Raw genomic sequence first — 109,279 nt, forward strand, 5'->3', positions numbered from 1 at the left:
GCGATCCTTCGGACGCCGCGTCGCTGGCGTCCTGGCGGGACTATGTCTCGCTGATGAAGCCGCGCGTCATGACCCTGGTGGTGTTCACCGGGCTCGCCGGTTTCGCTGCGGCGCCTGTCGCCGTGAACTTCCTGACCGCCGCCATCGCCATGCTGTGCATCGCCGTGGGCGCTGGCGCGGCCGGCGCGTTCAACATGGCCTATGACGCCGATATCGACGCCATCATGAAGCGCACCCGCCGTCGCCCGGTGCCGACCGGGCGCGTGCCCGCCAATGAAGCCTATGTCTTCTCCGGCGTGATGGCGCTGGCCTCGGTGCTGTTGATGGCGCTCGCCACCAACTATGTCGCCGCCGGCCTTCTGGCCTTCTCCATCTTCTTCTACACGGTGATCTACACCATGTGGCTGAAGCGCTCGACGCCGCAAAATATCGTCATTGGCGGCGCGGCGGGCGCTTTCCCGCCGATGATCGGCTGGGCCGCCGCCACCGGCGATATCAGCCTGAATTCGGTGTTGCTGTTCGCGATCATCTTCCTGTGGACGCCGCCCCATTCCTGGGCGCTGGCGCTCTACAAGTCGGGCGATTATTCCGCCGCCGGGGTGCCGATGATGCCGGTCGCCAAGGGCGCGAAATCGACCCGCTTCCAGATTCTCATCTATACCGCGCTCTATCTGGCCGCGACCGCGGGGCCGATCATGACCGGCCTGGGCGGTTGGGTGTATGCGGGCGCCGTGGTGCTGGGCGGCGCGTTGTTCGCGCTCCTGGCCGTGCGGGTCTTCGCCTCGCGCGCCGGGGACGCCAACGCCGCCGAGGACGAGCTTTACGCCGTGCGCGCCGGCGACAAGGCGGCGCGAGACCTGTTCGCCTATTCCATCGCCCATCTGACCTTGCTGTTCGCAGCCCTGCTCGTCGAGCATGGCGCGGGCGCCTACACACCGGTCATGGCCTTTCTAGGAGGCGGCGCATGAGTGAGGATCTCAACCGGCCCGAAAACCCGGACGCTGCGCCCGAGGGCGAAGCCGAGTTCGTGGTTCTGACCGAAGAGCAGAAGGCCGCGCGCAAGCGTCGCAACCGCGCCATCGCGCTGGGCCTGTTCGTGTTCGTGGGACTGATCTTCGTGACCACGATGGTCCGTCTCGCCAGCAATTATAACGCAGGAGCCTGATCGATCATGTTCTCCCGTCTCGACAAGAATACCCGGATCTTTGCGATTTGCGGCGTCGTGATCGTGGGGATGATCGGCATGGCGTACGCCTCGGTGCCGCTCTACAACCTGTTCTGCAAGGTGACGGGCTATGGCGGCACGACGCAGCTCGTGCAGTACGATCCGGGCCAGGTGCTTGATCGCGAAGTGACGGTGCGTTTCGACGCCTCGCGCTCGCGCGGCTTCCCCTGGGAGTTCGAGCCGCTGCAGACCGAAATGCAGGTGCGTGTGGGCGAGACGGCGCTGGCCTTCTACCGCGCGACCAACACCTCTGACCGCCCCGTGACGGGCATCGCCAGCTATAATGTGACCCCGTTCAAGATGGGGCCGTATTTCTCCAAGCTGGAATGCTTCTGCTTTACCGAGCAGACCCTCGATCCGGGGCAATCCATGGACATGCCGGTGATCTTCTTCGTAGATCCCCTTATGGACGAAGACGACCGGCTGGACGATATCCGCACCGTCACCCTTTCCTACACCTTCTGGGAAAGCGGTGATGAGCGGGTCTATGAAACTGCGGAGGCATCCGGATCGGATGCTGACGCCCAGTAGCGCTAACGCGCGTGATTAATTGAATACCGGGACGGGCGAAGTTATAGAGTCGCTCGTTATTTGACCGGGAATACTGGCGGGAGAGCATCATGGCCGGCGCAGCCGTTAAACACGACTATCACCTCGTCGACCCCAGCCCGTGGCCGTTCGTCGCCTCGCTCGGCGCGTTCGTGCTGACGTTTGGCGCGGTCGTCTTCATGAAGGGCCTGTCGACCAACGAAGAGTCCATCTTCTACTTCTTCCTGCAGCAAGGATCTCCGATCCTGCTGCTGCTCGGCTTCGCCATCATCATCTATGTGATGTTCGGCTGGTGGGGCGATGTCATCAAGGAAGGCCAGAAGGGCGACCACACCCCGGTCGTGGATCTGGGTCTGCGCTATGGCATGCTGCTGTTCATCGTCTCCGAGGTGATGTTCTTCGCCGCCTGGTTCTGGATGTTCTTCGACATGGCGCTGTTCCATGGCGATCGTGCGGGCGCGGGCTGGACCGGCGACGTTCTGGGCATCGACTATTCGGGCTGGGCGAACGGCGTTCCGGGCATCCAGACCTTTGACCCCTTCCACCTGCCGCTGATCAACACCCTGATCCTGCTGCTGTCGGGCACGACCGTGACCTGGGCGCACCACGCGCTGCAACACGGCGACCGCAAGGGCGCGAAACTGGGCACGCTCCTGACCGTGCTGCTGGGCGTGAGCTTCACCGCGCTGCAGGCCTATGAGTACTCCCACGCCGCCTTCGGCATTTCGGGCAGCCTCTACGGCGCGACCTTCTACATGGCCACCGGCTTCCACGGCGCCCATGTCATCATCGGCACCATCTTCCTGGCGGTCTGCCTGATCCGTCTGATGATGGGTCACTGGACCAAGGAAAAGCATTTCGGCTTCGAGGCCGCCGCCTGGTACTGGCACTTCGTGGACGTGGTCTGGCTGTTCCTGTTCGCCTTTGTCTATGTGGCCTTTGCGGGTCTGGGCACTGCGCACGGGGTCGGCCACTAATGACTGAAACGAGCCCTTTTCTCGCCGGCCTTCTCGGGCGGTGCCCGCGCTGCGGAAAAGGCGCTCTGTTTCGCAAGTATCTCAAGGTCGCGGACGCCTGCGGCGTCTGCGGCCTTGATTTCTCCAGCGAGGATTCCGGCGACGGCCCCGCCGTCTTCGTGATGTCCATTGTGGGTTTCATCGTGGTGCCCGCAGCGCTGGCGCTGGAACTGGCGGTTTCCCCGCCGGTCTGGCTGCACATGCTGCTCTGGCTGCCGCTGTCGACTGTGCTGACCCTGCTGATCCTACCGCCTTTCAAGGCGACCCTCTTCGCCCTGCAGTGGAAGCACAACGCCCATGAGGCGCAGCTCGACCTCGCTCCGGAAGGCGGCGAGCAGGATGACCGCCCCGGCGCGGCTTCTTCAAGCGATACTGACGCGGCCTGATCTGATGGCGAGTTTTCGCCCGCTTCCTGTTCTGACGATTGTGATGCTGCCCGCACTGGCGCTGCTCATCTGGCTGGGCAGCTGGCAGCTGGACCGCCGCGCCTGGAAGATCGAGCTTCTGGCCGATTATGCGGCCACGGCCGAGGCAGAGCCGATCTCTCTGGACCAGGGCCTGTGTGCGGGCCGCGCGGAAATCGGACGCCGGGTCGTGCCGCCAGCGGCGGACCCTGAAGCGGATACGGTGCGGGTGTCCGGGCGGAACGCCCAGGGCGTGCCGGGCTGGCGGTTGTTCAGGCCGGTCCGGGCGTGCGACGGCGCGCAACTGGTGCTGATGGAAACCGGGTTTGAGGGGCTTGAGACGGCGACGCGGGCCGATGACGGCGCCCTGACCGAGACTGATGCCTTCACGCAATTGCGGTTTGAAACGCCTCTGGGGCAGGGGCCGTTCACGCCGCCCGCCAATGCGGACGCCAACGAGTTTTACGCATTTGACGCCCAAGCCTTCGCTGAGGTTCTGAACGTTGAGGCGGCTCGTCTGAACGACCAGTACTGGCTGGCGTTGAGCGATGGCGCCCCGCCCGCCTATCTCACCCAGACGCCGCCGGAGCGCCATCTGGCCTACGCCATCACCTGGTTTGCGATGATGCTGGCTTTGCTGGCTGTTTACTTCGCGTATCATATACAGGCCGGCCGCCTGACATGGCGTGGCTAGGCAAGCGACGGCGAAGGACGACCCCATGGCGCTCTGGCGCGAAGATATGCAGGAGACGGTGCTGTGGTCCGAAGGGCTGCGTCTGCGCCATCCCCAGCTTGATGATTACGAAGCCTGGGCCAAGCTGCGCTCGGCCAGCCGTGCGCATACCGAGCCGTTCGAGCCGAGCTGGGCCGAGGACGAGCTGACTAAATCCGCCTACAAGCGTCGCATGCGCCGGTATCAGAGCGATGTGGAGAACGGGACGGGCTATCCCTTCTTCATCTTCCGCGCCTCCGATGACGTGCTGCTGGGCGCCTGCAATCTCAACAATGTGCGCCGCGGCGTGCTGCAGGCCGCTGATATCGGCTACTGGATCGGCTCGCCCTATCTGCGCAAGGGCTATGCGCGCGCCGCCGTGCGCCGCGTGCTGGGGCATGCCTTCAGCAGTCTGCGCCTGCACCGGATCGAGGCCGCCACGCGGCTTGATAATGACGCCTCGCGCAGGCTGTTGCTGTCTGTGGGCTTCACACCGGAAGGCGTCGCGCGGTCCTATCTCAAGATTCATGGCGAGTGGCGGGATCACCTCAAATTCGCCATCCTGAAGAACGATCCGATCCGATGACCGATCCCACCGCCTTGCGACCCTACAGGGACGCCGTATCGGCGGCGGGGGCGCTGGCGGTGGAGATCAATTTCCTCGATCATGATCTGACCCTGGGGGGCGAGGTGACCGCCCTTGGTCTGGGCGCGCTCGGCGCTGCAGGCGATGTCAGACATCTGCGTGAACGCCTGGCGCCGGCGGATCAGCCCCGACTGGACCTGCTGCAGCGCGCCGGCCCTTGTGACGTGCGTCTGCGGCTCCTGGGCGATGATCATGAAGTGCGCTATGTGCGGCTCATCGGTCAGGGCGATGGCCTGCACTGGCGCGGGCTGATGCTGCCGGCGGGCGGCTCGGCGGGCGGCCGCGCGGACATGGATCTTGAAACCGCGCTCGCGGACTCGCTGAAATCGGGCGATGTGTGCGCCTATTATCAGCCGGTCGTCGATCTGAAGACGAAGAGGCTCGCCGGATTTGAAGCCCTGGCCCGCTGGGATCGTCCGGGCGTGGGCGTACTGGGCGCGGATGAATTCATGCCTCTTGCCCAGGCTCATGGCTATGTCGAGGCGGTGGGGGAGAGCGTGCGGTCCATGGCGGTTCAGGATCTTTCCGCCTGGCTGGCGGCGCGGAACGGGCCTCTGGACTTGTTCGTGACCGCCAACGCCACAGCGACCGAGGTCAGCGCTCCGGATTTCGCCGACCGGCTCCTGCAGGCGGTGCAGGCCAGCGGTCTGCCGCGCGGCGCGTTCAAGCTGGAAGTCAACGAAACCGACGTGATGGTTGACCCGGAGGCCGCCGAGCGCACCCTGAACGCCGTCCGCGATCAGGGCGTGCCCATCGTGCTGGATGATTTCGGGACGGGCTATTCCTCGCTGGCCCGGCTTGACCGGTTCGCCTTCGATGTCGTCAAGCTCGACCAGTATTTCATCCGCGCCGCGCTCACCGACGGCTCAGCCCGGTCCATCATCTCTTCGGTTGTCAGGATCGCCGAAAGTTACGGCATGAGCGTGGTGGCCGAGGGCGTGGAGAGCGAGGCCGCACAAACCCTGTGTCTCGAATTGGGGTGCGATTACGGGCAGGGGTATCACTTTGCGCCTGCACTCTCCCCCCAGGACGCCGCGCGCGCCGTCACGCAAGGCATGGCGACCCGGTTCGGGGCGGCGCAGATGCAAGAGCGTGGATAGGGGCGGCGAGTCCGCCTAGAAATACCACAGGGCCCAGACCGAGCCCGAGGTCAGCGCCAGCGGAAACAGGATCACGGCCAGTCCCAGCACCCCAAGGACGAACGCCTTGGCCGAGCAATCACGGATGCGAACCAGCCACGCTTGTGACTTGCGTTTTGATCGGACAGCCATGGTATTTCCGGCAATGCGCTTGAAGGACTTTTCCCCATTCAAGCGAGTTCCCGGTGCAAGTCAATTGTGAATATGGCTCATGCACCAATTTTTCAGGCATTGCCGCTGGCCGCGGTCAGGAATTCCGGCGTTACGCCCAGCTTGTTGAGCGCCCGGGCCCATTTCTCTTCGGGCTGGTCGTCAAAGATCAGGTCATGGTCCGCATCCGCGACCAGCCAGGCGTTGAGACTGATCTCGTCCTCGAGTTGTCCCGCACCCCAGCCGGCATATCCCAACGCCATCAGGGCGCGGGACGGCGCGTCCTCGGACGCCAGCGCCATCAGGATCTCCTGGGTGGCGGTCAGGCCCAGATCATGGCCGACATGTTCGGTCGCAGGGCCGCAATCCACATCGAGCGTGTGAAGGACGAACCCACGGTCCCGGTCCACCGGGCCGCCTTCCAGAACGGGCGCATCCTGCGCCTGCGCGCCGCCGCTGACATCCAGCTGTTCGAGAAGATCGGGCAGGCGCAAACCGGTCAGCGGGCGGTTCAGGATGATCCCCATGGCGGTCTCCGCGTCATGCGCGCACATATATATGACGGTGCGGTCAAAGTGGGTGTCGCCGATCAGCGGACTGGCGATCAGCAGCTTGCCGCCCAGATAGCCGGTCTGGGTATGGGGGAGTGCGGACGTCATGGGAACAGCTTTTCCCCCAGCGTTCAGATTGTCCAGTCCTTCGCGGCTCTCTGGCGTCTTGTCGCGGGGCAGGGCGCGTCTTAAGTCAGTGCCATCCTTTTCAGTCCGTTTCAGGAGCCCCTCATGACCATCAAAGCCGGCGATACGCTGCCCGACGTCACCTTCATGACCATGACCGCCGACGGCCCGCAGCCGATGAGCACGGATGACGTGTTCGGCGGCAAGCGCGTGGCCCTGTTCGCCGTGCCGGGCGCCTACACCCCGACCTGTTCGGCCAAGCACCTGCCGGGCTTCATCGAGAAGGCCGCCGAGCTGCAGGCCAAGGGCGTGGACCGGATCGCCTGCACCTCGGTCAATGACGTGTTCGTCATGGGCGCCTGGGGCAAGGATCAGGGCGCGGGCGATGACGTGCTGATGCTGGCGGACGGCAATGGTGACTTTGCATCCGCCCTCGGCCTTGAGATGGACGGCTCCGCCTTCGGCATGGGCAAGCGCTCCCAGCGCTATGCGCTGGTGGTCAACGACAAAAAGGTCGAGCACGTCTTCGTCGACGAGCCGGGCAATTTCGAAGTGTCCTCCGCCGAGCACATGCTCAAGGCGCTGTAGGCTTTTACTGTTAGAGGCCCCGGTGCGGCGTCAGGCCGAGCCGGGGTTTCAGCCTTTTGAGAGCGTGGCGATGGCGTCGCGGGCCAGCTGGTCGGCGCGTTCGTTCTCGGGATGGCCGGCATGGCCCTTCACCCATTCCCAGGTCACGTCATGCTTTGACGCGATGGCGTCGAGTCGCTTCCACAGATCGTCATTCTTGACCGGCTTTTTCGCGGCCGTCTTCCAGCCATTGCGCTTCCAGCCATGGATCCATTTGGTCACGCCGTCGCGCACATAGGTGCTGTCGGTGACCAGACGGACAGTGGAGCGGCGCTTGAGCGCCTCGAGCGCGGCGATGGCCGCCATCAGCTCCATGCGGTTATTGGTGGTCTCGGCCTCGGCGCCCGAGAGCTCCTTCTCATGACCCTTCCAGTGCAGGATCGCGCCCCAGCCGCCAGGGCCGGGATTGCCTGAACAGGCGCCGTCGGTGTGGATCACAATGGTGTTCTCGGCCAAAACGCACTCTCTGAAGTCTAGCTGGGGCGGACCGGCCATTTGCGGCCCAGATCGTCAAGCCCGGCTTGGATGAGTTCGGCCAGAACGTCCAGATCGACCTCTGACAGCCGGGTCACGTAAAGACAGCTCTTGCCCGTCTTGTGCTTGCCCAATCGCTCAAGGATCGGGCCGTAATCGGCATAGCCGGGCATGATGTAGATCGACAGGCTGGTCTTGCGGGGCGCAAATCCAGTGGCGAGGAAATCGCCCTCGCGACCGCTCTCATAGCGATAGTGATATGCGCCATAGCCGATCATGCTCGGCCCCCACATCACGGGCGACCAGCCGGTTATGCGACGGAACAGGGCGTCCAGCGCCAGAGCGTCCTCGCGGCGGGCGGCAGGCTCGACTGTCTGAAGATAGTCCGTGACGGCTTCGGGCGTGGGCCGGGTCTTGTTCTGGGTCATCAGCGTCTCCCTGGGGAGAGCTTAAGCGACTTCCCGGGGAAGTTTGAACACCACGTTTTCCTCGGCCACCCGAATTTCCCGGATATGAAGGGTGTAGCGGCGGGCGAGGGCGGAGAGGAGGCCCTCCACCAGTTCCTCGGGCGCGCTGGCGCCCGCAGAGATGCCGATGCGCTTCACGCCCTCAAGCCAGCTCCAGTCGATCTCCTCGGCCTTCTGCACCAGGCGCGCGGTCTTGGCGCCGGCGCGCTCGGCCACTTCCACCAGCCGAACCGAATTGGAGGAGTTGGGCGCGCCCACCACGAGGACCAGATCCGCGCCTTCGCCAATGGCCTTCACCGCCGCCTGGCGGTTGGTGGTGGCGTAGCAGATGTCTTCCTTGTGCGGGGCGGCAATGCCCGGGAAGCGCTTTTGCAGGGCCGCGACAATGTCCGCGGTGTCATCCACCGACAGGGTTGTCTGGGTGACAAAGGCGACATTGGACGGATCCTTGGGCACGAAGGTCTCGGCGTCCTCCACCGTCTCGATGAGATGCATCACCCCGTCCGGCAGCTGGCCCATGGTCCCGATCACTTCAGGATGGCCGGCATGGCCGATCAGGAGGATTTCCTGGCCCGCCTTGTGGTGACGCTGGGCTTCCACATGCACCTTGCTCACAAGCGGGCAGGTGGCGTCCACATAGAGCATGTTGCGACGCGCGGCCTCGGCCGGCACGCGCTGGGGCACGCCATGGGCGGAAAACACCACCGGGCGGTCGTCCGGACACTCGTCGAGCTCCTTGACGAACACCGCGCCCATGGCCTCGAGCCGGTTCACGACATGCTTGTTGTGGACGATCTCGTGACGCACATAGACCGGCGCGCCATACCGTTCGAGCGCCTTTTCCACGATCTGGATCGCACGGTCCACGCCAGCGCAGAAACCGCGGGGAGAGGCCAGCTGAACGGTCAGAACGGGTTTGTCGGTCATAGATTTCCTCTGCCGGGAAAGGCGGCGGGGCGTTGCCCTGTCCGCGCGCGCGTCGTACAGACTGCTCTAGCAGACCCCGTGCGCCCCGCGAAGGGGGGCATGCCGTCCTCCGCGATGGTTCGCCATCCGAATGCCTTGAGGTTTTTCATGCGCCTGTCCGTACTGAGCTTGTTCGCCGCCGCACTGGTCCTGTCTGGCTGTTCCAGCGTGCGGAACACGCTCGGGGACGCCAATCCGAATCCGGGACCGTGTCCGAACGCCCTGGTGCTCTATGACGCGCACCGTCTTGTGGAGATCAGCGGCGACAACGCGGTCTACGAGAATGTGGGGTTCACCGGCGAAATTCTCAATGTCGCGAGCACCTGCCGCTATTCGGGCCGGAATGCGGACCCGATCCACATGGAAATGGCGGTGCGCCTGGCCTTTGGCCGCGGGCCGGCCGCGCAGAGCGATACAAAAACCTATGACATGTTCGTGGCTGTGACCCGGACCGACCGTGCGGTGGTTGACCGCCAGGTCTTTCCAATCACCGTCACCTTCGAGCCGGGTGAGGACCGCGTGGAAGTGATCGAGGAGTTCAACTCCATCTCGCTGCCGCGCGTGTCGCCGACCACGTCCGGCGCGAACTATGAAATCATTGTCGGGTTCGAGCTGACCGATGAGCAGCTTGAATTCAATCGCAGCGGTCTGCGCTTCCGCGTCCGGGCCGGGCAAGACGATTAGAACGCCGAGACAAGATGACTTCGATTGTTGAACAGCTCAGCAGCGCCGTTGGCGCTGCCTTCGAGGCCGTGGGCCTGTCCGCGGATCTCGGCACGGTCTTTGAATCCGACCGTCCGGATCTCGCCCCCTATCAGTGCAATGGCGCCATGGCGGCGGCCAAGCAGGCCAAGAAGGCTCCGCGCGCGGTCGCCGAGGACGTGAAGGCCAGGCTTGCCGAACTGCACCCCCATCTTGAGGTGGAGATCGCCGGGCCGGGATTCCTGAACATCACCCCGGCAGGCAATGTCTATGCGATCCGCGCCAACGGCCTGTCTGAAGACGACCGCGTTGGCGGTCGCGAGAGCACCGCTCCCAAGCGCCTGATCATCGATTTCGGCGGGCCGAATGTCGCCAAGCCCATGCATGTGGGCCATTTGCGCTCATCCGTGATCGGCGACAGCCTGCAGCGCCTGATGCGCTTCCGTGGCCATGACGTCACCTCCGACATCCACCTCGGGGATTGGGGCCTTCAGATGGGCCATCTCGTCACCGAGCTGGAAGATGAAAAGCCCGACCTCGTCTATTATGACGCCGACTTCACCGGCCCGTATCCCGATGAGCCGCCGGTTACGATCGAGGATCTGGCGCGGCTCTACCCGCAAGCGTCCGCCAAGGCGAAGGAAGACCCCGAGCGCAATGCCCGCTCGCGCAAGGCGACGGCGGAGCTGCAGGCCGGGCGCCCGGGCTATCGGGCGCTGCTGCGCCATTTCATCAATGTCTCGATCGCGGCGCTGAAAGAGGATTTCGGCGCGCTGGGCGTGCATTTTGACCTGTGGAAGGGCGAGAGCGACGTCAATGACCTGATCCCCGAACTGGTCCGGGACTTCAAGGATCGCGGCGTCGCAGAGGAAAGCGACGGCGCCTGGATCGTTCGCGTCGCCCGTGAGGACGACAAGAAGGAGCTGGCGCCGCTGATCCTGGTCTCGAGCCAGGGCTCGGCGCTGTACGCCACCACCGACCTTGCGACCATTCTCGACCGCAAGCGCGAGCAAGATCCCGAGCTGACCCTTTATGTGGTGGATCTCGGGCAGTCCGATCACTTCGAGCAGGTTTTCCGGGCCGCCTACAAGGCGGGCCTCGCTGAGGAAGGCGCGCTGGAGCATGTGAAGTTCGGCACCGTGAACGGGACTGACGGCAAGCGTCTGCGCACTCGGGCGGGCGGCACCTTCCGTCTGGCGGATCTCATCAATGAGGCGCGGGACCGGGCGCGGGCGCGTCTGAACGAGGCCGGCCTGGGCGCTGAGCTGACGTCGGACGAGTTCGAGACCGTGGCGCGCGCCGTGGCGAACGCCGCGATCAAGTTCTCCGACCTGCAGAATGTGCGGACCACCAACTATATCTTTGATCTTGATCGCTTTGTCAGCTTCGAGGGCAAGACCGGTCCGTATCTGCAATACCAGGCCGTGCGCATCAAATCGCTGCTGAAGAAAGCGGGCGATCAGGGCATCGCGCCAGGCGCCGTGACGATTTCGGACAAGGCCGAAGAAGCGCTGATCCGCCGTCTCGACGCCTTTGAGGGCGCGCTGAGCCGGGCCGAACGCGATCGCGCGCCGAATGTGCTGTGCGAGCATGCCTATGGTCTGGCGCAGGCCTTTTCCGGCTTTTACGCCGCGTGCCCGATTCTGCCGGAAAAGGACGAGGCCATCCGCGCCTCCCGCCTGCGTCTGGCGCAGACCACGCTCACCCAGCTTGAAATCGTGCTGGGCCTGATCGGGATCGACGTGCCGGAACGGATGTAAGCCCGGGTTTGGTCTTCGCCCCCCTGTTCAGGGGAGGGCGGGGACGGGCGTCTGGTCTACAGTGTCTCCATGACGGGGAGACGCCTATGTTTATGACCATGGTTCTGGCTCTGGCGCTGGTTGATGACCGGCCTTTTGAAGCGGACGAACAGCAATACTCAGCCTGGCTGCAACAGGGCTGTCGCCTGCAGCAGGCGGATCGCCGCGACGGCCATGAACCGGCGGAATTCGAGGCGTTTTGCGCCTGTGTCGCCGACAGACTCAATGAAACCTCATCCGATGAGGCGTTTCGCGTCATGGCGCTGAGCCTGCAGGGTCATGCTCAGGACCGGGCGGACATCTCTGACTGGGAAGCGGCGCGTGATACCGCCTATGCGGAATATTCGGCCTTGTCCCAGCAGGAGCAGAGTGAAATTCCCGGACGGCTTCAATCCAGCCTGCAGCAATGCGTGACGCTGGGGCCTGCAACCCATAACTGAGGGAGGCGGGCATGCTGATCGCATTGGCGCTGGGGTTGGCGCTGTCTGGTGATCGACCATACGAAGCCGATGAGCGCCAGTATGGCGTCTGGCTGCAACAGGCTTGTCGCATCCAGCAAACGGATCGCAATCCGTCGCAAACCCCGGCTGACTTTGAAAGCTTCTGCCAGTGTTTTTCCGATGATCTGCGCGAAACGGTCAGCGCGGATGGCTTTCGACTGATGGCGCTGGGCTCGCAAGCCAGCATCGAGGGACGCGGTGAGATCCAGGACTGGGAAGCCGTGCGTGATATGGTCATGACGGAATTCGAGGCCCTGCCTGAGGACGAGCAGCTGGCCATTCCCCAGTCCCTTCAGACCGCCTTGCAAGCCTGCATCCAGCTGACTCCGCCCGTGACGCAATAGGGATGCAGAGGGCCGCCGGACCAACGGGTCTGACGGGCGGGATCAGGGGCTGTCACGCCTATGCTGCAGCGCCCAATCGCGATTGACTCATACCGCGCAAACGCTAGGTTTGCGCGTCGCTGCTGACCCGCCGTGAGGCGCGCTGCAGCGGGCCTAGATACAGGTCACTTGCGGGAGAGACCGGCCGAAGACGCCGGCGCCGAAGGCGCAACCGCCCCGGAAACGCTCAGGCTAACGGACCGCAAGCCTAAGACCTAACGCTGGAAAGCGGGCGCTGAACACTCAGCGCCCCACCGAAGGAGCAATGCGGGCGCGCCTCTCCCTGGCTGGCGCCGCGCGGGAATCTCTCAGGTCTTCAAGACAGCGGGGGCGAATCGGAGCCGGCATGAGCCGCGCGACGCTCGCAAACCCGCATGCTGAGGCCAGACATGACCGAAACGCTCAACCGCACGCCGCTTTATGATCTCCATGTCGAGCTGGGGGCCAAGATGGTCCCGTTCGCCGGCTATGAAATGCCTGTCCAGTATGACGGCGTCATGGGCGAACATAATCACACCCGCGAGGCGGCGGGCCTGTTCGACGTGTCCCATATGGGGCAGGCGCGTCTGATCGGCGATGAGAGCGCGCTGGAAAAGCTGATCACGGCGGATCTCGCCGCGCTGCAGTCCGGCGAGCAGAAATACACCCTGCTTCTGAATTCCGAAGGCGGGATCAAGGATGACCTGATGGTCTCCCGTCCGGATGATGAGGGCCTGTTCCTGGTGGTGAACGCCGCCTGCAAGCGGTCCGACTTTGATTACATCATCGAAGCGACCAAGGGCGTCGCCGAACTCGTTGAGCTTGATGGCCGCGCGCTGCTGGCGCTGCAGGGGCCTCAAGCCGGCGCGGTGATGGCGGAACTCTGCCCGGACGCGGCCAAGATGGTCTTCATGCAGGCGGGCTGGTTCGAAGTGGACGGCCTGCGCCTGATGATCTCCCGCTCGGGCTATACCGGCGAGGACGGATTTGAAATCTCGGTCGCCAACGAGCACGCCAGCGATTTCGCCCGCAAGCTTCTCTCTGATGCGCGCGTGAAACCCATCGGTCTGGGCGCGCGGGACTCCCTGCGTCTGGAAGCGGGGCTGTGCCTTTATGGCCATGACATGGACGAGGCGACCAGCCCGATCGAGGCGGCCCTGACCTGGGCGGTGGCCAAATCCCGCCGGGAGCGCGCCGACTTCCCGGGCGCTGCGCGCATCCTCAAGGACATCGCCGACAAGCCCGCCAAGAAGCGCGTCGGCATCGCCCTGAAAGACCGCGCTCCGGCGCGCGAGGGCACGGAAATCGCTGTGAATGGCGAGGTGGTTGGCGTGGTCACTTCGGGCGGCTTTGGCCCGACCGTGGGCGCGCCCATCGCCATGGGCTATGTGCGCACCGATCTGGCGACGCCCGGCACGCAGGTTGACTTGATGGTGCGCGGCAAGGCGCGCCCGGCCGAAGTGGTGAAGACGCCCTTCGCGCCGCATCGTTTTTATCGCGGTTGATCCCGCGCATTACCGCTCTGGAGGAGACGTCTGATGAGCACCCGTTTTACCAAAGACCATGAATGGATCCGCGTTGAGGGCGAAGAGGGCGTCATGGGCATCACCGCCTACGCCGCCGAGCAGCTCGGCGATGTGGTCTTCGTGGAGCTGCCCGAAGTCGGCAAGACGGTCGCCCAGGGCGACGAGCTGGCTGTCGTGGAAAGCGTGAAGGCGGCGTCCGAGGTTTACGCCCCGGTGTCCGGCGAGATCATCGAAGTGAACTCGGCTCTGGAAGATGCGCCGGCGACCGTGAACGAAGCGCCGCAAGGCGAGGGCTGGTTCGTCAAGATCAAGCTGTCGGACAAGGCCCAGCTTGACGCGATGATGGATGACGCGGCCTACGCCGAACACACCAAGTAAGTCTCGACGCCTGACGGCGTCGATCTAGATGCAGCGACAAGACCGGCGGCCCGTGGGGCCGCCCGCCCTGCTTATTGAAGGAAGGTGGATCGCCCATGCGCTATCTCCCGCTGACCGACGCCGACCGGGCCGAGATGCTCGAGATGATCGGCGTGGATTCTGTCGACGCCCTGTTCGAGGATGTGCCGCAGACGGCGCGACTGGACGGGCCGGTGGACCTGCCGCGCCACAAGAGCGAGATGGAGGTCGAGCGCCTTCTCACGCAGATATCGCGCAAGAACATCGCGGCCTCCGAAGCGCCGTTCTTCGTGGGCGCGGGCGCATACAAGCACCACATTCCCTCCAGCGTGGATCATCTGATCCAGCGTTCGGAATACCTGACGAGCTACACGCCCTATCAGCCGGAAATCAGCCAGGGCACGTTGCAGACCCTGTTCGAGTTCCAGACCCAGGTCGCGCTTCTGACCGGCATGGAGGTGGCGAACGCCTCCATGTATGACGGCTCGACCGCTTGCGGCGAAGCCGTGCTGATGGCGTGCCGGATCACCAAGCGCCGGAAGGCGATTCTCAGCGGCAATCTGCATCCGCATTACGCGGCGGCGACGCATACGCTGGCCAAATACATGGATATCGAGATCAAGGACGATGCGGCCAAGCCGGGCGGGCTGGACGATATCGCCGCGGATATCCCCGATGATGTGGCCTGCGTCGTGGTGCAGAATCCGGACGTGTTCGGCCAGGTCCATGATCTGGAACCCATCGCCAAGGCCGCCCATGAGAAGGGCGCTCTGCTGATCGCGGTTTTCACCGAGGCGGTCTCGCTGGGCCTGATGAAGACCCCGGGCGCCATGGGCGCGGACATCGTGGTGGGCGAAGGCCAGTCCATCGGTGTCGGCCTGCAGTTCGGCGGACCCCATGTGGGTCTGTTCGCCTGCCGCAACGACCGCAATTACATCCGCAACCTGCCGGGCCGTCTGGCCGGTGAGACCGTGGACGCGGACGGCCGTCGCGGCTTTGTGCTGACGCTCTCGACCCGTGAGCAACATATCCGCCGCGACAAGGCGACCTCGAACATCTGCACCAACTCTGGCCTGATGACCTTGGCCTGGACGATCCACATGTCGCTTCTGGGCGATACAGGCCTGCGCACCATGGCCCAGCTGAGCCATGAGAAGGCCTGCGAGCTGGCGGACCGCCTGAGCGCGATTTCCGGCGTGGAGCTGGTCACCGACGCCTTCTTCAACGAGTTCACCCTGCGCTTGCCGAAAAACGCGGCGGACGTGGTGGAGGCGCTGGCCGAGAAGGGCGTTCTGGGCGGCGTGCCCGCCAGCCGGCTCTATCCGGGCAAGGGCTATGACGATCTGCTGATCGTTGCGGCCACCGAAACCAACACCGATAGCGATCTCGACGCTTTCGAAGCGGCTCTGAAAGAGGTGCTGTAATCATGGCGATGAATACGCAAGGCCGTCCCTCCGCCCCGCTCCACACCCCGGATCCGGGCGCCTATGACGACACCTTCTCGGGCTCGCGCGGGCTCGACCAGGCCGAGCCGCTGATCTTCGAGCGTCAGACCTATGACAAGACCGGCGTCGATTTCGAAACGCCCAAGGGGACGAAATCCCGTCTGGGCGCGCTCGAGCGCACCGAGGATCTGGGGCTGCCGGGCCTGTCTGAGCCCGAAGCCATGCGCCATTATGTGCGCCTCAGCCGGAAGAACTACGCCATCGATATCGGGCTCTACCCGCTGGGCTCGTGCACGATGAAGCACAATCCGCGTCTCAACGAGAAGATGGCGCGTCTGCCGGGCTTCTCCGACGTGCACCCGCTGCAGCCTCAATCGACCGTGCAGGGCGCGTTCGAACTGATCGGCGAGCTGGCGCACTGGCTGATGACGCTGACCAACATGCCGACCGTGGCGATGAGCCCGAAAGCGGGCGCCCATGGCGAGCTGTGCGGCATGATGGCGATCCGCGCCGCCCTCGATGCGCGAGGTGAAAGCCATCGCCGCCGCGTGCTGGTGCCCGAAAGCGCGCACGGCACCAACCCGGCCACCGCCGTGCAATGCGGCTTCTTCTGCGACGAGATCCCCGCAGGCCCCGATGGTCGTGTCGACATGGAGGCCTTCAAGGCCAAGCTTGGCGATGATGTCGCCGCGATCATGCTGACCAACCCCAATACGTGCGGCCTGTTCGAGCGCGACATTCGCGCGATTGCAGACGCCATCCACGAGGCGGGCGGCTATTTCTATTGCGACGGCGCCAACTTCAACGCCATTTCCGGCCGGGTCCGCCCGGGCGATCTCGGTGTGGACGCCATGCACTTCAACCTGCACAAGACCTATTCCACGCCCCATGGCGGCGGCGGTCCCGGCGCAGGCCCGACGGTGCTGTCCGAAGCGCTGGCGAAGTTCGCCCCGCTGCCTTTCGTCATCAAGGAGGGCGACAGCTGGCGCATGGTCGAGGATGAAGCCGACGCCAGGGCCCAGGGCGCCCAGCCCTTCGGCCGCATGGTCGCCTTCCACGGCCAGATGGGCATGTTCACCCGGGCGATGAGCTACATGCTCAGCCATGGCGCGGACGGCCTGAAGCAGGCCAGCGAGGACGCGGTCCTGAACGCCAACTACATCCTGGCGCGTCTGAAGGACGTCATGACGCCGTCCTTTGACGGTCTGTGCATGCACGAGGCGCTGTTTGACGACCGCTTCCTGAAGGATACCGGCGTCACCACGCTCGACTTTGCGAAAGCCATGATCGATGAGGGCTATCACCCCATGACCATGTACTTCCCGCTGGTCGTGCACGGGGCCATGCTGATCGAGCCGACAGAGTCTGAATCCAAGGCCAGCGTGGATCGCTTCTGTGACACGCTGGAAGCGCTGGCTCACGCCGCGAAGGCGGGCGAGACCGAGCGGTTCACCGCCGCGCCGCGCTTTGCGCCGGCCAAGCGTCTGGATGAGACCCGCGCCGCTCGCCAGCCTGTGCTGCGCTGGACGCCGGCGGCGTCAGAGGCGTAAGAGCGACGCAGTCTCACGCGCCGGTTGAGGTTGCAGTGCAACACTGCGACGAAATCGGTCCGGTCAACTGCAAGATTGCGGGCCTCGTCAGTCGATACGGGTTGTATCGGATGGCGGGGCCCTCAACATAGGCCTATGTAGCAGGCATCAGGGTCTGCATTCGGGTTAGGATGGCGGCGGTGGCGATGAACGACACCCCCAATCGCTGGGCGCGCAACGGAATGAACGGCGTGACCGGCATGGTCATGGTGGTGCTCCGCGCGATTTCGGTCGCCCTGGCGCTGTTCCTGCTCGCCCTGTCCGTGCCGCTCTTCTTCCTGCCCATTCCGCTGGGATTGCCGCTGGCCGTGATCGGCCTGCTGCTGCTGGCGATGACCTCCAAGCGCGCCCATACCTTCATCACCAACTGGCTCAAGCGCCATCCGGGCGTCTGGGACAAGGTCAAGCATATCTTTGACCGCTTCCACCGTGACGACCGCCCCTCCTGACGGCTGGTGCGGATCAATCGGTCAATGGCGTGAATGCGTCGGTGAACGGCGCTTCTGGCGTGGATCAGATCAGATAGGCTTCAGGCTCCTGCCCGATAACGTCTGTGCGCAGACAGGAGCCGTTTATGACCTTTGCCCTTCCCATATTGTTCGCCGTCGCTCTGACGCCTGCTGACGCCCCGCCCGAGCCTGTCGTGGACTGGGTGCAGTCTCATGCCTTCAACGGCGTTGTGCGGCTTGATACAGGCCATGGAGCGCAAAGCTGGTCCTGGGGCGTGGCTGATCCGGACACCGGTCGTCTCCTCAATCCCGACACCCGGTTCCAGACCGGCTCCATCGACAAGTATTTCGCCTCCATCGCCGTCTTCGCCCTGATTGACGAGGGCGTGCTCGACCTTGATGCGCCGATCAGCACTTATCTGCCGGATTACCGCTCCGACACCGGCGTCCGGCTGACGCTGCGCATGATCCTCAGCAACCAGTCCGGTCTTCCCAATGATTTGCGTCACGCCTTTCAACGCATCGCCAATGGCGAGGCGGACGCGGTCGACGCCCAGAGCGTTTCGGAAGCGGTGGCGGACTATGCCAGCGGCGACCTGCAATTTGAGCCTGGCGGGCGCTTTGACTACGCCCTGTCGAACTGGCTGCTGGTCCAGCACCTGCTCGCAGAAGTGACGGGCCTGTCCTATCCGGAAGTTCGCCAGCGCTATGTCTATGACCGGGCCGGGATGGGACAGAGCGGCGGCTATGTGCATGACTTGCGCGAAACCACGCCCCATGTCCCGAATGTCGCCATCGGCTTTGATCCCGAGGATCCTGAAGGACGAGGGGACTATTGGAGCCCGGACTTCTTCAAGGGCAGCTATACGACCGCCGCGGACCTCATCGCGCTGGAACGGGCGCTCGAGGCTGGCGAAGTGCTGTCCGCCGAGTCGCGCGCACAATTGCGCACTATCGAGGTTCCAGAACAGAGCTACGCCTATGGCGGCCGGTTCCGCGATCTGGAGCTCTGCGGAGACTCATATCTCGCCTCGACCCAGTCCGGCTCGAACGGGGCGAGCAATATCACGCTGGTCTATGTGCCCGCCTTTGACGTCGGACTGGCCCTGCTGACCAATGTGGACGAGAGCCAGGGCGAGATGTTCGCGCTGTCCTATCAGCTGCTTGAAGAACAAGTTGTCTGCACGGACTAGCTTTAGCCCCAGACGCAAAAAAGCCCGCGAGGAACTCGCGGGCTTTTTCATGTCGGTCTGTCAGGGCTGACTAGTTCAGCTGGTCCTTCAGGGCGGCCGTATCGGCCTTCAGAAGGGCGTTGCGCTGGGTCTTGGTCAGCTTCTTGGACAGGAGCTGTTCAGCGGCTTCCACGGCAAGGTCGGCGGCCAGGGATTTGACTTCCTTGGCGGCCTGGGCCTCAGCCTGGGCAATGCGCTGCTCGGCCATGGCCGTGCGACGCTCGATGCGCTGGGAGATTTCGGTCTTGGCGTTGTCTCGCAGATAATCGGCTTCCGCCTTGGCCTGCTTGATGATCGCTTCAGCTTCGGCCGCGGCCTCGGTCTGCTTGCGCTCATAGGTGGCCATCAGCTCCTGCGCTTCCTCGCGCAGGCGGCGGGCTTCATCGAGTTCCTTGCGGATCAGGTCGGCGCGATCATCGAGCGCCTTGCCGATCATTTTCGGGGCGCCCACGAAGATGATCACCACGAAGAACAGGATCAGGCCGACAAAGGCCCAGAAGCTGGTGTCGGACAGGAGGTAGTTCATGACTTACTCCTTCGCCGCGTCGACAGCTTTCGCCGCGTCGCTTTCAGACACTTCAAGGCCGGCCAGATGTTCGACGGCGACCACGGCGGCGCCGGCCGCGATGGTGCGCACTTCGCCCAGAGCAGCGTCGCGAGAGGCGCGGATGCGATCCTCGGACTCAGCCATCTGAGCTTCCAGCTCGGCGTCAGCCTTGCGGATGGCGTCGGCGATTTCAGCGTCGGCAGCGGCTTTCGCCTCTGCGGCCACCGAATGCGCCTTGGCGCGGGCGTCAGCCAGGGATTTCTCATAGGCGCGAACGGTCTCGTCAGCCTGCGCCTTCAGTTGCGCGGCGGTGTCGAGATCGTCAGCGATGCGATCGCGGCGTTCTTCAATCGCCCCGCCGATACGCGGCAGGACAAAACGGCTCAGCAACACGTACAGGACGATGAAGCTGATCGCGAGCCAGAACAGCTGCGAAGCAAAATAGGTCGGGTCGAAGGGCGGGAACGCGGCTTCCGCTGCGTGTCCGGCGCCTTCGGCGTATTCGGAATGGGACTCCGGCGCCAGCACGGCGGCCTCCCTTGCGCAAAGGCTAAACTAGCTCGAGCTTACCGTAAGCCCGACACTATAGAACGCCCCAAGCCGGAAAGACGCAACGAGACTTCGTGCGCCTTCCGGCCGGAACGAGGGCTGTTCAGTCGGGGTCTGTTAGACCACGAACAGCAGCAGCAGGGCGATGAGCAGCGAGAAGATGCCCAGCGCTTCGGTCACGGCGAAGCCGAAGATCAGGTTGCCGAACTGGCCTTGCGCGGCGGACGGGTTGCGCAGGGCGCCAGCCAGGAAGCTGGAGAAGATGTTGCCCACGCCCAGAGCGGCGCCCAGCATGCCGAAGGTGGCCAGGCCAGCGCCAATGTATTTCGCGGCTTCCGCTTCCATGTCGATACTCCTCGTAGGTGGTCGGTGCGGATGGATAGGTAGGTCTTGTCGAACGCCCCTAGTGACCAGGGTGCAGTGCGTCCGAAAGGTAGATGCAGGTCAGAACGGCGAACACGTAGGCCTGGAGGAACGCCACCAGGAATTCCAGCGCGGTCAGCGCGACGACCATGATCAGCGGAGCGACGGCGCCCAGAACGCCCAGCGCGCCCACTGACCCTAGCATGATGATGAAGCCGGCGAACACCTTCAGAAGGATGTGGCCAGCCAGCATGTTGGCGAACAGACGAACCCCGAGCGTCACCGGACGCGACAGGAACGAGATGATCTCGATCGGGGTCAGAAGGATGTAGAGCGGCCACGGCACGCCGGACGGGAAGAACAGCGAGAAGAACTTCAGGCCGTGCTTGAACACGCCATAGCCGATCACGATCGCCATCACCACGAGCGCCAGCGCAAAGGTGACGATGATGTGGGAGGTGAAGGTGAAGCCGTGGAAACCCGGAGCCGGGAAGTAGGGGAACATGCCCAGCATGTTGCCCATCAGGATGAAGGCGAACAGCGTGAACACGAAGGGGAAGAATTTCAGGCCGGCGTCGCCCGCGGTGGAGCGAATCATGCCCGCCACGAATTCGTAAAGCAGCTCGGCGACCGATTGGGAGCGGCCCGGCACCAGCGCGCGCTTGGACATGGCCAGCGACAGCAGACCCGCCACGAGCACCACCGAGGTGACCATGAAGAAGCTGGAATTGGTGAAGGACAGATTCCAGCCGCCGATCGAGAAATCAGCGATCGGATGGATCTCGAACTGTTTGATCGGGTTCGTCGCGTCAGCCACACCCGGCCCCTTGTGCTACGGCGCGCACGCCGCGTTTCCTACGTCAAACCTCAGCGCCATCCGCCTCAGGAGGAGGCGTCGTCGCTTTGGTTCATGCTCTGCGCAGCGCGAACTACATTCAAAGTGCCCGCTGCGAAACCCATTAATACACCCACCAGAAGACCCCAAGGGCTCCAGTTGAAGAACTGATCGGTCAAATAGCCCAGACCAGCCCCCACGAGAACCCCTCCGGCGAATTCCGTTCCATAGCGCACGCCCTGTCCCCATCCAGAGGGGTTCGAGGCGGCCTCCTTCGCCCGACGCGCTTCAAGCTTGGCGTTCAAACGCCGCTCGAAGTCGTGGGGATCGGAAGGGTTCTGGTTCGGTTCGTCTCGATGAGCCATGATGACAGGCGACCTCCCGGAGGTAGTCCCGACAGGCGCGCGCACCCTATAAGGGGGCCTATACCCTGTCAAGCAAGGTTGCGGACAAGTTAACTCGTTGAAGTATATGGCTGTTCGCGATTATTCCGCAGCCAGCATCTCTTCAGCCGAGCTCAGATTGACCGAGACGAGCTGCGAGACGCCCCTTTCACCCATGGTCACGCCGAACAGACGGTTCATCCGGCTCATGGTCACCGGGTTATGGGTGATGACGAGGAATCGCGTTTCGGTCATGGCCCGCATCTGCTCGAGCATGGCGCAATAGCGGTCCACATTCGCATCGTCGAGCGGGGCGTCCACCTCGTCGAGCACACAGACCGGGGCGGGGCTGACCAGGAAGACGGCGAAGATCAGCGCGGTGGCGGTCAGCGCCTGCTCGCCGCCGCTCATCAGGCTCATCGTCTCCATCTTCTTGCCTGGCGGACAGGCGAAGATCTCAAGACCGGCTTCCAGCGGATCGTCATTCTCGGTCAGGCGCAATTCCGCCGCGCCGCCGCCGAACAGCGTCTCGAACAGGGTGCGGAAATGCCCGTCCACCACTTCAAAGGCGTCAAGCAAGCGCGCTCGACCTTCCCGTGACAGCGTGTCGACCGCCTTGCGCAGGCGCGCGACGGCTTCCAGAAGGTCATCGCGCTCCCGCGACAGACGCGTACGTTCAGAATCAAGCTCGCGCGCTTCCTCGTCGGCGCGCAGGTTCACCGCGCCCAGCCGTTCGCGGGTCAGACGGGCGTCATCCAGGCGCCGTTCCAGTTCGTCAGAGGTCAGCTCGGCAAACTCGGAGCCCGCGGCGATCCGCTCGAGCGCGCGGGGCTCTTCGCCCGTCGCGTCTTCCAGCCGCTCGGTGGTTTCGGTCAGTCGTTCTTCCGCTGCGGACAGACGCGCCTGCGCGGCGGCGCGGGCTTCGCGGGCATTGGCGCTGATCTTCTCGGCCTCGCGCAGCGCCGCGTCCTTCTCGCGCTGAAGCGATTCGGCGTTGAGAACGGCTTCACGGGCGAGGCTCGCCTTCTTCTCCGCGTCCGTCAGCGCGTCGAGAATGTCATGGCGCTGATCTTCAAGCCTTTCAGGCTGAGTGCGGGCGGTCTCCAGCTCGGTCTCGGTCTGACCGATCTGGGATTTCAGCGCCTCGACCTGATCCTTAGAACGCGCATGACGGCGATCCCAGTCCGCCGCTTCGCGCTCCAGGGAGGCAATGCGGTGACGACGGCCCTGGGCTTCGCGCTTGACCGATTCCAGCGCAGCGCGAGCATCCGCCGCCTTGCCGCGGGCGCGCTCGGCGCGGGCGCGGGCGGCGATCAGCGCATCCTGACCGTCATCCTCGCCGCTGACAGCCTCAAAGGCGTCTTTTGCGGCGTCATGCAGCTTGCGGGCGGTCTCAAGCCGACTCTGGGCGCGGCCCACCGATTCCACGAGGCCCGCCCGGCGGGCTTCTGCACGGGCGGCCTGAGCGCGCGCAGCGGAGAGCGCCTGCTCGGCGTCCCGGCGGCGATTCTCGGCCTGTTTCAGGGCTGATCGCGCGTCATTGAGCTCGGCTTCGGCGCTCAGGCGCGCCTGATGGCTTTCCTCGGCCAGAGTCTGCGACCGTTCGGCGCCGCGACGCGCCGAGTCGAGTTGGGGCGTCAGATCCGCCAACCGGTTGCGCGTTTCCAGACGCACCGCAGCGGCGGAGGGCGCGCCAGCCTCGCTGGCGAAGCCGTCCCAGCGACGCAGGGCGCCGTCTTTCGTCACAATCCGCTGGCCCGGTTTCAGGCTCGCTGCGAGGCGATCCAGATCCGCCGCCTCAACCACGCCAATGGCTTTCAGGCGCGGCCACAGGGCGGCGGGCGCCTCCACATGATCAAACAGGGACTGAACGCCCTCGGGCAAAGCGGGCGGATCAATCTCCGCACCTTGCCAGCGTCGGGCGGACGACGGGCTCAGACCTGCTTCCAGATCATCGCCCAGTGCGGCCGCGAGCGCCTGTTCATAACCTGCGGAGGCGCGGACCTCATCGAGTGCGCGATCACCTTCGTCGGAACTGGCGAGCAGACGTTCAAGCCCCGAGATCTCGCGCTCCAGCGCACGCACATCGGCCTGGGCGAGCTGAACCTCTTCCCGGGCGGTCTGGGCCGCGGAGCGGGCGCTCTCGGCCAACTCATCCAGATCGGCGATCCGGCCCGCCTGGTCCTCAACCGCCGCGTTGGCGTCATCCACACTGGCTTGAAGACTCTCCAGATCGGGGCCGACCACATCATCAAACCGGTCGAGCGTCGCCTGGGCGTTCTCGGCCTCGACCTCCAGCGTGCGCACCTGACGCTCGGCCTGCTCCAGCTCACGCTGGGCGCCATCACGGCGGGCCTTGATCTGGGCGACGGCGTTGGATGCGGCGTCGAGATGCTGCTCCGCCTTGCCGCGGTCCTTGTCGGCGTCGTTGAGCACCGCTTCGGCGCGGGTCTGAGCGTTCGCATCATCGGCCGCCTGATCGCGGGCATGCTTGAGCTGGCCGTGCAGGCGCTCATGCGCGGCCTGGGCTTCTTCAAGCAGCTCGCTTTCGCGCTTGAGCGTGCCTGTGAGTTCCACAAGGCGCGCTTCACCGCGTTCGATGGCGGCGCGGGCGGCTTCGATGTCGCGTTCCAGCTGGTCGCGGGCGCGCTCGGTATGGCGCAGGGCGGCGGCGGCTTCCGCTTCGGCTTCGCGCAAGGGCTGGACGGCGCTCTGGGCCTGTTCCGCCTCGATCATCGCCCCTGCGGAGGCGCGTAGCGCCAGCTCGGCCTCGGCGTCGGTTTCCTTGAGCTTCACCCGTGCGGTTTCGACCGCTTCACCCGCCTCTTTCCAGCGCCGGATCCAGAGCAGGGCTTCAAAATTACGAATGGTCTGGGAGAGATCGCGATAGCGGCCCGCCTGCTTGGCCTGACGCTGCAGGGCCGCGTGGCGACTGTCGAGATCCTCGACAATCTCCAGAATGCGATCAAGATTGGTCTCGGCGGCGGCGAGCTTGAGCTGGGCCTCGCGGCGGCGCGCGCGCAGACCCGCGACGCCGGCCGCTTCTTCCAGCACGCGGCGTCGGTTTTCCGGCTTGGCGTTGATCAGCTCGCTGATCTGGCCCTGACGCACAAGCGCGGGCGAGTTCGCGCCCGTGCCTGCGTCCGCGAACAGCAGCTGGACGTCCTTGGCGCGGACCTCTTCGCCATTGATCTTGTAGTCCGAGCCCTTGCCGCGGGTGATCCGGCGGACGACCTCGAGCATGTCATGATCGTTGAAGCGGGCGGGCGCGCGCTTGTCGGTATTGTCGACAACTAGGGTGACTTCGGCGTGATTGCGGGCCGGGCGGCTGTCGGTGCCGGCGAAGATCACGTCTTCCATGCCGCCGCCGCGCAGGGATTTCGCCGAGGTGGCGCCCATCACCCAGCGCAGGGCTTCAAGCAGGTTGGATTTGCCGCAGCCGTTCGGACCGATAATGCCGGTCAGCCCGGCGTCGATCCGCAGCTCGGTCGGGTCAACAAACGATTTGAAGCCGGCCAGGCGCAGCTGGGTGAACTTCAACCTCAGACCTCCACTGGCGCTGAACGCCGGTTTTCCGGTCTGTCAGTCGCCGCCATCCCTGCCGAAACATCATTCGGCTCAAACCCTTCGCAGGCGATCTGAGGGGAGACCGCCTGCAAAAGGTCTGCACGGGAAGGCTAGCCTTCCGCGCGCGCCTTGAATAGGGCGATGATTCGGTCCCAGGTGTCTCGATCAATCTGAGCGGGGATTTCGCCCTGATCGTCCACGAGGGGCTCGCCGTTGGCCGCATAGACCTGACCGTTTTCGCCAGCCATCTGATCGAGATCCTGACCATTGATGATGAAGTGCGGCGTGCCGCCGACGCCGTCGCGAACGGCCTGCATGTTGGCCTCTTCCACCGCTTCAAGGACCTCCTGATTGGTCATGCAGGCGCGGAATTCCGCGTCCGAGAAACCCGCGGTGCGGGCGATGGATAGAAATTGCGCTTGCGCATTGCCTTGCTGCATGGCGCTGAACAGGGCGCGCTGCTGTTCGAACAGCAGGTCGATGACGTCGAGATACTGATCTTCGGGCGCGCAACGGGCCAGCATGAAGCCGGCGCGCGCGAGATTCGGCTGACCGGTCAGCATTTCCCGGAAGACGAAGCGCACATCGCCCCGCTCCACCGCGTCATCAATCGCGGGTTTGCCCTGATTGTAGAAGGCGCCGCAACCGGGGCAGGACGTGGAGGCGTATTCGATGATGGTGACAGGGGCGTCAATGGGGCCCACGCCGCGATCGCCTTCGCGTTCATAGGCGGAATGACCGTCCGGGGCGCCGCCGCCCGAACAGGCGGTCAGCATCACGGCGCCGGCGAGAGCGGCGGCGAGGGTGAGGGCGCGGCGGGTGAAAGTCGTCACGGGTTGAACTCCAATCAGGGTGTCTGGCCGGCGCAAGACAGCGCGGCGGTCTTGAGTTGTCGGCAGCTTAGCGGTCTCAGCCGCCCTTATACAGAGTGATGATGCGGCGGAAGGTGTCTGCCTCGAGATTTGCGGGAATCACGCCTTCCTCATCCGTCAGCGGAGCGCCGTTCACCGTGTAGACCTGACCTTCGCCGGAGCTGTCGGGCTCGGCGATCAGGCGGTCGCCATTGATGATGAAATACGGGGTGGAGCGCACGCCGTCCTCCAGCGCCGTGCGGTGGGCGTTCTGGACCTGGGTGATCGCGGCCTCATCGCTGAAGCACGCCTGCACATCCTCGGGGGAAAACCCGAACTCGGCGGCGATCGCATTGAAACGCTCTTGCGCCTCACCGGTCTGCAAGGCCTCGAAAATGGATCGCATATTGGTGAAGAGCGAGTCGATGACCTCGAAATACTGGTCGTCCGGCGCGCATTCCGCCAGCGCAAAGCCGGCGATGGCGATATTGGGCTGGCCGGTGATCATTTCGCGGAAGACAAAGCGAACATCGCCGGCTTCGATCGCCGCGTTGACTGCAGTGAAGCCGGCTTCCTGAAAATGCCCGCAATGACCGCAGGCCACCGAGCCATATTCGATAAAGGTCACAGGGGCGTCTGCATCGCCCATGACCTTGTCGTCTGCGCGCACCTGTCCGGCCTGGGCTTCCGTCAGGGAGGTGGCGTTCTGGGCTAGCGCGGCTCCGGAGAGGACCAGGGCGGCGGTGATCGCGGACAGTCCGCGGCGGGTCAGTGACAGCACTTCAGTCTCCAGTCTGCGTCAGTCGCGAGTGGATTTGGGCGGCAGGCTCACGCCTTCACGCCGCTCGATCTCTTTGCGCCAGTTTTCCAGCGTCTCTTCAAGGGTGAGCGCCCGTTCTGACGCAGATGTGACCTTCACGACGCGATTTTTGACAGGCTTGGGTTTTTTCGGCTCGGGGTTGAGGGGGCCCTGCACGATCTTCAGCTTCTTCGGGGTCTTGCCGGAATAGGCGGCGACACGGGCCAGAATCTGCGCCGATTGCGCCTCCACAAGGGTGGCCGCGGGCCCCTGGGCCCGGACAACCAGCGCGCCTGCCTGGAATTTCTCCGGCCGGGTAAGCTTGGCCAGCTGAGGCCCGACGATCTCGGCCCATTGCGCGTCCAGCTCATGCCGGGTCGGACCTGAGAATTTCTTCGCCAGCGGCTTGATCAGGGCGCTCATCGCGCGATCTACATTAGGCGGCGGCTTGATGGCCGCGCGTCCGCGATGCTCGCTGATCCAGCTCGACGCATCCGCCTCGTCACGCGGGGTGCGGGTTCCGCGGGCGATCAGATGCCGGTTGGGCGTTGACGTCAGGGGCGGTCGCTTCATGGTGCGCACCATCGCGCCGTCACGCCGCTCTGGCAAGCATGGGAGGACAACCCTTGCCATCATCCGCACAGCCCGCTCTGCCCGCTCCGGACCTGCAGGCGGCGCTTCTGGACTGGTATGACCGCAAAGGGCGCAGCCTGCCCTGGCGCATCCGGCCTGAAGACCGGGCTATGGGCGCCGTGGCCGATCCCTATGCGATCTGGCTGTCGGAAATCATGTTGCAGCAGACGACTGTGCCGCACGCCACACCCTATTGGGAACGCTTCCTGGAGCGCTGGCCGACGGTGGCGCATCTGGCGGACGCGCCGCGAGAGGATGTGCTCGCGGCCTGGGCGGGGCTCGGTTACTACGCGCGAGCTCGCAATCTGCACGCTTGTGCACAGAAAGTCGCCCATGAGCTGGCGGGGGCGTTTCCGAGCGATCTTGAGGGGCTTCTGGCTCTGCCGGGTGTTGGCGATTACACCGCCAACGCCATCCGCGCCGCTGCGTTTGACCTTCCCGCCAGCGTGGTCGACGGCAATGTGGAGCGGGTGATCACCCGCATGGTGCGGCTTGAGACGCCTCTGCCCAAGGCCAAGCCGCAGATCAAGGCGATCGCAGCGGATCTCGCGTCCACCGAGCGGCCCGGCGATTATGCGCAAGCGATCATGGATCTCGGGGCGACGGTGTGTACGCCCAAGTCGCCTGACTGTGCGGCCTGTCCATGGTCGGACTGGTGCGCGGCGCGCGCCGAAGGCGATCAGACCCGTTATCCGCTGAAAGAAAAGAAGAAGCCCAAGCCCGTCCGTCGCGGCGTATGTTTTCATGTGCTGAGGGATGGCGCGATCTGGCTGCGCCGTCGGCCGGAGACGGGGCTTCTGGGCGCGATGATGGAAGTGCCGGGGACGGATTGGATCGAAGGCGCTTTGCCGGGGAGTGACGTGACGAGCGCAGCGCCCTTTGAGGCGGGCTGGCGAAACGCCGGTCAGGTGCGCCATGTCTTCACCCATTTCGCGCTGGAGCTTGATGTGTTGTGCGCCGTCGCGCCCGACGGCTGGACGCCGGATGAGGGCGGCTGGACGGCATTGGCCAAGCTGAAGGAGGCGGGGCTTCCCACCGTGATGATGAAGGCTGCGAAGCTGGGGTTGGAGCGGCGGTTGTTGTAGCGCCAAAAGAATGGGTCCCCGGGTCAAGCCCGAGGACCGAAATGAGAGGCGTCAACGTGTCGGCCTTCGGACTTGATCCGGAGACCCATGAAGCAGGCCCTAAACCTGCATTTCCGCCCGAATGCGGGCGCGCAGCACGTCGATCGGGGCGAGGGCGCCGCCCTGGCGCACATGCCAGAAGGTCCAGCCATTGCAGGACGGCGCGCCCTGAACATGGGCGCCCATCTGGTGGATCGAGCCGGCTTGGCCGCCCGCGATCACCGTGCCGTCCGCGCGCACTTGCGCGGTGCGACGACCCTGCGCGCAATAGAGCGTATCACCCGGTTTCAGCAGTCCCGCTTCAACGAGCGAACCAAAGGGAATCCGCGGCAGGGCGCGCTTGGACTGGGTGACCTGCAACAGGTCTTCGCTGGTGGGGTTGATGGCGGCGATGCGCTTGCGCGCCACGTCGGCGTAACCGGGATCCGCTTCGATGCCGATATAATGACGGCCCAGCTTCTTGGCGACGGCGCCCGTGGTGCCGGTGCCGAAGAAGGGGTCGAGCACGACGTCGCCGGGGTTGGAGGTCGCCAGGAGCACGCGGTGCAAGAGGCTTTCGGGCTTTTGCGTCGGGTGGGCCTTCTTGCCGTCCTTGTTCTTCAAGCGCTCGCCGCCCGCACAGATCGGCAGGGTCCAGTCCGAACGCATCTGCACGCCGTCATTGAGGGCCTTCATGGCGGCATAGTTGAAGGTGGGCTTGGCGTCCTTGGTCTTGGAGGCCCAGATCAGGGTCTCGTGGGCATTGGTGAAACGCGTGCCCTTGAAGTTCGGCATCGGGTTGGACTTGCGCCAGATCACATCATTGAGGATCCAGAAGCCCATATCCTGCAAGAAGGCGCCAACGCGGAAAATGTTGTGATAGCTGCCGATGGTCCACAGCGCGCCATTGGGTTTCAGGACTCGGCGCGCCTCTTCCAGCCAGGCGCAGGAGAACAGGTCATAGGCGTCAAAGTCGCCGATCTGGTCCCAGTCATTGTCGACCGCGTCCACCTTGGAATTGTCCGGGCGGTGCAGGTCGCCGCCAAGCTGGAGATTGTATGGCGGATCCGCGAAGATCAGATCGACGCTCTCATCGGGAAGCGTCTTCATCACCTCGGCGCAATCGCCCTCCAGGATGACATCGACGGGAATCTTGTTATTCGTTTTCACTGACACCTCAATCGCCCTTCTGTTCGCAACAGCGCTGATTCCCTGAGGGGTGAATCGTTTCGGCTTACCCGATGGTTAAGGCCGATTCATTATGTGGTGCTCCAGAGGCCGCGCGCCTGTCTGGCCTGCTGCACCGGCGCATAGCTTAGCCGATGGATGGGCGCGGCGCCGAGATTTTCGAGCGCGGCCTTGTGACTGGGGCTGGGATAGCCCTTGTGCCCCGCCAAGCCATAGCCGCTAAAGCGGTTTTCCGCCTCGATCATGATCTGGTCGCGCAAGGTCTTGGCGATGATCGAAGCCGCGCCAATGCAGGCCTCGCGGCCATCCCCGCCCACAATCGCCCGCGCCGGAGCGCTCAAACCTGCCGGAACACGATTTCCATCGATCAGGATTTCATCGGGGATAACGCCGAGGCCCTCAACCGCGCGGACCATGGCGGCCATGGTGGCGTGGAGCACGTTCAGCCGGTCGATCTCGACCGGCTCGGCGATGCCCACGCCCACCCGCGCCTCGGCCCGGATGATGGCGGACAGGGCGGCGCGGCGCTTTTCACTGAGCTTCTTGGAATCATCAAGCTGATCCAGCGCAGAGAAGTTCGCCGGCAGGATCACCGCGGCGCACACCACAGGCCCGGCCAGCGGTCCGCGCCCGGCTTCGTCAACACCGGCGATGAGGGGGGTGGGGCGCGTTTCAGGCATGGGAAGGACTCTGTGCGTCGTCAGCAAAACCTCCTCGTGCCGCGTATCGCACCTCCGCACAAGTCTGCAGCCGGGCTCTAGTCCGGCGCTGATTCAAACTCGATGAAGAGCACACGCGGTTCGTCATCAATCATGCGGAAGTTCAGGGTCAGCAGATAGCGTTCGGTCTCGTTGAAGGTCAGCGCCATGACCACGTCATGCTGGATGCCGCTGCCGCCGCCGATGCGCGTATAGGCCGAGGTCTCTGACTGGACGAAACTCTGAGTGTCGGGCGGGGTGTCCGGAAAGGCGGCGAACAGGGGATCAAGGGCCCCGCCGCTGCTGAACTGGATGCGCGCGAGCGTGTGGGCATGCGCCAGAATGGCGTCGCGATCTTCTTCGACCAGATAGGTGACCATGTTTTCCGCGGCGGCGATGACGTCGTCATCCATTGTGCTGCGGATCATGGAATCCACGCTGCCGGAGCCGCACGAGCCCAGTGTCATCACGCCCGCCATGAGCGCGACGCCCAGAATGAGTGTTCTGAAAAGTTGCATGAGTTCCCCCTTTGCCGGGGGAAGTCTGCCGGCGGAGCGCACCGTGTCCATGACCTGAACAGGGGGGATCAGAACAGGCTGAGCTGGTCCTCGGTGTCGAGCGGGCGCTCAAAGAGGTCGCAGCGCAATTTCACACGGTCCTTGTCCAGACCATAGCGGCGCACGCCGGCGCGGAACCGCTTGGAGATCATATCCGCGATGGGGCCCTGGCCGTGCCCGCGCACGTGAAACTCCGAACTGTAATCCATGCCGCCGCGCGTATCGCGCACCATGTTGATCACCTTGTCCGCTGCATCGGGCCTCACCTTGCGCAGCCAGTCATGGAAGAGGTCGCGCACCTCGAGCGGCAGGCGCAGCAGCACATAGCCCGCGCTTTGCGCCCCGGCATTGGCCGACGCCTTCAGGAGGTTTTCGATCTCGTGATCGGTGAGGCCTGGAATGACCGGCGCGGTCATCACCGTCAGCGGCACGCCGGCCTTTGACAGCGCTTCCATCGCTTCGAGGCGGCGTCTGGGGGTTGCGGCCCTGGGCTCCATGGCGCGGGCAAGCTTGCGATCCAGCGTGGTGAGGGAGATCGCAGCCTTGACGAGCCCGAGGGCCGCAAGTTCGGACAGGATGTCGAGATCGCGGGTGATCGCGGCGGATTTGGTGATCAGGCTGACCGGATGCTTGAAGCGCAGGCAGACCTCGAGGATCGAGCGCGTCAAACGCAATTGCCGCTCGATCGGTTGATAGGCGTCGGTGTTCGCGCCGATCACAATCGGTTCAACCTGGTAGTACGGCTTGCGAAATTGCTGCTCTAACAGGCGCGCGGCGCCGGGCTTGAAGAACAGCATGCTTTCAAAGTCGACGCCCGCCGAATAGCCCCAATAGGCGTGGCTGGGCCGCGCATAGCAATAGATGCAGCCATGCTCACACCCCCTGTACGGATTGATCGACCGGTTGAACGAGATGTCCGGGCTGTCATTGGTGGCGATGATGGTGCGGCTATTGTCCTTGATCAGCGTGGTGCGGATCTGTTTGGGGGCGGCGTCGGTTTCGCCCCAGCCATCGTCAAAGGGCTCGCGCGTGTCGCGCTCGAAGCGCCCCGACGCATTGGAGGTGGCGGCGCGGCCGCGCGGTTGCAGCGGCTCGGGAAGGGGGCTCATGCCCCGGGCGGGAACAAAGCGTGCGGTCATGTCCCGACGGTGACTCAGAGCTTGGAACATATCAAGAACATTTTTGCATTGACTCCACAGCGCCGCCGGAGTTTCTCACTCCTATGAGCCAGATCATCACTCTCCTGCCCACGCTGAACGCCAACACCCGCCTGGAGCGCACGCTTCAAAGCCTCGCCGAGGCCGAGCGCGCCGGTCTGTCGGCGGGCTGGGTCGTGGCCGATGGAGGCTCGACCGATGGCACGGCGCAGACCGCACGGCGGCTGGGCTGCCATCTGGTGCAGGGGGCGAAAGGGCGCGGCGCGCAGCTCGCTGCGGGCGCAGCCTATGCCCGCTCCCGGATCAGGGCGGAGGACTGGCTGCTGGTCCTGCACGCCGATACACGGCTGTCGCCGGGCTGGTCGACGGAAGTCGCGGCCTTCATGTCGGCGAACGCCCATCGCGACCGGGCGGGCTATTTCCGGTTCACGCTCGATGACATGTCCCATCGCGCACGCCGGCTGGAGCGCGCCGTGGACTGGCGTTGTCGCACCTTCGGTTTGCCCTATGGCGATCAGGGCCTGCTTATCCGCGCGGATTTCTACGACCGGCTGGGCGGGTTCAAGCCCTGGCCCCTGTTCGAGGATGTCGATCTGGTGCGCCGCATCGGCAAGCACCGGCTCTGGCCCCTGACGGCGCGAGCGGAGACAAGCGCGGAGAAGTTCCTGGCTGACGGCTATCGTCGCCGGTCGATGAAGAATCTGGTTCTGCTGGCGCGCTATTTTCTGGGCGCCCGCCCGTCAGACCTCGCCAGGAGTTATCGCTGATGTCCCGGCCCCGGCTTGTTGTCTTTGTGAAGGCGCCCGTGATCGGCGGCGCCAAGACCCGTCTCGCCAGGGGCATCGGCAAGGTGCAGGCCTGGCGGCGGCATCGGGCCATGACGGCGATATTATTGCGCCGCCTGACTGACCCGCGCTGGGAGACCGTCATCACGCTCAGCCCGGAGCGAGCGCTGCGTCGTCGTTTCCCCGGTGTCTGGCCCGATCATCTGCCGCGCGCCCTGCAGGGCGGCGGTGATCTGGGCGCGCGACAGGCGCGCGTGTTCGCGCATCGCGCACCAGTCTGCGTGATCGGATCGGATGCGCCCCAGATCACCCGCGCCGACATTGCGGCGGCGTTCTCTGGCCTCAAGCGCCATGACGCCGTGATCGGCCCGGCCGAGGATGGTGGCTATTGGCTGCTCGCGCTGAACGGCCCGGCCCCGGAGGGCCTGCTTGACGGCATGCGCTGGTCCCATGAGGAGACGCGCAACGATCTCGAACGCCAGCTGAGCCTGCACGGGATGGAGCGCGTCAGGCTGTTGAGACGCTTGCGCGATGTGGATGAGGCGTCGGATCTAAAGCGCGGCTAGCTTCGCCTTCAGGCTCAACAGATCCTGCCAGCTTTTGGCCTTCTCCTGCGGACGACGCAGCAGGAAGGCGGGGTGGTACATGGGCAGGGCGGGGATCATGGTCCCATCGCTGAGCGTGTAGTCATGCCAGCGCCCGCGCAGCGCCATGATGCCGGCCTTGGAGTGCAGCAGGCTTTGCGCAGAGATGCCGCCCGCAAAGACGATCACCTTGGGGCGGACCAGCTCGATATGGCGTTCGGCGAAGGGCAAGCAGGCCTCGATCTCCGCATCAGTGGGCTTGCGATTGCCCGGCGGGCGCCAGAACACGACATTGGTGATGTAGGCGCTGGTTTCATTGAGCCCGATAGCGGCCAGCATCCGGTCCAGCAACTGGCCGGCCTGTCCGATGAAGGGCGCGCCCTCGCGATCCTCATCCCGGCCAGGCGCCTCGCCAACCACCATGACATCCGCCTGCGGATTGCCGCGCGCGTACACGGTCTGGGTGGCGGTCGCCTTGAGCGGGCAGCCGTCAAAGGCGTCGAGCGCCTGTTTGAGTTCGCCCACGGTCTGGGCGGCCTGAGCCATGGCGCGGCCATTCTGGGTCGGCGCGGCGCCGAATCCCGCCTGACGCGCCTGGGCGCCCGTAGCCCGTGCCTCCATGGAAGGCGGCGGCGCGGGTCGAGCCGATTTGGGCGCGGGCAGGGGCGGAAGCGCCTCGACGCCGGACTGCTCCCACCAGCTGATCAGGCTCTTCAGGGCACGGATGTCTTCAGGGTTCAGCGGGGCGGTCATGACGCGGCGGATATCCGATCTGGTCCGTGTGAGGCTTCACCCTAGCTCATAGCGCAAGGCTGGGTTAATACGAAAGGGAATGCGGCGCCAGCGAAAGAGCGCTGCAGGGGCTGAGACTGTAGGAGACGACATGGCCGACGGGTCTATCGAGCGCGAATCCATGGAATATGATGTGGTCATCGCAGGGGCTGGTCCGGCCGGCCTTGCGGCGGCCATCCGTCTGAAGCAACGCTGCGAGGAAACGGGGCAGGACCTCTCCATCGCCGTTCTTGAAAAGGGCTCCGAAGTCGGCGCGCACATCCTCTCGGGCGTCGTATTCGATCCCAAGGCGCTCGATGAATTGCTGCCGGACTGGCGCAACGATCCCAGCCAGCCCTTCGACACCCAGGTCGAGGAAGACGTCTTCATGGCGCTGGGCGAAGCGGGCTCCGCGACGATCCCCGGCTTCGGCATGCCGCCCTTCATGCACAATCATGGCTGCTATGTCGGCTCGCTGGCCAATCTGTGCCGCTGGCTGGCTGAAAAGGCCGAGGCCATGGGCGTGGAGATCTATCCCGGCTTCCCCGCCGCCGAGTTCATCGAGGAAGACGGCGTCGTCAAGGGCGTCATCACCGGGGATATGGGCGTGGCGCGCGATGGCGGTCACAAGGACATGTACCAGCCCGGCATGGAGCTGCGCGGCAAGTATGTCCTGATCGGCGAAGGCGCGCGCGGCTCGCTGTCCAAGCAGCTGATCGACAAATACGGGCTGAGCGAGGATCGCGATCCGCAGAAATTCGGCATCGGCATGAAGGAGCTCTGGCGCGTGAAGCCGGAGAACTTCAAGAAGGGCCGGGTGCAGCACACCATGGGCTGGCCGCTGGACAATTCCACGGGCGGCGGCTCCTTCCTCTATCATTTCGGCGACAATCTGGTCGCGGTCGGCTTTGTGGTTCACCTTAACTACAAGAACCCGCACCTCTTCCCGTTCGGCGAATTCCAGCGCTTCAAGACGCACCCCGACATCGCGCCGATCTTCGAGGGCGCGGAGCGTCTGTCCTATGGCGCGCGGGCGATCACCGAGGGCGGCTATCAGTCCGTGCCCAAGCTGACCTTCCCGGGCGGCGCGCTGATCGGCTGTTCGGCCGGCTTCGTGAACGTGCCCCGCATCAAGGGCAGCCATAACGCCATGAAGACCGGCATGATGGCCGCCGAAGCCGCGTTCGACGCCATCGCCGAGGGCCGTCAGGGCGACGAGCTGACGGCCTATGCCGACGCCTATGACAAGTCCTGGGTCAAGAAAGAGCTCAAGACCGTTCGCAACGCCAAGCCGCTCTGGACCAGGTTCGGCACGGTGCTGGGCGTCGCGCTGGGCGGTCTCGACATGTGGACCAACTATCTGTTCGGCTTCTCGATCTTCGGCACGATGAGCCATGGCGGCACCGACGCCGAGGCGCTCAAGCCCGCCGACAAGTGCAAGCAGATCGATTATCCCAAGCCTGATGGCGTTCTGACCTTTGACCGTCTGTCCTCGGTGTTCATCTCCAACACCAACCATGAGGAGGATCAGCCGATCCACCTCAAGGTTAAGGATCCGGCGCTGCAGAAATCGTCCGAGTACGATGTCTATGGCGGTCCGTCCGCGCGGTATTGCCCGGCGGCTGTCTATGAATGGGTGACCCCGGATGAAGGCGGCGAGCCCAAGTTCGTGATCAACGCGCAGAACTGCGTGCATTGCAAAACCTGCGACATCAAGGATCCGAACCAGAACATCAACTGGACCACGCCTGAAGGCGGCGGCGGTCCCAATTATCCGAACATGTAAGGGCGGGGCGAGCATGCGCCCCGCACCCGGCATTCGCGCCGCGTTGAGATCGGTCCTGGCTTTCGGGCTGGGGCTGTCTCTGAGCGCGTGCGTCAGTGCGCCCTATCCCATCTTTCGCGATGAGCACGGATCGGCCTATGGCTCTTATCTGGCGGCGCGGTATGCCGGCGCCTCCCGCGAGCTTGATGCGTCCGCCGCGTATTATGCCGACGCGCTCGAGCGAGCGCCGGAATCGGGCCTGATCTCCCAACGCGCATTCTTTGCGGCTCTGATCGCGGGCGATTTCGATCATGCGGATGCGGCGGCGGAAGCCGCGGCGAATGATCCTGAAACCGCCCAGATTGCAGAGCTTTACTGGCGCGTGATCCAGCTGGGTCGCGGACGTGAGGCGGCCCGGATCGGCACGGCGCCCATCGGGCCCTTCTCCACGCTGGTCAGCACTGTGCTGTCTGACTGGGACGGTCTGGCGCGCGGTGACGCACCGGCCTGGACGCAAACCCGCATTCATCTTGAGAGCGAGGACATGATCCCCGCCCAGCAACAGATGCATCGCGCGCTGGTCCTGGACTATCTGGGACAGGATGATGCGGCGGATGCCGCCTACCGGGAAGCGCTGGCGGGCGTGCCGGGCCTGAGAGCGTTCAACACCTTGATGTACGGCGCTTTCCTGGAGCGTCAGGAACGGCGTGATGAAGCGCGCTCCTTGTACGCCAGTGCTCTGGAGGGGCCCGGCGCCGAGCGTTCGGATATTGCAGCGGCGCTGTCGCGGGTCGACCGGGGCGGGCGCGCGCCGCGCATGTACACGCTCCGTCAGGCCGCAGCGCGGGCGCTGTTTCCGCCCGCTTCGCTCATCAGCAACCGGGCGTCCGGGGAATACACCGTGCTGTTCCTGCGCGTGGTTCAGCGTCTGGACCCCGGGTTCGACTACAATACGCTCACTATCGCGCAGCTCCTGGATACGCTCGATCTGCGCGAGGCGGCGGTCGACGAGTATCGCAAGATTGATGACGGGCCGCTTCTGGAGCAGGTTCTGGTCAGTCGCCTCTGGCTGGAATTCCGCATGGATCAGCGCGAGTCGCTGGTGCAGGAAGCGCGGGCGCTGGTCCAAGACACGCCGAGCCAGTCCCGACAGCTTTTGCTGGCCGACATGCTGCGCGTCACCGACCGGTGCGGCGAGGCCATTCCGATCTATGCCCGCGTCTCTGAAGCAGCTGCGGAACGCGGTCAGCCGGACTGGCGCTTTGTCTTCTATCATGCGGCCTGTGTGGAGATCGCAGACGGCTGGGACGCTGCGGCGCCCCTGTTCGAAGAGGCGCTTGATCTGGCTCCGAACGAACCCATGCTGCTCAATCATCTGGGCTATAACCTGATCGTCGAGGGCGAGCAGATGGAGCGCGGCCTTCAAATGGTTGAGAGGGCCGTCTCGCTTGAGCCGTCCAATGGCGCCATCGTGGACTCGCTGGGCTGGGGCCAGTTCAAGCTCGGCCAAGTTGACGAGGCGATCTACTGGCTGGAACGGGCGGTCACGCTCAGCCCTGACAGCGGCACCAATAACTGGCATCTGGGCGACGCCTACGCCGCCGCAGGGCGCACGCTGGAAGCCCGTTTTCAATGGCGCCGGTCGCTGGAGCTGGATCTCGATGAAGACGAGCGCGCGCTGGTCGAACGGCGGCTGGAGCTGGGACTGGACGCCGGGCCGCCCGATCTGCCATGAGCGACGTCATGACGGACGCCGCCACAGAATTCGCCCCCGCCAAGGTCAACCTCACCCTGCGTGTCGGCGGACCGCGCGCCGATGGCTATCATCCGCTTGAGTCCCTTGTGGTGTTCGCGGACTGGAGCGATCAGCTCCGGGCGCTGCCTGCCGAGACGCTGACGCTCAGCCTGACCGGGCCGGGCGCTGAGGGATTGCAGGCCGATCCGCAGAATCTGGTGCTCAAGGCCGCCTATGCGTTGCGCGCCGCCGCCGACAAGCCCGAGCTGGGCGCGACGCTGACCCTCGACAAGCATTTGCCCGTTGCCGCGGGGCTGGGCGGGGGATCGTCAGACGCCGCCGCCGCCCTGCGCCTTCTCAACCGGGTCTGGGATCTGGGTTTCTCGATCAAGCAACTCGCCGAGATCGGCACGGTTGTGGGCGCGGATGTGCCCGCCTGCGTGCATGCGCGGCCTCTGCGGATGGAAGGAATTGGCGAGCGGGTGACCCCGCTGATCGCCTGGCCCGCCCTTCATGGGGTGATCGTGCATCCCGGCGCGCCGGTGCCGACAGGGCCCGTCTTCAAGGCGTATGACGCGACCGAGCCGGGCCGGCTCATGCCAGGCAAGCCGATGATCGCCGGCACGCTGGATGACGCCATCGACCGCCTTCTGCTGGATGGCAATGACCTTCAGGCGCCCGCCATCGCGCAGACGCCGGTGATCCAGACGGCGCTTGATGTGCTGTCCGCTCAACCCGGCGCGCGTCTGGCGCGCATGTCCGGCTCTGGCGCCAGCTGCTTTGCGCTGTTCGAGACTGCAGACGCCGCCCAGGCCGGCGCCGACGTGATTGCGCGCGAACATGCGGACTGGACGGCAAAGGCCGTGGTCTTCGGGGGCGCGGCGTGAGCGGGGCGGTGATCGCCATGGCGGCGAGCGCCGGGCTGGTCAGCCTGATTGTCTCCTTCCTCGTCCTGAAGGGCGGCATTCTCGATTTCCCCAACGCCCGGTCGAGCCATAGCGCGCCCACGCCGCGCGGGGGCGGGCTGGGCGTGCTGGCGGGCATGGGGGCGGGTGCGATCATCGCGAGCCTGTTCCCGCTGGGCGCGGGTGCGCTGGGCGGCGTGCTGGCGGTGACCCTGATGTTCGCGTTTCTTGGCTTTCTTGATGATCTGTTCGTGCTCGATGAGCGCCTGAAGCTCGCCGCCTTCATCATTTTCTGTCTGGCGATGGTGACTGCGGCCGGGCCCGTCACCCGCTTTGGGCTGACCTATGAGCTGGGTTTTGCGCTGCCGCCGCTGGTCGGCTGGATCGGCTCGGCGCTCTTTGTCTTTGTCGTTGTGAACGCTGTGAACTTCATGGATGGCTCGGACGGCATTCTCGCCGCGGTAATGATCCCCGCAGGCATCGCGCTGGCTCTGGCGGGCCTTGCGGCGGGCGTGATGACCAGCGTCATCACAGGGGTGCTGCTGGCCGCGAGCCTTGCGGGCTTCGTGCTGCTGAACTGGCCGCCTGCGAAGCTCTTTGCCGGGGATGTGGGCGCGCTGGGCGCCGGCGCGCTCTATGCCGGCGGAGCGCTGGCGCTCGTCAATCACGGCTTTTCCGGCACGCTCTGGCTCGCCCCGCTCTTGGTGCTGGTGTTTCTGGCCGATGTGCTGCTGACACTCTTGCGCCGGGCGCGGCATGGCCGCTTTTCGCTGTCAGCGCATCGCGAGCATGCCTATCAGCGCCTGATTGATAGCGGATGGAGCCATCAGGCCATTGCGCTTGTCTATGGCGGGCTGACCGCTGTGATCGGGCTCACGGGGCTTCTCGCCGCGCAGATCATGGACGGCGGCGTGCCGCTGGTCTTCGCGGTCTGGGTGGTCGTCCTGACCGGCTTGCACGTCTCGGTCGGGCGCATTGTTGGGCGGTAGCTGGATCAGGAGGCTTCGATGAACAGGTTGATCCTGGCACTGATGCTCTTGGCCATGTTGCTGATTGCTTGTGTCGTTGGGGTGGCTCTGATGATCTACGACCCGATGGATGCTTGCCTTGATGGTGGTGGTCGCTGGGTCGAAGAGGCTCAGGTTTGTGAATGCTCAGACGAACAACGGGGGACTTCAGCCCCAATGAGCCCAGAAGAGTACGAAACTTGCCGCTACGAACCTTCTGAACTCCCTCACTCGTAATACCAATTGTCATCCCGGACGCGCAGCGATCCGGGATCTACCGAAATCACTCTGTTCTGATCACAGAGACGCCTGCAGTAGATCCCGGCTCAGGGCCGGGATGACAAAGTGGTAAGGCATGGTCCGTAGCGGCATAGAACCTACAGCCGATCCAGCATCGCGCGGATGGCGTCGAGCTGGCTGGCGCCGAGCTTCATGGAGCGTTCGGGCGACCAGCCATAGATCGTGTCCGGCATGTCCGCATTGTCCTTGAAGGGCATTTCCAGCGTCATGGCGAGACAGCCGAAATGATGGCGCATCCAGTGGGTGGCGATGGAGAGGTCGGCGCTGTTCGGCGCATCGACCTTATAGCCGAACTGGGTCTGAAAATCGGGGTTGAAGCGTTTCAGCTCCGCCTTGTAGCCATCGAGCTTCTTCTGGTCAGCGTCCGTCCAGCCCGGCACGCCTTCGGCGCCCGCAATGAAGTTGTAGGGCAGGCCCTCATCGCCATGCATGTCGAGGAAGAAGTCGACCCCTGTCTCTTCCATGGCGTCGAGCACGCATTTGACTTCGGGAGAGTTTTCCGCGCTCGCCTTGTCCCATTCGCGGTTGAGGTTCACGCCCTTGGCGTTCGTGCGCAGATGGCCGCGGAAGGACCCGTCCGGGTTCATGTTCGGCACGATGTGGAAGACGGCTTTTGACAGCAGATTGCGCGCGACCGGATCAGTGTCATCAAGCAGGCGTTCCAGAAGGCCCTCGGCCGCCCATTCGGCCATGCTTTCGCCCGGGTGCTGGCGCGCGGTGATCCACAGCGTCTTCTTGCCCTCGCCCGGCTCGCCCACAATCAGGCGGTCCACGTCACGACCGTCCAGGGTTTCCCCGATCACATCGAGCGTCACGCGCGGATCGGCCTGGCACGCCGCGATCAGGGCGTCATGGCGGGCCATGGAGTAGGGGGCAAAATAGGCGACCCACACCGCGTCCGCATCCGGGGTGAGCGTCAGGACCAGCTGACCGTCCGCATAGGAGGTCTCGATCCGCTCCCAGCTTTCGCGGTCTTCGGACGCGACGGCCTGATAGCCGTCCCAGCCATCGAGATAGGCCGCGCCGCCGGCGTTCTCGATCACCATGCGGCAGGTCTGGCCCTTCGCGCCCGACAGGCGGAAATGGAACCATTGATAGAAATCCGAGCCATTGTCCTTTCGGATCTCAAGGCGGATGTCCTTGGGATCGGTGGCGGACTTCACAACGATATTGCCGGAATCAAACTGGCTGGAGATGCGCATGGCGGACCTTTAGCGGTTTGCAGATGTGAAAAGGGCGGCCAAGGCCGCCCGGTGGATCAGTATGCGCGCTCGACAACGAATTCTGGAAGGGCGGCCAGCGCCTCTGTCCATTCGTTCTGTGGTGCGATCTTGAGCGCGTTGACCGCGTTCGCGGCGTGCGTGCGGGCGGCTTCGAGCGTGGCGTCGAGGGCGCCGTGTTTCTTCAGGATGGCGAGGGCCTCGTCGAAATCGGCGTCGGTCTGCTCGCCGTCGCTGATGACGCGTTTCCAGAACGCGCGTTCGCGGGCGCTGGCGTTTTCCATGGCGAGCGCGACGGGCAGGGTGATCTTGCCTTCGCGGAAATCGTCGCCGGTGTTCTTGCCCAGCTCTGCAGCCATGCCGCCATAGTCAAGCGCATCGTCCACAAGCTGGAAGGCGAGACCCAGTTCGCGGCCATAGGTCTCCAGACCGTCTTCGATCGCCTTGTCCGAGCCGTAAAGGATCGGAGCGACCTGGGCGGCGGCGGAGAACAGGGCCGCGGTCTTCGCATCGATGATGCTCATGTATTCATCGCGGCTGATGTCGATATTGCGCACGGCGGCCAGCTGGCGCACCTCGCCCTCGGCGATCACCGAAGCGGCGCGGCTCAAGACATGGAGCGCGTCCATGGAGCCGGCGTCGACCATCATCATGAAGGAGCGCGCAAACAGGAAATCGCCGACCAGAACCGAATGGGCGTTGCCCCAGACAGTGTTGGCGGGCGCCTTGCCCCGGCGCAGCTCGCTTTCATCGACCACATCGTCATGCAGCAGCGTGGCCGAATGGATGTACTCAACGGCCGCCGCGAGGGAGACATGCCCGTCGCCCTCATAGCCCAGCATGCGGGCGGCGGTGACGGTGATCAGGGGGCGGATGCGCTTGCCGCCAGCGGCGACCAGATAGTCTGCAGTCTGGGGTATGGAGCGCGTGGCGCTGGCCATACGTTCCTCGATCACGGCCTCCACGGCGGCCATGTCATCGCTGGCGAGCGTGGCCAGCCGGATCACCGGATTGACCGGTTCTGCCTGAATGTCTGCCTGAGGGAGTCCGTTCACCCCGAGCCCCTTGATGTTCTCGTTCAGCGCGCCGCACAATAGGGAGCGCCCCCTGAAGCGGCAAGCACGCGACGCTGTGCCAACGCATTGGACGGTTCATTATAGGTGAACACGCATATAGGTCGGAGACCGGAATGATCGAAGTGCTTGCGACAAACGATCCCGTGAAACTCAGTTTCGCGCAGGCCGTCCTCAAGGAGGCGGGGATCGAGGCGGTGACGCTGGACGAGCAGACCGCCTCGACCTTTGGCGGGGCCTTGCCCTGGATCAAGCGTCGGATTCTCGTGCGAGAGCAGGACCGGGATCGCGCCAAGGCCCTGCTGGCCGAAGCGCTCAAGGATGATCAGGAAACGTGACGCAGACGCCGGACGCCTTTCTTGGCGGCAAGATCAGCCTGTACCAGCTTGAAGACGGCTATCGGGCCGGAATGGACGCGGCCGTGCTGGTCGCGGCGCTGAATCTCAAAGCGGGTCAGCGCGCCATGGAGTTTGGCTGCGGCGCCGGCGCGGCGCTTCTGGGCGCGGCGGCGCTCTATGAGGATGTGGAGCTCACGGGCGTCGAGCTGGACCCGAGAGCGGCGGCCTTGGCGCAGGACAATGTGGCGCTCAACCGAATGGAAGGCCGGGTCCGGGTTTCGGAAGGGGATGCGCTGGCCTATCGCGACGAGCGCGAGCTGGACGCCGTCTTCTTCAACCCGCCCTATTTTGATGATCCGTCCGCCCTACGTGCGCCCAAGGCGGGAAAGTCGCCCGCCTGGATGTCGGATGCAGGGCTTGCAGCCTGGATCGATACGGGCTTGCGTCGTCTCAGATCGGGCGGCGTCCTCACGGTCATTCAACGGGCGGACCGGCTGGATGACATTCTGGTGGCGCTGAAGGGGCGGGCGGGGGCGGTGAACGTGCTTCCCGTTCAGGCGCACGCGGACGAGCCCGCCAAGCGCGTCCTGGTGCAGGCGACGAAAACCGCCAAAGGGCGACTACAGCTCCGGCCGCCGCTGGTCCTGCATGAAGCGGGCGGGACCGGTTTCACGGCGGACGCGGATGCGATCTTCCGGGGCGAGGCGCGGCTTGAGTTTCGCCGCTGACACCCCACCTCTCTCCTATCTGGTTGGAGACGCAAAACAATGTCAGCAAAAGACACTCTGAAATCGGCCTGGGACAAGACCTGCCAGGCCGTCATCAGCCTTCTGGGCATGGACAAGCCCGTGGTGCCGGTCATCCGGCTGGAAGGAGTGATCATGTCGGGCGGGCGCAACGCCAACGCCCTGAACCTGCAGCGGGTGGAGAAACAGATCGAGAAAGCCTTCTCGATGACGGACGCGTCCGCCGTAGCGCTCCTGATCAACTCACCCGGCGGCAGCCCGGTGCAGTCGCGCCTCATCCATGAGCGCATCCGCGCGCTGGCGAATGAGAAGGACAAGGCCGTGCTCGCCTTCTGTGAGGATGTGGCCGCGTCCGGCGGGTACTTCCTGGCGGTTGCAGCCGATGAGATCTTCGTCGACCCCGCCACCATCATCGGCTCCATCGGCGTCATCAATGCGGGCTTCGGCTTTACCGAGGCGATGGAGAAACTCGGCGTCGAGCGTCGGGTGAAGACGGCGGGCAAGAGCAAGCTGATCGCTGATCCGTTCTCGCCCGAGACCGACGCCCAGAAAGAACGCATGGAGCGTTTGCTCAACACCGTGCACGGCCAGTTTATCGAGCTCGTCAAATCGCGCCGGGGCGAGAAGCTCAATCCGCAAGAGGGCGAGGAGCTGTTTGACGGCTCGGTCTTTACCGGAACCGAAGCCCTCCAGAACGGCATCGCCGACGAAATCGGCGATCTGCGCAGCGTCGTTCGCGCCCGCTTTGGCGAGGATGTGCGCGTGAAAGTGTTCAGCCCCGCCCGCCAAGGCCCGCTCTCGCGTCTGTTCGGCGCGGCGCTCGATGGCGTTGAACTGCGCGCAGTCTGGGCGCGCTTCGGGCTCTAGAATGCTGGAGCTGACGCTTCTGCTGGCGGCGGGCGCGGTGATCGCCTTCATCTTCTTCACCCGTCCCGCCAAAACCCGCCGCGACAAGACCGCGGACGCTGCTGCCGAAGCGGTCCGGCGCAAGCTTGAGCGCGAGGGGCGAGGGTAGGGTTTTCCTTGTCATCCCGGACGCGAAGCGATCCGGGATCTACCGAAAGCTCTCTATTCTGATCACAGAAATGAAACGGGCAGATCCCGGCTCAAGGCCGGGATGACACACATAAATGCTGAAATCCCGGCCAAGCGCAGTGCAGAGCTGGGGCCTTATGCAGGATAGAGCGCTTAAGCGGAGGCATTTTCCGGGCCTCGCGCTGTTCGCTCGGGAATTCAGAAGGGATCACCGCTCTCACCGCCCCTCTTGCTTGATCGGGGGCGCTGGCGGGCCTAGTGTCGCGCGCGCTTTTGCGTCCGCGATTTCCTGTCGGGCGCTTTCCTTGAAAACTGCCGACCGGACGCCCGCCGATGACCGCTTCAAAAGCCCCGAGCTTTCAGGATCTGATCCTCATCCTTCAGCGCTATTGGGCCGATCAGGGCTGCGCCATCCTGCAGCCCTATGACACCGAAGTGGGCGCGGGCACGCTGCACCCGGCGACGACGCTGCGGTCTCTGGGCGCCAAGCCCTGGCGGGCGGCCTATGTGCAGCCCTCGCGTCGTCCCGCCGATGGCCGCTATGGCGAGAACCCCAATCGCCTGCAGCACTATTATCAGTTCCAGGTCCTGCTGAAGCCGAGCCCGGCCAATCTGCAGGAATTGTATCTGGGTTCACTCGACGCCATCGGCATTGATCGCAAGCTGCATGATGTGCGCTTTGTGGAAGACGACTGGGAGAACCCCACCGTGGGCGCCTGGGGGCTGGGCTGGGAAGTCTGGTGCGACGGCATGGAAGTGAGCCAGTTCACGTATTTCCAGCAGGTTGGCGGTCTTGATGTGGAGCTCGTTTCAGGCGAGCTGACCTATGGTCTGGAACGCCTCGCCATGTATGTGCAGGGCGTCGAGAACGTCTACGACCTCGACTTCAACGGCGCCGGGATGAGCTATGGCGACGTGTTCCTCGAGAACGAGCGTCAGCAATCGACCTTCAATTTCGAGCATGCCGATGTGGACATGCTGATCAAATGGTTCGCCGACGCAGAGAAACAGTGTCAGGCGCTTCTCGCGCTGGAGACGCCGCTGCCGCTGCCCGCCTATGACTGGTGCCTGAAGGCGTCGCACCTCTTCAATCTGGTGGATGCGCGCGGGGCGATCTCGGTGGCCGAGCGCGCCAGCTGGATCGCGCGGGTGCGCGAACTGGCCAAGGGCTGCGCCAGCGCTTGGGTGGCGCTTGAAAAACAACGCGAGGAGCAAGCGGCATGACCGTGCATCTGTACTACAACCCGCAATCGCGGGCGGTGATGACGCTGTGGCTGCTGGAAGAGCTCGGCGTGTCCTACGACCTCAAGCCAGTCGACTATGAAGACGGCTCCATGCGGTCGGAAAGCTTTCTGGCGCTGAACCCGATGGGCAAGATCCCGGTGATCGTGGATGGCGACACGGTCGTGACCGAAACGGTCGCCATCGCGCTCTATCTGGCGGACAAGTACAAGGACAACGCCAATCTGGCGCCGGAAATCGATGATCCGCGCCGGGGCGAGTATCTGCGCTGGATCGTCTTCCAGGCCGCCTCCATCGAGCCGGCCATGCTGCAGGCGGGCATGAAGTTCGAGACCAATCAACGCTCGGCCGGCTGGGGCAATGTGCAGCTGGTGGCGCGGGTTCTGGAGAACCGCCTGTCGCTGGCGAGCCCGTATCTGTTCGGTGACTGGTTCACCGCGGCGGACCTGATTGTGGGCGGGGCGGTGAACTGGGCGATGCAGTTCGGCATGTTCCCCAAGACCCCGGCCATGAGCGCCTACGCCCAGCGGATGACCGAACGGCCCGCCTTCCAGCGCGCCTTCGCCACCCAGAATTCCTGACACAGACCTTCCGAGTATCACACCTCCCCATGGCCCAGTTTCTGTTTGAAATCTTCTGCGAGGAAATCCCCGCGCGCATGCAGGCGCGCGCCGAGGAGGACCTTGCCCGTCTGATGTCGGACCGCCTGAAAGAGGCGGGCCTGAAATGGGACAGCCTTGAGGCCTTCTCCGGCCCGCGTCGTCTGGGTGTCGTGATCGAGGGGCTGCCGCTGAAGACCGAGGATGTGCGCGAGGAACGCAAGGGTCCGCGCACCGATGCGCCGGAAAAGGCGCTCGAAGGCTTCATGCGCGGCGCCGGGATCACCAGCCTTGATCAGTGCAAGATCGAAGAGGGCAAGAAGGGCAGCTTCTATATCGCCGTCATCGAGAAGCCGGGGCGGGAGACCGCCGAGGTGATCGCTGAAGCCATCCCCGACATCCTCAAGAGCTTCCCCTGGCCCAAATCCATGAAGTTCGGCAAGGGCGAGACGGCCCAGCGCTGGGTGCGCCCGCTGCGCTCGCTGATCTCTTTGCTCGACGGTCAGGTCATCAAGACCGAGGTCTTTGGCATCAATTCCGGCGATGTCACCGACGGCCACCGCATTCACGGCTCCGGCCCATTCTCGGTCAGGGACTTTGCCGATTACGAAGCCAAGCTGCGCAAAAATGGCGTGATCCTGCGCCGGGACGAGCGCAAACAGCTGGTGCTCGACGGCGCCCGCCGCGTCTGTGAAGAGGCGGGGCTGGAGCTGATCGAGGATCAGGGGCTTCTGGAAGAGGTGACGGGGCTGGTCGAACATCCTGCGCCGATCCTTGGCGATATGGACCCCGACTTCCTCGACCTGCCGCCGGAAGTCATCGCGCTGACCATGAAGACGCACCAGAAATACTTCGCGGTGCGTGATCCGAAATCTCAGCGGCTGACCAGCAAATTCGTGGTTCTGGCCAATCAGGACGCGCCCGATGGCGGCAAGGCGATTGCGGCGGGCAATGCCCGCGTGCTCTCCGCCCGCCTGTCAGACGCGCGGCATTTCTGGGATCTGGATCGCAAGACCGGGCTTGAGGCGATGGCGTCAGAGCTTGGCAAGGTCACCTTCCACGAAAAGCTGGGCAGTGTGGCCGACAAGGTCGAGCGCGTGGCCAAGCTGGCGCGCGAGCTGGCGCCGGTCGTGGGCGCAGATGCGGACATGGCCGAGAAGGCCGCGCGTCTGGCGAAAGCCGATCTCGTCAGCCAGATGGTCTATGAATTTCCCGAGCTTCAGGGCGCGATGGGCCGCTATTACGCGCTCGACGCCGGCCTTGATCCGCAGATCGCCGACGCCATCAAGGATCATTACAAACCCCAAGGCCCGTCCGATGATGTGCCGACCGCGCCGGTCAGCGCCGCCGTCGCGCTGGCGGACAAGCTGGATACGCTGGTCGGCTTCTGGGCGATTGATGAAAAACCGACCGGCTCGAAAGACCCGTTCGCCCTGCGCCGCGCGGCGCTGGGCGTGATCCGGATTTTGCTGGATGGGGATTATCGTCTGGCTCTCAAAAAGCTCTTCTCGCCGACTGTTCTCGACTCCGCTGGTGGTGATGGTGGCGTGCAGGGTGACATGATTGCCAAGCGCGATGACCTCCTCGCCTTCTGTGCCGACCGCCTGAAGGTCCACCTCAAGGATGAAGGCGTGAAGCACGACGTCATCGACGCCGTGTTCGCGCTGGGTGATGACGATCTGGTGCGCGTCACCAAGAAGGCGCGCGCGCTGCAGGCCTTCATGAATTCAGACGATGGTCAGGCGCTGCTGCAGGGCTATCGCCGGGCGGCGAACATTCTGACGGCGGAAGAGAAGAAGGGCTTCGATCTTGCATCGGCCCGCGCCGAAGCTGTTTCCGGCTCGGATAAGGACACGGACGCCGCCCTGATGATCGCCATCGCCAAGACTGCGGACGCCGCTGAAGAGCGCGCGCTGATCGCGGCCATTGAGGGCGCGGACGAGGTGGCGTCGGTTGCTCTGACATCGGAAGACTTTGAAGGCGCCATGTCGGCGCTGTCGCAACTGCGCGAACCGGTCGACGCCTTCTTCGAGGCGGTTGTCGTGAACGCAGAAGATTCTATGGTGCGTCGCAATAGATTGTTGCTGTTGTCGCGGATTCGCGCAGCAGCTGATCAAGTGGCGGATTTCTCACGGTTGGAAGGGTAGGCGCGGGGGCGTCTGCTCTTTTCTCCGTTTTGACGATCAGGAAGGTGAGCCCCATGACGAAGTGGGTCTATGCATTCGGCGGCGGTTCGGCGGACGGCGACCGCGAGGATCGCAATCTTCTGGGCGGCAAGGGCGCGAACCTGGCTGAAATGGCCAAGCTCGGCCTGCCGGTTCCGCCCGGCTTTACGCTCACCACGGCGGTGTGCACCGCTTTCTATGAGAACGACCGCGAGTATCCGTCTGATCTGAATGATCAGGTCGAGGCGGCGCTGGCCGATCTTGAAGCCAAGGTCGGCAAAAAGTTTGGCGATCCGTCCAACCCGCTTCTGGTCTCGGTGCGCTCGGGCGCCCGCGCCTCCATGCCGGGCATGATGGATACGGTGCTGAACCTCGGCCTCAATGACGAGACCACCGAAGGCCTCGCCAAGCTTTCGGGCGACCGCCGCTTCGCGCTCGACAGCTATCGCCGTTTCATCACCATGTATTCGGACGTGGTGCTGGGCGTGCCGCACTCCACGTTCGAGGAGATCCTTGAGACCTTCAAGGAAGAGCGCGACTACAATCTCGACACCGAAATCACCGCTGAAGAGTGGGAAGAGGTGATCGCGCAGTACAAGAAGGCCGTTCAGCGCGCGCTTGATTTCCCGTTCCCCACCGATCCCCGCGACCAGCTCTGGGGCGCGATCGGGGCGGTGTTCGGCTCCTGGATGAATGACCGGGCCATCACCTATCGCCGCATGTACGACATCCCCGCCAGCTGGGGCACGGCGGTGAACGTTCAGGCGATGGTGTTCGGCAATATGGGCGACACCTCGGCCACGGGCGTCGCGTTCACCCGCGACCCGTCCACCGGCGAGAAGGGCTATTACGGCGAGTTCCTGATCAACGCCCAGGGCGAGGACGTGGTGGCGGGCATCCGCACGCCGCAATGCCTGACCGAAGCCATGCGCAAGAAGATGGATGACCATCTGCCGTCCATGGAAACCGCCATGCCGGACGTGTTCGCCCAGCTGTGCGAGGTTTTCGACAATCTCGAGAACCATTATCGCGACATGCAGGACATTGAGTTCACGGTCGAGCAGGGCCGTTTGTGGATGCTGCAGACCCGCAACGGCAAGCGCACCACCAAGGCGGCGCTGAAGATCGCCGTGGAAATGGTGGCCGAGGGCCTGATCAGCGAGGACGAGGCCGTTCTGCGCGTCGATCCGACCCAGCTCGATCAGCTGCTGCACCCCACCATTGATGAAAGCTATACGCGCGATGTGCTGGCCAAGGGCCTGCCCGCGAGCCCCGGCGCGGCATCGGGCGCTGTGGTGTTTGACGCGGACGAGGCCGAGACCCGCGCGTCGCAGGGCGAGAAGGTCATTCTGGTGCGCGTCGAGACCAGCCCGGAAGACATTCACGGCATGCACGCCGCCCAGGCCATCGTCACCGCCCGCGGCGGCATGACCAGCCACGCCGCCGTCGTGGCGCGCGGCATGGGCCGTCCGTGCGTCTCCGGCGCCGGCGAAATCCGCATCGACAATGACGCCCGCAGCTTCACCGCGCGGGGCCGTGTGGTGAAGGATGGCGACATCATCACCGTGGACGGCGCCACTGGCGAAGTGCTGATGGGTGAAGCGCCGATGATCAAGCCGGAAATGACCGGCGATTTCGCGGCGCTTATGACCTGGGCCGACAAGGCGCGCCGCATGAAGGTGCGCGCCAACGCCGAAACCCCCGCCGATGTCCAGACGGCCAAGGAGTTCGGCGCGGAAGGCATCGGCCTGTGCCGCACCGAGCACATGTTCTTTGACGCCGACCGCATTGCGGCCGTGCGTGAGATGATCCTGGCCGAAGACCAGACCGGCCGCATCGCGGCGCTGGCCAAGATCTTGCCCATGCAGCGTGACGATTTCGCGGAAATCTTCCGCATCATGGAAGACCGTCCGTGCACCATCCGCCTCTTGGACCCGCCGCTGCATGAATTCCTGCCGCACACCGAAGAGGATGTGCAGGCGGTGGCCGATGCGACGGGCCTGCCCGCCCAGGGCCTTTGGGAACGCGCCAAGGATCTGTCGGAATCCAACCCCATGCTGGGCCATCGCGGCTGTCGCCTGGGGATCACCTTCCCCGAAATCTACGAGATGCAGGCGCGCGCCATTTTCGAGGCGCAGGCGCTTGTGGAGAAGGAAACCGGCGTCAAACCGGTCGCCGAGGTGATGATCCCGCTCGTGGCCACTGCGAAAGAACTCGAAATCCTGAAGGTCCGCGTCGAGGCTGTTGCTGACGAGGTTGATCGCGAGACCGGCAAGCGTCCGCAATACCTGATCGGCACCATGATCGAACTACCGCGCGCCGCGCTGCGCGCCGGTGACATTGCCGAGCATGGCGAGTTCTTCTCCTTCGGCACCAATGACCTGACCCAGACCACGTTCGGCCTGTCGCGCGATGACGCGGGCAAGTTCCTGAGCGAGTATCTGGAAGCGGGCATTTTCGAGAAGGACCCGTTCGTCTCCCTCGATCAGGACGGCGTCGGGGATCTCGTTAAGATCGCCGCCGAGCGCGGTCGCGCCACCCGTCCCGGTTTGAAACTGGGGATTTGCGGCGAGCATGGCGGGGATCCCGCCTCGATCCGCTTCTGCGAATCGGCCGGGCTCGATTATGTGTCCTGTTCGCCATACCGGGTGCCGATTGCGCGCCTGGCGGCGGCGCAGGCCGTTCTCAAGAGCGGTGATTGAACGGCGCGCTAAGTCATTGTGAGATCAACAAGGAACCGTCTCTGCTCTTGCAGGGGCGGTTTCGCGCCTTATTTCGGGCATAGTCGATCCTTATTGACCCCGGCTTCATCCAAGCCCACCACTTAGACGGTGAGCGCGTTCAGGACACTCATTCATGGTCCTGATCTTGCTGATGGCGCTGCGTCCCTGATTGAGGGCGAGCCCCTTGGAGTTTTGTGAACTTGACGGTTACGACTCTTCTCCTTCGCGCCAAGAGCGCCCTGGCCGGTTTCGGCGTGCTGGCGGCGTTCGCTGTCATCGCGCTGGGCGTGAGCCTGGCGCCGGAACGGGCGCAAGAGCAGGACGAGGCCGGCGATCTTCGCGAACTGGCGCTGGAATTCCTGGAATTCGAACAGAGCCGGACCCCGCAGAGCGCCGACACGCCCTTCACCTTCGCCAGCTTCGAGATCGATTCCGATCCCGTGGAGGGCGCCGTGCTGGTTCAGCGCGCCATCGACAGCGTCGGTGCGCTCAATCTCAATGAGCTCGACGCCGCCCGCAACGCCGCGCGTGAGCGTCGCTGTCTGGCCGAAGCCATCTATTACGAAGCGCGCAGCGAGACGCTGGCGGGCCAGATGGCGGTGGCCGAAGTGGTGATCAACCGCTCGCTGCATCGCGCCTATCCGAACACGATCTGCGGCGTGGTCTATCAGGGCGCCGAGCGCTCGACGGGCTGCCAGTTCACCTTCACCTGCGACGGCTCGATGGCGGTCGCGCCCTATGGTCGGGGCTGGGAGCGGGCGCAAAACGTGGCCGACCATGCCCTGATGGGCTTTGCCCGTCCGGTGACCAACCGCGCGACGCACTACCACACCACGGCGGTCGACCCGCACTGGAATGATACGCTGGTGCGAACCCGGCGCATCGGCTCGCATGTCTTCTACCGCTTCCCCAATCGCTCTGAGCGACGACTGCTCGCCGAGCGTGAAGCCTGACGATGAAAAGGCCGCCCGATGGGCGGCCTTTTTGATTGCGGATCCATGGCCTGATCGCCTGAAGGGCGATAGAGTTCTCCCTATGGGGGAGCGATCATGATCCATGCCGAGGCGCTGGCGCCCATCGAGATGTTCCTGAACCGGATCGGATTGCCCGTGACGCGATCGGCGCTGTCAGAGGACAGCTTCCTGCCCGGCGTGGTGATCAAGAAGGGCGCTCTGGTCGTCGATCCCGAGCGTCTGGGCTCGCCTGGCGACATCCTGCATGAGGCGGGGCATCTGGCTGTCGCTCCGGGGCGTTTGCGCAATCATCTCGACGGTAATATCGACGCCTGCGCCGCCGCCCTGATCGCGGACCCGGAGCTTGGTGTTACTGACGCGGAAGCGGCCCAGATCGCCCGCACCGAACCGCAAGCCATCGCCTGGTCCTATGCCGCGGCGCTGGCGGCGGGCGTGTCGCCCGCGTGCGTGTTCTGGGAGCAAGGCTATGGCGGCCAGCATGGCGGTGCGCCGCAGCTGGTGATGATGCAGGTGGCGCAGGGCTTCTTCCCTGGCGTTCAGGGGCTTGTTCGAGCTGAGCTGTGCTCGGCCCCGCCGCCCTTTGGCGATCCGGCCGATCCGGGCCCGTTTCCGCAGATGAAGCGCTGGCTGGCGGCCTAGCGCTCGTCGAGCCCCAGATCGAAATTGGGCGCGGAATGGGTCAGGGCGCCAACGCTGATCACATCGACGCCGGTTTCCGCGATGGCGCGGACAGTCTCCAGATTGACCCCGCCCGAGGCTTCCAGATTGGCGCGGCCATCGGTCAGAAGCACTGCGGCGCGCAGATCGTCCAGGCTGAAATTATCGAGCAGCACGCTCTCCGCGCCCGCGGAGAGGGCCTCTTCGAGCTGATCGAGCCGATCCACCTCGACCGCGACGCGGGTCATGTGACCGGCGAAGGAGCGGGCGCGTTTCACCGCTTCCCCGACCGAGCCGCACACGGCCACATGGTTATCCTTGATCAGGATGGCGTCATCGAGGCCGTAGCGGTGATAGCTGCCGCCGCCCGCGCGCACCGCCTGCAATTCGACTGCGCGCAGGCCCGGCGTGGTTTTGCGGGTGTGCGCGATGACTGCGCCCGTGTCCGCGATGGCTGTGACATACTGGCGAGTAAGCGTGGCGATGCCGCTCATCCGCCCGAGAAAATTCAGCGCCGGGCGTTCCGCCGTCAGGATGCCAAGGGCTGGCCCTTCGACCAGGGCGACCACATCGCCTTTTTCCAGAATATCACCGTCGCGCTTGCGCCAGGTGACGGCGATATCGCGATCCACCTGATCAAAACAGGCGTCGGCGGCCTGCCGGCCGGCCAGCACGCCATTGGCGCGGCTTGCGATGACAAAGCTCGCATTCCTGTCGGCCGGAATGGTGGCGAGCGAGGTGACATCGCCGCGCCCGCCCAGATCTTCCTCGAGCGCACGGGTGACGAGCGCGTGGATGATGTGGCGCGGCAGGGCAGGGGTCATGTCAGGCGGCTCCGGCTTGGCGCAGCTTGGCCTGCGCCGGGTAGAGGTCAGCAAGTTTCAGGCGGGTATGGCCGCCCCGGGGGGCGGTGTGCGGGAAATCCGTGCGGCTGTGCCCGCCCCGGCTTTCCTCGCGCGCCAGCGCGCCCTGGGTCAGAAAGCGCGCGGCGACCAGGGCCGGCGCAGCGCCGTGCTCGGCTTCCAACGCGTGAATCAGGGTGGAGAGCGCACTCAGCCCCTCCGCATCGCGGATGACGCCGGCGTGCGCGCTGATGTTGGCGCGCAGGGTCTGCAGGGCGCTGTGAGGCAGGGCGGGCGGGGTCTTGGCCTCTCCGGTCTTCACCGTGCGGCTGGGCGCGCGCCTGATGGCGTCCGCGGCGCGATGGCCAAAGACCAGACCTTCCAGCAATGAGTTGGACGCCAGACGGTTCGCGCCATGAACGCCCGTGGAGGCGCATTCACCCACCGCCCACAGGCCCGGCACGCCGGTAAAGCCATCAAGATCGGTTTCCACCCCGCCCATATGATAGTGGGCGGCCGGGGCGACCGGGATCGGATCGGTGCGCGGATCAACGCCGCCGCTCATGCACGCTGCGAAGACCGCCGGGAAATGGTCAGGAAACGCCGCGCCCACCGCCTCGCGGGCATCGAGATAGGCGCCCGCGCCCGACAGGTTCTGCGCATGAACGGCGCGGGCGACCACGTCGCGCGGCGCCAGCTCGGCCAGCTCATGCACGTCCGGCATGAAGCGATGGCCGTTGCGGTCAATCAGTACTGCGCCTTCCCCGCGCAGGGCTTCAGTGGCCAGCGGCGCCGGGTCGCGGCCAATATCAATGGCGGTGGGGTGAAACTGGACAAATTCGGGATCACGGATCACCGCGCCCAGCTGGGCCGCCATCACCATGGCCTGCCCCTGGCTGGTCCAGGGCGTGGTGGTGACCGCATAAAGCCCGCCAATAGAGCCCGTGGCGAGCACGGTATGGCTTGCTTCGATCGGGTGCAGCCTGCCTTCAGGATCCCGCGCCAGAACACCGGCGCAGCCCCTGGCCTGATCGGGCAGCAGGGCTTCGGCGCGCCAGCCGTCCCGGATCTCGATATGGTCGGCCTCGCGCACGGCGGTAATCAGAGCGGCGAGAATGCCCGCTCCTGCCTGATCACCCTTCATCCGGGCGACGCGGGCGACCGAGTGCGCGGCCTCGCGCGACAAGGACCAGCCGCCAGTTTTCTTGCGTTCAAACCCGGCGCCGATGTCATAGAGGGCGCGGACTTCGCTGGCCCCTGCGCTCGCCAGCACCATGGCGGCGGTCTCATCCACCAGCCCGGCGCCCGCCATCACCGTATCGCGGGCATGCAGCGCCGCGCTGTCATCAGGGCCAAGCGCCGCCGCCACCCCGCCCTGCGCCCAGCCGGTCGAGGAGCCATCCCCCAGGGTGGAGCCCGTCAGCAGGACGACGGGATGGGGCGCGGCCTTCAAGGCCGTCCACAACCCGGCGATCCCGGCGCCGACAATGAGGATGGGGTGGGTCAAAGCATCACCACAGAAGAAAACGCCCGCCGGAGCGGGCGCTTGTCAGATTCAGATCGCCACATAAGGCACGTTGGCCAGCGGTTTACCGGTGTCAAAGCTCGGCGGATTGTCAGCCTTGGGCAGGTCCAGCATGGCTTGCAGGCTGGCCTTGGCTTTCTCCGCGATCACCGGATCGACCTCGACCTCGTGTTTCATGTCGCGCAGCGCTTCATAGATATTGGTCAGGCTGATGCGCTTCATGTGCGGGCACAGATTGCAGGGCTTGATGAACTGAACGCCGGGGTTCTCGACAGAGACATTGTCACTCATCGAGCACTCGGTGATCAGGATCGCCTTTTTCGGCGCCTTGTCTTTGACATAGGCGGCCATCGCCCCGGTGGAGCCGGCGAAATCGGCCGCGGCCATCACTTCGGGCGGGCATTCGGGGTGGGTGATGATCACCGCTTCGGGGTGCGCGTCTCGCAGATCCTGAATATCCTGCGGCGTGAACTGCTCGTGCACTTCGCACTCGCCTTGCCAGGTCAGGATCTTGATGCCGGTCTGGGCGGCGACGTTTTTCGCCAGATACTGATCGGGGATCATGATGACCGTATCGGTGTTCCACTGCTTGGCCACAGCCTCGACCACCTGGACGGCGTTCGAGCTGGTGCAGCAGATATCCGAATAGGCCTTCACCTCGGCGGACGTGTTCACATAGGTGACGATGGGATAGTCGGGATAGGCCGCCTTGATCGCCTGCACGTCCGCGCCGGTGATGGAGCTCGCGAGCGAGCAACCCGCTTCGATGTCGGGGATCAGCACGGTCTTGTTCGGCGACAGGATCTTGGCGGTTTCGGCCATGAAATGCACGCCGGCCTGCAGAATGATGTCTTCTTCCGCTTCGGCGGCGACCTGGGCGAGTTTCAGGGAATCCCCGGTAATATCGCCGACGCAGTTGAAGATTTCCGGCGTCATGTAGTTGTGCGCCAGGATGGTCGCGCCACGCAGAGCCTTGAGCTGGTTGATGGCGTCGATCAGCGGCGCGAAGGCCGGCCATTCCATCGGGGTGACCACGTCCTTGACGCGCGCATAGAGATGATCCGTGCGCGCCTTGACGGCGTCGTCATACACAAGCGCGCTCGCCTCGGGCCAGATGCGCTCGGCGGCGTCCTTACCGGTTTCAGTCCAGCTCATGCCGTCCATGGTCGTCCTCCTTCAGCCCTCTTATGTGCAGACTTATGCTCGATATGAGCATTTCAAGGGCCTTAAACGACGGCGATCACTCGAAGGTGTCGCCGACCTTTTGCTCTACATGAGCCTAAGTGGGGGCGAATATACGCCGATGAAAGGGGGTGGCAAGTTGAAACTTTCATGACGGGTCATGATGGCGGAACACGGCCTCGGGAAGGCCCGAACTCAGCCCTCTGCTCATGAATTGCGAAAAGATTACTGAGTGTTAATAAAGGGTGGCCGCTGAAGCGATTGAGACAGCTCCGGACTTCCTTCATAGCTGGTCGCCTAGGGGCTTGATCAGAGCGTCTACACCTCAGGAAGTTGTCGAAGGGCGCAGTCAGTTCTCGGATGTCTACAGCTCAAGCCTTTGAACACGCACGCGCCTTGCATGCAGCGGGACGCCTTCAGGACGCAATCCAAGGCTATTCCGCCTTGCTTGAGCGTCTCTCGGACACGGGTTTCCTGCACTTCTTCAGGGGACAGGCCGCTTATGGGCTTGGACGGCTTGAAGAGGCGGAAGCAGACTTCCGCGCCCAGCTTGCTCTGACGCCCGAGCATCCTCAGACCCTTGAATATCTGGGAGATGCGCAGAGAAATCTGGGGCGAGTGGAAGACGCCTTCGAGACCTATGAGGCGCTGAGCCGTCTGGCGCCCGAGAATGCAGACGCCTTCTTCCGGGCGGCCCTGGCCCGCAAGACCGTGTCCGAAGACGCGTTCTTCAAACGTCTCGAACGCTTTGTGGACGAAACGCCGCTGACAGCCGAGCGGGCGTCAGCCGGCTTCGGTCTGGCCAAGGCGTTGGGCGATCTGGGGCGCGAGGACCAGCAGATGGAGGTGCTCCATCGCGCGAACGCAGCCCTGCGCCAGAGCTATGCCTTTGACTTGCAGCAGGTCGAGCAGCAGTTCGATCTGATCAAGTCCGTATTCTCTGCAGAGGCTCTGGCGAAAGCGGCTCCGATCGAGGTTGAGGCGGCGCCGATCTTCATCGTGGGCATGCCGCGCAGCGGCTCCACCCTGACCGAATCCATTCTGGCCGCCATGCCGGGCGTCACCGCCGGGAGCGAGCTCACCACCCTGTCGGAAACCCTGGGCGCCTATGAACAGGCGGGCGGGCGTGCGGACGCCTTGCCGGGCGCCGTCCCGCAAAACCGTGTCAGCCTTGCGCAGATCTACACGAACGCCGTGCGCCAGCGCTTTCCGGGCGCGGAGCGCTTCACCGACAAGATGCTGGGCAATTTCGCGCTGATCGGCGTGATCCGTCTGATCCTGCCGCGCGCCAGTCTCATCCAGATGCGCCGCAACGGCCTGGACATGGGCTGGTCGATCTACGCCAACCATTTCCTCGGAACCCTGCATCCCTATGCCTATGACCTGGCCGAGCTTGGCGGCTATATCGCGCTTTACGAGGACCTCATGGCGCACTGGCGCGATCTGGCGCCGCAGGCGCTGCATGTCCAGTCCTATGAGGCGCTCGTCGGCGACGCCGAGGGCGAGAGCCGGCGAATGGCCGAGTTTTGCGGCCTGGACTGGTCGCGCGACTGTCTGGATGTGAACAAGCGTCGCGGCGCGCAATGGACCCGGAGTTCCGATCAGGTCCGCAATCCCATTCACATGGCGGGCGTGGGTCGGGGACAGGCGCGCGCCGAGGCGCTGTCCGCATTCACGGACGGATATGAAGCCTGGCGGGAAAGGCTGGCGAAGAAGGCGCGCTAGCCGCTTTCCTTGGCGCGGGGAATGGACAGGCCTAGGGCGGCGCCCGCGGTCAGGTTCTCGCGGGCGAACCGGTAAAGCTCGGCCGGGCGACCGCCGGTCTGGCTTTCCACCCGGCCTGTTCCTGCGACGAAGCCGGCCCGATCCAGCGCGCGGCGGAAATTCTGCTTGTGCAGGGGGAAGCCGGAGACCGATTCCACAACGCGCTGCAGGTCCGACAGAGTGAAGCTGTCGCTCATCAGTTCAAACACAACGGGGCGGTATTTGATCTTGCCGCGCAGACGCGAGAGCGCCGTCGCCAGGATGCGGCGATGGTCCGACGCCATGGCGACGCCCATGCCGTCCGGCGCGGCGTTCGGTTCGCCGCGGTCGCGGGCGGCCTCTGCGACGAGGCCAGCCTCGTACAGCAGCTCATAACGATCAAGCGCGCGCTCTTCATTCCACAGGGCGCCATCCAGACCGAAAGTGGCGCGGACGCGATCAAAGCGCGCGGCGCGACGACCGGGCGCGGCGGCTTCATCACACCAGGAGCGCAAGGCCGGCTCTATGACACGGATCAGGATGGCGGGACGGCCGCAGCGATGATCTTCCCAGGGGAAGAAACGCGTCCAGCTGTCCCAATGCGCTTCAGTATTGTTCAGCGGGCGAGCGTCCGGCGTCAGGCCCAGATACCCCACGGACAGCACCCGCGCATCCTGCGCGCCCGCCAGCGCGGCCAGCGGCGCCTCGCGCCCCCGGTCGCCGAATGTGTAGAGCTGTTCCACATAGCCGAGTTCAAACCCGGTCTGGTCCCGCACCCATTCGCGCAGGCCGATCTCGAAAGTGCGGTGGGCGCTGGGGTCGAAGGGACCGAAGGGCAGGGCCGGCTCGCCGCCTTCAACGCTCTCGGTGACCAGTACTTTCAACTCGCCTTCGGAAGCCGCGAAGATCACGGCGTTGAGTCCGACCACGAGCGGCTGGATGGCGGCGTTGAGATCGGGTTTCATCGACCGAGTTCTCCCTCGGTCAGCGTGTGAAGCTCGGAAAAGCGCTCGAGAAACAGGGCCTGCGCCGCTTTCACGGGCAGCGGGTTGATCTCCACCTTCGCCTCCACGGGCGGCCGACCGAAGAGCTTGCGGCCTTCCTCCACGGTGAAGCCGGCGATCTGCACCGCCTCATGATAGGCGCAGATCCGGTCCGCCCGCTTGATCGTGGTCTTGATCGACTTGGGCAGTTCAGGCGGCAGGCCGTAGCGCATGTGGATCGCCCCCTCCAGCCGGGCTTCGAACGCTTTGTAATCATAGCCCAGAGCGGCCTTGAAGGGCGAGATCATATCGCCGATCACGTACTCGGCTGCGTCATGCAGCAGGGCGGCGAGCCGCCATTTGGCGGGCCAGTCGGGCTCCAGCAGGCCGCACAATTGCTCCACCACAACCGAATGCTCGGCGACCGAAAAGGCATGGTCGCCCATGGTCTGCCCGTTCCAGCGCGCCACCCGCGCCAACCCCTGGGCGATGTCGTCGATCTCCACGTCAAAGGGCGAGGGATCCAGAAGGTCCAGCCGACGTCCCGACAGCATGCGTTGCCAGGCGCGAACCGGTTTCTCGGTCGCTGGTTTGCCGTCTCCACGTGCTGACCGCGCCACTTTGTCCCGCTCCATTCGGCTTTCATTCAATTCCGTCGTATCGTGAAACAGCGTAAGTTCAAGAAGAGCTGCTGAACATTGGCGGCGTCACAACCCCTTGGGAGGATTTGATGAAGCCCGAACGCATACTGGTCGCCCTGCAAGGCTCTGACAGTGATGTCTCGCCCCTCAAAGCGGCCTGCGCGCTGGCGCCGCTGTATGAGGCGGACGTGCGGGGGCTGTTCGTGGAACCCGACCCTGCAGCCTACATGCTGTGGACCGGCCCCGGGGCGGCAGGCGCATCCGTGGTCTCCTCGGCCATAGACACGGTCCGCGAAGAGGCCGCCAAGGCGTGCGAGGACGCCAAGAAGCGTTTCGACGCCACGATCGCCGAGCATGACCTGGGCGATGCCGCAAGCTTCAAGCGCGTCACAGACAGCCCGTCTGAAGCCGCCGAGCAGGCGCGACTGGTGCGCCTTCTTGTGACCTGTCCGCGCGCCGCGGCGGGGCGCGGGCCTCTGGCGGACTTCACCGCCGCCTGCATGGTCGAGGAGGGGTGTCCCATCTACGTGCCGCGCCAGGGCGCCATTCCGCCCAAATCCATTGCCGTGGCCTGGGACGGCTCCAAGGAAGCGTCCCGCGCCGCTTTCGCGGCTGCGCCCCTGTTCCGTCCGGGCGTCGAGGTGACGGTGCTGCACAGCTCGCGCAATCTTGACTATCACGACCGGGCGGCGTCTGCGCCGAACCGCCTGACGCACTGGCTTGCTGCGCGCGGCGTAAAGGCGAAGACGCAGGAAATCGACGGCAAGGGCGGCCTTGGAGACGCGCTTCTGGATGCGGCGGACACGGCCGATCTTCTGGTCGCCGGCGCCTATGGCCATTCGCGCATCGCCCAGTTCATGTTCGGCGGCGTGACGCGACAATTGCTGACCGCCGAGCATGGCCCGTCCCTGCTGATGGCGCATTGAACCCTTACAGAAAAGACGATTTGAGGAGGCTGGAATGGCTTTGACCCGTCTGACCCTGCGGCTGAGCCGCAACCCTGATGCAGGCTTTCCCGGCGGCGATGATTCGCGCGGCTATGTGATCACTGCGCCGCTGGACAAGGACGGCAAGCTCGACGCCGAACTGTGGCGCGCCCACAAGAAGGCCTGCACCGTGCTGCGCTTTTCTCCTGAAGAGGACGAGAAGGCGGACGGCTGGCTGACCCATCGCGGCGCCAACTGGTTCTTCCACTATGATGAGGCGCAGGAGGGCCCGGACGAGCCGGTTTACAAGCTCGGCGAGCACACCCTGCGTCATGGCGATTACGTCACCATCCATGAAGCCGATGGCGATGACCTCGTCTACAAGATCACCGAAGCGACCGAGGTTCACGGCTAGTCCCGTCCTCCACGGCTGAGATGACAAAACCCCGGCGCTGCAGACGCCGGGGTTTTCCTTGGGCGGGCAAGACTGCTCTGCTCGATAATAGTGCAACCACGCTCTAGTTTTTGGCGGCTGCAATCTGCTGCACCGCAAAATCGGTCTCAGACGCTGACATCCCCTTCCGCCAGAGCGCAGGTTTTGTCCGTGCAATCGGGCGAAGAGGAGCGCGAGGATGGATCAGGTTCAGTTTTCAGGCGGCGATGTGGCGTGGATTCTCACGGCCTGCGCGCTGGTCTTGATGATGACCCTGCCGGGGCTTGCGCTGTTCTATGGCGGCATGGTGCGCCGTCAGAACGTGCTGTCCACGCTGATGCAGTCTCTGGGCGCGGCCATGGTGGTGTCGCTGGTCTGGGTGATTGCCGGCTATTCCTTCGCCTTCTCCGGCGACGGCGCGCTGTTCGGAGGCTTTGGCAAGGTCTTCCTGAACGGGCTGTCTCTGGACAGTGAGGCGGCGGGCCTGCCCGAGGCGGTGTTCATTCTCTTCCAGATGACGTTCGCGATCATCACCGTGGCGATCATCGCAGGCGGCGCGGCGGAGCGTCTCAGCTTCAAGGCCTGGATGGTGTTCGCACCCATCTGGCTGCTGGTGGTCTATGCGCCCATCGCGCACTGGGTCTGGGGAGAGGGATTTCTATACGACGCAGGCGTTCTGGATTTCGCGGGAGGGGCCGTGGTCCATATCAACGCCGGTGTAGCGGGTCTGGTGCTGGCGCTTAAGCTGGCGGGGGGGGGGGGGGGGTGGCCCAAAAGGGGCCAGCCGCCCCACAATCTCGTGCTGACCGTGATCGGCGCAGGCCTTCTGTGGGTGGGCTGGTTCGGCTTCAATGGCGGCTCGGCGCTGGGCGCCAATGCGCTGGCGGCCCATGCAGCCCTGGTCACCCAGATCGCGGCGGCGGCCGCGGCCCTGACCTGGGCGGTCCTGGAATGGGTCATGCGCGGCAAGCCGTCCGTGCTGGGCGCGGCGTCCGGCGCCATTGCAGGCCTTGTGGGCATCACGCCCGCGGCCGGCTTTGTCGAGCCCTACGCCGCCTTCCTGATCGGTGTTCTGACGACGCTGGCCGCTTATTGGGGCGTCACGAGCCTGAAGAAGCTCGGCAAGTATGATGACAGCCTCGACGCCTTCGGTCTTCACGGCGTCGGCGGTCTGGCCGGCGCGATCCTGACGGGCGTCTTCGCCAGCTCCGCCATCGGGGGCACGCCCGGCGCCGTGGAAGGCAATGTCATGCTGGTCTTCACCCAGACCTGGGGCGCGCTGGCGGCTGCGGCCTGGTGCGGCATCGCCACCTTCGCCATCCTGTGGCTGATGGAACGCGTGATGAAGTTGCGGGTTGAAGAAGAGGACGAGGTCACCGGCCTTGATGTGGCGCTGCACGGGGAAAGCGCCTGACACAGAGTTTCGCCCGGCGGCGGCGCAAGGCGCGACCGGGCGACACATTTTCCTCCCTGACTGGTCCCGCTTCGGCTTTCGCCAAAGCGGGATCTTTTTTGTCAGATCGCCAGGAGGGTGCGGACAAAGGCGGTCAGCGCCTTCACCGAGGTCGTCTCTTCGTTGGAATGGTAGTTATAGGTCGGCAATTGCAGAGTGGCGCCGGCATACTGGCCCTGACTGTCTGCGGTAATGCGGCCCAGCTCGGTCAGGCCCATGGATTTGAGTGGCAGTTCGCGGCGCGCCCGGGCGTCGTTTTCACGCGCGATGAAGCTGTCCTTGAAGATCATCGGTGCGCCGGCCCGGCTGGCGGCGGTTTCAAGCCGGTTCACCATGGCGTCATGAAAGCTCGACGTGGCGTCGCGGCGTCGCAGGATGACCGCGCCCGCCATGCAGGCGGCGGCGTCATCAAAGGGCGAGGTGTCGCAGACCACGAGCTCATTGGTGGGCTTGAGGCCGCCCGCCTGCGCCCAGCTCAGGAAATGGCCCGCAGAACGGCCGATCTCTTCCTCGGCGGTGACGATGATCGTGCCCTTGAGACCGAACTCCGCGGCGATGCGCAAGGCGGCGAGGGAGACCGGGTTGTCGAGCTGGCCGGAGACATGGCCGGACTTGTTGCGCGTCACATCCCGCGCAAAGGCGACCGGCGTCCCGCCCGGAAGCGGCGGCAGGTCCTCGATCTCGACCACGAGACGGTTCTGATCATCAATCCGCGCGCTAGTGATGTTGCCATAGGCCAGACGGCCGCCCGTCTTGCGGTCATAGGCGAAGACATCCTCGCCTTCATAGCGCTTGGAGACGGTGGCGGCGAAAGCCTCGGTATGGGTCGCGCCATCAGCATACTTGGTGTTCTTGACCGCCTGGGCGGCGTAGACCGCAGCGCCATCCTCGGCGATCACCGCGCCGTGACGGTCGGCGTGCGCGAGATAGACCGGCCCCGGTTCGCTCAGGCGGATGACGCAGAGATTCTGCGGACGCTCGACGCTGCAGCCCAGCGCCGTGAAATCACGTGCGAGATGATCGAGAAACGGGGTCTCGTGCCCGACCACTGAAGGGAAGTCGAGATACTCGTTGGTCTTCGCCAACACGCGGGCGAAAAGCGTGCTATCGGCGGGCTGGTTCACCTCACAGACGCTCCACAAACACGGTGCCGGCGGAATACCCGGCGCCGAACGAACAGATCACGCCTTTCTGGCCCGCGGTGAAATCATCGGAATGCTTGTGGAAGGCGATGATCGAGCCCGCCGAAGAGGTGTTGGCGTATTCATCCAGAATGGTCGGCGCGTCCTCGCCGCCGGCTTCGCGGCCGAACACCTTCTTGGCGATCATCAGGTTCATGTTGATATTCGCCTGGTGCAGCCAGACGCGACGCATGTCGTCGGCCTCGAGGCCCAGCTCGCCCATATGGGTGCGGATCATGTCCGACACCATCGGCACGACTTCCTTGAACACCTTGCGGCCTTCCTGGACGAAGAGCTTGTCATCCTTGGGCGCCAGCAGGTTTTCCTGTCCGGCCTCGCCTGTCGGGCGCTCGGTGCGGTTCAGGAAGCCGAAATTGTTGCGGATATTGTTGGAGAACTTGGTCTTGAGCTTGGTGCCGATGATGCGCCAGCCGCCTTCTCCGAGATCTTCGCGCTCCAGCAGGATCGCCGTGGCCACATCGCCGAAGATGAAATGGCTGTCGCGGTCGCACCAGTTCAGGTGCGCCGAGCAGATTTCCGGGTTCACCACCAGAATGGCGCGGGCATGGCCGGCGGCGATCTGGTCGGCGGCGGTCTGAATTCCAAAGGTGGCGGACGAACAGGCGACATTCATGTCAAAGCCGAACCCGTCCTCGATGCCGAGCGCGTCCTGGATCTCGACCGCGACCGCCGGATAGCCGCGCTGCAGGTTGGAGGCGGCGACGATCACCCCGTCCACATCGGCTGCGGTCTTGCCGGCGCGTTCCAGCGCGTTGTGACAGGCTTTCACGCCGATTTCGGCGAGGATGGAGATGTCGGTATTGTCTCGCGCCGGGATGAAGGGCTTCATGCGCTTGGTGTCGAGCACGCCTTCCTTGTCGATGACAAAGCGCGACTTGATGCCGGAGGCCTTCTCGACGAATTCGGCCGAGGACGGAGACAGAGGGGCAAGCTCGCCCGCCTCGATGGCGGCCGCATGCTCCTGATTGTACTGGGCGACGTAGGCGTTGAAACTTTCCACCAGCTCTTCATTGGAAATGGAGTTGGCTGGCGTCCACAAGCCAGTGGAACGAATAACGGCCGCGGTCATGAAAGGCTCCGACGCAAGATTCTAGCATTTGAAGGAGCGCAACTTAGCCGCACCTGCGCCGCAGCGCCAACCGCTTCCACGCAGCGAAAGGCTATTTTGTAACCTCGGTGTGACGATGACAGCCGACAAGATGGTCATTCACCATGCCCACCGCCTGCATGAAGGCGTAGACAATAACCGGTCCGCAAAACTTAAAGCCCCGTTTCTTAAGGTCTTTGGCGATCTTTTGGCTGAGCTCGGTCTGGGCGGGCACATCGGACATGGCGACAAACCGGTTCACCCTCGGCGCGCCGTCCATATAGCCCCATAGATAGTCCGAGAAGTCCTCGCCCCGCTCGGCCATGTCCAGATAGACCTGCGCATTGCCGATGGCGGCGCTGATCTTGGACCGCGACCGGATAATGCCGGGATTGGCCAGCAGACGCTCCATGTCCGCTTCGTCATAGCGGGCGATGCGTTCCGGATCGAAGCCATGGAAGGCCTCACGCAGCGTATCGCGCTTGCGCAATATGGTGATCCAGGCGAGCCCGGCCTGGAAGCCGTCAAGGATCAGCTTTTCCCACAGAGCCCGGGAGTCCCATTCGGGCACGCCCCATTCGGTGTCGTGATAGGCGACATAGAGCGGGTCATCCCCGCACCAGGGGCAGCGCTCGGTCATGTCGGTCTCCTTTTGTTCCGGTTCTAGCCGCGTGCGGCCCGGACTGGCAAGATCAAAAGGCGAGGGGGTCAAAGCCGGTCGAGATCGTCAAGCAGCGTGACCGGGGCGCCGTTCACTTTCAGGGTGTCGCCGGCCTGCAGCCCGTCCTTCAAACGATCGATCCGCAAGCGGGCGAGGGCATGGTCGCCCGAAACGCTGCTGACGGGGCCAAGCACAGTCTCGCCGACCTTCACTTCATCCTGCGTCTTCAGTCCATCACCCTGAAGCCGCACACTGCGCTTGCGGACCCCGCCCTTGCGATGCATGCGGCTCGCGACTTCCTGGCCGACAAAGCAGCCCTTCTTGTAGTTGATGCCTGACAGAAGGTCGTGGTTCACATCAGTCGAGAAAACCTCTGCAGGACCATAATCGCTGCCCAATTCCGGCGCGCCGGCCTGAATGCGGGCGCGCTCATACAAGTCGCGATCACTGTCGGGACCGCCGGCGGGCGCGACGCCGCGCCAGCCAATCGCGGCGTTGCGCGGATCGGGCGCCGCGCTCAGCGCCACCATGCGCAATTCCTCCGCCGGTTCACCCGCCGCCGCGATCACGCTGAGATCCTCGCGCCGCTCGATCGTCGCGTCCGCGCGCATCCGATAGAGGGTGAAGCGCTTGAGCAGGGCGTCCGCCTCGCTGGCGGGAACGTCAAACAGCAGCCCGCCCTCGCCATCATCAAGGATGAAGAGATCGGCCAGCACCTTGCCCTGCGGCGTCAGCAGCGCGGAGAACATCGCCGCGCCCGGTTTGACGCCTTCAGGTCCCTGGGTCAGGACGCGCTGGAGGAAGCCGCGCGCTTCGGCGCCGGTTATGGCGATGACGGCGCGGTCGGGCAGGGTGGTGAGATAGGGTTCGGTCATGTCCGCTAGATGGGGGTGAAGCGGTCCGGCGATCAAGAGGGCGCGCTTCAGACTGGCGCCCGGCCTCATGTCAGGCTAAGTGCGTCCCCCCATGACATGCATCCTCTTCATCACCGCCACCCGCATCGGCGACGCCATCATGAATATGGGCGTGCTCGATCATCTGATCACCGCCCATCCCGATGCGCGCATCACGGTGGGCTGCGGCCCGCTGGCGGCGCCGCTCTTTCGCGCCATTCCCGAGGTGGAGCGGGTGATCGTGATGAAGAAGCAGAAGGGCGGCGGACACTGGCTCAAGCTCTGGCGTGAAAGCGTGGGTCATCGCTGGGACATGGTCGTGGACCTGCGCGGCTCGCTGACAAGCTGGTTTCTCTGGGCGGGGCAGCGCTTCGTCAAGCGCCCCAATCCCAGGGCCGGCGTCCGCCATCGGGTCGAGGAAGCGGCTGAAGTCTTGCGACTGGGCGCAGCGCCCGGCACGCGATTGTGGATCGATGCCGCTGGCGAAGCCCGCGCCGATGCCGAATTGCCCCAAGGCCAGACTGTGCTCGCCCTGTCGCCCGCCGCCTCCGCCGTCTTCAAGGAATGGGCGCCGGAGCGCTTTTCCGAACTGGCCTTGCGCCTGACCGCCGAGGACGGGCTGCTGCCCGGCGCCGCCATCGCGATCTTCGGCGGTCCCGGCGATGAAGCGCGGGCGCAGGCCGTAAAGGCCGGGCTGGAAGCGCGCACCGTGATCGACCTCACTGGCCAGCTTGATCTGGTCGAGGCGGCCGCCTGTCTCAAACGTGCGGCGCTGTTTGTCGGCAATGACAGCGGCTTGATGCATATGGCGGCGGCGGCCGGAACGCCGACGCTGGGGCTCTTCGGCCCGACCGATGAGCGGCTTTATGCGCCTTGGGGGGAGAAGGCCCGCATCGTGCGCGCGGGCGACAGGTTTGACGAGCGCGAGCGCCGCGCCCTGGCCGACACCTCGCGCGAATCCCTAATGGGCGCCTTGCAGGTGGATGCGGTGGAGCGCGCCGCCGCCGAACTCATGGCGGAGAGCGCGAAGGCCTGACCTTATTGCAGATACGTCCGGCGCAGCTGTTCGCTCAGCGCTTCGCCTTCGATGGCGAGGGTCTGGCGCACCATCTCCTCTTCGGCGCCGCAGCGCGGGGAGCGGCGCTCCTGGATCCGGAAACCTTCATTGAAGCGGTCCACGAGACGCTGGCGATATCCGCCGCGGGTCGGGGCTTCGTGATCGAGCAGTTCAACCATCGCGTCGCGCCAGGCCTGGGACTGCCGACCCTTGCAGGCGAAATCGAGATAATGCATCTCGCCCATGACCCGGGCGAGGGATTCCACCGGGTAGGGGTCTTGATACTCAGGCGGACGAACAAGCTTTTGCGCTTCGCCGAGCGGGGCGAAGGCGAGCATCAGCCCGAAGGCCAGGATCAGGGGTCTCATACGCATGCCCTGTTCCTGTACGTCGAACAGGGCGAATTCAAGGCTTTTGACCTTTAGGCCGCCCTGACGGTGCTCAGGAAGCGTTCGACCTCCAGCCGGAGGTTCTCGGAATTGGACTTCAGCACGCCGGCCGCCGTGTTCACTTCGTCCGATACCGTCGAGGTGGTCTGGACCGACCCCTGAATGCCGGTGATGTCGCTGGTCACCGATCGCGCGCCTTCCGCCGCTTGCTGGGCGTTGGCCGAGATCTCGCCGGTCGCGGCGCTTTGCTCCTCGACAGCCGAGGCCAGGGCCTGGGTCGTGCGGTCGATTTCCTGGACCTGGCCAATGATGTCACGCGTGGCCGAGATGGCGTCATTGGAGGTTGAGCCGATCTCGCTGAGGCGCTCAGCGATCTGTTCGGTCAGTTTCTGGGTCTGTGTGGCGAGCTGCTTGACCTCGCTGGCCACGACCGCAAAGCCCTTGCCGGCCTCGCCGGCGCGCGCGGCCTCGATGGTGGCGTTCAGCGCCAGAAGATTGGTCTGGTCGGCCACCGCATTGATCGCCTGCACGATCTCGTCCACGCCGGCGACCGCGGTGTTAAGCCGGTCGAGTTGCTGGCTGCTGATCTCGGCGCGGGCGTTGGAGGCCTGAACCGCGCTGGCGGAGGTGGCGACCTGGCCTGCAATCTCCCGGATCGAGGCGGTCAGCTCCTCTGCTGCGGATGCGACGGCCTCCACATTCCCCGAAGCCTGTTCGGCGGCGGCGGCCACGGACGCCGCGCGCGCATTGGTGCTGTCCACATTGGTGTTCAGGGTGTGCGAGCGGGACTGCATTTCACTCGCCGCATCAGAGAGGGCGCGGATGACGGATCCGACCTGGGTTTCGAACTGGTCCGCAAGCTCCATCATGGCGGCCTTGCGTTCCTTGGCCGCGCGGGCTTCGGCCTGCGCCTGTTCGGCCTGCAATCGATCAACCTCCAGCGCCTGGTCGCGGAACACCACCAGCGCACGCGCCATGTCGCCGATCTCGTCGCGTCGGTCTGCGCCTGCGACGTCGACGGACTTGTCGCCCCCTGCCAGATCGGTCATCGCCTGGGTGATCTTGCGGATCATGCCGGAAAGGTTGCCGGAGACGAACAGACCCATGGCGATGGATAGCACCAGGATGAGACCGGATGCGATCAGCACCATCATCTCCGTCTGACGGACTTCAGAGGCTGCACGCGGGCCCAGCTCGTTCTGGTGATTGACGCTCTCAAGGCGCGCCTCTTCGGCGACCTCTTCCATGACGGGGCCGATCCGGTCGAGTTCTGAGAGGGAAGCGTTGCGGGCGAAAATGGCGTCAGCAGCAGCGCCAAACGCCGTTTCGAACGCAGTCAGGTCCTCAAGGATGGAGGCGGTCTGCTCCCGGCGGTCCGGGGATTCCAGTTGCTGGAACAGGCCATCCAGTTCGGATCGGGCGATCTCGAACTCGGACACGGCCCGGTCAGAGTCGCTGGCGGCGTTGGTGCGCAGGAAGCGCTCGGCATAATATCGACCCAGCATCAGATGCTCCTGGGCGACGCCGGCCCGGTAGGCCGCTTCCACATCACCCTCCTGATAGGCCGAACGCATGACCTGGCTGAGTTGCATGCGGATCTGGGGGCCTAGCGCCGTCTGGATGGCGTAATGCCCGTCCCGGACCTGTTGATGTCCGAAAGCCTCCTGGAAAGACGCGCGATACGCGTCTGCATATTCGTGCTCTTCCGCCATGCCCTGCAGATCGGCGTCGTGAATGAAAATCTCGATCTGCTCGTCAAAGCGCCGGGCATGCTCGGGGCTCTGGGTGGTGCGCCAGATGAAGGCGGAGCGCCGGGCGGCCTCCAGGCGGAGTTTCATGTCATTGTAGATCAGACTCGCCTGGGCGGTCTGTCGGTAGTCGGTGAAAATCTGACCCAGGGTGCGGGCCCCAAGGGAGCCGAAGGCGCCTACGACAAGAACCAGCACCGCGACGCCAGCAAAGGCCGCCAGCAATTTGTGCTTCAAAGTCAGTTTCATGATCGCCCTCACGGCTCGCGCAGGTATAGGAATATACGCGATACTCGGGGCGTGCGGCTTAACAGACCGTCAAACACCATCGCATTGGATTGTGCCTAAGACCTTTATCCTATGCGTGTTTGAGCGCTTTGTCGGAGCGCGGTCCGGGTGTCGTCCCAGGCGACCAGTCTCAGGGCGTCCTCAAGCGAGAAGAAGGCGGCTTCCAGCGCGTCATCACCGGCTTCCGGCTCGCCGCCGAGCCAGTGCGCCGAGAAATCCGCCATCACGTAATGGCCATGCTCGGTAATGGATTCGAACACATCGATCAGGGTGTCGACCTGTGCGCGGATTCCGGTCTCCTCAAGGACTTCCCGCAGCCCGGCCTGATGCAGGGTTTCACCGAACTCCACCTTGCCGCCGGGAATGGACCAGCAGCCCTGGAAGGGCGGGTTGGCGCGGCGGATCAGGAGAACCTCGTCCTCACGCCAGACGACAAGGCCGACGCTGATGCGGGGCAGATCCTTCATGCTTGACCTCTCACGGTTCCGGGGTGAGGAAACGGGGATGTGCGGTCGTTATGTCATGAGTTTGAGCCTCGTCCAGCTCGAAGCCCTGTTCGGCAAGCTGGATCGTTTGAATTTTCCACCCAGCTGGAACGCTGCGCCCACGCAGGCCCTGCCGATCATCCGTCTGGGACGGCAGCAGGACTTCCGCCTCACCCAGGTGCGCTGGGGGCTCGTGCCGCACTGGTCGAAAACCGGCCCGGACGGCGCCAAACCTCTGATCAACGCCCGGTCGGAAACCGCCGCCGACAAGCCCAGCTTCCGGCAGGCGCTCGAGCGGCGCCGCGCGCTGATCCCGGCGGACGGGTTCTATGAATGGTCCAGGGACGAGTCCGGCGCCAAGCAGCCCTGGTACATCACTCGCACGGACGGACAGCCCATGGTCATGGCCGGGATCTGGGAGCGCTGGGGCGAGGGCGCGGACCGCATCGACAGCTTCGCCATTCTGACGACCGCGGCGAGCAATGACATCGCTCATATCCATCACCGCTGCCCGGTATTCATCCCCGAAGGCCGGTTTGCGGACTGGCTGAACCCCGAAACGGATCCGCGGCCCTTCCTGACGGCGCCGCCGGACGGATCGCTTGGCCTGCGCAAGGCGTCAAGGCGCGTGAATGGCGTGCGTGAGGACGATCCGGGGCTGATCGAGGGGGAAGCGTAGACGTTTCCGGGCGCCGGTCGGAGCCGCGAAACCGGTCTGCAGGATTGCCCGACAGGTTCTAGCGGCGCTGGCTGAGGAACTCGGCGTGCAGATCCACACTCGATTCCTTGCCGACCTTCTCTGAACAGCTGTTCAGCCAGGCCCTGGCGGTCTCTCGTCCCCGATCACGCAGCTCGGTCAGGAAACTCCAGCTCGTCTCATACTTGCTGGAGGCGGGGTATTGCGAGATCGCGTCATCAGCCCGGATCGAGTGCACGCGCATATTGCGCAGCTGGGCCTTGCGCGGATCCTTCAGAAGGTCATCGCGGATCAGGCGCTGGACGAAGGCGACAGCGCGCAATTCGGCCAGCAGGCTGGCGTTGAAGGTGATCTCGTTGACCCGGTTGAGGATGTCCTCAGCGGATTTGGGCGTGCCCGGGCGCTCCATCGGATTGATGTGCACGATCAGAAGGTCGTGCGGCGCATCCGCATAGAAGAGTGGCCAGAGCGCCGGATTGCCGGTGAAGCCGCCATCCCAGAACGGCGAGCCGTCGATCTCCACAGCCTGATGGATGAAGGGCAGGGTGGCCGACGCGCGCACGGCGTCGCGCGTGACCTCGTCGCCGGAGAACACCTTGCTGCGCCCGGTGGTCACGCAGGTGGCGGCGATGAAGAGCTGGATTTCCGCGCAGTCATGGATCGCGTCGAAATCGATCTGCTTGTCGAGGATGTCGAGCAGGGGATCATAGCCGAACGGATTGGTGTCATAGGGGCTGGTCAGCCGGGTCAGGGCGTCAAACCAGGGCGCGAGGCGCGACCATCCCGGCGCGCGCAGGAACCCTCCGCCTGCGCGGGAGACGGCGCGCCAGAACTCATCGAGCGCTTGCCGCGCCCCTTCATCGCCGCCGCGCACGCGCCCCATGACGAGGGCGCAGGCATTCATGGCGCCGGCGCTGGTGGCGCTGATGGCCTTGGGCGCGATGCGACCGTCTTCGAGAAGGGCGTCCAGAACGCCCCAGGTGAAGGCGCCATGGGCGCCGCCGCCCTGAAGGGCGAGAGAGACCGGGCGGGGCGCGTTCGACCGTTTGCGGGTCGACGAGGAGGAAGCCGACCCGGTCATCGCTATTTCGCGGTCCAGCCGCCATCAATGGTGATGGCGTTGCCGTTCACATTCGCGCCGTCATCACTGACGAGATAGAGAAGGGCCCCGGTCAGTTCGTCATAGGTGACGAACTTCTTGGTGGGCTGGGCGGATAGCATCACGTCGCGCACCACCTCTTCCTCGGAAATGCCGCGCGCCTTCGCGGTGTCGGCGATCTGGTTCTCCACGAGCGGCGTCTTCACATAGCCCGGATTGATGCAGTTCACCGTGATGCCGTCTTCGGCGGTTTCCAGCGCGACGGTCTTGGTCAGCCCCATCAGCCCGTGCTTGGCCGAGACATAGGCCGCCTTGAACGGGCTGGCGCGCAGGGCGTGCGCGGAAGCGATGTTGACGATGCGGCCCCGGCCCTGTTTGCGCATGATCGGCACGGCGTGCTTGGTGGTGTGGAAAGCGCTGGTCAAGTTGATGCCGATGATGGCGTCCCATTTCTCGGTCGGGAATTCATCCACGGGCGCCACATGCTGGATGCCGGCGCAATTGACCAGAATGTCGAGACGCCCCAGCTCCTTCGCCGTGAAGGCGATCAGATCCTCGATCTCATCCGGCTTGAGCATGTTGGCGCCGTGATACAGCACCTTCACGCCATAGGAGTCGGCGAGACGCTGGCGCTCTGTCTCGATCGCATCCGCATCGCCCAGACCATTCAGAACGATGTCAGCGCCGTTCGCGGCCAGACCCTCGGCCATATGCAGGCCGATGCCGGATGAAGAGCCGGTAATGACGGCGGCATGGCCGGACAGGTCCACACGGATCGAGCTCATGAACAGGTCTCCAGACAAGGGGATTGCAGAGCTTCAACAGGTGATGAATTTCGCAGCCGCGTCAAGTCCGGAACGCGCCTGACATGCGCTTTGGCAGGGGCTCGGGCTAGCTTTTCTTCGGCGGCTGGGGCCGGGTGAAGAGCAGGGTGTCCGCCGTCGACCCCTCAGGGTCGAAGCGATACCCCTCTTCATTGAACTCCGACAGGCGCTCGGGGTCCTCGATGCGATTCTCGATGATCCAGCGCGCCATCATGCCGCGGGCCTTCTTGGCGAACACCATCAGGGCGCGCAGCTGGCCGTCCTTCTCTTCCTTGAAGTCGACGCTGATCACGGGAACGCCCAGCGATTTGAGCTTCGCCGCCTTGGCATACTCGTTGGACGCCAGATTGACGACGGCCTTGGACGGATGACCTTGGAGATCGGCTTCAAGCTGGCTGGCGATATCCGCGCCCCAGAAATCATAGAGATTGCCGCCCTTGGGCGTTTTCAGCTTCGTGCCCATCTCCAGCCGGTAGGGCTGGATCGTATCGAGCGGCCGCAGCACGCCATAAAGCCCCGACAGGATGCGCAGGCGCTGTTGCGCCCATTGCAGGTCTTCAGAGCTGAGGGTCGGCGCATCGAGGCCGGAATAGACCTCGCCATTGAACGCCATCGCCGCCGGGCGGCCCTCGGTGCTGTCCGGATCAAACGCCTTGAAGCGTTCACGGTTGAGCTCGGCCAGATCATCGCTGAGATGCATCAGGGACTTGATCTTGGAGGCTGAGAGTTTCGCCGTGGTCTTTGACAGCTCCTTGGTCCGCTCGATCAGGGCCGGACGGGTCGCGGTCGGGGCGTGACCGCGTTCTGAAAAGTCGAGCTTCTTGGCGGGCGAAAGCAGAATCAGCATGGGCGTCTCCGTCATCAATGAGGCAGAGATAGGGGCGAGCCCCCTGCGGCGCCAATGAATTTAACCGGTCAGACTCATAGGCTCAGTCTATACCCAGCATCACCCGGGGATTCATGATGGCGTTGGGGTCAAGGGTTTGTTTGATGGCGCGCATGACGGCCACCTCGACGGGCTTGCGCAGGGCCAGCTCTTCACGCTTGAGGACGCCCACGCCGTGTTCGGCGCTGATCGAGCCGCCATGCTTGTCCACAAGGTCATAAATCGCTTCTGTGACCGGGGCGCAGGCGGCGACGAAGTCATCGCCTGATCCGGGCGTCTTGCGCGCGACGTTGAAGTGCACATTGCCGTCGCCCACATGGCCGAAGGCTATGATAAGGGCTTCGGGCATCATGGCTTCGGCCTTGGCGGCGGCTTCCTCCATGAAGGCGGGCATGCGCGAGACCGGAACGGAGACATCGTGCTTGGCGGCCTTGCCATGGGCCTTTTCCGCTTCGGGAATGCCCTCGCGCAGCGCCCAGAATTCCGCCATCTGCGCTTCGGTCTGCGCCAGCGCCGCGTCCGAGACGAGGCCCTTTTCGAACGCGGTTTCGAGCGCGCTTTCCATCAGCGACTGGGCGCGATCGGTTTCCGGGCTCACAAGCTCGATCAGCACGGTCCAAGCGGGGTCCGAGTCCAAAGGATGGCGCGCGCCGGGCAGGTGATGCACGGCGAGATCAAGCCCGATCTTCGGCATCAGCTCGAAGGCCGCGACCGAGCCTGTGGCGTCCTTCATATGCCCTAAAAGCTCCACCGCCTGAGCCGGGCTCTCAACCGCCGCGATGGCGACCGCGGTCGAGGCGGGACGGGCGAAGAGTTTCAGCGTGGCGGCGGTGACCACGCCCAGCGTGCCTTCCGCCCCGATGAAGAGCTGTTTGAGGTCGTAGCCCGTATTGTCCTTGCGCAGCCCCGACAGGTCCGACAGGACGCGGCCATCGGGCAGGACGGCTTCGAGGCCCAGTACGAGCTCGCGCATCATGCCGTAGCGCAGCACATGCACGCCGCCGGCGTTCGTGGAGATCAATCCGCCGATCATCGCGGAGCCCTGGGCGCCCAGCGACAGGGGAAAGAGCTTGCCGCGGGCCTTCGCGGCCTCCTGCACGCTTTCCAGAATGGCGCCCGCCTCGCAGGTAAGGGAGTCATTGGCCGCATCGATGGTGCGGATCTGGTTCATGCGCTTGAGCGACAGCACCACCTCGCCCTGCGGGGTCGATCCGCCCACAAGTCCCGTATTGCCGCTTTGCGGGATCACCTTCACGCCGCCTGCATTGCAGAGCGACAGGATGCGGCTCACTTCCTCGGTGGTCGAGGGTTTGAGAAGGAGCGGCGAGGCGCCCTGATAGCGTCCGCGCCAGTCGCGCGCATGCGGGGCGAGCTCGTCAGGGTCCTCGCTCCACGCTTTGGGATCGAGGACGGACTTGAGGCGGGTGAGGGTGTTCGTGCTCATGGCGGCAGTGTGCAACCGCCGCATCGGGGAGAACAAGACCCGATCCGCGCTGTTTGAGACTAATCCGCGGCTTTTTCCAGCACCGCTTCAAAGCGCATGGACGGCGCGGCGTCGGCGCGGCCCTGGAAGACGTAGGAATCGCCTTCGCGTTTGCCGGTCAGGGTAAGGGCGAACTTGTCGAATTCGCCGAAGACCGACAGTCGGGACGGGTCATGATTGGTCACGACCATCTTCACCTGAAGATCATTATCCGGACCGGACACGGAGCCGACATAGTACATGCCGGAATCTCCACCCATGACCTTCTGGTCCTGGATCATGATCACGCCCTTGGCGTCATCCAGCGGGGTGCGGAAGGAGGCGATGTAGAGACCGTTGTTCATGGCGAGCGTTCTATCATCCAGAATCTGAATGCAACCTTGAGCAGTTGTTCTAACGCTCTGCAGCCGCACGTCTGAGGCGGTCGTTTATCGCTTCGCCCAGTCCGGTTTCCGGAATGGGGGCGACAGCGATGCGGTCACTGGCTGAATCCAGCCAACGTAGAGCAGTAAACAGATTCGTGGCGGCCTCGACTAGGTCACCCTTCGGGGAAAGATTAAAAAATACAATATCGTCGCTTTCAGGTTGCGCGCCAAACCCCAAATAGGACTCGCCCGCTAGCGGGGCGGTTGCGTTCAGGCGCACACTCGCGTTGGGCGCGTAGTGGCTGGTCAGCTGTCCCGGTGCGGTCGGAGCAGCCTGATTCGCCGCTCCGGCCCGGCCCAGTGCGCCACACACCGTTTCGAGCTGTTCACGCGCCACGCCGCCCGGGCGCAGGAGGGTGGGGCGTCCGGGCTCCAGGAGCGAGACGATGGTGCTCTCCACACCGACCGGGCAGGCGCCGCCATCCAGGATCAGATGGATGCGCCCGTTCAGGCTGTCTTTGACATGCTGCGCCGTGGTGGGGCTGATCGTGCCGGATGCATTGGCGCTGGGCGCCGCCAGCGGCGCATCAAGGCGGCTAACCAGCGCGCGCAGCGCCTCTGACCGGGGCAATCGCACCGCCAGGCTGTCGAGGCCCGCCGCCGCCAGATCGCTGACCGGAGAGGGCGCGCGTTTGGAAGCGACAAGCGTCAGCGGACCGGGCCAGAAGGCGTCAGCCAGCTGCTCGCCCGTCTCATCGAGATCTATCAGCGCCCGGGCGCGCTCGACAGTGTCCACATGACAGATCAGCGGATTGAAGCTGGGGCGGCCCTTGGCCTCATACACGCCCGCCACCGCGTCAGCGTTTGTCGCATCACAGGCCAGGCCATAGACCGTCTCGGTGGGAAGCGCGACGCACCCGCCCGCTTTGAGAAGACGCGCGGCCTCCTCAAGCGCGGCGGGATCGGTCGCACTGAGGATCGGCGTATCGGAAGGCGGGATCGGGCGGTTCATCCTGGTTAGGTAGCTGCGGCCCGTCCGGGGCGCAATCTTACTCCTGTGCCGCGTCCGCCTCGATATGAAGTTGCAAGGTCACTTCCTCCCCGGCGCCGTCCCAGTCATTGGCGCCCACGCCGAAGCTGCGACTCATCACGGTCATCTCGCCGTTCGCCACCGCCCGGTCGCCCGTGATCTCGAGGGTGAAGGTGAGAACCGCGGGGTTTTCCTCCCCCTTGATCGTCAGGGCGCCGTCCGCGCGGTAGGTCTCGCCCTCCCGGGTGATGGAAGAGGAGTCAAACACCGCTTCGGGAAAACCCGACACATTCAGGCCCGCTCGGCCGCGCAGGGTCTCGCGGTAATCTGAATTGCCGATGATGGCGGAGCCGGTCTGGACGACGGCGTGGATCCGGGCGGCGTCAAGATTGTCCGGATTCAGGGTGATCTCGGCGCTAAAATCCTCGAACCCGCCCTCAACCGTGCTGCCGAACGCCTGAGTTTCAAAGCGGATCTGGCTGGCGTCCTCATCCAGCACCCAGTCCTGTGCGAGGGCCGGGGCGCCAAGCGCCAGAGCGGCCGCGAGCGGGGCGATCAGGGAAAATCTGCGCATGGGGACCTCCTTTGCGAAGCGGGCTGGATCGCCGCGTTGTCCGCCAGAGAGATACGATGGCGGTGCGGGCAAACAAGCCGCGCTTCGTGAAAGGGGGTGCTTCCGGATCGGAAAGGATCAGTCCGTCGTGTTCTGGGGCGGCACGTTCAGGCCCGGAACCATCCGGTTCAGAACGCCGTCCCGATCCAGGAAATGGTGCTTGAGCGCCGCGCCTGCATGCAGGACCAGCAGGACGATGATCACCCAGGCGCCCGCGCTGTGCGCGCTTTCAAGCGCCTCGTGCAGGAATTCGCTCTCCGGCACCGGCAGGCCCGGCAGGTTGAAACCCTCCACATTGAACAGGCGCGTGGGCAGGGAGCTGTGGGACACCATGGCCCAGCCGATCAGCGGCATGCCGATCATCACGACATAGAAGCCGATATGCGCCGCGCGCGCGCCGAGCGCCTCCCAGGATTTCATGGTCGAGGGCAGGGCCGGTACCGGATGGGTGAAACGCCAGCCCAAGCGCGCCAGCGACAACAGCAGGACCAGAATGCCGATCGTCTTGTGCCAGTTGTAGACGGCGCGAGTGAAATCAAAACTGATCTCGCCGGCGCGGGCGGCCTCGCCCAGATCCTCCATCCACCAGCCCACAGCGATCAGGCTCACCAGAAGGATGGCGATCAGCCAGTGCAGGATGATGGCGACCGTGGTGTAACGTGAGGACTCAGGGGCGGCAGTCATGACTTACTCCTGTCGGGCGCGGAGGAATTCCGCCTCGATGTGTATGCGTACTGTATCGCCTATCAGATTTCCGGGAAGACGTCCGACGCCGAATTGGGTGCGGTCAATTGTCGTCTCCGCGTGAAATCCCAGGGCCTGCCGGCCTTCGAGGGGGTTGAACACGCCGCCATAGAACCGGGTTTCCAGAATGACCGGAGCCGTGACGCCCTTGAGCTGAAGCTGGCCGTGCACCCGGCCGGTGTCCTCGCCGGTCACCTCGATCCGGTCGGAGGTGAAGACGATCTCGGGGTGGGCGTCACAGTCAAACCAGCCGCCGCCGCACAGGGTCTGATCAAAGTCCGGATCGCCCGTGGAAACGGAATCGGCCTGGATGATTGCGGTCAGCTGCGCTGCTTCGGGGTTTGACGGGTCAAAGTCGAGACGAGCGTCAATCTCCTCGAACCGTCCCGTATACCAGGACAGCCCCATATGCCGGACCTGCCAATGCGTGCTGGCATGCGCCGGGTCGAGCGCCCACTGGCCGGAAGGCAGGCGGGCGGGGTCGCGCGTGGGAGCGGAGACGCAGGCGGCGAGACTGAGAGTGATGAGAACGGATGGAAGCAATCGCAGCATCATAGAACGACTCTTTCGGCTTCAGCTTTCACATGGTGTACGTCGCCATGCGACATGCGGTCCTGTCCAAAAGCCTGAAGTCCGACTCCCGCTTTGCAGCAAACGCGCTATGTTCGGACCAAATGTAACGCTGGAAGGGAAACCTCACCATGAGCTACCGCGCCCCGGTTCGCGATATCCGTTTCGCCCTGGAAGAAGTTGCCGCGCTCGACAGCGTCAACGCCACAGGCGCCTTTCCGGAATTCTCCTCGGACCTGACGCCCGCCATTCTGGATGAGGCCGCCAAGCTCGCCAATGACGTTCTGGCCCCGATCAACCGCACCGGCGACCAGCAGGGCTGCACGCTCAAGGACGGTGTCGTGACCACGCCGGACGGCTTCAAGGAAGCCTACGCCCAGTTCGTTGAAGGCGGCTGGCAGGGTCTGCAATTCCCCACCGATATGGGCGGGATGGGCCTGCCCAAGGCGCTGGGCTGCGCGCTGATGGAGATGCTGCAATCGTCCAACATGGCGTTCGGCCTGGGCCCGATGCTGTCCTTTGGCGCGATTGAATCCCTCATCGCCGTCGGCTCTGAGGAACAGCGCGCGCTCTATCTGGGCAAGATCCTCTCGGGCGAATGGTCGGCGACCATGAACCTGACCGAGCCGGGCGCCGGGTCGGATGTGGGTGCGCTGCGCACAAAGGCGGAACCCAATGGCGACGGTTCCTGGGCGATTTCGGGTCAGAAGATCTACATCACCTGGGGCGAGCATGACTGCGCCGAGAACATCATCCATCTGGTGTTGGCGCGCACGCCGGACGGGGCTGCGGGCACCAAGGGCATTTCGCTGTTCATCGTGCCGAAATTCATCCCCGACGCGGACGGAAATCCGGGCGAGCGCAATGCGCTGCAGGCCATCGGGCTGGAACACAAGATGGGCATTCACGGCTCGCCCACCTGCACGATGGAATATGACGGCGCCAAGGGCTGGCTTCTGGGCGACGAGTTCAAGGGCATGGCCGCCATGTTCATCATGATGAACTCCGCGCGCCTGAATGTGGGCGTGCAGGGGGTCGGCATCGCCGAGCGCGCCTATCAGCAGGCGCTGGCCTATGCCAAGGACCGCAAGCAGGGCCGCGCCATCAACATGGACGATCACGGCCCGCACGCCATCATCCACCACCCCGATGTGCGTCGCACCCTGGCGGTGATGAAGGCGAAGATCGAGGCCGGTCGCGCCATCTGCTATCACGCCGCCGTCGAAGCCGATCTGGGTGAGCACCATGACGACGCCGACGAGAAGGCCTGGTCCAAGCGCCGTGAGGATCTGATGATCCCGATCGCCAAGGCCTGGTGCACCGATATGGGCGTGGACGTGGCCTCCATGGGCGTTCAGGTGCATGGCGGCATGGGCTTCATCGAGGAGACCGGCGCCGCCCAGCATCTGCGCGATGCCCGGATCGCTCCGATCTATGAAGGCACCAACGGCATTCAGGCCATCGACCTTGTGGGCCGCAAACTGGCGCGCGATGCCGGGACGGCCGTGGGCGAGCTGATCGAGGATGTGCGTCAGACCATCGAGGACTGCATCACCAGCTCGAACCCCGAGCTTCCGGTGCTGGCCGAGGCGCTGAAACCCGCCTGCGATGCGCTGGAAGAAGCGACGGCCTTCATGCTCAAGGCGTCTGACGCGGACCGGCTTGCCGGCGCCACGGCCTATCTCAAGCTTGCGGGCGATGTGACGGGCGGCTGGCTGCTGTGCGTGGGCGCCGTGGCGGCCCAGCGCAAGATCAAGGAAGCCGATGGCGATGAAAGCTACGCGCAGGCGCGCATCTCCATCGCCAACATCTTCGCCCAGAGCGTGCTCACCGGGGCCCAGGGCCTGCTGGGTGAGATCCAGATCGGTTACGACCCGATCTTCGCGCCGGGCGAAACGGTCTTGGAAAGCGCCTGATCCTGAACTTAGGGGGCGTTGCCGGTCGTCAGCTTGAGGCCGACAATGCCCGTCAGGATCAGCACGACGCTGAGCACGCGCCCGAGCGTCAGGGCGTCGCCAAAGGCGATGACCCCGACAATGAACGCGCCCATGGCTCCGATACCGGTCCAGATGGCGTAGCCCGTGCCCAGCGGAAGGCTGCGCAGGGCCAGGGTCAGAAGCGCAAAACTCGCCAACATGCTCACCAGCATGATCAGGGTCGGAACTGGGCGGCTTAATCCGTCGGACTGCTTCATCATGCTCGCCCAGAGCACTTCAAGTAGTCCGGCTCCCAGTAAATAAATCCAGGCCATGGTCGAAACCTTTCAGGTTTCGGGCCGTCCCGAATGCTGATCCCGAGTGCGGGGAGGTCGTCCTCTCAGGCGGAGATGGCGCTTGATGCGTCCTGCGTCAAGCCGGTCCGGCTAGATCCAGAACCCGGTCGGGTCAGGGTGCGGGCGGCCGTCCACAAGACGGATCAGCCCCACCGCTGACCGGATGGCGAGCCAGATGGTCGCCAGCAGCAGGATCAGCCCGCCGATCAGGAAGATCCAGGTCAGCGCGCCGACCACCACCATCGCCAGCCAGTACCAGAAGGTGCGTATCTGGAACTGAAAATGGTTCTTCACCAGCGGATCGGCGTTGTCCTTGCGCACATAGGCGAGGATGGCCGCAATCAGAACGGTGACGCCATTGCTGATGCCAACCAGCAGCAAGGCATAGTTGATGACGGCCAGGACGCGGTCGCTATTCTGGTCGCGCGCGCTGTCGGGTGCGTCATCGGGGTTCGGGGGAGAGGTGTCTGTAGGGGCCATGCCGGATCTCCGCAATTTGCCGCTGCGCCTTCTGTGACCTTTATAACTCAGCCGTCACGGCTTGGTTGCGTCAAGTGAAGACCCTGTCAGCTGTCATCTTGTCAGGCGCCAATAAGCATTGTGAACTGGGGCTTGCGAGTTAATCTTTAACTTTCTCCGTGTGATTGTGGCGCGATCAATGTGCTGGGTTAACAGGTTTGTTTAAAAGGGCTTTCCATGAGCAACACCCCTGAACATCCCGCGACGCGCGCCCCTGTTCTCGTCACCATGGCCGATGATATTCCCGGTCGTGAGGTCGAGGCTGTCATCGGCATTGCGCGCGGCAGCGTGGTTCGCGCGCGTTTTTTTGGACGTGATTTTGTGGCTGGATTGCGCAATCTGGTCGGGGGCGAAGTCAGCGAGTACACCAAGCTGATGGCCGAGGCGCGGGAACAGGCGCTGGGCCGTCTTGTCAGTCATGCAGAAGCCATGGGCGCAGACGCGGTGGTCACCTTCCGCTTCTCCACCGCGGCGGTCATGGAAGGCACGGCTGAAGTGCTCGCCTATGGAACGGCGGTAAAACTGAAATGAATGAGCAAGTACGCCGTTTCGGCGGCAAGGCGATGTCGGAAGTGGGGGAAACGATCCGCTTCCTGGCCGGGGTGGTGGCGGTCTGGTTCGTGCTGGTCACGTTCGTGTTCGCCGCCTTCCACATCCCTTCAGAAAGCATGCAGCCCGCCATCCAGGTGGGTGATCGCGTTCTGGTGTCGAAATTTGCGTACGGCTATTCACGGCATTCCCTGCCGCTTGGGCTCGGCTACCGCTTGCCTGACAGCTGGTCGGGGCGGCTGTTCGGCTCCACGCCCAAGCGCGGCGATGTGGTCGTGGTGCGTGATCCCGCCCAGGGCATCAACCTGATCAAGCGCGTCATCGGCCTGCCCGGCGACCGCATCGAGATGCGCGAGGGACGGCTCTACATCAATGACGAGCTGGTGCCGCGCGATCCTGAAGGCGTGGTGCGCTATCGCGACCGTGAGGGCGCCCAGGTCGAGGCCGCCGTCTATCTCGAGACCCTGCCGGGCGGGAATGTGCACGAGATCTATGAGCGGTCCGACAATGCGCTTCTGGACAATGTGGGGCCGTTCAACGTGCCCGAGAACCATCTCTTCCTGATGGGCGATAATCGCGACGCCTCGCTCGACAGCCGCGCCTCGCGCGGGATCGGCTATGTCCATCGCGATCTGGTGGTCGGCAAGGCCTGGACCGTCCTGTTCACCTTCGCCTCCTGTCGCCGTGAGGAAGGCATGACCTGTCCGGGCTGGCGCGTCTGGCGGCCGATCTAGTCCTTCAGCCTCGGGGCTGTATTTCCGGATATAACAGTGTTATCCTCTCGCTTCATTCAGGAGCGGGAGGAAAGCATGTCCTTGAAGGGAAAGACTCTTTTCATTACGGGCGCAAGCCGCGGCATTGGTCTGGCCATTGCCGAGCGCTGTGCGCAGGATGGCGCGAATATCGTCATCGCGGCGAAGACCGATCAACCGCACCCCAAGCTCGAAGGCACGATTCATACCGCCGCTGAAGCCATTGAAAAGGCGGGCGGTAAGGCCTTGCCGCTGGTGTGCGACATTCGCGACGAAGCCAGTGTGGACGCCGCCATCGCCAAGACGGTGGAGACCTTTGGCGGAATCGATATCGTCGTGAACAATGCATCGGCGATCTTCCCGATGCCCACCAAGGACACGCCGATCAAGCGCTGGGACCTGATGCATCAGGTGAATGCGCGCGGCACCTTCCTCGTCACCCAGAAAGCGCTGCCCTATCTCGAGAAAGCCGAGAACCCGCACATTCTGGCGCTGTCCCCGCCGCTCGACATGCGCGAGAAATGGTTCGCGCCGCACGTGGCCTACACCTCGGCCAAATACGGCATGAGCCTGTGCATTCTGGGCTGGGCGGGCGAGTTCAAGGGCAAGATCGCCGCGAACGCCATCTGGCCGCGCACCGCCGTCGCCACCGCCGCCATCGCCAATGTGCTGGCGGGTGAGGATGCGTTCAAAAACTGCCGCAAGCCCGACATCCTGGCCGAGACCGCCTATCGCGTGCTCACCAAGCCGGCGGCGGAGTTCACCGGCAATTTCCTGATTGATGACAGCTTCCTGGTGAGCGAGGGCGTCACCGATCTCGATCAGTTCAGCGTCACCCCGGGTGAAGAGCTTCTGCCGGACTTCTTCGTGCCTGAAGAACCGGCGGCGCCCGAGGGCGTCAAGATCATGGATGTTCAGCTGGGCCATTAGATCAAGGATTTGGCCGCGCGTCTCAGGGGCGCGGCCAACAATCCGCTTGCATTTTTCCCCAATGGAGCATCATAGGCGCTGGAGCGTCGCACTCTGCGTCGGTCCTGCCTGTCAGGCCGCGCTGTATCCTTGATCCGCGTCGACGCGCGGAGCCCAGGGCGTTCTGACCCATGTTGCTCATCGACACCTATGTCGGACCGAGTGCGATCGAGGGCGTCGGCGTGTTCGCCGCCGAACCGATCCGCGCCGGCCAGATGATCTATCGTTTCGCGCCGGAGTTTGACCGGCTGATCGCGCTCGCCGAGCTGGACTCCCTGCCCGAGTCCATTCGTCGCTTTGTCGACCGCTACACCTATCCCTATCCGGGCAAACCCGACGTTCTGGTGCTCGATGCGGACAATGGCCGCCATATGAACCACTCGCTGACCCCGAACACGGATTTTCGCGATTCCGTTTATGGCTACGCCATCGCCGACATTGCCCCGGGCGAGGAGATCACCTGCAATTATTCCGAGTTCGAACCCGGCTTTGAAATGATGCCCTCGCTCGTGGCGGCGCATGCCCGGGCGAACGGCAGCGATCCGTCCCATGCCGGTTAGGGTGTCGGGAGCGTCCTGACAGCCCGCGACGAATCGCACGCGCGGATCTCATCGGTCGAAAGCGGCTGCGGCGGAACCTGTGCCTGTCGCAGTCTGGGTTCCGTTATCCTCTCTTCAGGCGGACAAGCCCTCAGGGGCCTCATCGCACACGGCCGCGTCATCCTTGCTTGTGCCGCGCGGGGAGGGCGGGTACCAAGACGTCACGCTTGACTCATGGGGGCCGCGGCTCTCACGACGGGGGGCGTGGGACTGCAGTCGGTCTGTCCGGGCGAGGGGCGGCTGTCAGCACGTGTTCAATGAGATCGCTCAAGACCGTTCATGACCAAAGCCGACAGCCAGACCGGGCCGGGCCCCATCATCATCGCACGCCATGGCGAGCCCGACGCGGATCGGCGCGCGGTCATGGACTGGCGCGGCTATGTGGACTGGTGGGCGGCGTATGATCGGGCCGGGTTGAAACCGGGACAGGTCTCTCCGCCGAGCCTGGTCGAGCAGGCGGAATTCGCGGACACGCTGTTCTCCTCCACGCTGCCGCGCGCCATGGAAACAGCGCGCGCCACCGTGGGCGACCGCCCCATCGAGCATGACAGCCTGTTTGTCGAGGCGCCTTTGCCGCCGCCCTCTCTGCCCTGGAAAATGCAGGCGCGGACCTGGGGCGTGTTCGCACGCTGTTCATGGTGGCTTGGCTTTTCCCGGGATGGCGAGAGCCGCGCCCAGGCCGAGGTGCGCGCAGCGGCCGCGGCGGAAAAGCTGGTGAATGCGGCCCAGACGGGCGGCGTCGCCCTGTTCGCCCATGGCTGGTTCAACCGCATGCTGCGCCCTGAACTCAAGCGTCAGGGCTGGACCTGCGTGCGCGATGGCGGGGACGGATACTGGTCTTGGCGCCGCTATGAGCTGAAGCGCTAGCGCACAGGCGGCTTGATCCTCGGCGATCTTTCGCGATTGTGGGGCTCATGTATTCCTGATCAGAAGGCTGTAGCGATGACTGACGCCCCCTCCGCTGAAATCGCCCAGATGAGCTTTGAGACCGCGCTGAAAGAGCTCGAGACCATTGTCGCTCAGCTTGAGCGCGGCGAGGTGGAGCTCGAAAAGTCCATCGCCATGTATGAGCGCGGCGCGGCCCTGAAGGCCCATTGCGAGGCGCGCCTGCGCGAAGCCCAGCTCAAGGTCGACAAGATTGTCGAGCAGGCTGATGGCGCCCTCAGCGCTGAACCGGCGGACCTGGGCTAGGCGAATGACCTCCGAACCGGTCCAGCCTGACATCGCGCCCGAGGACTTCTTCAAGACCGATATCCGGCTTGGAACCATTGTGCGCGCCGAGCCTTTCCCCGAAGCTCGAAAACCTGCGATCAAGCTGTGGGTCGATTTCGGCCCCGAGATTGGCGAGAAGAAAAGCTCCGCCCAGATCACCGTGCATTATGAGCCGGAGACGCTGATCGGCCGCCGCGTGCTGGCGGTGGTGAACTTCCCGCCGCGTCAGATCGGTCCGGTGCGGTCCGAAGTGCTGGTGCTGGGCGTGACCGATACGGACGGCTCGATCCTCTTGCTCAACGCCGATGGGGATGCGCCGAACGGGGCGCGGGTGTCATGAGCGCGTTCGACACCCATCTCACCGAGACCGCAGACCGGGTCACGGTGGCGCTGGATGCGCTGCTGGCGCGTCCAGATGGTCCGGAAGCGCGGGTCATCTCCGCCATGCGCTACGCCGCGCTCGGTCCGGGCAAGCGTTTGCGGCCCTTCCTGCTCATCGAGGCGGGGTTCCTGGTGGGCGCGGATGAACGCGCCCTGTTGCGCGCCGCCTGCGCGGTGGAGTGCGTGCACGCCTATTCGCTGGTTCATGACGATCTGCCGTGCATGGATGATGATGATCTGCGCCGCGGTCGTCCGACCGTCCACAAGGAATACGACGAGGCGACCGCGGTTCTGGCGGGCGATGCCTTGCAGAGCCAGGCCTTCGAGCTGCTGGCGGATCCTGAAACCCACTCCAATCCCGCGGTTCGCGCCGAGCTGGTGCTGCGTCTCTCGAAAGCGTCCGGACCGCGCGGCATGGTGGGCGGCCAGATGATCGACATGGCCGTCGAGGCGGGCGAGCTGAGCGATATCGGCATCATCACCCGCTGTCAGCGCATGAAGACCGGCGCCCTGATCAGCTTCTGCGCCGAGGCGGGCGGGGTGATCGCCAATGCTGACCGCGCTCAGCGCATTGCGCTGGAAGGTTTCGCACATGACCTTGGTCTGTGTTACCAGATCGTCGATGACCTTCTGGACGCGGAAGGCGATGAAAGCCTGACGGGCAAACGCACCGGCAAGGACGCCGGTCAAGGAAAAGCCAATTTCGTCTCGATACTCGGGGTGAAGGACGCCCGCGACCGGGCCGCAAGGCTGGCCGATCAGGCGAAAGCCCATCTTGACGTGTTCGGCAAGGACGCCGACATGCTGCGTCAACTGATGGATTTTGTTTTGGCCCGGCAGTCCTGACGCCTAGATTAGAACAAGACAACAAGGACACGGCGCATGCCCGATACCCCGCATCTTGATCAGATCAGCTCGCCGCAGGATCTGAAGAACCGCGACCTTTCCTTCCTGAAAGCCGTAGCGGAGGAGTTGCGGGCGGAAACCATCGACGCCGTCTCGGTGACGGGCGGGCATCTGGGCGCGGGCCTGGGCGTGGTCGAGATGACGGTCGCCCTGCACCATGTGTTCGATACGCCCAGCGATATCCTGATCTGGGATGTGGGCCACCAATGCTATCCGCACAAGATCCTGACCGGGCGCCGCGATCGCATCCGCACCCTGCGCCAGGGCGGCGGCCTGTCCGGCTTCACCAAGCGTTCTGAAAGCGACTACGACCCGTTCGGCGCCGCGCACGCCTCGACCTCGATCTCGGCTGGTCTGGGCTTTGCCGTGGGCCGCGACCTCAAGCACGAAGAGGGCCGCAAGGTCGTCGCGGTCATCGGCGACGGCTCCATGTCCGCAGGCATGGCCTATGAGGCCATGAACAATGCCGGGGACATGAAGAAAGATCTCATTGTCATCCTCAATGACAATGACATGTCCATCGCCCCGCCCGTGGGCGCGATGAGCCATTACTTCGCTCGTCAGGTCAGCTCGAAAAGCTATAACTCCATCCGCAAGCTCGGGCGCGGCGTCGCCGAGGCGCTGGGCGTGAAGGAGCACGCGCGCCGGGCCGAGGAATATCTGCGCGGCATGGCCATGGGCGGCACCCTGTTCGAGGAAATGGGCTTCCGCTATGTGGGCCCGATCGACGGCCATGACATGGACCAGCTCGTCGCCGTGCTGCGTAATGTGCGTGATGCCGGCGAGGGGCCGATCCTGATCCACGCCGTGACGCAAAAAGGCAAGGGCTATGCCCCCGCCGAAGCGGCGGACGACAAGTATCACGGCGTCGCCAAGTTCAACGTCGTCACGGGCGAGCAGCAGAAATCCAAACCGGCGGCGCCGAGCTATACCGGCGTCTTCGCCAATGCGCTGATCCAGCTCGCTGAAACCGACGAGAAGATCTGCGCTGTCACCGCCGCCATGCCGGGCGGGACGGGCGTGGACAAATTCGCCGCCGCCTATCCCGACCGCGCCTTTGATGTCGGCATCGCCGAACAGCATGCGGTGACCTTCGCCGCGGGCCTCGCCGCGGAGGGCCTCAAACCCTATGCGGCGATCTATTCCACCTTCCTGCAGCGCGGCTATGACCAGGTGGTCCACGATGTGGCGATCCAGTCCCTGCCGGTGCGCTTCGCCATCGATCGGGCGGGTCTTGTGGGCGCGGATGGCGCCACCCATGCCGGCGCGTTCGATGTGGGCTATATGGGCGCCCTGCCGGGGATGGTGCTGATGGCCGCCGCCGACGAGGCGGAGCTCGCGCGCATGGTCGCCACGGCCAACGAGATCGACGACCGTCCGAGCGCTTTCCGCTATCCGCGCGGCGAGGGGCTGGGCGTTGAAATCCCCAAAGAGCTGATCCCGCTCGAGATCGGCAAGGGCCGCATCGTGCGCGAAGGGTCCGGCGTCGCGATCCTGTCCTTCGGCGCGCGCCTTGGAGAAGTGCTGAAAAGCGCGGACGAGCTGGCGGCCTATGGCCTGAACCCGACCGTGGCGGACGCCCGCTTCGCCAAACCGCTCGATCATGATCTCATCCGCACGCTGGTGCGTGAGCATGAAGTGCTGATCACCATTGAAGAGGGCGCAGTGGGCGGCTTTGGCGCCTTCGTTTTGCACTTCCTGGCCGAAGACGGCGCGCTCGATGCGGGCGTGAAGATCCGCACCATGACCCTGCCGGACATCTTCCAGGATCAGGACAGCCCCTACGGCATGTATGAGACCGCGGGTCTGAACGCCAAGCACATCACCGCCAAGGTGCTGGATGCGCTTGGTCGGCAGGCGGACGCGGCGGCGGCGCTGGCCTAACCCGCCTCGATCATCGCGACGACGCGCTCGATGGCGGCCTTGTGGCCGGCGACGGGTGCGTCCTCGGGATAGATGTCGAAGGCGAGCACGGGCGGGATGCCCCGGCCTTCAAAGACATGGCCCTCGCTGTCTTCAAACACCTCGTTGGACAATTCCAGATACCAGCCATTGGGCAGGGGCTTCGCCAGCGGGGTCGAGAAGGCGCCGCGCGTGGTTCCACCCACCAGAATGACGTTCGGCCGTTGGCGCAGCATCAGGGTGGTGATCTCGCCGCCAGACACCGTCACATCACTGGTCATGACATAGACCGGACCCGTATAGCGCACGCCGTCATAAGGGGTGATGACATAGTCCTGATCCGCCTCGGGCGCGCCCGGCACGCTGACTCGATATCCCAGAAACGTCTCATCGGTGAAGCGCGCCGCGATGGCGCGGGTGACGGCGTCATAACCGCCGCGATTGTTGGACAGGTCCAGAATGATGGCCTGATCATCCGCAAAGCGGGTGAGGGCGTCATCCAGCATGTCGGACAGCGCCGCGAGCTCCGCCTGAGACCACTCGATCGTGCCGGGCGTGTGCTCATGGGTGAAGCCGCCCATGGTGAAGATCTGGATATAGCCGATGGGCGCGCTGTTATCAGGCGTGATCTCGCCCACGATCACCCGGTCCGCCAGCAGCTCTGCGCCGGGGTCGAGCACGTCATTGAACAGCTGATCGACAAGGCCATTGAGCCAGGCGCCTTCGCCCATGCCCTCCCGGATCATCGGCAGGGTGGTCCCCAGCCCGGCCTGGGCCCGGCGGGGTTCGCCGTTCACCAGCCCCACCATCTTGGTGTGGGAATCGCCCAGCGGCTCCAGAAGGCCCGCCAGGACATCCCAGAGCGCGGCCTGGCCCATGCCGTCATGCACTTGCGGACGTGCGCGAGCCACAAGGGCGTCCCAGTTCACCCCGCGGGCCTGAAAGAAGCTGTAATGGGAGGCCATCACGCTGGTGAAAACGTCGAAGACAGCGGTTTCAGAGCTCAGATCTTCGGACCCGCAGGCTTGCGGCAGGGCGTCGAGCCGCTCGAAATGGGCCGAGGCGTCGCCGGGCAGATAGTTCAGGCGGATGGACTGGCCGTTGCGGGACGGCCGGAACAGGCGGTACTCCACCTGACCCATCATCGGCGTGCTCTCATCGGGGGCAGGGCTGGCGTAGCAGCCGGCTTGCGTATCCTGCCATCGGGTGACGCCGCGCTCGTCGATCTCGAGGATCCAGCCCTTTTCCCGGCTGTACCAGACGCCCTGGGCGCGCGGGTCGAGCGCGCCGTTCTCGTCAAAGATGGGATGGGCGGACGTCGCCCCCTGGAAAAGCGCGAACAGGAGCGTGAGGAGAAGCAGCATTGGCGAACCCGAAAAAATGACCGTGGTCACCTTTTGGGTTTGCGCGATGGGAAAGTCAAGCGCTCAGGCGGCGGCGAGGGCCAGGATCGTGAGGATGCGGTCATCCAGCGCCGCCTTCAGGTCAAAACTCTCACCGGTGTTGAGCCATTGGCGGATGACGCCTGTGACCGTGGAAATATAGAGTGCGGCGAGCGCATCCGGCTCGATATCCCGACGGATCTCGCCGCGATCCTGCGCTGTTTTGACCAGCGTAGCGGCCTGGGTCTGGACGCGAAGATCGGTGTCGCGCTCTGTGCGCTGGATATCGTCTGACTGGGGCGCGTAAGCGTGTTTGGCGCGCCAGAGAACAGGTTCGTTGCTGGCGAAGGTCACCGCATTCTGGGCCTGACTAAGGAAGGCGGACTTCAGCGTCTGGTCCGTGTTGGCGCGGGTCATGAAGTCCGCAGCCTGCATCGCAGCATCATACCAGTCCGCCAGAATATGCGCCTTGGTGGGAAAGTGGTTGAAGAAGGTGCCCTTGGCGACGCCTGCCGCCTTGCAGATGTCGGCGATCGAGGTCTGTTCATAGCCGCAGCTGCGAAACTGCTCGAGCGCAGCCTGATAGAGCGCTTCGCGCACCTGGGCTTTCTTGGCGTCACGTAATCCGGTCATCGGATCAGGATGCCAGAAAAGGTGACTGCGGTCACTCAATCGGGGATTTGGTTTTTCAGCCGGGCATGGATAAAAGCAGCCGCCTGAAGGCGAGGACGCGATGCGCGCAGACAAATACCTTGTTGAGCACGGCTATTTTGACACCCGGGCCAGGGCGCAGGCCGCCATTGCGGCGGGCAAGGTGTCCGTGAACGATGTCATCCTCGTGAAACCCTCCCAGACCATCCCGGAAGGCGCGGAGATCCTCGCCGAGGCGGCCCACCCGTATGTCAGTCGGGCGGCCCTGAAACTCGTGAAGGGGCTGGACGCTTTCGGTGTCGATCCGGCGGGCAAGCGGTGTCTGGATATCGGATCGAGCACTGGCGGCTTCACAGAGGTGCTGCTGGAGCGGGGCGCCGCCCGAGTTGTTGCTGTGGATGTGGGACGCGATCAGCTCGCCCCGGCCCTCAGAGCGCATCCGCAGGTGCTGAGCCTTGAAGGGACGGACGCACGCAATCTGACCCGCGAACTGATCGAGGATGCTGCGCCGGGGCTTCTGGTCTGCGACGCCAGCTTCATCAGCCTCGAGAAGGTGCTCGCCCGCCCGCTCGAGCTCCTGGGTGAGGGCGGTGAGATGATCGTGCTCTTCAAGCCCCAGTTCGAGGTCGGCCCGAAATTCGTGGGCAAGGGCGGACTGGTGAAGGATGAAGCGGCGGTGGAGCTGGCCAAGGAAAACGCCCGCGCGTTTTTCGCGCGGGCGTCAGTTCCGGTTCTCGGGGAAACCGGCAGCCCTATTCGCGGGGGGGACGGAAACCGCGAATATCTGTTCTACGGACGCAAGGCGTCAGCGGATCAGTAGGTGTTCGCCGGACGCCACACCCCGTCCGCGCCCTGACACATCCAGGTCACCGCGCCATTGCCCGATTGCATGTTGCGGCAGGCGTTCGCGCGGGGCGCGCTGGCGCTGGCGGTATAGCTGCGGCTCTCATAGCCGGTTTGCGATTGCGGCTGATAGGGCTGGTTCTGATAGGGCTGGGCCGGCTCGTCATAGCCATAGCTCTCGCCGCCCAGAAGCTCGCCGGAGCTCGTGGACGGATAGGAATAGCCCTGCTGGCTGTATCCGTCGTCATAGCCCTGACCGGAATAGCCATAACCCGTGTCATAGCCGCTATTGCCGTAGCCGTTGCTGGAATAGCCATATCCCGAGTTGCGCAGATGCTCGCAGCCATTGGAGCGGCCCGCCACGGCGGCGCCGGCGAGGGCGCCCAGACCTGCGCCGGCCAGAACCGCGCCGTCATTGCCGTCTTCCTCATAACGGCCCCGGCCGCGGCGATCATACCGGTCGCCCCGACGGGACCCGCGTCCGTAATGGTCGCGATGACGGTCGCGGCCCCGGTAATGGCGCTCGCGATCCCGGTCCTGACGGTCGTCATGGATCTCGGCGCCCACCACGGCGCCCAGCACCCCGCCGATGACGGCGCCGGCGACCTGGCGGTTGCGCTGGGCGGCCATGCAGGATTCATAGGTCGGTGCGGACTGGACCTGTGACTGTGCGGAATAGGTGCGATAGCTCTGCGCCTGCGCGCCGGAAGCGGCGAGCGGCAGCAGCGCGGCGCCCGTGAGGGCGGAGATGGCGAAACGTGAGCGGATCATGGTCGGACCCTCCTTGCAGGGCGCGTTCGGGCGCCGGTGTTTCAATCTACGCAAACCCTAGGCCAGCGGCCATGAGCCGGAGATGAACAGTTTGGGGCGATTGCGTGGAGTTTGCCCCGCCCGGACAGAAACGGGCCCGCCACGAAGACATGGCGGGCCCGCTCCTGTCCCCGGCGCCTGTCCCCACAGGCGCCGGAAGGTTCCGGCGCGGATAGAGCGTCCGCCCGGAACAGCGGCTGACGCGAGAGAGAGCGTCAAGCCACGAAAGTTATAGCCAGATTACTGGCGTCGCGCCACTTCCCAGCGGCCATAGGCGTCCTGGCACATGCGCACGCGGTCATAGGTGACCCGGCCATTGGGCAGGAAGATCTCAGCATCCCCCCAGCGGCACTGCCGGGGCCCCCAGCGGTGCCAGTCGCCTGCGCGCACCACGCCGCGCACGCCTGAATAGGGGTTGGCCCAGTAATAGGGTTGGTCGGTGATGAAGGCGGATTGAAGGCCATAGCGATACTGGCCGCGGTCGCAGTCATTGAGCGCGGCGCCCAGGCCTGCGCCCACCAGCCCGCCGGCGAGCCAGGCGCCGCCATCGCCCTCACCGACCGCCCCGCCCAGCAGGGCCCCGATCAGCGCGCCCGCGATCACCGCATCGCCGTCCGAGCGACAGAACTGGTCGGTATAATAGAAGTTGTGGCTGTTATAGCGGCGATAGCTGTCGTGATAGCGCCAGCTGCGGCCATAGGAGGGGCGACGGTCCACATGATAGTGGATCACCCGGCGCGGCGGCGGGGCATAGCGACGATGGCCCCGGCGGTCGTCATGACCCCAGCGACGTTGGTCGCGACGGTCATAATGGTCCCGGCGGTCATTGCGGTTCCAGCCGTGATCACGACGCTGGTCCCTGCGGTCATAATCGCGGCGGTCGTGGTCGCGCCGGTTCTCCCAATGCCGGTCCCGGCGCTGCTCGTGACCGCGCCCGTCCCGACGGCCGTCATGATCGCGGCCGCGATGATCTCCGCGCTGACCGCCTCGATCATGGTCCCGGCGCTGGTCACGAGTGCGGTCGCCTCGATCCTGATCACGACGACGCTCGCGTTGTCGCTCGCCGCGTTCGCCCCGGCGGTCTCCGCGGGCCTCGTCGCGCTGGCCCCGCCGTCCATTCCGGGCGTCCTGCCCGTCTTCGCGGCGGTTCAGACGGTTCTCCCGTCGCGCCTCGCGGCGCGCTTCACGGCGCTCCTGGCGTTCTTGCTGAACGGTTTCGATCACGGCCTCCGCCGCATAGGCGGACGGCGCAAGCACGAGGCCCGGCGTCACGATCGCGGTCGACAGAAGGCATGAGGCGGCGAGGGTTTTCAGGCGCATGGCATGGCCCTTTCCTGTGCTGCGGCGGGGTTCGGCCTTAATGTAAACAAACCCTAAAACCCCGAAGCTGAGCCGGACATGAACACGATTGTCAGAAATGGGGCGAGGACCGGACTTGCTCTGGGCGCTTGACCGCAAAGCTCTCGCCCTGCATCAGCATGCGCATGAACAGACGTCGCAAAGCCGCCCCCAAACCCGTCCATGTGGAAACCCTGATCGCCGACAGCCTCGGCGCACGGGGGGACGCCGTCATGGCAGGTCCCGTCTTCACGCCCGGATTGCTGCCGGGAGAGGGCGCGAAGGTGGAGGTGCAGGGCCAGCGGGGACGTGTGCTCGAACGCGTCAGCACCAGCCCGGACCGGGTCGAGCCGTTCTGCCCGGTGGCGGAGCGCTGCGGCGGCTGCTCGCTGCAGCACTTTGAAGAGAGCGCCTACAGGCTGTGGAAACGCCATCTCGTGGTGGATGCGCTCGAGAAAGCCGGCGTGCACGCCGAGGTGCGCATGCTGGTGGACGCCCATGGCGAGGGCCGGCGCCGCATGACGCTGCACGCCCAACGCTTTGGCGCCAAGCTGGTGGTGGGCTTTGCCGAACGGGCTGGCGACAAGATTGTCGACATCACCGATTGCCCGGTCTCGACGCCCGGCCTGCGCGCCTCCGTGCCGGGCCTGCGCAAGCTGGCTGAAGTCGCGACGCCTAAGAAGGGCCGGATCGACATTCATGTGCTCGATTGCGAGCCGGGCCTCGATGTCTCCATCCAGGGCGTCAAGGAGATCAGCCTGGCCTTGCGCGAAGCCGGAGCCGAGCTCGCGGGCAAGTACAATTGGACCCGCGTCACCATTGGCGGCGATCCGCTGATCGAGTTCGAGGCCCCGGTCGTCAAGTTCGGCGATACGAAAGTCACCCCCGCGCCCGGCGGCTTCCTGCAAGCCACCGCCGAGGGCGAAGCGATCCTCGCCGGTTTCGTGGACGAGGCGGTCAAAAGCCTTGAGGGCAAGGGCCCGTTCAAGGCGGCGGATCTGTTTGCCGGGGCGGGCGCCTTCGCCCTGCGTCTGGCGCGCACCATGCCCGTGCTGGCCGTGGAAGGGGAAAGCGGGCTGCTGCACGCTTTGCAACGCGCCGCCCAACGCACGCCCGGGCTCAAGCCTGTGGATGCACGGGTGCGCGATCTGGCGCTCGAACCCATCACCCCCAAGGAGCTAGAAGGCTATTCGCTGGTGGTCATCGACCCGCCGCGGGCGGGCGCGAAAGCGCAGGCCGAGCGCCTGTCTGACAGCATGGTCCCGGTGATCGTCTCGATCTCCTGCAATCCCGCCACCTTCGCCCGCGACGCCGCGATTCTCATTGAGGGCGGCTACAGGATGGGCCCCGTCACCCCGGTCGATCAGTTCAAATGGACCGGCCATGTGGAGTCGGTTGCGGTGTTTCGGCGGCGGTAGGGCGGCAAGACAGAGCTGAATTCCCGGGCGAGCGCAGCGCAGACCCGGGACCTCTCTCCGCGCAAAGCGTCCGATTCTGCACGAGGCCCCGGCTCTGCGCTGCGCTTGGCCGGGGTTTCATTCATCTTTTCCTGTCATTCGCCGGTTTATCCGGCGAACCCATGCCGTGACCTGTGATAGGGCCGACCGGCATGGATCCCCCGCATGAAGCGGGGGATGACAGGCAATAGAAACTTCCTCTTTCCCGGCGAAGGCCGGGGCCCAGAGCCGGACCCGAAGCGTTTGATGATCTCTGGATCCCGGCCTTCGCCGGGAAAGAGGGGGTATATAGAGGGTGTTGTAAGTCCTACCCGTACGCCGCCGCGCGGAGCTTGTGATCGGCGAGCACGAGGGCGGCCATGGCTTCGGCGACGGGGACGCCGCGTATGCCGACGCAGGGATCGTGGCGGCCCTTGGTGACCACTTCGGTTTCCTGAAGGTCCTTGGTCAGCGTCTGGCGCGGAATGCGGATCGAGGAGGTGGGCTTGATCGCGACGCGGACGACCAGGTCCTGACCGGTCGAAATGCCGCCCAGCACGCCGCCGTTGTTGTTGGACAGGAACTCAGGTTGGCCATCCGGGCCCAGGCGCATCTGGTCGGCGGCGTCTTCGCCGCGCATGGCGGCGGCTTCAAGCCCCGCGCCGATCTCGACGGCCTTGGCGGCGTTGATCGACATCATGGCGCTCGCCAAGTCCGCATCGAGCTTGCCATAGACCGGCGCGCCCCAGCCTGCAGGCACGTTCGAGCACACGACTTCGATGAGGGCGCCGACCGAGCTGCCGTCCTTGCGGATGCGGTCCATATCGGTTTCCCAGAGCTTCGCGGTCTCGGCATCCGGGCAGAAGAAGTCGTTCTCGCGCACCTGATCCCAGTCCCAGCGGGACCGGTCGATCCTGCGTTCGCCAATCTGCACAAGCGCGGCGCGGATCTGGATGTCTTCGCCCAGCACCTTGCGCGCGACCGCGCCCGCGGCGACGCGAGCGGCGGTTTCACGCGCGGAGGAGCGCCCGCCGCCGCGATAATCGCGCACGCCATACTTGGCGTCATAGGTGAAATCGGCGTGGCCGGGCCGCCATTTATCGCGAATGTCGGAATAGTCCTTGGAGCGCTGGTCGGTGTTCTCGATCATCAGCGAGATCGGTGCCCCGGTGGTGACCTGACCCCCCGTCCGCTCATCCTCGAACACGCCGGAGAGGATCTTCACCTCATCGGCCTCCCGGCGCTGGGTGACATGGCGCGACGTGCCCGGCTTTCTGAGATCGAGCCAGGGCTGGATATCGTCTTCGGTCAGCCTGATCCCCGCCGGGCAGCCGTCAATGACGCAGCCGAGCGCGGGGCCGTGGCTTTCGCCCCAGGTCGTGAAGCGGAACAGATGACCGAAGGAATTATGGGACATGATGCAGACGCCAGGCAGACTTCGTTACAGGCGCGGCACTCTAGAGAGGCTTTGCGCAGCCGTCACGCCGCGTTGCTGCCCCCGCGAACCCATTTGGCGAAGCGGGCGGCGGGCGAGGCTTTCACAAAGCGCTCGCAGAAGGCCTTCAAAAGGTTCGTATGCGCGTCCGCGTCTTCCTCGGCTTCGCTGACCTTGGTGTCCTCGAACTTCTTCTTCATCGCCGCCAGACGCTTGAGCTCGGCCTCGCCCTGCTGGTTGAGGTCGGCGTCCACCATGACGTCCTGAACCTTGATATGCACGCGCCAGAGCGGGTCGCCGATGGGCACGACGACCGTGCCGTTCTTCACCGCCACCGGAATGCGGATCATCGCTTCACGGTCATGGATCTTGATGGTGCGGATGCCGCCCTTGCGCGCCTCTTCAGGCGTAATGGTGATGTCATGCCGGCGCGGCGCGAACCGGCGCAGCACTTCATAGGCCTTCAGCATGCGCTGAAGCCTGGCCACAGTCTTGGCGTCGCCATCCTTGGCGGTGTCGGGGTGAACCTCCTTGATCACGTTGCGAAAGCGATCACGGACGACGGAGAAATCCTCGTCGCCCTCAAGGCCGAACACCTTGTACGCTTTGACTATCGCTTCGTGCGGCTCACTCATACTGTACAGAATAAACGGCTTTTATTGTCGAATCGTTGATCTCTATCGAGGCGTGACTAATTCAGGGTCAGCCCGCGATCGGGCCTGAGGAGCGTGCCATGAGCGACAAGTCCGTCATCCCGCCCAGCCCCAGCCAGCATGACTATGAACAGTCCGAGGCGAATCCGCCCGAAGACATCTTCGCGCGAGAGGACCCGTTCGCCCTGTTCGAGCACTGGCTCGAGGATGCGAAGGCGAAAGAGCCCAACGACCCCAATGCGGTCGCGCTGGCCACCGCGGATGAGGCGGGGTGTCCCGATGTGCGCATGGTGCTCCTGAAGGGCTTTGATGCGCGCGGCTTTGTCTTCTACACCAACACCGACAGCGCCAAGGGATTGCAGCTCGAGGCCAATCCCAATGCGGCCATGTGCTTTCACTGGAAGAGCCTGCGCCGCCAGATCCGGATTCGCGGCCCGATCAGCCAGGTCAGCGCGGAAGAGGCGGACGCCTATTTCAAGTCCCGCGCACGCGACAGCCGGATCGGCGCCTGGGCGTCCAAGCAGTCCCATGAACTGGAAAGCCGGTTCGCGCTGGAGAAGCGCGTCGCTCAGTACGCGGCGAAGTTCAATATCGGCGACATTCCCCGCCCGGAGAACTGGACCGGATACCGGCTCGATCCGCAACGGATCGAATTCTGGCGCGATCGCGCCTTCCGCCTGCACGACCGGATGGTGTTCGAACGGACACAATCGCGTGAAACATGGTCGGTAAGCCGGCTCTATCCTTAAAACGGGGCGGGTGTCGGACTAGACTGCCATCACATCCATTCAGTGACGCTCGGGGCTTTGTCATGATTTCGGTTTTTCGCGCCATTCGGCATCTCGTGGTCGGTGTGACCGCGGCGCTCGCCATTTTCACACCGCTCTGGTTTGCGGCTGCAGGGCTGGGCACCCGCTTTGACTTCTGGAGCTATCGCTTCGGTCTGGGCGTGATGACGTTTGAATGGGGACCGCGCTTCCTGTTCGCCGCTCTGGGGGCGGGCGCTCTCAGCCTCGTGCTGCTGATCGTCTTCCGCTTCGTCTTCGGCAAGGCGAATGCGCCGGGCGCAGGCGGCTGGGTCGCGGCGGTGCTGGCCATCGCGGTTGGCGCAGGCGGGCTGGGCTACGCTGCGTCGGTGCGCGAATACGCGTCCACGATTCCGCCCATTCATGACATCACCACCGACACCCAGAACCCGCCGCAATTCTCCGCGGCCCTGATCGACCGGCGGGGCCCGGACGCCAATTCGATCGATTACGCCAGCAAGATCGATCCGCGCTCCGAACGCCCGCTGCCCGAAGTGCAGGCCGAGGCCTATCCGCAGATCCAACCCATGACCTTCGCGGTCGAACCCGAGCTGGTTTACGAGGCGGCGCTGAACACGGCGCGTGATCTGGGATGGAAGATCGGCACGGATTCGCCCGAAGCGGGCCTGTTCGAAGCGACCGACACCACCTTCTGGTTCGGCTTCAAGGATGATGTCGTGGTGCGCGTGACCGCGCTCGAAGACGGCGGCAGCCGGGTCGACGCCCGCTCGGTCAGCCGGGTCGGCGTGTCCGATCTGGGCGCGAACGCCGCGCGTCTGGAACAGTTCGAAACGCGCCTGCGCAGCTCGCTGGGCGAGGGCGCCTAGGCGAACCGATCAGGCGAGGGCGTAGCGGGTGTCCAGCCCCGGCGCGCCCTCGCAGACCGCCTTGCCCTGCTCCACCAGATGGATCATGTGCGCCAGCACCGAATGGGCCGCGGCCGGGTGCAGGCGCTTGTCCACATCGGCGTACATCACCGAGACCATCGCCTTGATGGTGGTCTGGCCGTTCTCGAGCTGTTTGAGCACCTGGGCCTCGCGGTTTTCACGGTGCGCGATATAGGCGTCCAGAAAGGGCTTCGTGTCGGTGATCTGGGGGCCGTGGGTGGGCCAGATCGTGTCGAAATCCATCAGCCGGATGCGCCGCAGCTGAGCCATGTAATCACTCATGGACCCATCGGGCGGGCTGACGACAGACGTGGACCAGCCCATCACATGATCGCCCGAGAACAGGGCGTTCTCCTCTTTCAGCGCATAGCACAGATGATTGGAGGTGTGCCCCGGGGTGTGGAGCGCCGTCAGCGTCCAGTCCGGACCGGTGAAGACGTCGCCATCCTCGATCTGCACATCCGGGCGGAAGCCCAGATCATCGCCCGCCTCCATGCGCACCTCGCCGCCTTCCGGTTCGGTGACCTTCGGCATGCGGCCATGGACCTTGCAGCCATGCTTTTGCGCCAGCGTGTGGGCGAGGGGGGAATGGTCGAGATGATGGTGGGTGACGAAGACATGGCTGACCCGCTCGCCCTTCAGGGCGGCGTCCAGCGCGGCCTCGTGTTCAGGCATGGCCGGACCGGGATCCAGAACGGCGACCTCGCCGGTCCCGATGATGAACACGCCGGTGCCGGTGAAGGTGAAACTGCCCGGATTGGGGGCGATGACCCGGCGGATGCGCGGGCTCATCCGGTTACAGCGCCCGTATTCGAAATCAAAGTCTCGCACGAAGGGGATGGCGCTCATATCAGGTCTCCACAGAGGTCAGGCGGGCGTCCACATGGGCGCGCAAGGCGTGCGCCAGCGTGCGGGTCGCCTTGAGTTTGTCCGCCATCGGCAGGGCGATGGGCGGGCCCATATCGGTCTTGTTCACATCCACGATCCACAGATCAGAGGTCTTGCGGTCGCGCAGGACGTCTATGCCGCCCCAGTCCAGGCGCATCCCGGCGCAGAAGCGGCGGATCAGGTCGCGTTCCTCGGGCGTAAAGACGGCGTCAGGATCCAGCAGGCGCACTTCGCTGTTGTGATTGGCGAAACGGTCTTCCAGGGGACGCCGCTTGAGAAACACGACCGGAACCTCGCCGCCCACCGAGGGGCAACGCAAATCCTCGACGCAGCCGTCTTCCGCGACATTGTCGATCAGGCGTTGATAGGCGAGACCGGGTTCGGGCGCGACCGGCCCGGTCAGCACGCGCCCGTCATGGGCGCCGTTGGTTTCGGACTTCACCGCCATCGGTCCGGCCCAGCGTGCGGGGTCCACGGCCAGGGCGCGTCCGCTGACGGCTTCAAAAACGGCGGCGACCCGGGATTTGGAGGTGTCCAGGCAGTGCGCGTTCAGATGCGGGCGCGCAGAGGGGGCGGCTTCGGGGACACAGGTCACATCCTCGAAGCTGAAGACCAGATCCGCCGCCTCGGGCGAGGCCGCCATCTGCAGGCCGGCCAGCTGCACGACCGGCCAGATCAGATACCAGGGGCGCGGCCGGTCCGGGGTGAACCACACTCGCGGCCCGTCTGACGGCACGGAGCGTCGCGCCAGTTCGATGCGGGCATGATAGCCGAGCCAGGCCACGCATTCAGAAACGATCCCGCCATCTATCGGGATGCGGGCGCCGGTCTTTCTGACCTGCACCACATGTCCGTCCAGATGAAAGTCGCGCCACCAGGCGGTCGTCGTCATAGAGCTGCCCCTCTCGATTCCGGTTACACGATACCGCGCCACCGGAGGGGCGCAATTCACGCCTGATCACACCGGCGCGCTTTTTGCGTCACGCTTTCGTGTCCGCCCTTGAGACGCCGCCGAGGACCGCCGCCATGACACGCCTGAACGCCGCCAGCGTTTTCGTCAGCCGCCGCATGCGCCTTCTGGTGATGGCGGCGGTGGTGATCGGGTGTCTCAAACTGGGACTCGAGCCGCCTGCGACCGGGCCGGTTCAGTCAGGACCGGTTCATGCGGGAGCGGATATCGTGCGTGATTCAAACGCTGAACGCGCTCAAAGTCCGGACAAAAACTGACCCGGCATAGACTATGTGTTCACAGAGAAGTTGTTGAAAAACAATTCTAAATGTTGCTGACTGCGGGTCGTCCTTGATCCGATAGAGTGTAACGCCCACAAAGCGGTCTTCATCCAGATGTCAAAAAGCGCCCCATGATCGGTTACATCGCCCGCCGTATTCTCGTTGCGATCCCCACCCTGCTGGTGATCATCACGCTGGCGTTCTTCATGATGCGCTTTGCGCCCGGCGGGCCGTTCGATCTTGAGCGTCCCATGCCGGAACAGACGCGTCAGAACCTGCTGGCGAGCTATGGAATGGACCAGCCGGTCGCCAAGCAATATCTCGATTATCTGGTCGATCTGGCGCAGTTCGATCTGGGCCCGTCGCTGAAATTCCGCGACAAGACCGTCGCCCAGATCATCTCCGAAGGCTTTCCGGTTTCCGCCACCGTGGGGCTTCTGTCCATGGCGCTGGCGGTGATTGTGGGCACCGCGCTCGGATCCATAGCCGCGCTCAGGCAAAACACGGCTGCAGATTACGGGGTGGTCGGCTTCGCCACAGTGGGCATCGTTATCCCGCCCTTTGTGGTGGGACCCATTCTGGCGCTGGTCATCGGCATCTATCTGGGCTGGCTGCCCTCGGGCGGTCTCGATCCAAGGCATGGCATGACGCTGGAGCGCCTGATCCTGCCGGTGGTGACCCTGGCCCTGCCGCAGATCGCCATCATCTCGCGCCTGATGCGGGCGAGCATGATCGAGGTGATCCGCTCCAACTTCATCCGCACCGCGCGCGCCAAGGGTCTGAGCCCGTTCGCCGTGATCACACGTCACGCCCTGCGCGCCGCGATCCTGCCGCTGGTGAGCTATCTGGGTCCGGCGACCGCTGCGCTGCTGACCGGCTCCATCGTCATCGAACAGGTCTTCTCCCTGCCGGGCGTCGGGCGACAGTTCGTCTTCGCCGCGCTGCAGCGCGACTATACCGTGGTGATGGGGGTCGTGATCCTCTACGCCAGCCTGATCATCCTTCTCAATCTGATTGCGGACCTGCTGTATGCGGTGCTCAATCCCAAAGTGAAGTTCGACTGATGGTTCTGACCTCCACGCCGCAAGAAAAAGCCGAGCTGATGGAACAGAGCGCCGTCAAGGGCCGCTCGCTCTGGGATGACGCGCGCACGCGCCTGCTGCGCAACAAGGCGGCGGTGGCCAGCCTGATCCTGCTGGGCGTTCTCGTCCTTCTGGCGCTGGTCGGCCCGCTGATTTGGGTGCACGACAGCACCTTCATCTATCGCGACAAGGTGCAGATCGCCCCGACCCTGACGGACCTGCACATCTTCGGCACGGACGCCCAGGGGCGCGACCTGTTCGCCCGCGTGCTCGTGGGCTTGCGCATGTCCCTGATGGTGGGCGTGGTGGCGACCTTCGTATCGCTGCTGATCGGGGTGACCTGGGGCGCGATCGCCGGCTTTGTCGGGGGCAAGCTCGACCAGCTGATGATGCGCGTGGTCGACATTCTGTATTCGCTGCCCTTCATCTTCTTCGTCATCATCCTGATGGTGGTGTTCGGGCGGAACATCATCCTCATCTTCGTCGCCATCGGGGCGGTGGAATGGCTGACCATGGCGCGGATCGTGCGCGGTCAGACCATTGCGCTCAAGAGCATGGAATTCGTCGAGGCGGCCCATGCCGCCGGCGTGTCCCAGGGCGCCATCATCCGCCGCCATATCGTGCCCAACGTGCTGGGACCGGTGGTGGTCTATGTGACGCTGACCATTCCGGTGGTGATCCTGGCGGAAAGCTTCCTGAGCTTCCTGGGCCTTGGCGTGCAGGAGCCGCTGACCTCGCTGGGCAATCTGATCTCGAACGGCGCGCGCGATATGGAAATCGCGCCCTGGACGCTGATCTTCCCCGCCCTGACCATGATGCTGACGCTGTTCTGCTTCAACTTCATCGGCGACGGTCTGCGCGACGCCATCGATCCCAAGGATCGATAGACCGCCCGGACAGACCCGGACATGCAAAAGCGGCGCTGGATCAGCGCCGCTTTTTTCTTGCGCCCCGTCCGGCTAGCGGATGCGTTCGGCGCGGAACCGGCGGCGGGTATTGCTGCTCAGGCTCATGAAATGGGCGCCCATCAGCCCGCTTTCGATCTCGGCGGTCAGACCATTGCGCACATCGCGGTCGGAAATCGTCGGCAGGCGGGTGGAATCGGTCTGGGCCCAGACCTGGCCGTTGGCGAGCGTGACGCGCAGCTTGCCGCGCACCCGCTCCACCGTCTCGACCGGCAGGCCGGTCAGGGCTTCCAGAGACCCTTCCGCGTTATAGGTGGCGATGCTGCCATCCTCGAAGGTCTCGCTGTCCGCCGCGGCGACCCGTTCGGCGTCCGACCCGCGCAGGAAAGCGCCCAGGCGCCCCATGCTGGGCAGGTTCAGACCAAAGCCCTCGCGCTCCACCTGCCGCAGCGCCTGGCGCTCGACCACCACCACCCGGCCGGCCTCGGTCGCCTGCGCCAGCGCGTCGAGCTGTTCGTCCTGACAGGCGAGCCGGGCCGCGTCATCGCCGATCGCGCGGCAGGCGAGCAGGCTGTTGAGGGTGTCGGAATCGGTGCGAACATCCTGCGCCAGGGCCGGAAAACCTGCGCCCAGCAGGACAAAAGCGGCGGCCAGCGGTCTCAGATGCATGTCTCGTGTCCGATTTTCACTTGAATTCTCACCCATTTCCCTAGGAAATTAAGAAGGCGTCAACCATAGCGCTTACATCACCCGGTGAATTGACTGGGCAAGGCAGCTAGGTTCAGCATCATCTCGACGCGATGATGCTATGGAACGCGGTCAATTGCACGCAGAAGCGAAAACAGATCTCTGGGGAGCCTGATCATAATGACCATCACTCGTAAGCTGAGCCTACTTCTGGCGGCAGGCGCATCCGCGCTCGCTCTCACCGCATGCGGAGGAGGCGGCGACAATGCTGACAGTGATCTGGTCGTGCTGCACCGGGGCAATGTGGCCGAACCGCTGACGCTCGACCCGCACAAGGCGTCGGGCACCTGGGAAAACAATATCATCGGCGACATGTTCATCGGCCTGTTTACCGAGAACGCCGCCGCCGAGCCGGTTCCGGGCATGGCGACCGACTGGGACGTCACCGAGGACGGGTTGAGCTGGACCTTCACCCTGCGCGACGCGGTGTGGAGCGATGGCGAGCCGGTCACGGCGTCTGACTTCGAATACGCCTTCCGCCGCATTCTCGACCCGGCGACCCTCGCGAACTACGCCTCGCTTCTGTACCCGATCCGCAATGCGCGTCTGGTCAATTCCGGCGAACTGCCGCCTGAAGAGCTGGGCGTCACCGCCATTGACGACCACACCCTGCGCATCGACCTGGAATTTCCGGCGCCCTATCTGCCGGGCCTTCTGACCCACTACACCACCTTCCCCGTGCCCCAGCACGTGGTGGAGCAGTATGGCGACGCCTGGGTCCAGCCGCAGAACATCGTCACCAATGGTCCCTACAAGCTGGTGAACTGGCGCGCGAACGACTTCGTGTATGTCGAGCGCAACCCGCTGTTCTGGGACAACGCCAATGTCTGCGTGGACGAGGTGTTCTACTATCCGACCGTGGACAATCCCGCCGCCGAGCGCCGCGTGCGCAATGGCGAGCTGGACCTGAACACCGAGTTCGCCGGCCAGAATCTCGAATTCCTGCAGCGTGAAATCCCGGACTATGTCCGCGTGCACCCCTATCTCGGCATCGTCTATTTTGCGTTCAACACCACCGAGCCGCCCTTCGACGATCCGCGCGTGCGCAATGCGCTGTCAATGGCGGTCGATCGCGACTTCATCGCCACCGACATCCTGCGCGCCGGCCAGATTCCGGCCTATTCCTTCGTGCCGCCGGGCGTGAACGGCTATCCGGGCGATGCGCGGGTGACCTGGGAGGAGATCCCGGTGGAAGAACGCCGCGAGATGGCGCGCGAGCTGCTGACCGAAGCGGGGTACGGCCCGAACAATCCGCTGCGCTTTGAATATTCCCACCGCACGACGGGCGACAATCCGCGCGTGGCGCCGGTGGTCCAGCAGGACTGGTCGCTGATCGCCGATTGGGTGCAGCCTGAAATCGTCGGCATCGAGACCCAGATCCACTACGCCAATCTGCGAGCCGGGGACTACACCCTGGGCGATGGCGGCTGGATCGGCGATTACAATGACGCCTACAACTTCCTGTTCCTGGGCGAGACGGATTCGGTGCCGATGAACTATGCGCGCTGGTCCAACCCCGAATATGACGCGCTGGTCGAGCAGGCCAACCGGACGCTGGACGCCGAGGAACGCGGCGACCTGCTGTCGGACGCCGAGCAGATCCTGCTCGACGAGAGCCCGTACATGCCGATCGTCTATTACGTGAACAAGGCGCTGGTGAACCCGAATGTCACGGGGTGGGAAGACAATCTGACCCACATTCACCGCACCCGTTATCTGTGCAAGGCTGACGCAGGCTAGACCGCGTCAGGGCTGGGGGGCGTGTGAGCGACAATTTTGACCCTTCGGCGCAAGTCGTCGCCGACCACGCCATCGCCATGGGAGTTGCGGCCGGCCGCGGATCCGCGCGTCGCCGCCCCTCCCGCCCGGCCGTCCTGCGCGCGGACACTCCCGAGGGGGTGTGCGCCAATTGCGAGACCAGGCTGGAAGGCCCGGTCTGCCATATGTGCGGCCAGGTCGACGATGAATACCACCGTCCGGTCCGCGGCCTGTTCTCGGAAATCATCGAAGGGCTCTTCGCTCTGGACGGTCGCGTCGCCCGGACGATCCCGGCCTTGCTGCTGTTTCCGGGTCGCGTGACGCGGTCCTTCCTGAAGGGCCGGCGCATGCGCTACATGCCGCCCTTCCGGGTCTACATCATCGCCTCGCTGATCTTCTTCCTGCTCGTCCCGCTGAATTCGGGCTTCGATCAGGCGGCCAGCGACATGCGCGAAGGCTGGAACAACGCCGAGACCGGGCAGGAAGCGGCCGCCCGTGGCATGAATGAAGCGCGCGCCGCGATCGACGATCAGGTGGCGGCGGGCACAATGTCTGAAGAAGACGCCGAGCGTGCGCTGGCCACCTTCAACACGCTGGGCATGATGGGTGTGCGGCTCGGGGAAGAGGGGGAAGGCGCCGAGATCACCCATCTGACGCCCTATGGCCCCAAAATCCCCGGCGGGGCCGAGCGGCTCGACCCCCTTGAGAAGACGGCTGAAGCCGGATTCGCGCCTCCCGTCCCCGATCCGCTCGCCCTCAGCTTCGAGGACAAGCTCGCCCTGACGGAAAACCCGCCTCCCGAGGCGGGAGACATTGTCGTGACAGGGGCAGAGCCCATGACGGGCGAGGGGGGCGATGAGGGCAGCGGTCCGCTCGACCTGTCAGTGAACGGAGAGCGGATCGAACGCTTCTTCGCGCCGGAGGATTTCGGCGAGCCGGCGCCGCAGACGGTCTGGCCCCTGGAATTGCGCCGGTATCTGGGACAGCGCTTCGCCCATGTGGCCAACGATCCGGGAGACTGGCTGGAATCCGCGGTCGACTGGGTGCCGCGGGTCATGTTCGTGATGGTGCCGGTCTATGCGCTGCTGCTGGGCCTGGTCTATGCTTGGCGGCGCGGCTTCTATCTCTATGATCACATGATCGTATCGCTGCATTTTCATGCCGCGTTGTTCCTGTCCATGGCGATCCTGAGCAAGGCGAGTCTGCTGATCGGCGCGGGTTGGGCCACCTTCGCGATGATCTGCTATTCCAACGCCTATCTCTACAAGCTGCATCGCGTGGTCTATGAGCGCGGCCGCTTCCAGTCCGTCGTGCGCACGATCGTCCTGACCATGATGTACGGCTTCGTGCTCATGCTGGGCCTGTTCGCCGTCTTCCTGCTGGGCGCGATCCTGGGCTAGCGGGGCGCCTCCTGCGGCGCGGTCAGGCTGGCTTCTTCAGCCTCCAGGCGAGACTGGGCGCGCAACAGCGCCTGAGCTTGCGGGCTCCGGATCAGCCGGTTCAGCGCGGCGGCGCTTTCCACCCCCTCGACGCTGACGCCCAGAAGGGCCTGCAGGGCCTCCAGCCCGTCGGGCCGGGCCGGGTATCGCTTCAGGCGCACCGGCTGGTTTGCGCTCAGACCGGCCAGCTCCTGGGCGCTTGCGAGCGCAGCGTCGAACCCGCCAATCTCGTCGACCAGGCCCAGCTCCAGCGCCTGACGACCGGTCCAGACCCGGCCCCGGGCAAGGGTCTGGATGCGCGCCAGCGGCAGGTCCCGCCCTTCAGCCGCCCTGCGGGTGAAGTCCTCATAGACATCCTCGGCCAGCGCGCGATAGCCGGCCTCCTGGGCTTCGCTCCAGGGCTGGGAGACGGACTGGGCGAGGGCGTATTCGCCGCCCACATGCAGCGGCTCGAGATTGAGGCCGACCCGGCCCAGCGCTTCGTCAATCACGAACTTGCCGCCAAACATGCCGATCGACCCGGTCAGGGTGGAGGCGTTGGCGATGATCCGGTCAGCGGGCGCGGCGATGTAATACCCGCCCGACGCCGCCATCGCGCCCATCGAGGCGATCACGGGCGTGCCGGACTGGCGGGCGCGCATGACGGCGTCCCAGATCTGGTCAGAGGCGATGGGTGAGCCGCCGGGCGAATCGATCCGCAGGATGATGGCGGCCACGTCCGGGGCCCGGGCGGCGGCGTCGAGGGCGTCCGCGAGAGTGTCCCCGCCCACGCTGACAGCGCCGAACCCGGCCTCGGACGCGCCGGTGACAATGTCGCCCTGGGCTTCGATGAGGGCGATGACCGGCGCCTGCGGCGCGGCGGGCGGGGTCATCTGGCGGTGATAGACTGCAATCTCGACGAGGGAGGATCCGGACCCGGCCCGGTCGAGCACGCTCTGGCGGGCCTCGGCGGCATGTCCAAGCCGGTCGATCAGACCCAGATCCAGCGCCTCTTCCGCGGAATAGGGGCCCGCCTCGAGGCGGCTGCGCAGGGTTTCAACCTCCAGACCGCGCGCCGGGGCGATGGTTTCAAGCGCGACCTCATAGATCGAGCCCAGCCAGCTCAGCGTGGCTTCGCGATGGGCGTCGGTATACCCGTCCCGGGTCAGCGTATCGGCGGCGTTCTTGTATTCATGCAGCTGGATCATCTGTGGCTCCACGCCGAACTGCTCGAAAAGGCCGCCCAGAAACAGGGTTTCGACCGCCAGGCCGACCGCCGTGAAGCTGGCGGTGTCCTGCATCCAGATCTCGTCGGCCCCGCCCACGGCCAGATAGGGCAGGACAGAGCCGCCCTCGAACCCCTGGGCATGCGCGATCACCGGCTTGCCGGCGTCCGACAGCGCCGCCAGAAGGGCGCTGATCTCCTCCGCCTGGGCGGCGGGCAGGCTCAGCGTGTTGGCGCGCACGAAGACGGCGGACACGCGCGAATCCGTCCGGGCGTGCTCCAGCGCCCGGGACAGCTCCACCATGGAAAGCGGTTCAGCGAAGGCGAAGGGAGATGCGGAGGGCTGGTCGAGCCGCGGCGTCCTGAGATCAATAGTCAGGACCATATTGCGGCCCGGCGAGGTCAGGGCGGCGTCGCCGGCGTCTTCAAGCGCGGCGCCGATCAGTCCGCCGATCAGGAAAATCAGGAAAGTGATGCAGATCAGCGCGCCGGCGATCACGCCGACAATGGACCCGAAGACTGTAAGCCAGAACTGTTTCATGCCCGCCATGCAGGCCTGACCTGCATGCCCCCCCCTTAGAACCTTGCCTGAACCTTAACGAAGCGTGAGTCGCGGGTCGACAGGGGCGGCGCCGGGGCGGGGCGGTTGCCGGGCCAGTGTGGCCCGCAGGCGACTCAGACGGTCAGGACAAACAAAAACGCGCCTTCCGAAGGAGGGCGCGCATGTCCTGTAAACAGGGCGGGAAATAGATGGTCGGAGTAGCAGGATTTGAACCTGCGACCCCTGCCTCCCGAAGACAGTGCTCTACCAGGCTGAGCTATACTCCGAACCGAGGCCGGGCTTATAGACCGAAGCCCCGGAAAAAGGCAATGATATCTTCGCAGCTGGAATGCAGCTGATGAAAGTGCAGCAGAGCCGTTGCATCCTGCCGCGGGCCGGGATAAATACCGCGGCCCGTGACCAAGCGG

116 protein-coding genes, 1 tRNA gene and 1 riboswitch are annotated in these 109,279 nt (G+C 64.6%); of the genes, 62 read left to right on the forward strand and 55 right to left on the reverse strand.

The annotated features are described in order from the left end of the window. The 8 genes from cyoE to OA2633_RS13830 all read left to right on the forward strand — a co-directional run. A partial coding sequence (gene cyoE, locus OA2633_RS13795; protein ID WP_009803190.1) for a heme o synthase occupies positions 1-968 on the forward strand: 968 nt, incomplete at its 5' end. Further along, positions 965-1,165 (forward strand): hypothetical protein, encoded by a 201-nt coding sequence (locus OA2633_RS13800; RefSeq protein WP_009803191.1) that lies wholly within the window; start codon positions 965-967, stop codon positions 1,163-1,165. The genes cyoE and OA2633_RS13800, both read left to right, overlap by 4 nt. A 6-nt stretch (positions 1,166-1,171) precedes the next feature. Next, on the forward strand, positions 1,172-1,756 hold the full coding sequence (locus OA2633_RS13805; protein WP_009803192.1) for a cytochrome c oxidase assembly protein: 585 nt from the start codon (positions 1,172-1,174) through the stop codon (positions 1,754-1,756). Between the two features lie 89 nt (positions 1,757-1,845). Beyond that, positions 1,846-2,751: a cytochrome c oxidase subunit 3 gene (locus OA2633_RS13810; RefSeq protein ID WP_009803193.1), complete on the forward strand. Its 906-nt coding sequence runs from the start codon at positions 1,846-1,848 to the stop codon at positions 2,749-2,751. Then, positions 2,751-3,176 carry a DUF983 domain-containing protein gene (locus OA2633_RS13815; protein WP_009803194.1) on the forward strand — a complete coding sequence of 142 codons (426 nt, stop codon included), beginning with the start codon at positions 2,751-2,753 and terminating at the stop codon, positions 3,174-3,176. Before OA2633_RS13810 ends, OA2633_RS13815 begins: the two co-directional genes overlap by 1 nt. Positions 3,177-3,219: 43 nt before the next feature. Then, positions 3,220-3,888, forward strand: coding sequence for an SURF1 family protein (locus OA2633_RS13820; protein ID WP_162011000.1), 669 nt, complete (start codon positions 3,220-3,222; stop codon positions 3,886-3,888). Between the two features lie 25 nt (positions 3,889-3,913). Continuing rightward, the gene (locus tag OA2633_RS13825; RefSeq protein WP_009803196.1) at positions 3,914-4,492 is read left to right on the forward strand and encodes a GNAT family N-acetyltransferase; all 579 of its coding nucleotides are present in this window, start codon (positions 3,914-3,916) and stop codon (positions 4,490-4,492) included. Then, complete coding sequence (locus OA2633_RS13830; RefSeq protein ID WP_009803197.1) at positions 4,489-5,652, forward strand: EAL domain-containing protein; 1,164 nt, start codon at positions 4,489-4,491, stop codon at positions 5,650-5,652. Before OA2633_RS13825 ends, OA2633_RS13830 begins: the two co-directional genes overlap by 4 nt. Positions 5,653-5,667: 15 nt before the next feature. Here the strand turns inward: OA2633_RS13830 and OA2633_RS16210 are convergent, their stop codons facing one another. After that, the gene (locus OA2633_RS16210; RefSeq protein WP_009803198.1) at positions 5,668-5,823 is read right to left on the reverse strand and encodes a hypothetical protein; all 156 of its coding nucleotides are present in this window, start codon (positions 5,821-5,823) and stop codon (positions 5,668-5,670) included. A 92-nt stretch (positions 5,824-5,915) separates the two neighbouring features. Further along, positions 5,916-6,500, reverse strand: a complete 585-nt coding sequence (locus tag OA2633_RS13835) for a YqgE/AlgH family protein (protein ID WP_009803199.1) — start codon at positions 6,498-6,500, stop codon at positions 5,916-5,918. A gap of 123 nt (positions 6,501-6,623) precedes the next feature. Between OA2633_RS13835 and OA2633_RS13840 the strand changes: the two genes are divergently transcribed. Beyond that, positions 6,624-7,106, forward strand: coding sequence for a peroxiredoxin (locus tag OA2633_RS13840; RefSeq protein ID WP_009803200.1), 483 nt, complete (start codon positions 6,624-6,626; stop codon positions 7,104-7,106). Between the two features lie 48 nt (positions 7,107-7,154). Here OA2633_RS13840 and rnhA read toward each other — a convergent pair whose 3' ends face one another. The 3 genes from rnhA to ispH are packed head-to-tail and all read right to left on the reverse strand — an operon-like array spanning position 7,155 to position 9,013. Next, on the reverse strand, positions 7,155-7,601 hold the full coding sequence (rnhA, locus tag OA2633_RS13845) for a ribonuclease HI (RefSeq protein ID WP_009803201.1): 447 nt from the start codon (positions 7,599-7,601) through the stop codon (positions 7,155-7,157). A gap of 17 nt (positions 7,602-7,618) precedes the next feature. After that, the gene (locus OA2633_RS13850; RefSeq protein WP_009803202.1) at positions 7,619-8,047 is read right to left on the reverse strand and encodes a DUF1801 domain-containing protein; all 429 of its coding nucleotides are present in this window, start codon (positions 8,045-8,047) and stop codon (positions 7,619-7,621) included. 21 nt (positions 8,048-8,068) lie between these two features. Then, positions 8,069-9,013, reverse strand: a complete 945-nt coding sequence (gene ispH / locus OA2633_RS13855) for a 4-hydroxy-3-methylbut-2-enyl diphosphate reductase (RefSeq protein WP_009803203.1) — start codon at positions 9,011-9,013, stop codon at positions 8,069-8,071. A gap of 147 nt (positions 9,014-9,160) precedes the next feature. Here ispH and OA2633_RS13860 point away from each other — a divergent pair, with 147 nt between their 5' ends. The 10 genes from OA2633_RS13860 to OA2633_RS13905 all read left to right on the forward strand — a co-directional run bounded on the left by OA2633_RS13860 (position 9,161) and on the right by OA2633_RS13905 (position 19,013). Further along, positions 9,161-9,736 (forward strand): hypothetical protein, encoded by a 576-nt coding sequence (locus OA2633_RS13860; RefSeq protein ID WP_156776273.1) that lies wholly within the window; start codon positions 9,161-9,163, stop codon positions 9,734-9,736. Positions 9,737-9,750: 14 nt separating this feature from the next. Beyond that, positions 9,751-11,514 carry an arginine--tRNA ligase gene (argS, locus tag OA2633_RS13865; protein ID WP_009803205.1) on the forward strand — a complete coding sequence of 588 codons (1,764 nt, stop codon included), beginning with the start codon at positions 9,751-9,753 and terminating at the stop codon, positions 11,512-11,514. A gap of 86 nt (positions 11,515-11,600) precedes the next feature. After that, positions 11,601-11,993, forward strand: coding sequence for a hypothetical protein (locus OA2633_RS13870; RefSeq protein WP_009803206.1), 393 nt, complete (start codon positions 11,601-11,603; stop codon positions 11,991-11,993). An 11-nt stretch (positions 11,994-12,004) separates the two neighbouring features. Further along, the gene (locus tag OA2633_RS13875; RefSeq protein ID WP_009803207.1) at positions 12,005-12,397 is read left to right on the forward strand and encodes a hypothetical protein; all 393 of its coding nucleotides are present in this window, start codon (positions 12,005-12,007) and stop codon (positions 12,395-12,397) included. A gap of 161 nt (positions 12,398-12,558) precedes the next feature. Continuing rightward, positions 12,559-12,649: riboswitch (glycine riboswitch) on the forward strand. Positions 12,650-12,825: 176 nt separating this feature from the next. Then, positions 12,826-13,920: a glycine cleavage system aminomethyltransferase GcvT gene (gcvT, locus tag OA2633_RS13880; protein WP_009803208.1), complete on the forward strand. Its 1,095-nt coding sequence runs from the start codon at positions 12,826-12,828 to the stop codon at positions 13,918-13,920. A gap of 33 nt (positions 13,921-13,953) precedes the next feature. Next, on the forward strand, positions 13,954-14,319 hold the full coding sequence (gcvH, locus tag OA2633_RS13885) for a glycine cleavage system protein GcvH (protein WP_009803209.1): 366 nt from the start codon (positions 13,954-13,956) through the stop codon (positions 14,317-14,319). Between the two features lie 95 nt (positions 14,320-14,414). Further along, positions 14,415-15,761 (forward strand): aminomethyl-transferring glycine dehydrogenase subunit GcvPA, encoded by a 1,347-nt coding sequence (gene gcvPA, locus OA2633_RS13890; protein ID WP_009803210.1) that lies wholly within the window; start codon positions 14,415-14,417, stop codon positions 15,759-15,761. A gap of 2 nt (positions 15,762-15,763) precedes the next feature. Further along, positions 15,764-17,332: an aminomethyl-transferring glycine dehydrogenase subunit GcvPB gene (gene gcvPB / locus OA2633_RS13895; protein ID WP_009803211.1), complete on the forward strand. Its 1,569-nt coding sequence runs from the start codon at positions 15,764-15,766 to the stop codon at positions 17,330-17,332. A gap of 185 nt (positions 17,333-17,517) precedes the next feature. Beyond that, positions 17,518-17,820: a hypothetical protein gene (locus tag OA2633_RS13900; RefSeq protein ID WP_206740512.1), complete on the forward strand. Its 303-nt coding sequence runs from the start codon at positions 17,518-17,520 to the stop codon at positions 17,818-17,820. Positions 17,821-17,945: 125 nt separating this feature from the next. Beyond that, complete coding sequence (locus OA2633_RS13905; protein WP_009803213.1) at positions 17,946-19,013, forward strand: serine hydrolase; 1,068 nt, start codon at positions 17,946-17,948, stop codon at positions 19,011-19,013. A gap of 70 nt (positions 19,014-19,083) precedes the next feature. Here OA2633_RS13905 and OA2633_RS13910 read toward each other — a convergent pair whose 3' ends face one another. The 9 genes from OA2633_RS13910 to OA2633_RS15610 form a co-directional block, all read right to left on the reverse strand. Then, a complete protein-coding gene (locus OA2633_RS13910; RefSeq protein WP_009803214.1) occupies positions 19,084-19,578 on the reverse strand; it encodes a F0F1 ATP synthase subunit B in 495 nt (164 codons plus the stop codon). A 3-nt stretch (positions 19,579-19,581) separates the two neighbouring features. Beyond that, positions 19,582-20,127, reverse strand: coding sequence for an ATP synthase subunit B (locus OA2633_RS13915; protein WP_009803215.1), 546 nt, complete (start codon positions 20,125-20,127; stop codon positions 19,582-19,584). A gap of 138 nt (positions 20,128-20,265) precedes the next feature. After that, entirely contained in the window at positions 20,266-20,493 is a 228-nt protein-coding gene (locus OA2633_RS13920) for a F0F1 ATP synthase subunit C (RefSeq protein WP_009803216.1), read from the reverse strand. Between the two features lie 58 nt (positions 20,494-20,551). Continuing rightward, positions 20,552-21,328, reverse strand: coding sequence for a F0F1 ATP synthase subunit A (locus OA2633_RS13925; protein WP_009803217.1), 777 nt, complete (start codon positions 21,326-21,328; stop codon positions 20,552-20,554). A 65-nt stretch (positions 21,329-21,393) separates the two neighbouring features. Further along, positions 21,394-21,711, reverse strand: coding sequence for an AtpZ/AtpI family protein (locus OA2633_RS13930; RefSeq protein WP_009803218.1), 318 nt, complete (start codon positions 21,709-21,711; stop codon positions 21,394-21,396). A gap of 120 nt (positions 21,712-21,831) precedes the next feature. Then, a complete protein-coding gene (smc, locus tag OA2633_RS13935; RefSeq protein ID WP_009803219.1) occupies positions 21,832-25,269 on the reverse strand; it encodes a chromosome segregation protein SMC in 3,438 nt (1,145 codons plus the stop codon). 137 nt (positions 25,270-25,406) lie between these two features. Then, positions 25,407-26,129: a thioredoxin domain-containing protein gene (locus OA2633_RS15605; RefSeq protein WP_009803220.1), complete on the reverse strand. Its 723-nt coding sequence runs from the start codon at positions 26,127-26,129 to the stop codon at positions 25,407-25,409. A 76-nt stretch (positions 26,130-26,205) separates the two neighbouring features. Then, positions 26,206-26,928 carry a thioredoxin domain-containing protein gene (locus OA2633_RS13945; protein WP_009803221.1) on the reverse strand — a complete coding sequence of 241 codons (723 nt, stop codon included), beginning with the start codon at positions 26,926-26,928 and terminating at the stop codon, positions 26,206-26,208. A gap of 18 nt (positions 26,929-26,946) precedes the next feature. Beyond that, the gene (locus OA2633_RS15610) at positions 26,947-27,519 is read right to left on the reverse strand and encodes a DUF721 domain-containing protein (RefSeq protein ID WP_162011001.1); all 573 of its coding nucleotides are present in this window, start codon (positions 27,517-27,519) and stop codon (positions 26,947-26,949) included. Between the two features lie 38 nt (positions 27,520-27,557). On the opposite strand from OA2633_RS15610, the gene mutY reads away from it, so the two are divergent. Next, entirely contained in the window at positions 27,558-28,664 is a 1,107-nt protein-coding gene (gene mutY / locus OA2633_RS13955; RefSeq protein WP_050752883.1) for an A/G-specific adenine glycosylase, read from the forward strand. Between the two features lie 99 nt (positions 28,665-28,763). On the opposite strand, the gene OA2633_RS13960 is transcribed toward mutY, so the two are convergent. From OA2633_RS13960 to OA2633_RS13975, 4 genes are all read right to left on the reverse strand, one after another. Beyond that, a complete protein-coding gene (locus OA2633_RS13960) occupies positions 28,764-29,858 on the reverse strand; it encodes a site-specific DNA-methyltransferase (protein ID WP_009803224.1) in 1,095 nt (364 codons plus the stop codon). 83 nt (positions 29,859-29,941) lie between these two features. Next, a complete protein-coding gene (locus OA2633_RS13965; RefSeq protein WP_009803225.1) occupies positions 29,942-30,550 on the reverse strand; it encodes a ribonuclease HII in 609 nt (202 codons plus the stop codon). 77 nt (positions 30,551-30,627) lie between these two features. Beyond that, complete coding sequence (locus OA2633_RS13970; protein ID WP_009803226.1) at positions 30,628-31,086, reverse strand: hypothetical protein; 459 nt, start codon at positions 31,084-31,086, stop codon at positions 30,628-30,630. Positions 31,087-31,154: 68 nt separating this feature from the next. Beyond that, complete coding sequence (locus OA2633_RS13975; RefSeq protein WP_050752916.1) at positions 31,155-32,264, reverse strand: PA0069 family radical SAM protein; 1,110 nt, start codon at positions 32,262-32,264, stop codon at positions 31,155-31,157. A gap of 83 nt (positions 32,265-32,347) precedes the next feature. Between OA2633_RS13975 and OA2633_RS13980 the strand changes: the two genes are divergently transcribed. Further along, positions 32,348-33,049 (forward strand): TIGR04283 family arsenosugar biosynthesis glycosyltransferase, encoded by a 702-nt coding sequence (locus OA2633_RS13980; protein ID WP_009803228.1) that lies wholly within the window; start codon positions 32,348-32,350, stop codon positions 33,047-33,049. Then, entirely contained in the window at positions 33,049-33,633 is a 585-nt protein-coding gene (locus OA2633_RS13985) for a TIGR04282 family arsenosugar biosynthesis glycosyltransferase (protein WP_009803229.1), read from the forward strand. The genes OA2633_RS13980 and OA2633_RS13985 overlap by 1 nt, the downstream gene beginning before the upstream one ends. On the opposite strand, the gene OA2633_RS13990 is transcribed toward OA2633_RS13985, so the two are convergent. Then, a complete protein-coding gene (locus OA2633_RS13990) occupies positions 33,619-34,404 on the reverse strand; it encodes a uracil-DNA glycosylase (RefSeq protein WP_009803230.1) in 786 nt (261 codons plus the stop codon). The genes OA2633_RS13985 and OA2633_RS13990 overlap by 15 nt on opposite strands. 130 nt (positions 34,405-34,534) lie before the next feature. Between OA2633_RS13990 and OA2633_RS13995 the strand changes: the two genes are divergently transcribed. From OA2633_RS13995 to OA2633_RS14015, 5 genes are read left to right on the forward strand one after another with little or no spacing between them, the layout of a single operon-like run. Further along, positions 34,535-36,208 (forward strand): electron transfer flavoprotein-ubiquinone oxidoreductase, encoded by a 1,674-nt coding sequence (locus tag OA2633_RS13995; protein WP_009803232.1) that lies wholly within the window; start codon positions 34,535-34,537, stop codon positions 36,206-36,208. Between the two features lie 13 nt (positions 36,209-36,221). Beyond that, positions 36,222-37,922: a hypothetical protein gene (locus OA2633_RS14000; protein WP_009803233.1), complete on the forward strand. Its 1,701-nt coding sequence runs from the start codon at positions 36,222-36,224 to the stop codon at positions 37,920-37,922. Between the two features lie 8 nt (positions 37,923-37,930). Further along, positions 37,931-38,809 carry a 4-(cytidine 5'-diphospho)-2-C-methyl-D-erythritol kinase gene (locus tag OA2633_RS14005; RefSeq protein WP_040613738.1) on the forward strand — a complete coding sequence of 293 codons (879 nt, stop codon included), beginning with the start codon at positions 37,931-37,933 and terminating at the stop codon, positions 38,807-38,809. After that, positions 38,806-39,816 (forward strand): hypothetical protein, encoded by a 1,011-nt coding sequence (locus OA2633_RS14010; RefSeq protein ID WP_050752884.1) that lies wholly within the window; start codon positions 38,806-38,808, stop codon positions 39,814-39,816. The genes OA2633_RS14005 and OA2633_RS14010 overlap by 4 nt, the downstream gene beginning before the upstream one ends. An 18-nt stretch (positions 39,817-39,834) precedes the next feature. Further along, positions 39,835-40,071 (forward strand): hypothetical protein, encoded by a 237-nt coding sequence (locus OA2633_RS14015; protein WP_009803236.1) that lies wholly within the window; start codon positions 39,835-39,837, stop codon positions 40,069-40,071. A gap of 140 nt (positions 40,072-40,211) precedes the next feature. Here OA2633_RS14015 and OA2633_RS14020 read toward each other — a convergent pair whose 3' ends face one another. Both OA2633_RS14020 and OA2633_RS14025 read right to left on the reverse strand, forming a co-directional pair. Next, positions 40,212-41,336: a M14-type cytosolic carboxypeptidase gene (locus OA2633_RS14020; protein WP_009803237.1), complete on the reverse strand. Its 1,125-nt coding sequence runs from the start codon at positions 41,334-41,336 to the stop codon at positions 40,212-40,214. A gap of 56 nt (positions 41,337-41,392) precedes the next feature. After that, positions 41,393-42,328, reverse strand: coding sequence for a polyprenyl synthetase family protein (locus OA2633_RS14025; RefSeq protein WP_156776446.1), 936 nt, complete (start codon positions 42,326-42,328; stop codon positions 41,393-41,395). A 215-nt stretch (positions 42,329-42,543) separates the two neighbouring features. Between OA2633_RS14025 and OA2633_RS14030 the strand changes: the two genes are divergently transcribed. The 10 genes from OA2633_RS14030 (at position 42,544) to OA2633_RS14070 (ending at position 52,888) form a co-directional block, all read left to right on the forward strand. Next, positions 42,544-42,765, forward strand: a complete 222-nt coding sequence (locus OA2633_RS14030; RefSeq protein ID WP_009803239.1) for a DUF2007 domain-containing protein — start codon at positions 42,544-42,546, stop codon at positions 42,763-42,765. Continuing rightward, positions 42,762-43,493: a tRNA1(Val) (adenine(37)-N6)-methyltransferase gene (locus OA2633_RS14035; RefSeq protein WP_009803240.1), complete on the forward strand. Its 732-nt coding sequence runs from the start codon at positions 42,762-42,764 to the stop codon at positions 43,491-43,493. Before OA2633_RS14030 ends, OA2633_RS14035 begins: the two co-directional genes overlap by 4 nt. A gap of 39 nt (positions 43,494-43,532) precedes the next feature. After that, on the forward strand, positions 43,533-44,378 hold the full coding sequence (locus OA2633_RS14040) for a S49 family peptidase (protein ID WP_009803241.1): 846 nt from the start codon (positions 43,533-43,535) through the stop codon (positions 44,376-44,378). A 1-nt stretch (position 44,379) separates the two neighbouring features. Next, entirely contained in the window at positions 44,380-44,526 is a 147-nt protein-coding gene (locus tag OA2633_RS16215; protein ID WP_009803242.1) for a hypothetical protein, read from the forward strand. 353 nt (positions 44,527-44,879) lie between these two features. After that, a complete protein-coding gene (locus tag OA2633_RS14045) occupies positions 44,880-45,770 on the forward strand; it encodes a glycine--tRNA ligase subunit alpha (RefSeq protein WP_009803243.1) in 891 nt (296 codons plus the stop codon). After that, entirely contained in the window at positions 45,767-46,369 is a 603-nt protein-coding gene (locus tag OA2633_RS14050; protein WP_009803244.1) for a glutathione S-transferase family protein, read from the forward strand. The genes OA2633_RS14045 and OA2633_RS14050 overlap by 4 nt, the downstream gene beginning before the upstream one ends. A gap of 29 nt (positions 46,370-46,398) precedes the next feature. Further along, positions 46,399-48,534: a glycine--tRNA ligase subunit beta gene (glyS, locus tag OA2633_RS14055; RefSeq protein ID WP_009803245.1), complete on the forward strand. Its 2,136-nt coding sequence runs from the start codon at positions 46,399-46,401 to the stop codon at positions 48,532-48,534. 53 nt (positions 48,535-48,587) lie between these two features. Beyond that, positions 48,588-51,254, forward strand: coding sequence for a pyruvate, phosphate dikinase (ppdK, locus tag OA2633_RS14060; protein WP_009803246.1), 2,667 nt, complete (start codon positions 48,588-48,590; stop codon positions 51,252-51,254). 215 nt (positions 51,255-51,469) lie between these two features. Continuing rightward, entirely contained in the window at positions 51,470-52,228 is a 759-nt protein-coding gene (locus OA2633_RS14065; RefSeq protein WP_009803247.1) for a cell wall hydrolase, read from the forward strand. A 96-nt stretch (positions 52,229-52,324) separates the two neighbouring features. Then, positions 52,325-52,888, forward strand: a complete 564-nt coding sequence (locus OA2633_RS14070) for a hypothetical protein (RefSeq protein ID WP_009803248.1) — start codon at positions 52,325-52,327, stop codon at positions 52,886-52,888. On the opposite strand, the gene nadC is transcribed toward OA2633_RS14070, so the two are convergent. The 3 genes from nadC to nadA are packed head-to-tail and all read right to left on the reverse strand — an operon-like array spanning position 52,885 to position 56,437. Beyond that, positions 52,885-53,730: a carboxylating nicotinate-nucleotide diphosphorylase gene (nadC, locus tag OA2633_RS14075; protein ID WP_009803249.1), complete on the reverse strand. Its 846-nt coding sequence runs from the start codon at positions 53,728-53,730 to the stop codon at positions 52,885-52,887. The genes OA2633_RS14070 and nadC overlap by 4 nt on opposite strands. Position 53,731: 1 nt before the next feature. Continuing rightward, positions 53,732-55,255 (reverse strand): L-aspartate oxidase, encoded by a 1,524-nt coding sequence (locus OA2633_RS14080; RefSeq protein ID WP_009803250.1) that lies wholly within the window; start codon positions 55,253-55,255, stop codon positions 53,732-53,734. A 48-nt stretch (positions 55,256-55,303) separates the two neighbouring features. After that, on the reverse strand, positions 55,304-56,437 hold the full coding sequence (gene nadA, locus OA2633_RS14085; RefSeq protein WP_009803251.1) for a quinolinate synthase NadA: 1,134 nt from the start codon (positions 56,435-56,437) through the stop codon (positions 55,304-55,306). Between the two features lie 378 nt (positions 56,438-56,815). Between nadA and OA2633_RS14090 the strand changes: the two genes are divergently transcribed. Continuing rightward, on the forward strand, positions 56,816-58,180 hold the full coding sequence (locus OA2633_RS14090; RefSeq protein WP_083783290.1) for a sulfotransferase: 1,365 nt from the start codon (positions 56,816-56,818) through the stop codon (positions 58,178-58,180). On the opposite strand, the gene OA2633_RS14095 is transcribed toward OA2633_RS14090, so the two are convergent. After that, the gene (locus tag OA2633_RS14095) at positions 58,177-59,163 is read right to left on the reverse strand and encodes an NAD regulator (RefSeq protein ID WP_009803253.1); all 987 of its coding nucleotides are present in this window, start codon (positions 59,161-59,163) and stop codon (positions 58,177-58,179) included. The two genes, OA2633_RS14090 and OA2633_RS14095, sit on opposite strands and share 4 nt — an antisense overlap. Then, positions 59,160-59,816, reverse strand: coding sequence for an HD family hydrolase (locus tag OA2633_RS14100; protein ID WP_009803254.1), 657 nt, complete (start codon positions 59,814-59,816; stop codon positions 59,160-59,162). The genes OA2633_RS14095 and OA2633_RS14100 overlap by 4 nt, the downstream gene beginning before the upstream one ends. Positions 59,817-59,911: 95 nt before the next feature. On the opposite strand from OA2633_RS14100, the gene OA2633_RS14105 reads away from it, so the two are divergent. The 3 genes from OA2633_RS14105 (at position 59,912) to OA2633_RS14115 (ending at position 62,595) form a co-directional block, all read left to right on the forward strand. Further along, entirely contained in the window at positions 59,912-60,748 is an 837-nt protein-coding gene (locus OA2633_RS14105; RefSeq protein ID WP_009803255.1) for a universal stress protein, read from the forward strand. 34 nt (positions 60,749-60,782) lie between these two features. Further along, positions 60,783-61,163 (forward strand): hypothetical protein, encoded by a 381-nt coding sequence (locus tag OA2633_RS14110; RefSeq protein ID WP_009803256.1) that lies wholly within the window; start codon positions 60,783-60,785, stop codon positions 61,161-61,163. Between the two features lie 217 nt (positions 61,164-61,380). Continuing rightward, the gene (locus OA2633_RS14115) at positions 61,381-62,595 is read left to right on the forward strand and encodes an ammonium transporter (RefSeq protein WP_009803257.1); all 1,215 of its coding nucleotides are present in this window, start codon (positions 61,381-61,383) and stop codon (positions 62,593-62,595) included. A gap of 101 nt (positions 62,596-62,696) precedes the next feature. Here OA2633_RS14115 and OA2633_RS14120 read toward each other — a convergent pair whose 3' ends face one another. The 4 genes from OA2633_RS14120 to OA2633_RS14135 form a co-directional block, all read right to left on the reverse strand. Next, positions 62,697-63,758, reverse strand: coding sequence for a hypothetical protein (locus OA2633_RS14120; protein WP_009803258.1), 1,062 nt, complete (start codon positions 63,756-63,758; stop codon positions 62,697-62,699). Position 63,759: 1 nt separating this feature from the next. After that, positions 63,760-64,905, reverse strand: coding sequence for a beta-ketoacyl-ACP synthase III (locus OA2633_RS14125; protein WP_009803259.1), 1,146 nt, complete (start codon positions 64,903-64,905; stop codon positions 63,760-63,762). Between the two features lie 91 nt (positions 64,906-64,996). Next, positions 64,997-65,563, reverse strand: a complete 567-nt coding sequence (locus OA2633_RS14130; RefSeq protein ID WP_009803260.1) for a DNA-3-methyladenine glycosylase I — start codon at positions 65,561-65,563, stop codon at positions 64,997-64,999. Positions 65,564-65,631: 68 nt separating this feature from the next. After that, positions 65,632-66,459, reverse strand: a complete 828-nt coding sequence (locus tag OA2633_RS14135) for a folate-binding protein YgfZ (RefSeq protein ID WP_040613747.1) — start codon at positions 66,457-66,459, stop codon at positions 65,632-65,634. A gap of 91 nt (positions 66,460-66,550) precedes the next feature. Between OA2633_RS14135 and OA2633_RS14140 the strand changes: the two genes are divergently transcribed. Then, positions 66,551-67,513: a glycosyltransferase family 9 protein gene (locus OA2633_RS14140; protein ID WP_009803262.1), complete on the forward strand. Its 963-nt coding sequence runs from the start codon at positions 66,551-66,553 to the stop codon at positions 67,511-67,513. Between the two features lie 2 nt (positions 67,514-67,515). Here the strand turns inward: OA2633_RS14140 and OA2633_RS14145 are convergent, their stop codons facing one another. The 3 genes from OA2633_RS14145 to OA2633_RS14155 form a co-directional block, all read right to left on the reverse strand. Beyond that, a complete protein-coding gene (locus OA2633_RS14145) occupies positions 67,516-67,908 on the reverse strand; it encodes a TIGR02301 family protein (RefSeq protein ID WP_156776279.1) in 393 nt (130 codons plus the stop codon). A gap of 47 nt (positions 67,909-67,955) precedes the next feature. Continuing rightward, positions 67,956-69,920, reverse strand: a complete 1,965-nt coding sequence (locus OA2633_RS15615; protein WP_009803264.1) for a methyl-accepting chemotaxis protein — start codon at positions 69,918-69,920, stop codon at positions 67,956-67,958. Positions 69,921-70,024: 104 nt separating this feature from the next. After that, positions 70,025-70,426, reverse strand: a complete 402-nt coding sequence (locus OA2633_RS14155; protein ID WP_009803265.1) for an NUDIX hydrolase — start codon at positions 70,424-70,426, stop codon at positions 70,025-70,027. Between OA2633_RS14155 and OA2633_RS14160 the strand changes: the two genes are divergently transcribed. Continuing rightward, the gene (locus OA2633_RS14160) at positions 70,425-71,123 is read left to right on the forward strand and encodes an SOS response-associated peptidase (protein ID WP_162011002.1); all 699 of its coding nucleotides are present in this window, start codon (positions 70,425-70,427) and stop codon (positions 71,121-71,123) included. The two genes, OA2633_RS14155 and OA2633_RS14160, sit on opposite strands and share 2 nt — an antisense overlap. A gap of 58 nt (positions 71,124-71,181) precedes the next feature. Here the strand turns inward: OA2633_RS14160 and OA2633_RS14165 are convergent, their stop codons facing one another. From OA2633_RS14165 to OA2633_RS14205, 9 genes are all read right to left on the reverse strand, one after another. Next, on the reverse strand, positions 71,182-72,222 hold the full coding sequence (locus tag OA2633_RS14165) for a patatin-like phospholipase family protein (protein WP_009803267.1): 1,041 nt from the start codon (positions 72,220-72,222) through the stop codon (positions 71,182-71,184). 2 nt (positions 72,223-72,224) lie between these two features. Further along, positions 72,225-73,025 (reverse strand): 3-hydroxybutyrate dehydrogenase, encoded by an 801-nt coding sequence (locus OA2633_RS14170; protein ID WP_009803268.1) that lies wholly within the window; start codon positions 73,023-73,025, stop codon positions 72,225-72,227. A gap of 106 nt (positions 73,026-73,131) precedes the next feature. After that, the gene (yaaA, locus tag OA2633_RS14175) at positions 73,132-73,911 is read right to left on the reverse strand and encodes a peroxide stress protein YaaA (RefSeq protein WP_009803269.1); all 780 of its coding nucleotides are present in this window, start codon (positions 73,909-73,911) and stop codon (positions 73,132-73,134) included. 82 nt (positions 73,912-73,993) lie between these two features. Then, a complete protein-coding gene (locus OA2633_RS14180) occupies positions 73,994-75,394 on the reverse strand; it encodes an FAD-binding oxidoreductase (RefSeq protein WP_009803270.1) in 1,401 nt (466 codons plus the stop codon). 59 nt (positions 75,395-75,453) lie between these two features. Further along, entirely contained in the window at positions 75,454-75,777 is a 324-nt protein-coding gene (locus OA2633_RS14185) for a GrlR family regulatory protein (protein WP_009803271.1), read from the reverse strand. Between the two features lie 49 nt (positions 75,778-75,826). Continuing rightward, complete coding sequence (locus OA2633_RS14190; protein ID WP_009803272.1) at positions 75,827-76,810, reverse strand: L-threonylcarbamoyladenylate synthase; 984 nt, start codon at positions 76,808-76,810, stop codon at positions 75,827-75,829. 37 nt (positions 76,811-76,847) lie between these two features. Then, positions 76,848-77,402 (reverse strand): YceI family protein, encoded by a 555-nt coding sequence (locus tag OA2633_RS14195; protein WP_009803273.1) that lies wholly within the window; start codon positions 77,400-77,402, stop codon positions 76,848-76,850. A 117-nt stretch (positions 77,403-77,519) separates the two neighbouring features. After that, on the reverse strand, positions 77,520-78,125 hold the full coding sequence (locus OA2633_RS14200; protein ID WP_009803274.1) for a cytochrome b: 606 nt from the start codon (positions 78,123-78,125) through the stop codon (positions 77,520-77,522). 3 nt (positions 78,126-78,128) lie between these two features. Next, entirely contained in the window at positions 78,129-78,740 is a 612-nt protein-coding gene (locus tag OA2633_RS14205) for a YceI family protein (protein WP_009803275.1), read from the reverse strand. Between the two features lie 146 nt (positions 78,741-78,886). Here OA2633_RS14205 and OA2633_RS14210 point away from each other — a divergent pair, with 146 nt between their 5' ends. After that, a complete protein-coding gene (locus OA2633_RS14210) occupies positions 78,887-80,671 on the forward strand; it encodes an acyl-CoA dehydrogenase (RefSeq protein ID WP_009803277.1) in 1,785 nt (594 codons plus the stop codon). Between the two features lie 8 nt (positions 80,672-80,679). Here OA2633_RS14210 and OA2633_RS14215 read toward each other — a convergent pair whose 3' ends face one another. Further along, a complete protein-coding gene (locus OA2633_RS14215; protein WP_009803278.1) occupies positions 80,680-81,006 on the reverse strand; it encodes a multidrug efflux SMR transporter in 327 nt (108 codons plus the stop codon). A gap of 111 nt (positions 81,007-81,117) precedes the next feature. Continuing rightward, positions 81,118-81,507 (reverse strand): DUF4870 domain-containing protein, encoded by a 390-nt coding sequence (locus OA2633_RS14220; protein WP_009803279.1) that lies wholly within the window; start codon positions 81,505-81,507, stop codon positions 81,118-81,120. Positions 81,508-81,723: 216 nt separating this feature from the next. On the opposite strand from OA2633_RS14220, the gene OA2633_RS14225 reads away from it, so the two are divergent. From OA2633_RS14225 to dxs, 9 genes are all read left to right on the forward strand, one after another. Further along, positions 81,724-82,077 (forward strand): YbjQ family protein, encoded by a 354-nt coding sequence (locus OA2633_RS14225; protein ID WP_009803280.1) that lies wholly within the window; start codon positions 81,724-81,726, stop codon positions 82,075-82,077. After that, positions 82,074-82,829: a signal peptidase I gene (lepB, locus tag OA2633_RS14230; protein WP_009803281.1), complete on the forward strand. Its 756-nt coding sequence runs from the start codon at positions 82,074-82,076 to the stop codon at positions 82,827-82,829. Before OA2633_RS14225 ends, lepB begins: the two co-directional genes overlap by 4 nt. 75 nt (positions 82,830-82,904) lie before the next feature. After that, the gene (locus OA2633_RS14235; protein ID WP_009803282.1) at positions 82,905-83,777 is read left to right on the forward strand and encodes an NAD(P)-dependent oxidoreductase; all 873 of its coding nucleotides are present in this window, start codon (positions 82,905-82,907) and stop codon (positions 83,775-83,777) included. Between the two features lie 170 nt (positions 83,778-83,947). After that, positions 83,948-84,376, forward strand: coding sequence for an SET domain-containing protein (locus OA2633_RS14240; protein ID WP_009803283.1), 429 nt, complete (start codon positions 83,948-83,950; stop codon positions 84,374-84,376). A 318-nt stretch (positions 84,377-84,694) separates the two neighbouring features. Beyond that, positions 84,695-85,282, forward strand: a complete 588-nt coding sequence (locus OA2633_RS14245; protein ID WP_009803284.1) for a histidine phosphatase family protein — start codon at positions 84,695-84,697, stop codon at positions 85,280-85,282. A 75-nt stretch (positions 85,283-85,357) separates the two neighbouring features. Then, complete coding sequence (locus tag OA2633_RS14250) at positions 85,358-85,606, forward strand: exodeoxyribonuclease VII small subunit (protein ID WP_009803285.1); 249 nt, start codon at positions 85,358-85,360, stop codon at positions 85,604-85,606. 4 nt (positions 85,607-85,610) lie between these two features. Beyond that, positions 85,611-85,967: a tRNA-binding protein gene (locus tag OA2633_RS14255; protein WP_009803286.1), complete on the forward strand. Its 357-nt coding sequence runs from the start codon at positions 85,611-85,613 to the stop codon at positions 85,965-85,967. Further along, a complete protein-coding gene (locus OA2633_RS14260) occupies positions 85,964-86,854 on the forward strand; it encodes a polyprenyl synthetase family protein (protein WP_009803287.1) in 891 nt (296 codons plus the stop codon). Before OA2633_RS14255 ends, OA2633_RS14260 begins: the two co-directional genes overlap by 4 nt. Before the next feature lie 36 nt (positions 86,855-86,890). Then, the gene (gene dxs, locus OA2633_RS14265; RefSeq protein ID WP_009803288.1) at positions 86,891-88,798 is read left to right on the forward strand and encodes a 1-deoxy-D-xylulose-5-phosphate synthase; all 1,908 of its coding nucleotides are present in this window, start codon (positions 86,891-86,893) and stop codon (positions 88,796-88,798) included. On the opposite strand, the gene OA2633_RS14270 is transcribed toward dxs, so the two are convergent. Both OA2633_RS14270 and OA2633_RS15620 read right to left on the reverse strand, forming a co-directional pair. Further along, positions 88,795-90,180, reverse strand: coding sequence for a S41 family peptidase (locus OA2633_RS14270; protein ID WP_009803289.1), 1,386 nt, complete (start codon positions 90,178-90,180; stop codon positions 88,795-88,797). The genes dxs and OA2633_RS14270 overlap by 4 nt on opposite strands. A gap of 63 nt (positions 90,181-90,243) precedes the next feature. Beyond that, on the reverse strand, positions 90,244-90,831 hold the full coding sequence (locus OA2633_RS15620; RefSeq protein WP_009803290.1) for a TetR/AcrR family transcriptional regulator: 588 nt from the start codon (positions 90,829-90,831) through the stop codon (positions 90,244-90,246). Between the two features lie 100 nt (positions 90,832-90,931). Here OA2633_RS15620 and OA2633_RS14280 point away from each other — a divergent pair, with 100 nt between their 5' ends. Continuing rightward, positions 90,932-91,669 carry a TlyA family RNA methyltransferase gene (locus tag OA2633_RS14280; RefSeq protein WP_009803291.1) on the forward strand — a complete coding sequence of 246 codons (738 nt, stop codon included), beginning with the start codon at positions 90,932-90,934 and terminating at the stop codon, positions 91,667-91,669. Here OA2633_RS14280 and OA2633_RS14285 read toward each other — a convergent pair. Together OA2633_RS14285 and OA2633_RS14290 are read right to left on the reverse strand one after the other, a co-directional pair. Then, the gene (locus OA2633_RS14285) at positions 91,663-92,463 is read right to left on the reverse strand and encodes a hypothetical protein (RefSeq protein ID WP_009803292.1); all 801 of its coding nucleotides are present in this window, start codon (positions 92,461-92,463) and stop codon (positions 91,663-91,665) included. The genes OA2633_RS14280 and OA2633_RS14285 overlap by 7 nt on opposite strands. Positions 92,464-92,742: 279 nt before the next feature. Next, positions 92,743-93,822, reverse strand: coding sequence for a hypothetical protein (locus OA2633_RS14290; RefSeq protein WP_040612764.1), 1,080 nt, complete (start codon positions 93,820-93,822; stop codon positions 92,743-92,745). A gap of 164 nt (positions 93,823-93,986) precedes the next feature. On the opposite strand from OA2633_RS14290, the gene OA2633_RS14295 reads away from it, so the two are divergent. Continuing rightward, positions 93,987-95,258, forward strand: a complete 1,272-nt coding sequence (locus OA2633_RS14295; RefSeq protein ID WP_009803293.1) for a class I SAM-dependent RNA methyltransferase — start codon at positions 93,987-93,989, stop codon at positions 95,256-95,258. 346 nt (positions 95,259-95,604) lie between these two features. Here the strand turns inward: OA2633_RS14295 and aroC are convergent, their stop codons facing one another. Both aroC and OA2633_RS14305 read right to left on the reverse strand, forming a co-directional pair. Then, positions 95,605-96,693 (reverse strand): chorismate synthase, encoded by a 1,089-nt coding sequence (aroC, locus tag OA2633_RS14300; RefSeq protein WP_009803294.1) that lies wholly within the window; start codon positions 96,691-96,693, stop codon positions 95,605-95,607. A gap of 62 nt (positions 96,694-96,755) precedes the next feature. Beyond that, complete coding sequence (locus OA2633_RS14305; protein WP_009803295.1) at positions 96,756-97,346, reverse strand: J domain-containing protein; 591 nt, start codon at positions 97,344-97,346, stop codon at positions 96,756-96,758. A 98-nt stretch (positions 97,347-97,444) separates the two neighbouring features. Between OA2633_RS14305 and pdxH the strand changes: the two genes are divergently transcribed. Beyond that, the gene (gene pdxH / locus OA2633_RS14310; protein WP_009803296.1) at positions 97,445-98,113 is read left to right on the forward strand and encodes a pyridoxamine 5'-phosphate oxidase; all 669 of its coding nucleotides are present in this window, start codon (positions 97,445-97,447) and stop codon (positions 98,111-98,113) included. A gap of 62 nt (positions 98,114-98,175) precedes the next feature. Then, positions 98,176-98,997: a DUF1499 domain-containing protein gene (locus OA2633_RS14315; protein ID WP_009803297.1), complete on the forward strand. Its 822-nt coding sequence runs from the start codon at positions 98,176-98,178 to the stop codon at positions 98,995-98,997. 9 nt (positions 98,998-99,006) lie between these two features. On the opposite strand, the gene OA2633_RS14320 is transcribed toward OA2633_RS14315, so the two are convergent. After that, positions 99,007-99,906: an MBL fold metallo-hydrolase gene (locus tag OA2633_RS14320; RefSeq protein ID WP_009803298.1), complete on the reverse strand. Its 900-nt coding sequence runs from the start codon at positions 99,904-99,906 to the stop codon at positions 99,007-99,009. Position 99,907: 1 nt separating this feature from the next. Then, the gene (locus OA2633_RS14325) at positions 99,908-100,837 is read right to left on the reverse strand and encodes a hypothetical protein (RefSeq protein WP_009803299.1); all 930 of its coding nucleotides are present in this window, start codon (positions 100,835-100,837) and stop codon (positions 99,908-99,910) included. 134 nt (positions 100,838-100,971) lie between these two features. Between OA2633_RS14325 and OA2633_RS14330 the strand changes: the two genes are divergently transcribed. The 3 genes from OA2633_RS14330 (at position 100,972) to OA2633_RS14340 (ending at position 103,144) form a co-directional block, all read left to right on the forward strand. Continuing rightward, positions 100,972-101,172 carry a hypothetical protein gene (locus OA2633_RS14330; protein ID WP_009803300.1) on the forward strand — a complete coding sequence of 67 codons (201 nt, stop codon included), beginning with the start codon at positions 100,972-100,974 and terminating at the stop codon, positions 101,170-101,172. A gap of 134 nt (positions 101,173-101,306) precedes the next feature. Further along, the gene (locus OA2633_RS14335; RefSeq protein WP_009803301.1) at positions 101,307-102,239 is read left to right on the forward strand and encodes an ABC transporter permease subunit; all 933 of its coding nucleotides are present in this window, start codon (positions 101,307-101,309) and stop codon (positions 102,237-102,239) included. Then, positions 102,239-103,144, forward strand: coding sequence for an ABC transporter permease subunit (locus tag OA2633_RS14340; RefSeq protein ID WP_009803302.1), 906 nt, complete (start codon positions 102,239-102,241; stop codon positions 103,142-103,144). The genes OA2633_RS14335 and OA2633_RS14340 overlap by 1 nt, the downstream gene beginning before the upstream one ends. A gap of 72 nt (positions 103,145-103,216) precedes the next feature. Here the strand turns inward: OA2633_RS14340 and OA2633_RS15625 are convergent, their stop codons facing one another. After that, a complete protein-coding gene (locus OA2633_RS15625; RefSeq protein WP_009803303.1) occupies positions 103,217-103,831 on the reverse strand; it encodes a hypothetical protein in 615 nt (204 codons plus the stop codon). A gap of 198 nt (positions 103,832-104,029) precedes the next feature. Here OA2633_RS15625 and OA2633_RS14350 point away from each other — a divergent pair, with 198 nt between their 5' ends. Together OA2633_RS14350 and OA2633_RS14355 are read left to right on the forward strand one after the other, a co-directional pair. After that, positions 104,030-105,649, forward strand: coding sequence for a peptide ABC transporter substrate-binding protein (locus tag OA2633_RS14350; protein ID WP_009803304.1), 1,620 nt, complete (start codon positions 104,030-104,032; stop codon positions 105,647-105,649). A gap of 23 nt (positions 105,650-105,672) precedes the next feature. After that, on the forward strand, positions 105,673-107,067 hold the full coding sequence (locus tag OA2633_RS14355) for a DUF3667 domain-containing protein (protein WP_009803305.1): 1,395 nt from the start codon (positions 105,673-105,675) through the stop codon (positions 107,065-107,067). Here OA2633_RS14355 and OA2633_RS14360 read toward each other — a convergent pair. After that, a complete protein-coding gene (locus OA2633_RS14360) occupies positions 107,064-108,851 on the reverse strand; it encodes a S49 family peptidase (RefSeq protein ID WP_040613761.1) in 1,788 nt (595 codons plus the stop codon). The two genes, OA2633_RS14355 and OA2633_RS14360, sit on opposite strands and share 4 nt — an antisense overlap. A gap of 210 nt (positions 108,852-109,061) precedes the next feature. Beyond that, positions 109,062-109,138, reverse strand: a tRNA-Pro gene (locus OA2633_RS14365). Positions 109,139-109,279 lie beyond the last annotated feature (141 nt).

Origin of the sequence: Oceanicaulis sp. HTCC2633 (assembly GCF_000152745.1) — a bacterium.
GTDB lineage: Bacteria > Pseudomonadota > Alphaproteobacteria > Caulobacterales > Maricaulaceae > Oceanicaulis.

Bases quoted from the DNA above. Each gene is read 5' to 3' on its own strand.
- OA2633_RS13840 (WP_009803200.1), top strand. From the start codon at position 6,624: ATGACCATCAAAGCCGGCGATACGCTGCCCGACGTCACCTTCATGACC.
- OA2633_RS14090 (WP_083783290.1), top strand. From the start codon at position 56,816: ATGTCTACAGCTCAAGCCTTTGAACACGCACGCGCCTTGCATGCAGCG.
- OA2633_RS13910 (WP_009803214.1), bottom strand. From the start codon at position 19,578: ATGAACTACCTCCTGTCCGACACCAGCTTCTGGGCCTTTGTCGGCCTG.
- OA2633_RS14220 (WP_009803279.1), bottom strand. From the start codon at position 81,507: ATGGCCCCTACAGACACCTCTCCCCCGAACCCCGATGACGCACCCGAC.
- OA2633_RS14205 (WP_009803275.1), bottom strand. From the start codon at position 78,740: ATGATGCTGCGATTGCTTCCATCCGTTCTCATCACTCTCAGTCTCGCC.
- OA2633_RS13835 (WP_009803199.1), bottom strand. From the start codon at position 6,500: ATGACGTCCGCACTCCCCCATACCCAGACCGGCTATCTGGGCGGCAAG.
- argS (WP_009803205.1), top strand. From the start codon at position 9,751: ATGACTTCGATTGTTGAACAGCTCAGCAGCGCCGTTGGCGCTGCCTTC.
- OA2633_RS14100 (WP_009803254.1), bottom strand. From the start codon at position 59,816: ATGGAGCGGGACAAAGTGGCGCGGTCAGCACGTGGAGACGGCAAACCA.
- OA2633_RS14015 (WP_009803236.1), top strand. From the start codon at position 39,835: ATGAACAGGTTGATCCTGGCACTGATGCTCTTGGCCATGTTGCTGATT.
- OA2633_RS13875 (WP_009803207.1), top strand. From the start codon at position 12,005: ATGCTGATCGCATTGGCGCTGGGGTTGGCGCTGTCTGGTGATCGACCA.
- OA2633_RS14190 (WP_009803272.1), bottom strand. From the start codon at position 76,810: ATGAACCGCCCGATCCCGCCTTCCGATACGCCGATCCTCAGTGCGACC.
- OA2633_RS14155 (WP_009803265.1), bottom strand. From the start codon at position 70,426: ATGAAGGATCTGCCCCGCATCAGCGTCGGCCTTGTCGTCTGGCGTGAG.
- gcvPA (WP_009803210.1), top strand. From the start codon at position 14,415: ATGCGCTATCTCCCGCTGACCGACGCCGACCGGGCCGAGATGCTCGAG.
- OA2633_RS14325 (WP_009803299.1), bottom strand. From the start codon at position 100,837: ATGACGACGACCGCCTGGTGGCGCGACTTTCATCTGGACGGACATGTG.
- OA2633_RS14315 (WP_009803297.1), top strand. From the start codon at position 98,176: ATGATTTCGGTTTTTCGCGCCATTCGGCATCTCGTGGTCGGTGTGACC.
- lepB (WP_009803281.1), top strand. From the start codon at position 82,074: ATGAATGAGCAAGTACGCCGTTTCGGCGGCAAGGCGATGTCGGAAGTG.
- OA2633_RS15615 (WP_009803264.1), bottom strand. From the start codon at position 69,920: ATGAAACTGACTTTGAAGCACAAATTGCTGGCGGCCTTTGCTGGCGTC.
- OA2633_RS14020 (WP_009803237.1), bottom strand. From the start codon at position 41,336: ATGCGCATCTCCAGCCAGTTTGATTCCGGCAATATCGTTGTGAAGTCC.
- OA2633_RS14210 (WP_009803277.1), top strand. From the start codon at position 78,887: ATGAGCTACCGCGCCCCGGTTCGCGATATCCGTTTCGCCCTGGAAGAA.
- glyS (WP_009803245.1), top strand. From the start codon at position 46,399: ATGGCCCAGTTTCTGTTTGAAATCTTCTGCGAGGAAATCCCCGCGCGC.
- OA2633_RS14040 (WP_009803241.1), top strand. From the start codon at position 43,533: ATGTCAGCAAAAGACACTCTGAAATCGGCCTGGGACAAGACCTGCCAG.
- OA2633_RS14045 (WP_009803243.1), top strand. From the start codon at position 44,880: ATGACCGCTTCAAAAGCCCCGAGCTTTCAGGATCTGATCCTCATCCTT.
- OA2633_RS15610 (WP_162011001.1), bottom strand. From the start codon at position 27,519: ATGAAGCGACCGCCCCTGACGTCAACGCCCAACCGGCATCTGATCGCC.
- OA2633_RS14180 (WP_009803270.1), bottom strand. From the start codon at position 75,394: ATGAGCACGAACACCCTCACCCGCCTCAAGTCCGTCCTCGATCCCAAA.
- OA2633_RS13920 (WP_009803216.1), bottom strand. From the start codon at position 20,493: ATGGAAGCGGAAGCCGCGAAATACATTGGCGCTGGCCTGGCCACCTTC.
- OA2633_RS14115 (WP_009803257.1), top strand. From the start codon at position 61,381: ATGGATCAGGTTCAGTTTTCAGGCGGCGATGTGGCGTGGATTCTCACG.
- OA2633_RS15620 (WP_009803290.1), bottom strand. From the start codon at position 90,831: ATGACCGGATTACGTGACGCCAAGAAAGCCCAGGTGCGCGAAGCGCTC.
- OA2633_RS14340 (WP_009803302.1), top strand. From the start codon at position 102,239: ATGGTTCTGACCTCCACGCCGCAAGAAAAAGCCGAGCTGATGGAACAG.
- mutY (WP_050752883.1), top strand. From the start codon at position 27,558: ATGGGAGGACAACCCTTGCCATCATCCGCACAGCCCGCTCTGCCCGCT.
- OA2633_RS14280 (WP_009803291.1), top strand. From the start codon at position 90,932: ATGCGCGCAGACAAATACCTTGTTGAGCACGGCTATTTTGACACCCGG.
- OA2633_RS14170 (WP_009803268.1), bottom strand. From the start codon at position 73,025: ATGAGCTCGATCCGTGTGGACCTGTCCGGCCATGCCGCCGTCATTACC.
- OA2633_RS14215 (WP_009803278.1), bottom strand. From the start codon at position 81,006: ATGGCCTGGATTTATTTACTGGGAGCCGGACTACTTGAAGTGCTCTGG.
- OA2633_RS14070 (WP_009803248.1), top strand. From the start codon at position 52,325: ATGATCCATGCCGAGGCGCTGGCGCCCATCGAGATGTTCCTGAACCGG.
- OA2633_RS13810 (WP_009803193.1), top strand. From the start codon at position 1,846: ATGGCCGGCGCAGCCGTTAAACACGACTATCACCTCGTCGACCCCAGC.
- OA2633_RS14295 (WP_009803293.1), top strand. From the start codon at position 93,987: ATGAACAGACGTCGCAAAGCCGCCCCCAAACCCGTCCATGTGGAAACC.
- OA2633_RS13850 (WP_009803202.1), bottom strand. From the start codon at position 8,047: ATGACCCAGAACAAGACCCGGCCCACGCCCGAAGCCGTCACGGACTAT.
- OA2633_RS14005 (WP_040613738.1), top strand. From the start codon at position 37,931: ATGACGGACGCCGCCACAGAATTCGCCCCCGCCAAGGTCAACCTCACC.
- OA2633_RS13905 (WP_009803213.1), top strand. From the start codon at position 17,946: ATGACCTTTGCCCTTCCCATATTGTTCGCCGTCGCTCTGACGCCTGCT.
- OA2633_RS14330 (WP_009803300.1), top strand. From the start codon at position 100,972: ATGACACGCCTGAACGCCGCCAGCGTTTTCGTCAGCCGCCGCATGCGC.
- OA2633_RS14260 (WP_009803287.1), top strand. From the start codon at position 85,964: ATGAGCGCGTTCGACACCCATCTCACCGAGACCGCAGACCGGGTCACG.
- OA2633_RS13825 (WP_009803196.1), top strand. From the start codon at position 3,914: ATGGCGCTCTGGCGCGAAGATATGCAGGAGACGGTGCTGTGGTCCGAA.
- yaaA (WP_009803269.1), bottom strand. From the start codon at position 73,911: ATGCTGATTCTGCTTTCGCCCGCCAAGAAGCTCGACTTTTCAGAACGC.
- OA2633_RS14030 (WP_009803239.1), top strand. From the start codon at position 42,544: ATGATCGAAGTGCTTGCGACAAACGATCCCGTGAAACTCAGTTTCGCG.
- OA2633_RS13995 (WP_009803232.1), top strand. From the start codon at position 34,535: ATGGCCGACGGGTCTATCGAGCGCGAATCCATGGAATATGATGTGGTC.
- OA2633_RS14025 (WP_156776446.1), bottom strand. From the start codon at position 42,328: ATGGCCGCCGTGGAGGCCGTGATCGAGGAACGTATGGCCAGCGCCACG.
- OA2633_RS13805 (WP_009803192.1), top strand. From the start codon at position 1,172: ATGTTCTCCCGTCTCGACAAGAATACCCGGATCTTTGCGATTTGCGGC.
- OA2633_RS13900 (WP_206740512.1), top strand. From the start codon at position 17,518: ATGAACGACACCCCCAATCGCTGGGCGCGCAACGGAATGAACGGCGTG.
- OA2633_RS14110 (WP_009803256.1), top strand. From the start codon at position 60,783: ATGGCTTTGACCCGTCTGACCCTGCGGCTGAGCCGCAACCCTGATGCA.
- OA2633_RS14160 (WP_162011002.1), top strand. From the start codon at position 70,425: ATGCTTGACCTCTCACGGTTCCGGGGTGAGGAAACGGGGATGTGCGGT.
- OA2633_RS14000 (WP_009803233.1), top strand. From the start codon at position 36,222: ATGCGCCCCGCACCCGGCATTCGCGCCGCGTTGAGATCGGTCCTGGCT.
- gcvT (WP_009803208.1), top strand. From the start codon at position 12,826: ATGACCGAAACGCTCAACCGCACGCCGCTTTATGATCTCCATGTCGAG.
- OA2633_RS14235 (WP_009803282.1), top strand. From the start codon at position 82,905: ATGTCCTTGAAGGGAAAGACTCTTTTCATTACGGGCGCAAGCCGCGGC.
- OA2633_RS15625 (WP_009803303.1), bottom strand. From the start codon at position 103,831: ATGCATCTGAGACCGCTGGCCGCCGCTTTTGTCCTGCTGGGCGCAGGT.
- OA2633_RS13975 (WP_050752916.1), bottom strand. From the start codon at position 32,264: ATGACCGCACGCTTTGTTCCCGCCCGGGGCATGAGCCCCCTTCCCGAG.
- OA2633_RS14125 (WP_009803259.1), bottom strand. From the start codon at position 64,905: ATGACCGCGGCCGTTATTCGTTCCACTGGCTTGTGGACGCCAGCCAAC.
- OA2633_RS14305 (WP_009803295.1), bottom strand. From the start codon at position 97,346: ATGAGTGAGCCGCACGAAGCGATAGTCAAAGCGTACAAGGTGTTCGGC.
- OA2633_RS13985 (WP_009803229.1), top strand. From the start codon at position 33,049: ATGTCCCGGCCCCGGCTTGTTGTCTTTGTGAAGGCGCCCGTGATCGGC.
- OA2633_RS14335 (WP_009803301.1), top strand. From the start codon at position 101,307: ATGATCGGTTACATCGCCCGCCGTATTCTCGTTGCGATCCCCACCCTG.
- OA2633_RS13930 (WP_009803218.1), bottom strand. From the start codon at position 21,711: ATGGCTCATCGAGACGAACCGAACCAGAACCCTTCCGATCCCCACGAC.
- OA2633_RS14145 (WP_156776279.1), bottom strand. From the start codon at position 67,908: ATGCGTATGAGACCCCTGATCCTGGCCTTCGGGCTGATGCTCGCCTTC.
- gcvH (WP_009803209.1), top strand. From the start codon at position 13,954: ATGAGCACCCGTTTTACCAAAGACCATGAATGGATCCGCGTTGAGGGC.
- ispH (WP_009803203.1), bottom strand. From the start codon at position 9,013: ATGACCGACAAACCCGTTCTGACCGTTCAGCTGGCCTCTCCCCGCGGT.
- OA2633_RS14350 (WP_009803304.1), top strand. From the start codon at position 104,030: ATGACCATCACTCGTAAGCTGAGCCTACTTCTGGCGGCAGGCGCATCC.
- OA2633_RS13860 (WP_156776273.1), top strand. From the start codon at position 9,161: ATGCGCCTGTCCGTACTGAGCTTGTTCGCCGCCGCACTGGTCCTGTCT.
- OA2633_RS13870 (WP_009803206.1), top strand. From the start codon at position 11,601: ATGTTTATGACCATGGTTCTGGCTCTGGCGCTGGTTGATGACCGGCCT.
- OA2633_RS16210 (WP_009803198.1), bottom strand. From the start codon at position 5,823: ATGGCTGTCCGATCAAAACGCAAGTCACAAGCGTGGCTGGTTCGCATC.
- OA2633_RS14200 (WP_009803274.1), bottom strand. From the start codon at position 78,125: ATGACTGCCGCCCCTGAGTCCTCACGTTACACCACGGTCGCCATCATC.
- OA2633_RS14250 (WP_009803285.1), top strand. From the start codon at position 85,358: ATGACTGACGCCCCCTCCGCTGAAATCGCCCAGATGAGCTTTGAGACC.
- OA2633_RS14285 (WP_009803292.1), bottom strand. From the start codon at position 92,463: ATGATCCGCTCACGTTTCGCCATCTCCGCCCTCACGGGCGCCGCGCTG.
- OA2633_RS14165 (WP_009803267.1), bottom strand. From the start codon at position 72,222: ATGACCGGGTCGGCTTCCTCCTCGTCGACCCGCAAACGGTCGAACGCG.
- pdxH (WP_009803296.1), top strand. From the start codon at position 97,445: ATGAGCGACAAGTCCGTCATCCCGCCCAGCCCCAGCCAGCATGACTAT.
- OA2633_RS13980 (WP_009803228.1), top strand. From the start codon at position 32,348: ATGAGCCAGATCATCACTCTCCTGCCCACGCTGAACGCCAACACCCGC.
- OA2633_RS13990 (WP_009803230.1), bottom strand. From the start codon at position 34,404: ATGACCGCCCCGCTGAACCCTGAAGACATCCGTGCCCTGAAGAGCCTG.
- OA2633_RS14050 (WP_009803244.1), top strand. From the start codon at position 45,767: ATGACCGTGCATCTGTACTACAACCCGCAATCGCGGGCGGTGATGACG.
- OA2633_RS14240 (WP_009803283.1), top strand. From the start codon at position 83,948: ATGTTGCTCATCGACACCTATGTCGGACCGAGTGCGATCGAGGGCGTC.
- OA2633_RS14140 (WP_009803262.1), top strand. From the start codon at position 66,551: ATGACATGCATCCTCTTCATCACCGCCACCCGCATCGGCGACGCCATC.
- OA2633_RS14105 (WP_009803255.1), top strand. From the start codon at position 59,912: ATGAAGCCCGAACGCATACTGGTCGCCCTGCAAGGCTCTGACAGTGAT.
- dxs (WP_009803288.1), top strand. From the start codon at position 86,891: ATGCCCGATACCCCGCATCTTGATCAGATCAGCTCGCCGCAGGATCTG.
- OA2633_RS14195 (WP_009803273.1), bottom strand. From the start codon at position 77,402: ATGCGCAGATTTTCCCTGATCGCCCCGCTCGCGGCCGCTCTGGCGCTT.
- OA2633_RS14185 (WP_009803271.1), bottom strand. From the start codon at position 75,777: ATGAACAACGGTCTCTACATCGCCTCCTTCCGCACCCCGCTGGATGAC.
- OA2633_RS14270 (WP_009803289.1), bottom strand. From the start codon at position 90,180: ATGCTGCTTCTCCTCACGCTCCTGTTCGCGCTTTTCCAGGGGGCGACG.
- ppdK (WP_009803246.1), top strand. From the start codon at position 48,588: ATGACGAAGTGGGTCTATGCATTCGGCGGCGGTTCGGCGGACGGCGAC.
- OA2633_RS13970 (WP_009803226.1), bottom strand. From the start codon at position 31,086: ATGCAACTTTTCAGAACACTCATTCTGGGCGTCGCGCTCATGGCGGGC.
- OA2633_RS13815 (WP_009803194.1), top strand. From the start codon at position 2,751: ATGACTGAAACGAGCCCTTTTCTCGCCGGCCTTCTCGGGCGGTGCCCG.
- OA2633_RS13965 (WP_009803225.1), bottom strand. From the start codon at position 30,550: ATGCCTGAAACGCGCCCCACCCCCCTCATCGCCGGTGTTGACGAAGCC.
- OA2633_RS16215 (WP_009803242.1), top strand. From the start codon at position 44,380: ATGCTGGAGCTGACGCTTCTGCTGGCGGCGGGCGCGGTGATCGCCTTC.
- OA2633_RS14360 (WP_040613761.1), bottom strand. From the start codon at position 108,851: ATGAAACAGTTCTGGCTTACAGTCTTCGGGTCCATTGTCGGCGTGATC.
- OA2633_RS14290 (WP_040612764.1), bottom strand. From the start codon at position 93,822: ATGCGCCTGAAAACCCTCGCCGCCTCATGCCTTCTGTCGACCGCGATC.
- nadC (WP_009803249.1), bottom strand. From the start codon at position 53,730: ATGACCCCTGCCCTGCCGCGCCACATCATCCACGCGCTCGTCACCCGT.
- gcvPB (WP_009803211.1), top strand. From the start codon at position 15,764: ATGGCGATGAATACGCAAGGCCGTCCCTCCGCCCCGCTCCACACCCCG.
- OA2633_RS13830 (WP_009803197.1), top strand. From the start codon at position 4,489: ATGACCGATCCCACCGCCTTGCGACCCTACAGGGACGCCGTATCGGCG.
- OA2633_RS14245 (WP_009803284.1), top strand. From the start codon at position 84,695: ATGACCAAAGCCGACAGCCAGACCGGGCCGGGCCCCATCATCATCGCA.
- OA2633_RS14135 (WP_040613747.1), bottom strand. From the start codon at position 66,459: ATGACCGAACCCTATCTCACCACCCTGCCCGACCGCGCCGTCATCGCC.
- OA2633_RS14130 (WP_009803260.1), bottom strand. From the start codon at position 65,563: ATGACCGAGCGCTGCCCCTGGTGCGGGGATGACCCGCTCTATGTCGCC.
- OA2633_RS13800 (WP_009803191.1), top strand. From the start codon at position 965: ATGAGTGAGGATCTCAACCGGCCCGAAAACCCGGACGCTGCGCCCGAG.
- OA2633_RS14225 (WP_009803280.1), top strand. From the start codon at position 81,724: ATGAGCAACACCCCTGAACATCCCGCGACGCGCGCCCCTGTTCTCGTC.
- OA2633_RS13820 (WP_162011000.1), top strand. From the start codon at position 3,220: ATGCTGCCCGCACTGGCGCTGCTCATCTGGCTGGGCAGCTGGCAGCTG.
- nadA (WP_009803251.1), bottom strand. From the start codon at position 56,437: ATGGACGGCATGAGCTGGACTGAAACCGGTAAGGACGCCGCCGAGCGC.
- OA2633_RS14255 (WP_009803286.1), top strand. From the start codon at position 85,611: ATGACCTCCGAACCGGTCCAGCCTGACATCGCGCCCGAGGACTTCTTC.
- aroC (WP_009803294.1), bottom strand. From the start codon at position 96,693: ATGTCCCATAATTCCTTCGGTCATCTGTTCCGCTTCACGACCTGGGGC.
- OA2633_RS14320 (WP_009803298.1), bottom strand. From the start codon at position 99,906: ATGAGCGCCATCCCCTTCGTGCGAGACTTTGATTTCGAATACGGGCGC.
- OA2633_RS14095 (WP_009803253.1), bottom strand. From the start codon at position 59,163: ATGAAACCCGATCTCAACGCCGCCATCCAGCCGCTCGTGGTCGGACTC.